Raw genomic sequence first — 115,343 nt, 5'->3', positions numbered from 1 at the left:
TCGCTCTCGACCGCGGCGTCGGCGAAGGCCTCGCCGAACATGTCCATCATGCCCAGGTTCTGGTTGGTCTGGGTCTGGGCCGCGGCGCGCAGGGCATCGTCGAGCGCGGCGGCCAGCACCGCCCGGTTGGGCCCCAGGTTGTCCAGCGCTCCCGAGCGGATCAGTGCCTCCAGGGTGCGCTTGTTCATGCGCTTGGGATCGACCCGCCGGCAGAAGTCGAACAGATCGGCGAACGGCCCGTCGGCCTCGCGCGCCTCGACGATGGCGCCGATCGGCCCCTCGCCCACGCCGCGGATGGCCCCCAGGCCGTAGACCACGCGCCCTTCGGTATCCACGCTGAACTTGTAGGCGCCGATGTTGACGTCCGGCGGGGTCACGGTCAGGCCGATGCGCCGCGACTCCTCGATCAGCGGTACCACCTTGTCGAGGTTGTCCATCTCGGTGGACATCACCGCAGCCATGAACGGCCCCGGGTAGTGCGACTTGAGCCAGGCGGTCTGGTAGGAGACCAGGCCGTAGGCCGCCGAGTGCGACTTGTTGAAACCGTAACCGGCGAATTTCTCCACCAGGTCGAAGATGTTGCCGGCCAGCTCCTTGTCGATGCCGTTGGCCGCGCAGCCCTCCATGAAGCCGGCGCGCTGCTTGGCCATCTCCTCGGGCTTCTTCTTGCCCATGGCGCGGCGCAGCATGTCGGCTTGACCCAGGCTATAGCCCGCCAGCACCTGGGCAATCTGCATCACCTGCTCCTGGTAGAGGATGATGCCGTAGGTGGGCTCGAGCACCGGCTTGAGCCATTCGTGCTGGTAGTCCGGGTGCGGGTAGGAGATTTCGGCGCGACCGTGCTTGCGGTTGATGAAGTCGTCGACCATGCCCGACTGCAGCGGGCCCGGGCGGAACAGTGCCACGAGGGCGATCATGTCCTCCAGCGAGTCGGGCAGCAGGCGCTTGATCAGCTCCTTCATGCCGCGTGATTCGAGCTGGAACACTGCCGTGGTCTCGGCGCGCTTGAGCATCTCGAAGGTGGCGCCGTCGTCGAGCGGGATGCTGTCGATGTTGAGCGGCCCCTCGCCCTTGACGGCACGCACCTTGTCGACCATCTCCAGCGCCCAGTCGATGATGGTCAGGGTGCGCAGCCCGAGGAAGTCGAACTTGACCAGCCCGGCCTCCTCGATGTCGTTCTTGTCGAACTGCACGACCAGGCCGTTGCCCTCCTCGTCGCACAGCAGCGGCGAGAAGTCGGTGAGCTTGGTCGGCGCGATCACCACGCCGCCGGCGTGCTTGCCGGTGCCGCGGGTGATGCCCTCGAGCTTGACCGCCATCTCCCAGATCTCGGCGGCCTCCTCGTCGTTCTCGACGAACTCCTTGAGCGCCGGCTCCGCCTCGATGGCCTTGGCCAGCGTCATGCCCACCTCGAAGGGGATCAGCTTGGAGAGCTTGTCGCCCAGGGAGTAAGGCCGGCCCTGGGCACGAGCCACGTCGCGCACCACCGCCTTGGCCGCCATGGTGCCGAAGGTGACGATCTGGGATACCGCGTTGCGGCCGTAGCGGTCGGCGACGTACTCGATTACCCGGTCGCGCTTCTCCATGCAGAAGTCGACGTCGAAGTCGGGCATCGAGACACGCTCGGGGTTGAGGAAGCGCTCGAACAGCAGGTCGTATTCCAGTGGGTCGAGATCGGTGATCTTCTGTGCGTAAGCCACCAGCGAGCCGGCGCCGGAGCCGCGCCCCGGCCCCACCGGGACGTCGTTGTCCTTGGCCCACTGGATGAAGTCCATCACGATCAGGAAGTAGCCGGGGAAGCCCATCTGGATGATGATGTCGAGCTCGAAGTCCAGCCGCTCGCGGTAGCGCTTGTCGATCTCGGCGAACTCGGCGCCGTCACGCGGGTACTTCCCGGCCGGGTAGAGGAAATCGAGGCGCTCGGTGAGGCCGTCGTGGGAGACCTTGCGAAAGAACTCGTCCTGGGTCAGCCCTTCGGGAATCTCGAACTCCGGCAGGAAGATCTCGCCCAGGCGCACGTCGACGTTACAGCGTGCGGCGATCATCACGCTGTTCTCGAGCGCTTCGGGAATGTCGGCGAATAGCTCGGCCATCTCCGAGGGGCTCTTGAGATACTGCTCTTCGGTATATTTTCGTTCACGGCGCGGGTCGTCCAGCGCCTTGCCCTCGCCGATGGAGACACGCGTCTCATGGGCCCAGTAGTCGTCGCGCTCGAGGAAGCGTACATCGTTGGTCGCCACCACCGGGGTGCCGCTGTCGATGGCGAGCTCCACCGAGAGGTGCACGCACTCCTCCTCCTGCGGCCGCCCGGTGCGGGTCAGCTCCAGGTAGAAGCGATCAGGGAAAGCCGACTGCCACTCCTCGAGCAGCAGGCGCGCCTCGTCACGATGATCGGCCAGCAGATGGCGACCGATCTCGCCCTCGCGGCCACCGGAGAGCGCGATCAGTCCTTCGCTCTGCGCGAGCACCCATGACTTCTCGAGCACGGCGCGTCCCTGGCGCTGCCCCTGCATCCAGCCTCGCGAGATCAGCTCGGTGAGGTTGCGATAACCGACGTCGTTCATCGCCAGCAGCGTCAGCCGGTAAGGGTGCGTCTCGTCGTAGGAGTTGGCCAGCCACAGGTCGGCACCAATCACCGGCTTCAGCCCGGCGCCCTGGGCGCCACGATAGAACTTGACCAGGCCGAATAGGTTGGACTCGTCGGTCACGGCCAGTGCCGGCATGCCCTGCTCGCCGGTGGCCTTGAGCAGCGGCTTGAGTCGCACCAGGCCATCGACCAGGGAGTACTCGGTATGGACGCGCAGGTGTACGAAAGGCGTGGTCATGATGGGCTCGGTACTTGGCGGTAAATGGTCGACACGTAAAACAGGCTACTGATCCTGCGGTATGGCTCAGAGCCCTGCTCCGCTCGGGCTGATCCTGCGCCCTCGCTACTGGAAGCGGCTAATGGTCTAGAGCAGCTCCAGTTGCCCTTTCAGCGGGGCAAAGGAGCGGCGATGCTCGGGCAGCGGCCCGAGACGTTCCAGAGCATCCAGATGCTCGGGCGTGGCGTAGCCCTTGTGACGAGCGAAACCGTACTCGGGAAAAAGACCGTCGAGCGCCACCATCTGCGCATCGCGGGCCACCTTGGCCAGTATCGAGGCGGCGGCGATGGCCGGGTGGCGGGCGTCGCCCTTGACGATCGCCTGACCGGGAACATGATGCCCGGGCAGGCGATTACCGTCCACCAGCAGATACTCCGGCACCAGCGGCAAGGCATCGATCGCCCGACGCATGGCCAAGTGCGTGGCGTGGTAGATATTGAGCTCATCGACCTCGGCGTGGCTTGCCTCGGCCACGGCGAAGGCCAGCGCCTTGCCGCGGATCTCAGCATCGAGTTCGGCGCGGCGCTGCGGCGTGAGCTTCTTGGAGTCGGCCAGGCCGGCGATCGGTCGCATGGGGTCGAGAATTGCCGCGGCGGCCACTACCGCCCCGATCAACGGCCCGCGACCGACCTCATCGACACCGGCCAGCAGATGGCCTTGGTAATCGACCACCAAGGGGGGGAACGGACAGTCGCTCATGTCTCTTCTCTCCCTGCCTGCATTCGCTCGTCTGGACCCAGTTCTACCGCCGCAACACTCTCCTCGCTGGACAGCGAGGCGGGCAGTGGCCGCCCTTCCACCAAGGCCTCTATGGCCTCGGCCGCCCGAGCGCTGGCATTGCGCTGCAGCCCGGCATGCATCACGGCGAAGCGCTCCTCGAGAGCCTCCCTCACATGAACATCGTCGAGCATCGGTCCGATGGCCGAGACGATCGCCTCGGGCGTAGCGGCATCCTGTATCAGTTCCGGCACCAGGCCCTCACGGGCAATCAGGTTGGGCAGCGAGATCCATTCGGTCTTGACCAGACGCTGCGCCAACCAATGGGTCATCGGCGCCATCCGATAGGCGACCAGCATCGCACGGTGGCACAACATCGCCTCGAGCGCCGCCGTCCCCGAAGCGAGCAGTACGGCGTCGCTGGCGACCATTGCCTGGCGTGCCCGGCCGTCAAGCAGCGTGACCCGCCCGTCGAGCATCGGCCGGCTTGCCAGAAGGCGCTCGAGCTCCTCGCGGCGCAGCGGGGTTGCCGCAGGGACCACCACTTGCAGCGCGGGCCGCTCGCGACACAGCCGCTCCGCGGCATCGAGGAAGGTCGCGCCGAGAAAGCGAATCTCGTTGGCCCGCGAGCCCGGCAGCACGGCCAGCACCGGATCAGCCTCCGCCAGCCCGAGTTCGGCACGCGCACCGGCGCGGTCGCTGACCAGCGGCAGCTCGTCCGCCAGCGGATGCCCGACGAAGGCCACCGGCAGACGATGCTGCTCATAGAAGGCTGCCTCGAAAGGCAGGAGTGCGAGCATGGCATCGACCGAACGAGCGATGCCCTTCACCCGGCCCTGGCGCCACGCCCATACCGTGGGGCTGACGTAATGAACGGTGGTGAGGCCCGCCTCGCGTAGCTGGCGCTCGAGACCGAGATTGAAGTCGGGGGCATCGATGCCGATCATCACGTCAGGCCGCCAGGCCAAGGCGTCGGCACGCAGGGCACGGCGCACCCGAATCAGCTCGGGGAGGTGCTTGAGCACCTCGACCAGGCCCATGACCGAGAGCGTCTCCAGCGGGAAGCGGCTGTCGATACCCTCGGCGATCATTCCGGGACCGCCAATGCCGCGGAACTGCACCTGCGGATGGCGCGCCTTCAGGGCACGCATCAGGCTCGCCCCGAGCAGGTCGCCGGACATCTCGCCGGCGACGATATAGACACGCGCAAGCTTGCTCATATCAGACCCGTTGCGAGGCTGCGTCAGCGTATGATGCCGCGAGTCGAGACTTCGATGGACGCGGCGAAGGCTTCGGTTTCGACCAACGAGTAACGGCGGCGAATCTCCTCCAGCGCCTGGGGTACGGTCAGGCCCTGACGATAGATCAGCTTGTAGCACTCGTTGAGAGCCTTGATTGCCTCGGTCGAGAACCCACGCCGCTTGAGACCGACCTGGTTGAGCCCGTGAACCCTGGCCGGATTGCCATTGATCATGACGAAGGCCGGGGTGTCCTTGGTGATGATCGAACCACCGCCGGCCATGGCGTGATCGCCGAAGTGACAGAACTGATGGATGGCCGACAGCCCGCCAAGGATGCCAAAGTTGCCCAGGGTCACGTGCCCGGCCAGGGTCGCCTGGTTGGCCAGTACACAGTCGTCGCCAATGACACAGTCGTGACCGACGTGCACATAGGCCATGAACAGGTTGCGCGAACCGATGGTGGTTTCGCCGCGATCCTGGGCGGTACCGCGATGCAGCGTCACGCACTCGCGAATGACGTTATCGTCGCCCATTACCAGACGCGTCGGCTCGCCGGCGTACTTCTTGTCCTGGCAATCCTCTCCCACCGAGGCGAACTGGAATATGCGGGTACGTGCGCCTAGTACGGTCGGCCCTTTAATGACCACATGCGGGCCGATACGACTGCCGGGGCCGATCTCGACATCGGGCCCGATCACGCTGAAGGGTCCGACTTCAACATCCTCGGCCAGACGTGCCCCAGGGTCGACGATGGCAGTGGTATGTATCAAGAAACCTTCCTCTCCGCACAGATGACCTCGGCCTCGCAGGCCAGCTCGCCATCTACCGTAGCACGACAAGCGAATTTCCAGATGCCGCGCTTTTCACGCACGACTTTCGCCTCCAGTCTCAAGCGATCCCCCGGCATTACCGGCCGCTTGAAACGCACGTTGTCGCTACCCACGAGATAGTAGACATAGCCATCGGCCGGCAACTTGTTGACGGTCTTGAAGCCGAGGATTCCGCAGGCCTGAGCCAACGCCTCGAGCACCAGGACTCCGGGCATGATGGGATGGTGTGGAAAATGACCGTTGAAGAACGGCTCGTTGATACTGACGTTCTTGTAGCCAACGATGGATTCGCCAAGGCTCAGCTCCAATACCCGATCGATCAGCAGAAAAGGGTATCGGTGCGGCAGATACTCTCGAATCTCGTTGATGTCCATTACCATCGTAGCGACCTCTAAAATGAAGTAGGGAAGCCGTTGCGAGCGTTGGCGCGCATCGCCCGGCTTCCCGAAAAAACGCCTGCGTCAGGCAGGCGGAATTATAGCGCCGCCCGACGCTGTCTCAACCCCGCTGGTCGCGCTTCTCCAGCCGCGCCAGTCGCCGCGCAAAGTCGTCGAGTTGTTTGAAGCGCACCGCGTTCTTGCGCCACTGGGCATTGGACATGGCGCCGGTACCCGAGGAGTAGACGCCCGGCTCGTGAATCGAGTTGGTCACCAGGCTCATGCCGGTGACCTGCACACCGTCGCAGATGGTCAGATGCCCGGCGAGTCCCACACCGCCTCCCAGCATGCAATTGCGGCCCACCCGGGTGGAGCCGGCAATACCGACGCAGCCGGCCAGCGCCGTGTGATCGCCGATGCGTACGTTGTGCGCGATCTGCACCTGGCTGTCGATCTTCACGTCGTTACCGATCACGGTGTCGTCGAGGGCACCGCGATCGATACTGGAGCAACTGCCCACTTCGACGTCGTCCCCCAGGATCACGCCGCCAAGCTGGGCAATCTTGTGCCAGCGGCTGCCATCATGGGCGAAGCCAAAGCCATCGCCGCCGATCACACAGCCACTGTGCAGGATGACTCGCTCGCCGACGACCACGCCGTGGCAGACAGTTGCATTGGGATGCAGACGCGAGCCCGCCCCGATGCGCACTCCTGCGCCGATGAAACAGCCAGCGCCGATCACCACCTCGTCACCCAGCTCGACGCCGGCTTCGATGATGGCATTGGGGCCGACCTCGACCCGCTCACCAAGCGCCACGTCCTCTGCCACCACGGCCGCAGGATGAATGCCACCCTGCGGGGTAGCCAGGATAGGATCGAACAGCTGCGACAGCTGGGCATAGCCGAGATACGGGTTCTGCAGTTCCAGACGCGTAACCGGACAATCAGCGGAATGCTCGGGCTGAAGCAGCACGGCCCCGGCCCGCGTATCGGAGAGGTCCTTGAGATAGGAGCGGTTGGCCACGAAAGCCACCTGATCGGGACCGGCCGCCTTGAGTGTGGCCAGGCCGCGGATTCGCTGGCTACCATTACCTACCAGGTTGGCGCCGAGCCGCTCGGCCAGTTCGGCCAACGTGAATTCGTGAATAGCAGGGTGCGTCATGGAAACCCGTATCGACTGCGTGCGACAGGTGCTGCCGCAATGGCTCAGTTGAGAGTATTGAGGATTTCGATCACTTCATTCGTCAGGTCGGGTAGCTCTTGATCGGTATGCAGCACACCCTGTGGCTCCACCAGTACCTGGACGCCGTGACGCGAAATGACCTGCTCCACGGCCTGGTCGAGCTTAGGCTCGGCCTGCTGCAGGAACTCCTGCTCGGCGCTCATCTGCTCTTGCATGATCTGCTGACGCAGTTGCTCGAAGCGACTTCCCTTCTGCTGGAACTCCTGAAACAACGACTGGCGCTCGGCATCGGGAAGGCTGTCGCCCTCCTGCTGTAGCCTCTGCTGCAGCTGGGCCAGCTCCTGTCCCAGCGATTGCGCCTCCTGCTGCTGGCCGGCCAAGCGACTCTCGAGATCCTGCATGGAGCGCTGGGCGGCATCGGACGTGAGCAGCGCCTGGCGCCAATCCAGCATCGCGACTTCGGCCGAGTAGGCCGGTGTCGTCAGGACGGCAAACAGGCCCAGGCAGAGAATGGCGATTAACTTGCGCATGCTAAGTACCTCTTGGCAGGCCGGCTCAGAACGTCTGGCCCAGCGAGAATTGGAAGAACTGGGTGTCGTCGCTACTCTCGTCATTGAGCGGCTCGGCGATGCTGAAGGTCAGCGGCCCGACCGGAGTCAACCAGGAGAGACCCACGCCGATGCTGTAGCGTAGCTCGCCCAGGTCGACGCCCGACGAACAGTCCGAGGGGCCATCGCCTTCCACCACCGGGTAGCAGCTGGTCAGGAAGGTGTTGCCGGCATCGACGAAGAAACCCGTCTGCAGCGAGCGCTGATCCTCGACGAACGGCAGCGGGAAGAGCAGCTCGGCACTGCCTTCGACCAGTATGTTGCCACCCAGGGTACGGTCGCGCCCGGACTCGCGCGGCGTCGTAGGTTGCCCAAGCGTATTGGCCGTAAAGCCCCGCACCGAGCCAAGACCGCCGGCGAAGAAGTTCTCGTAGAACGGATAGGGGTCGCTGCCGATGCTGTCGGCGTAACCCAGGGTGGTGCCGAACTTCAGTGCCCAGGTCTCCTCCTCATTGAGGGCGAAGAGCTGCTGGGCACGTGCGCGCAACTTGTAATAATCGGCATCGCTGCCGGGAGCGGCGGTCTCCAGCGACAGGCGCTGGTAGTCGCCGGAGGTGGGCATGATGCCGCGGTTTAGGTTGTTGCGGGTCCAGCTCGCGGTGAGCTTGAGACTCTGCGCGCTTTCGCCCTGCTCGTCGACGTAGCGCACGATCTCCGAGGCGGTATCGCGGTAGGTCTTGATCGAGAGGTCTTCGAGGCTGGTGCCGAAATTGAGACGCGACAGCTCGCTGACCGGATAGCCGAAATTGATCCCCGCGCCGTAGGCGTCGGTGGAGTAGGTCGAGATATCCGAATCTTCGTAGTCGGTCTCGCGATAGAAGAGATTATAGCCGCGCGAGATACCGTCCAGCGTCCAGTAGGGGTCGGTGAAACCGAAGTTCACACTGGTGAAGGTATCGCTGCGCTGGGCGCCGATATTGACGCGGTTGCCGGTGCCCAGGAAGTTGTTCTGGGCCAGGGCCGCGCCGTAGATCACCCCGGCGCTTTGGGAGAAACCGATGCTCGCCGAGACCGAGCCGGAGGGCTGCTCTTCGACGGTATAGGTGACGTCGAGCTTGTCGGGTTCGCCGGCCACCGGCTGGGTCTCCACCTCGACCTGGCGGAAGAAGCCCAGGCGCTCCAGACGACGGCGCGACTGGCTGATCGATTCGGTGGAGGCCGGCGCCCCCTCCATCTGGATCATCTCGCGGCGCAGCACTTCATCCTGGGTGGTGGTGTTGCCGATGAAGTTGATGCGGCGCACGTAGGCACGGCGCCCCGGGTCGACGCTGAAGGTCAGATCGACGGTCTCGCCATCGGCACGCGGCTGCGGCACACCCTCGACCCGGGCGAAGGCGAAGCCCTCGGCACCCAGCCGTGAGCGCAGCGCCTCGGTGGATGCCGTAACGTCGCTGCGCGAGAAGATATCGCCACTCTCGACCTGCAGCAAGTTGCGCGCCTCGCGCTCGCTGACCTGCTGCAGGTCGCCGACGAAACCGATGTCACCCAGGCGGTACTGACCGCCTTCATCGATGTTGACGGTAACGAAGATCTGCGATTTGTCCGGGCTGATCGATACCTGGGTGGAGGTGATGTTGAAGTTGACGTAGCCGCGATCGAGATAGAAAGAGCGCAGCCGCTCCAGGTCACCGGCCAGCGCTTCGCGCGAGTACTCATCCTTGGAGAACCAGCCGAAGAAGCGCCCGGGCTGGTCATTAAGCTCGAACACCTCCCGCAACTCTTCATCGTCGAACTGGCGATTGCCGACGATGTTGATCTGGCGGATCTTGGCCACCGCGCCTTCGTTGATGTCGATGTCGACCTGAACCCGTCCCTCGTCGATCTCTTGCACACTGGTCTCGATCCGGGCGCTGTAGCGCCCCTGGGCCTGATAGACGCCTTCGAGCTCACGCTGGATGTCCTCGAGCGTCGAGATCTGCAGCACCTGGCCCTCCGCCAGCCCACCTTCGCGCAGCCCGCTGCGCAAGTCCTCTTCGGAGAGTTGCTTGTTGCCACTGATGTTGAGGCGCGAGATGGTCGGCCGTTCGACGACCTGAATCACCAACACGTCGCCATCGCGGGCGAGCTGAATGTCTTCGAACAGGCCGGTGGCGAACAGACTGCGGGCCGCCTCGGCAAGCTCGCGGTCATCCACCTGATCTTGCGCGCTGATGGGAAAGGCGTTGAAAACGGAGGCGGCGGAAATCCGCTGCAGCCCTTCCACGCGAATGTCTGAAACTTCAAAAGATTCGGCCAGCACCGTACTGGAACCGGCCAGCAGCAGTGCCGCCAGTCCGAGGGTCTTGATATTCATGCAGTCGCTTCGCTCGCGTTGATCCGCCTGCCTGTCCAGACAGGCACCATATACATATGTGCGGGTGACTGACAAGGCAGAGCGAAGCTCTGCCTCCCTGTGCCCCCGAAAGGGCGCTTGCTACCAGAGACGCATCAGATCGAAATACAGGGCCATCAGCATCAGCATGCCGACCAACGCCAGACCGATCCGCAGTCCGAATGCCTGGGCCCGCTCCGACACCGGCCGGCCGCGAACCACCTCGACGAAATAATAAAGCAGGTGGCCGCCATCAAGTACCGGAATAGGCAGTAGATTGAGCACCGCCAGGCTGACCGAGAGGTAGGCCAGGAAACTGACGAAGCTCTCTAGCCCCGTGCGCGCCGTATCGCCCGCCATCTGTGCAATAGTGATGGGACCCGACAGATTGGTCGGCGAAATCAGCCCCACCAGCATTTTGCGAATGGCATCCAGGGTCAGCAGCGTCATCTCACCGGTGCGGCTCACTGCCTGCCCCACCGCCGCCACGGGACCGTAGCGGATCTCTCGGCGAAGCTCCTCGGGCCACTCTACCGGCTCGACGCCGGCACCGACATAGCCGATGGCAGTTCCCGTCTCGAATTCTCGCGAGCCCGGCGTGAGGCTCAGCGCAAGGCGCTCATCGCCACGGGACACCTCAAGTTCCAGAGCTTCGCCGGGACTTGACCGCACGACAGTGACGAAATCCATCCACTCTTCGATCGGATTGCCGTTCACGGTCAGTAGCTCATCGCCGGCGCGCAGCCCTGCCTCGGCGGCGGGTTCACCGTCAATCACCTGGCCCAGCACGGCAGGAATGCGCGGCTGCCAGGGCGTGATGCCCAGCGTGGCCAGCGGCCGGGGAGGCTCCTGGCGCACCAGGTAGTCCTGCACCGGCAGGCGATACTCCCTGGGGTCGGCCGAGGCAGCGTTGCGCGCCTGGACAGCCAGCTCGCCGCTGAAGCCGATATCGGCGATCAGACGCAGGTTGATCTCATCCCAGGAACGCACATCGCTGCCCTGCACCGCAACGATCTCCTGGCCGCTCTGCAGACCGCTCCGGGCTGCCGGCGAATCAGGGGCCACCTCGCCCACCATCGGTGCCACCGTCGTGGTACCGGCCACGAACAGCGCCCAGTAGGCGACGATGGCGAGCAGGAAATTGGCCAGCGGCCCCGCCGCGACGATGGCAATGCGCTGCCATACCGACTTGCGGTTGAACGCCTCGTGGAGCTGGTCATGGGGTACCGGCGCCTCACGCTCGTCGAGCATCTTGACATAGCCACCGAGAGGAATCGCCGCCACGGCAAACTCGGTCCCGTGACGATCGACGCGGGACCAGAGCGGTTTGCCGAAGCCTACCGAGAAGCGCAGCACCCTGACGCCACAGCGCCGCGCCACCCAGTAATGGCCGTACTCGTGGAAAGTGACCAGCAGGCCCAGCACCACGATGACGGCTAGCACGTTCTGGATCAGGCCCAATACAGCCTCCTTCAGCTACTCGTTTCTAGGCGGGATACGGTTCAGCGCTTTTCCAGCCTTTCACACGCCACTTGGCGCGCTCGGGCATCGGCCCCCAGGATGGCTTCCAGGTCGTCGCCGGCCTCGACCGGCAGCGCCTCGAGGACCTCGCCGACCAGCTCGCCGATCCCCGTAAAACTCACTCGCTCATTCAGGAAGGCATCGACCGCCACCTCATTGGCACCGTTGAGAATCGCCGGCGCCGTGCCTCCCGCCTGCATCGCCTCGCGCGCCAGCCGCAGACAGGGAAACGCCGCCTCATCGGGCGCCTCGAAATCGAGCCGAGCGATCTGGAACAGATCCAGTGCCTCGACGCCGGCCTCGATGCGCTCCGGCCAGGCCAGTCCGTAGGCGATCGGCGTGCGCATGTCCGGGTTGCCCAGCTGCGCAAGCACCGAGCCGTCGCTGTAGGCGGCCATGGAGTGAATCACGCTCTGCGGGTGCACCACCACCTGCACCTGTTCGGGCCGGGCATCGAACAGCCAGCACGCCTCGATCAGCTCCAGCCCCTTGTTCATCAGAGTGGCACTATCCACCGAGATCTTGCGTCCCATCGACCAGTTGGGGTGGGCGCAGGCCTGCGCCGGCGTCACCGTGGCCAGGCGCTCGCGGGGCCAACCGCGAAAAGGGCCGCCGGAAGCGGTCAACAGCAGCTGGGTCACACCATGACGGGACAGACCGCCGCGGTGCTCGGGAGGTAGACACTGGTAGATGGCATTATGTTCGGAATCGATCGGCAACAGCGTGGCACCATGGCGGACGACGGCATCCATGAACAACGCACCGGACATCACCAGCGCCTCCTTGTTGGCCAGCAGCACACGCTTGCCGGCACGTACCGCGGCCAGTGTCGGCAGCAGCCCCGCAGCCCCGACGATGGCAGCCATGACCACGTCCACCCCGGTGTCGCTGGCCACCTCGATGAGCGACTCTTCGCCGGCACGCACCTCGATTGCCAGACCCGCCTGAGACAGCTGCTCTCGCAGCCAGACGGCATCGCGCTCGTCGCCGAGCACCACCACGGCGGGATGATGCTGCCGGCACTGAGCCAGAAGCGCCTCGCGAGAGCGGTGAGCGGTCAACGCATGCACCCGATAGCGCTCGGGGTGGCGGGCGATCACATCGAGCGTACTGGTGCCAATCGAACCGGTAGCACCCAGCACCGTGACGCTCTGCTGCCGAGGCGGCTCGCTCATGTCATAGCATCCCGAACGAGAGCAGCGCGAACAGCGGCACTGCCGCCGTCAAGCTGTCGATGCGATCGAGCACGCCACCGTGGCCGGGCAGCAGGTTGCTGGAGTCCTTGATGCCGCGAAAACGCTTGAGCATGCTCTCCAGCAGGTCGCCGAGCACCGAGACCAGAGTCACCACCGCAGTGACGACCACCAACCCCAGTCCTCCCGCCACGCCCAGCTCCTGCCAGACGGAGAACATCAGCGCCAGCAGCAACGTCACGGCGGCGCCGCCGGCCACGCCTTCCCATGACTTGCCAGGGCTGACAGCCGGCGCCAGCTTGCGCCGGCCCCAGGTACGCCCGCAGAAATAGGCGCCGATATCGGCCCCCCACACCAGCAGCAGCACGTAAAGCAGCCAGATACCGCCAGTGTCACGCAACACGTTGAAACCGACCCAGGCCGGCAGCAGCACCCATAGCCCCATGGCCAGGCGCGCTGCCGTCGAGCCCCACTGATCGCTCTTGGCCGGATACTGAACGACCCAGTAGAGATTGATCGCCCAGCCGGCCACGGCGACCCATAGCGGCCAGGTGGCCAGTACTGCACCGAGCCACCAAAGCAGCGCCATCAACAGGGCCAGACCGGCCACCAGCGACAGGCGACGGCCCGCCACGGTTACGCCGGCCAGGTTGGTCCACTCCCAGGCGGCCAGAAGCACGACGACGCCGGTGAAGGCGGCGAAGGCACCCCCGGCAAGGCCGAACAGGCCGGCCAGCATCAGCGGCGCCAGCCACGCCGCCGTAAGGATCCGCTGTCTAAGCACCGGTTGCCTCTATCTGCTCGTCGGTCATGCCGAAGCGACGCTGGCGTCGACAGAAATCATCGATTGCCATGTCGAAGGCCTGACCGTCGAAGTCGGGCCACAACAGCGGCGTGAAATAGAGTTCGGCATAGGCCATCTGCCACAGCAGGAAGTTGGAAATGCGCTGTTCGCCACTGGTGCGGATGCACAGGTCGATCGGTGCCTCGTCGCCCAGGCAGAGTTCGTGCTGGAAGGCGTGTTCGTCGATGGCATCGGGCTCGAGTTCGTTGCGCTCGACGCGCTCGGCCAAGTGCCTCGCGGCGTTGACGATGTCCCAGCGGCCGCCGTAATTGGCGGCGACGACGAGATGCAGCCCGGTATTGTCGCGGGTGAGCTCTTCGGCCCGCACGACATACTTCTGAATCGAGGAGGAAAAGGCGCTGCGATCGCCGATCACCGAGAGTCGGATACCGTTGTCATGCAGTTTCTTCACCTCGCGCCGGAGCGCGATGAGAAACAGCTCCATCAAGGCGCGAACTTCGGCCTCGGGGCGACGCCAGTTCTCGCTGGAGAAGGCAAACAGGGTGAGGGTCTGAATGCCGCGCTCGGCGGCACGGCGAATGACCGCACGCACGGCCTCGACGCCCGCCCGGTGACCGCGGATGCCGGAGAGACCGCGCGCGCGCGCCCAGCGATTGTTGCCATCCATGATGATCGCCACGTGGCGTGGCAGGTCTTCACCGGGCGGCTTGGGAGGCATCTGGGATGCGGAAGTCTGCGCTGACGTCATGGTGTCTCGCATTGGGGTAGGAAAACCGGGCGACGACGCGGCAGGTCGTCGCCCAGCGCTGCTCAGACCTGCATCAGGTCGTGTTCCTTCACTTCGAGCTGCTTGTCGATCTCGGCGATGAACTTATCGGTCAGCTTCTGGATCGCCTCCTCGCCGCGGTGCTGCTCGTCTTCGGAGATTTCCTTCTCCTTGAGCAGTCCCTTGAGGTCGTTGTTGGCATCGCGGCGCACGTTGCGCACCGCCACGCGGGCATTCTCGGCCTCGGCGCGGGCCTGCTTGATGTAACCCTTGCGGGTCTCCTCTGTGAGCATCGGCATCGGCACGCGGATGACGTTGCCTGCGCTTGCCGGGTTGAGGCCCAGGTCCGAGGTCATGATCGCCTTCTCGATCTTGGGCACCAGGTTCTGTTCCCAGGGCACCACGGAGAGGGTGCGGGCGTCTTCCACGTTGACAGAAGCGACCTGGTTGAGCGGTACCTGGCTGCCGTAGTAATCCACGGTAACCGAGTCGAGGATGCTGGAATGGGCACGCCCGGTACGGATCTTGTTGAAGTTGGCATGAAGGGCGTCGACGCTCTTCTTCATGCGACTTTCAGCGTCTTTCTGGATGTCATTGATCACGATATCAACCTCTGTCTATCAGCGTGCCTTCCTTGCCGCCCATCACCAGGTTCAGCAGGGCGCCCGGCTTGTTCATATTGAAGACGCGAACCGGCATGTCATGGTCCCGCACCAGGCAGATAGCGGTCAAATCCATGATGCCGAGCTTTTGATCGAGCGCATTATCGTAGCTCAGATGATCGTACTTGACCGCATCGGCGTGCTTCACCGGATCCTTGTCATAGACGCCATCCACCTTGGTGGCCTTGACCACCACGTCGGCGTCAATCTCGATGCCGCGCAGGCAAGCCGCCGAATCGGTGGTGAAGAAGGGGTTGCCGGTACCGGCGGAGAACAATACCACGTCTCCCGACGTCAAGTAGCGAATCGCGGTGCGACGGTCATAGTGCTCCACCACGCCACTCATGGGAATCGCCGACATGACGCGTGAGCGGATGTTCGAGCGCTCCAGGGCGTCGCGCATGGCCAGGGCATTCATCACCGTGGCCAGCATGCCCATGTGATCGCCGGTGACCCGATCCATGCCCGCTGCGTTGAGCGCGGCGCCACGGAACAGGTTGCCGCCGCCGACCACGATCCCCACCTGCACGCCGATGCCGACCAGCTGACCGATCTCCAGCGCCATGCGATCGAGCACCTTGGGATCGATACCGAAGTCGTGCTCGCCCATCAGCGCCTCGCCGGAGAGCTTGAGCAGGATGCGCTTGTACTTCGACTTGTCGGTACGGGTCTTGGCGGGATTATCGACGTGATCGGGCGTGGACATGGCAACTCTCCTGGGCGCAAGGGGGATGAAGCAACTCTACTGCAGGCCGGCGCGGCGGCCGGATACGAGAAGGCGTGCGCTCGCGCGCACGCCTTCTCGTGCTGGAACCTCTGACCTTAGCGACGGCCAGCCTGTTCCATGACTTCCTTGGCGAAGTCGACCTCTTCCTTCTCGATGCCCTCGCCCACTTCGAAGCGGGTGAAACCGATCACCTCACCACCCGCGGCCTTGACGAACTCGGCGACGGACTGATTCGGATCCTTGACGAAGGGCTGCTCGGTCAGGCTGTTCTCGGCCAGGTACTTCTTCAGACGGCCTTCGACCATCTTCTCGGCGATCTGCTCCGGCTTGCCGGCCATATCGGGCTGGGCCAGGATGATCGCCTTTTCCTTGTCGAGCTGCTCCTGAGGCATATCCTCGGGAAGCGCCACGGCCGGGTTGATCGCGGCCACGTGCATGGCGACGTCCCGCGCCACCTCGGCGTTACCGCCCTTGAGCACGGTGAGCACGCCGATACGGCCGCCGTGGACGTATTCGCCCACCAGCGCACCTGCCGGTGCCTCTACCACGGCACAGCGACGCACGCCGATGTTCTCGCCGATCTTCTGCACCAGTTGCTCGCGTACGCTCTCGAGGGCGCCTTCCATCACGGCGGCGACGTCTTCGCTCTTGGCGGCGAAGAAGGCGTCGGCGACCTGGTCGGCAAAGGCCTTGAAGTTGTCGTCGCGGGCGACGAAGTCGGTCTCGGAGTTGATTTCGACCACTACGCCGTAGCTGCCGTCTTCGGCGACGCGGGTCGCCACGGCGCCTTCGGCGGCGGTACGGCCGGCCTTCTTGGCGGCCTTCAGACCGGAACTCTTGCGCAGGTTCTCGATGGCGACCTCGATATCACCATCGGCTTCGGTGAGCGCCTTCTTGCACTCCATCATGCCGAGCCCGGTACGCTCGCGCAGTTCCTTGACCTGGGAAGCGCTGATCGCTGCCATGGTATTCACCTCTTGATAAGTGGAACCCGGGTAGGTTCGACCTGGGAATAAGGGCGCCGGGCCCATGGGCCCGGTGAAATCCCGCCCCACCGTAGCGGAGCGGTAGCGGGCGGCCGCCTTGGTTGGCCGCCCACCCGGGCCGGCAGTGCCGGCCCGAGCGACTCGCCGTTACTCGGCAGCGGCAGCCGCGTCGCCGCTTTCACCCTCGGTGACCTCGACGAATTCGTCGGGACGGCCTTCCTTCGCCCGCGCACAGGCGTCGGCGATCGCCTTGACGTAGATCTGGATGGCACGAATGGAGTCATCGTTGCCGGGGATCACGTAGTCGACGCCGTCCGGATCGGAGTTGGTATCCACCACACCGATGACCGGGATGCCGAGCTTGTTCGCCTCGTTGATGGCGATACGCTCATGATCGACGTCGATGACGAACAGCGCATCGGGCAGGCCGCCCATGTCCTTGATACCGCCGATGGAACGCTCGAGCTTGTCCTGCTCGCGGGTCGCCATCAGGACTTCTTTCTTGGTCAGCTTCTCGAAGGTGCCGTCCTCGCGCATGGTCTCGAGGTCGCGCAGACGCTTGATCGACTGACGAATGGTCTTGTAGTTGGTCAGCATGCCGCCGAGCCAGCGGTGGTTGACGAACGGCTGACCGACCCGGTTGGCTTCTTCCTTGATGATCTTGCTCGCGCTGCGCTTGGTGCCGACGAACAGGATCTTGTTGTTGGAAGCGGCCATCTTCTCGACCACGTCGATCACCTCGTTGAGGGCCGGCAGGGTGTGCTCGAGGTTGATGATGTGGATCTTGTTACGCGCGCCGAAGATGAACTTGCTCATCTTCGGGTTCCAGTAACGGGTCTGGTGACCGAAGTGTGCGCCTGCCTTGAGCAGGTCGCGCATGTTGACGTGTGCCATGGATGACTCCTGAAAATCGGGTTAGGCCTCCACGCACCCCATGGATCCGACCGCCGGGATTTACCGCGGCAGCACCCGGGACCATGTGCCGGTACGTGTGTGTTTTCAAGGCTGTTGAAGTAACGGCCAAGCCGTGAAGCGTAACAGCTCGCCGCCGACGCCCTCGCCATCGTCGACCGACCGGGCCAGAGCCATGGCGGGCGACGATTGCAGGAAAGCGCGCGGCTTTATACCATAGTTCATCAACGAGATGAAGTCGCCTGCCGTACCTGGCCCACGTTGCCGGCGCTGCAACCCCCTCAAAACCGAGATTCCATGAACATACCCATCAAGACGCCCGACGAGATCGAGAAGATGCGCGAGGCCGGCCGCCAGGCCGCCAGCGTGCTGGAAATGATAGCACCGCATGTCACGGCCGGCGTGACCACCGGTGAGTTGGACCGGCTGTGCCATGAGTACATCGTGAACGAGCTGGGCTCCACGCCGGCGCCGCTCAACTATCACGGCTTCCCAAAGTCGATCTGCACCTCGATCAATCATGTGGTCTGCCATGGCATCCCCGACCCCGACAAGAAGCTGAAGAAGGGTGACATCATGAACATCGATATCACCGTCAAGACAGGCGACGGCTACCACGGCGACTCCAGCGCCATGTTCATCGTCGGCGAAAGCATCCAGGGCGAGCGACTGTGCCGCGTCACCCAGGAGTGCCTGTACCGGAGCATCGCCCTGGTACGCCCCGGCGTTCGCCTGTCGGAGCTGGCCCGGGCCATCCAGAGCCACGCCGAGGCCAACGGCTACTCGGTGGTACGCGATTTCTGCGGCCACGGCATCGGCGCCACCTTCCACGAGGACCCGCAGGTGCTGCATTATGACGGCTACGCCCCCGAGGCCGACGCCACCCTGGCCGCAGGCATGTGTCTGACCATCGAGCCAATGATCAACGTCGGCGGCCACCAGACCAAGGTGCTGCGCGACGGCTGGACCGCGGTGACCCGGGACAAGAGCCTGTCCGCGCAGTGGGAGCACACGCTGCTGGTCACCGAGACCGGCGTCGAGGTACTCACGGCACGCCGCGAGGAAGATTTCTCCTTCCTCGACCACTGAGTCGAGCCATCATGCTCCTGCACCACTATCGCTTCGCGCCCGACGAGACGCTGTTCGACGCCGAGACCTTCCGGCGCGAGCTCGCCGGCACCCGCTCGCCCATCGCCCCGTTCAAGGCGGCGCTGCGCGCCATCCAGAGCCGACTCGACGAGCGCTTCCACGCCGGCGCCGACGTCCGCGACCTGGTACACGGTCGCGCCTGGTGCCTCGACCAGCTACTGGGCGTGGCATGGTCGCTGCACGACTGGCCCGACGACGGCGTGACCCTGCTCGCGGTGGGCGGCTACGGCCGCGGCGAGCTGCATCCGCACTCCGACGTCGACCTGATGATGCTGCTGGAGAGTGATGACGACACGCCTTACCGCGAGGGGCTGACCGCCTTCATCACCCTGCTGTGGGACATCGGCCTGGAGATCGGCCACAGCGTGCGTTCGCTCTCCGACTGCGAGCGCGAGGCCGAAGGCGACATCACCATCATCACCAACCTGATGGAGTCGCGCACCCTGGCCGGCCCCGAGTCGCTGCGAGAGGCAATGAAGGCACGCCTCGCCCCCGGGCGCATGTGGCCGTCGGATCGTTTTTTCGAGGCCAAGTGGCAAGAGCAAATCACCCGTCATCACCGCTTCAACAATTCCGAGTATCACCTCGAGCCCAATATCAAGAGCTCGCCGGGCGGGCTGCGCGACATTCAGATGATCGGCTGGGTGGCCAAGCGCCACTTCGGTAGCCAGCGCTACGAGGACCTGGTGGCGAACGGCTTCATGAACGACGCCGAACTGCGCATCCTGAGCCAGGGCCAGGCCTTCCTGTGGCAGGTGCGCTACGCCCTGCACATGCTCACCGGCCGCGCCGAGGATCGCCTGCTGTTCGACCACCAGCGCACCATCGCCGAGCTGTTCGGCTTCCGCGATACTCCCGAGCGCCTGGCCGTCGAGCAGTTCATGAAGCGCTACTACCGACACGTCACGGCGCTGGCCGGCCTCAACGACATGCTGCTGCAGCACTTCGACGAAGCGATCCTGCGCGGCGGCGAACGGCTGGTAACCACCTCGCTCAACGAGCGCTTCGAGATCGAGGGCGGCTACATCAAGGCACGCAACCGAGCGGTCTTCCGCGACCACCCTTACGCCCTGCTCGAGCTGTTCCTGCTGATGGCGGAGCATCCCGAGATCGAGGGCGTGCGTGCCGACACCATCCGCCTGATTCGCGACCATCGCCACCTGATCGACGACCTCTACCGCGACGATGCCCAGCATCAGCATCTGTTCATGTCGCTGCTGCGCTCCAGCGGCAACGTAGCGCGCCAGCTTCGGCGCATGAACCGCTACGGCGTGCTGGGCAAGTACCTGCCGGAGTTCGGCCAGGCGGTGGGCCTGATGCAGCACGACCTGTTCCATATCTACACCGTGGACGCCCACACCCTGCGCCTGCTCAAGTTCATCCACCAGTTCCGCAAGCCCGAGGCGCGCAGCGAGTTTCCGGTGGCGGCGGCGCTGGTTCACCAGTTGCCCAAGCTGGAACTGCTGTGGATCGCCGGGCTCTACCACGACATCGGCAAGGGCCGCGGCGGCGACCACTCGCTCCTCGGTGCCCGCGACGTGGAGCGCTTCGCCGAGCGCCACGGCCTGTCGAACCGTGACACTCGCCTGGTCAGTTGGCTGGTGGAGAATCACCTGATGATGTCGATGGTGGCCCAGAAGCGCGACATCACCGACCCCGACGTGATTGGCGAGTTCGCCGTCCTGGTCGGCGACGAGACCCGCCTGGACCATCTCTACGTGCTGACCGTGGCCGACATCAACGCCACCAATCCGACGCTGTGGAACGGCTGGCGCGCCTCGCTGCTGCGCCAGCTGCACGCCGAAACCAAGCGTGCCCTGCGCCGCGGCCTGGACAATCCGCTCGACCGCGAGGAGTGGGTGCGCGAGACCCGCGGCGAAGCACGCTCGCTGCTCGTCACGGTGGGCGCCGACATCGGCCGGGTCGACCGCCTGTGGGAATCGCTCGGCGAGGAGTATTTCCTGCAGTATGCGCCCAGCGAGATCGCCTGGCAGACCATGGGTATCCTCGCCCACGGCGAGTCGCCACTGCCGCTGATCCTGATCAGCGCCCCCACCGACGACATGTCCGACGGCGGTACCAAGGTATTCATTCACACCCGTTCGGTGGACGACCTGTTTGCCGCCACCGCGGCCGCCATGGAGCAGCTCGGCCTCTCGATCCACGATGCCCGCATCGCCACCTCGAGCAACGACTGGACGCTCAATACCTTCATCGTGCTCGACGACCAGGGGCGCGCCATTCGCGACCCAGGCCGCATCGAGGAAATCCGCGGACACCTGGTGGAGGAGCTCGACGATCCCGACGACTACCCCCAGATCGTCACTCGTCATACGCCGCGCCAACTGCGCCACTTCAAGGTACCGACCGAGGTGCTCATCGAACAGGACCCGGCCAACGAGCGGACCCTGCTGGAGCTGACCGCTCCCGACCGCCCCGGCCTGCTGGCCCGGGTCGGGCGCATTTTCATGGAGCAGGACATATCGCTCTCGGCGGCCAAGATCGCCACCTTGGGCGAACGCGTCGAGGACGTCTTCTTCATCACCGACAAGGCGGGCGCGCCCCTGACCGATCCCGAGCGTCAGCAGCGCCTGCGCGAGCGACTGATCGAAATGCTCGACGTGGCGGGCTGACGCCCGCCACGTATTGGTTTGAGGCGAGCCGGGGCCTTCCCTATAATCGACGGTCTGCCCGCAGCCATGACAATGACGCCTCCCCGCGACGCCTGGACACCGATGAACCCCGACCTCGACGCCTTGAAGCCCTATCCCTTCGAGAAGCTCGCCGCCCTCAAGGCCGGCGTGACGCCCCCCGAGGGGCTCGCGCACATCCCGCTGACCATCGGCGAGCCGCAGCATCCACCCTTTGCCGCCGCGCTGGAGACGCTGCAGGCCCACCAGCAGGCGTTCGCTCGCTACCCGGCCACCGCCGGCATACCCGAGCTGCGCCAGGCCATCGCCGCCTGGGCCACGCAACGTTTCGGCCTCGAAGGCCTCGACGTTGAGCGTCAGGTGCTGCCGGTCAACGGCACCCGCGAGGCAATCTTCGCCTTCATCCAGGCGGCGCTGGATCGCACCCGCCCGGCACGGGTGGCGGTGCCCAACCCGTTCTACCAGATCTACGAGGGCGCCACCCTGCTCGCCGGGGGCCAGCCGCTCTACCTGGACTGCCACGCCAAGACCGGCTTTCGCCCCGATATCGACGCCGTGCCGGCGGATACCTGGCGCGAGGTGCAGATCCTTTTCCTCTGCTCGCCGGGCAACCCCACCGGGGCGGTAACGCCACAGGCCGAGTTCGAGAAACTCATCGCGCTTGCCGACGAACACGATTTCATTATCGCCTCCGACGAGTGCTACTCCGAACTCTACCTCGACGAGGCCGCTCCCCCACCGGGGCTGCTCGAGGCCTGTGCCGCCCTTGGTCGCCACGACTACCGCCGCTGCCTGGTGTTTCACTCGCTCTCCAAGCGCTCCAACCTACCGGGGCTGCGCTCGGGATTCGTCGCTGGCGACGCCGCGCTGATCGCACCGTTCAAGCGTTATCGCACCTATCATGGCTGCGCCATGTCGCTGCCGCTGCAACACGCCTCGATCACGGCCTGGAACGACGAGACCCACGTACGTGCCAACCGCGATGCCTATCGCGAGAAATTCGCCGCCGTGACCGAGATTCTCGCGCCAGTGCTTGAATTTCCTGCGCCCGAGGCCAGCTTCTATCTATGGCCGGCCGTACCGGGCGGTGACGATGAGGCCTTCACTAGGGCCTTGTTCGCCGCGGAGCATGTCAGCGTGCTGCCTGGCTCCTACATGGGGCGTGAAGCCGTAGACGGCATCAATCCCGGGCGCGGCCGGGTACGTCTGGCGCTGGTGGCCGAACTCGAGCCGACGGTCGAAGCTGCCCATCGAATACGCCGTTTCGTCGAAAGGAGCACATGATGGCAACTCTGTTCGTGATCAAGAATTGCGATACCTGCCGCAAAGCGCGCAAGACGCTGGACGAGAAGGGCCTGCCCTACCAGCTTCACGACCTGCGCGAGGATGGCCTCTCCGCTGCGTTGCTCGAACATATTCTCGAGCACATCCCGGCACTGGAAGCCATCAACCGGCGCAGCACCACTTGGCGCAACCTCCCCGAGGAGGACAAGCAGGACATCGACTCCAACAAGGTCCGCGCGCTGATCATGGCCAACCCCACCCTGCTCAAGCGACCGCTGCTCGATATTGGCGACGAGATACGCGTCGGCTATCGCGACGGCGACTACGACGATCTCAAGGGCTGAGGCCCACTCCCTACAAGACACGAGGACACCGCATGTTGAGTTTTGCCTTCGGAATCGGCACACAGAACACCCAGGGCGACTGGCTGGAGATCTATTATCCGGCACCGCTGCTCAAGCCCGATGCCAGCCTGGTGGAAGCCGTCGGCAAGGTGCTCGACGTGCCCGCCGGCAATGCCGCGGTCAGCTTCCTGCCGGAGCACTGCGCCGAACTCGCCGAGGCCCTCAAGGCGGCGGGACATGTCGCCCACGCCGAGCTGGCCGAAGCGCTGGCCGCCAGCCAGCGGCCGCTGGTCGCCATGTTCCTGGAGAGCGACCTGCCGCCGCAGAGCGCACCCGAGGTCTATCTCAAGCTGCACCTGCTATCGCATCGCCTGGTCAAGCCGCACGGCATCGACCTGACCGGCATGTTCGGCCTGCTGCGCAATGTGGCCTGGACCAGCGAGGGACCGATAGACGTCGAGGAGCTGCCCGCCCGCCGCCTCAAGGCACGCCTGGAGGGCCGCGCCCTGTCGGTGGATTGCGTCGACAAGTTCCCCAAGATGACCGACTACGTGGTCCCCGGCGGCGTGCGCATCGCCGATACCGCCCGGGTGCGCCTGGGCGCCCATCTCGGTGAAGGCACCACCGTGATGCACGAAGGCTTCGTCAACTTCAACGCCGGCACCGCAGGGCCCGGCATGGTCGAAGGACGCATTTCCGCCGGCGTGATGGTAGGCAGAGGCTCAGACCTGGGCGGTGGTTGCTCTACCATGGGCACGCTCTCCGGCGGCGGCAACATCATCATCAAGGTCGGCGAGGGCTGCCTGATCGGCGCCAATGCCGGCATCGGCATCCCCCTGGGCGATCGCTGCACCGTGGAAGCGGGGCTCTACATCACCGCCGGAGCCAAGGTCACCCTGCTCGACGACCAGGGCCAGGAAGTCAAGACCGTGGCGGCCCGAGAGCTGGCCGGGCAGAGCGACTTGCTGATGCGCCGCAACTCGCAGAACGGGCGCATCGAATGCCTGACCAACAAGAGCGCCATTGCGTTGAACGAAGCGCTGCACGCCCACAACTGAGGCGCGTAGGCGGCGTCACATGGCGCCGTCCGCCCCTTTCGGAACCTGCATGTCCTCAACGACTACCGAGCTCTCCCCCACCCTGGCCTTGGCCATGGAGCTGATCCGCCGTCCCTCGGTCACTCCCGATGACCTGGGCTGCCAGGCGCTGATGATCGAGCGCCTGGAGCGGCTCGGCTTTCACATCGAGCGCCTGCCCTTCGGCGACGTGGAGAATTTCTGGGCGACGCACGGCCATCACGGCCCGGTGCTGGCCTTCGCCGGCCATACCGACGTGGTGCCGAGCGGCCCTCACACACACTGGGACACGCCACCCTTCGAGCCCGGCATCGATGGCGACGGCATGCTGCGCGGTCGCGGTGCGGCCGACATGAAGGGCAGCCTGGCGGCGATGGTCACCGCGGTGGAGCGCTTCGTTACCGCCCACCCCGATCATCACGGCCGCATCGCCTTCCTGTTCACCTCCGACGAAGAAGGCCCCGCAGTGGATGGCACCCGGGCCGTGGTCGAGCATCTGCGCGAGCGCAACGAAAGGCTCGATTACTGCATCGTCGGCGAGCCCTCCTCCACCGACGTGCTCGGCGACGTGATCAAGAACGGTCGGCGCGGCTCACTGGGCGGCGTACTGCACATCAAGGGCATTCAGGGGCATGTGGCCTACCCGCACCTGGCGCGCAACCCCATCCATCAGGCAATGCCGGCACTGGATGCGCTGGTGCGCGAACACTGGGACGGTGGCAATGACTTCTTCCCTGCGACCAGCTTCCAGATTTCCAATATTCGCGCCGGTACCGGCGCCACCAACGTGATCCCCGGCGACGTGGAGGTGGTGTGCAACTTCCGCTTCTCCACCGAGGTGACCCACGAGCAACTGCGCGCGCGCACCGAGGCGATCCTTGATGCACACGGGCTGGAGTATCAGCTCGACTGGACGCTCAACGGCGAACCGTTTCTCACCGCCGAGGGCGAGCTGGTGGATGCCGCCCTGCACGGCGTGGAAGCGGTGCTCGGCCGTCGTCCGCGGCTTTCGACCAGCGGCGGCACCTCGGATGGGCGCTTCATCGCCACGCTGGGTAGCCAGGTCGTGGAGCTGGGACCGCGCAACGCCACCATTCACCAGACCAACGAGCACGTTCGCGCCGCCGACCTGGACGACCTGAGCCGGATCTATGAAGCGATCCTGGCCAAGCTTTTCGTCAACGGCACCGCCCAGCCCTGACCGCGCCGAGAGAGTTCACCATGCCACATCAGCACGACAGCAACATGCGCTATCCGGATATCGAAATCTACCTGCGCCAGGCGTCGCTTCCCGCAATCGACGCCTGGCTCGGCGAGATGCTGGATGCCGCCCCGCTGCGCGGCGCTGGTCGCGGCAAGTGGCACACCCGCGGCCATCACGCGGGGCACGAGGTCCCGGTGCTGCTGGTGGAAAAAGCGGCCGACGGCTTCGCCAGCCTGTGGCTCGACAGTCCTCTTACCCCCTGGTTGAGAGACTGCGACTGCGCCCGCGACGCCGCCACCCGGCTCGGCTGCGAGGTACGCTGCTCACTGGGCGGCTGGCAGCCCGGCGACGAGCCCGACCGCTTCTGGCAGGTGTTGCCCGACGGCAGCGAAGGCGCCATCGACTGGCCCGATTCTGGCCAGTGACCCGAAACGACATCGCCCCACCGAAGCGGGGCGATGTTCTTGAAGCCTGACCAGCTTGCGAAAGCTGGCGAGCGATGGCCAGGCGCTTCGTTCAAGTAATGACGGTGACGTCGTCGGCTTGTAGTCCCCGCTCGTTCTCGATCACGTGATAACGCACCTTCTGCCCCTCGGCCAGGGTACGATGCCCGCGGCCGCGAATGGCACGAAAGTGCACGAACACGTCCTCGCCGCTCTCGCGCTTGATGAAGCCGTACCCCTTGTTGACGTTGAACCATTTGACCTCGCCGATTTCGCGATCGTCGTTCTCTACCGCGGCCAGCACCGCCATTTGCGGGCTCAACGCATGGGTGGCCAGTGTGGCAACGAGAAGTAGCCCGAAGACGGCGAGGGCGGCGGCAATATAGCCCGCCACGAAGCCGCCAGGTTCCAGCAGTGTCAACAGCTGCTGGGGCAGACCGACGTCGGCCAGGGCCAGTGACAGGGCGATCAGCAGCGGTGCCGGCAGCGCCAGCACCAGACTGATCAACGTACAGCGAAAGATAACCTTGCGATTCATGGATCCGTATTGCTCACTTGTTATGTGGAATTGACGAAACAGGATGTCCGATGACGACGCGACACGATGCCCCGTCGACCAATGAAGGTGCCACGATGAACAGTGACACGCAGCGCGACGATTCTAACATGAGCCTTTCCCAGGCGCTCGCTAGCCGGCTGGAAGCCCTGGAGAGCCGAATCGCCTACCAGGAGCACTGGCTGGATACGCTGGACGAGGCCGTGGCCAGCCAGGAACGACGCCTGGCCCAGCTCGAGCGGATCAATTCTTTGATGCAGGAAAAGCTACGTGATCAGCAGCGGGCGCTGCAGGATTCGGAGATGGCGGCACCCAGCCCGCAGGACGAGGTGCCGCCGCACTACTGACAAGGAACCTCAAAGGTCGTCAAGGTAACGCTCCGCATCCAGCGCCGCCATGCAGCCGGTGCCGGCGGAGGTCACCGCCTGGCGGTAGACGTGGTCCATCACGTCGCCGGCGGCGAACACGCCCGGCACGCTGGTGGCGGTGGCATTGCCCTCGAGGCCGGACTTCACCTTGATGTAGCCGTCGTGCATCTCCAGTTGGCCCTCGAAGATACCCGTGTTGGGGCTGTGGCCGATGGCGATGAACACGCCGGGCGCCTCGAGCTCCTTGACGCCATCGTCGACGGTGGAGCGGATGCGCACGCCGGTCACGCCGCTGGCATCGCCCAGCACCTCGTCGAGCGTGTGGTTCCACTCGAGCACCACATTGCCGCTCTCGGCCTTTTCGCGCAGCTTGTCCTGCAGGATCTTCTCGGCCCGCAGGCTGTCGCGGCGATGCACCAGGGTCACCTTGGAGACGATGTTGGAGAGATAGAGCGCCTCTTCCACGGCGGTGTTGCCGCCGCCCACCACCACGACTTCCTTGTTGCGGTAGAAGAAGCCGTCGCAGGTGGCGCAGGCCGACACGCCCTGGCCCATGAACTGCTGCTCGGATGGCAGCCCCAGGTAGCGCGCACTGGCGCCGGTGGCAATGATCAGTGCATCGCAGGTATAGCTGCCGCTATCGCCCTTGAGGGTGAAGGGACGATTGCGCAGGTCCACCTCATGGATATGGTCGAACAGCACTTCCGTGTCGAAGCGCTCCGCATGACGCTTCATGCGCTCCATGAGCTCCGGTCCCTGCACTCCGGCATCGTCGCCGGGCCAGTTGTCGACATCGGTAGTGGTGGTCAGTTGGCCACCGGCCTGGATGCCGGTGATCAATACCGGCTTGAGATTGGCCCGTGCCGCGTAGACGGCGGCGGTGTAGCCGGCCGGGCCGGAACCCAGAATGATCAGGCGTTCGTGACGCGCTTCGCTCATGAAGAGATCCTCGCAACTCTAAAACGGGGTGAGGCGTGACTGTCTCGCTCCAGCCGGGTCGTGGCCTGCGGCCGAGCAATGGCTAACGCCATTGTACCAGCCTCGGAGGCCCGCGGCGTGCCTCGCGCCTTTTGCCGACGCCCTAGAGCACCTCGTCGTCGCGTCCCAGCACGAGAGCGTCAAGCTCGCCGGTCATCGGCGAAACTTCTATTCGCAATTGAATGGGCGCACAGCAATAGGGGCAATCTTCCCAGGTCTGGTGGCTGCCTTGGGAAATGTCCACCAACAGGTCGTAGGGCATGCTGCAGTAAGGGCAGTAAACCGAATGGCTGTCGAGCCGTTCTTCATGCATCAGGGCCTCCCGAGCGCTTGCTCCTCCCCCCAGCGGAACATCGGCGCCACGCGACGAACTTTCGTTCAGCATAGAAACCCTGGGCAGCGCTTGAAAGGGGGACCTATCATGACCATGTGTTAAGCATGAGATCGAAGAACAGGACCGTTCACTACCGTGACAGGAGGCCTCATGAGCCGTGACGACATGCCGGACACCCAGCAGACACTGGACGCCGGTGGCAGCACCTATCACTACTACAGTCTGCCGCGGGCAGCCGATGCCTTGGGCAACATCGACCGGCTGCCGAAGACGCTCAAGATTCTGCTGGAGAACCAACTGCGCTTCGCCGATGACCCCAGCGTGGCGCGCGAGGACATGCAGGCGCTGGTCGACTGGCAGCAAAGCGGGCGCTCCAGTCGCGAAATCGGCTATCGTCCGGCGCGGGTGCTGATGCAGGATTTCACCGGCGTTCCCGGCGTGGTGGACCTGGCCTCGATGCGCGCCGCAGTCGAGAAACTCGGCGAGGATCCGTCGCGCATCAATCCCCTCTCACCGGTGGATCTGGTCATCGACCACTCGGTGATGGTCGACAAGTTCGGCAACCCCACCGCCTTCAAGGACAACGTCGCCATCGAGATGGAGCGCAACCGCGAGCGCTACGAGTTCCTGCGCTGGGGCCAGGACGCCTTCGACAACTTCCGCGTGGTACCGCCAGGTACCGGTATCTGTCACCAGGTCAACCTCGAGTACCTGGGCCGGACGGTGTGGTCCAAGGAGGAGGACGGCAAGACCTATGCCTACCCCGACACCCTGGTGGGCACCGACTCGCATACCACCATGATCAATGGCCTCGGCGTGCTCGGCTGGGGCGTCGGCGGTATCGAGGCCGAGGCCGCCATGCTCGGCCAGCCGGTGTCGATGCTGATTCCCGAGGTGGTGGGCTTCAAGCTCACCGGCAAGCTCAGGGAAGGCATCACCGCCACCGACCTGGTGCTGACAGTGACCCAGATGCTGCGCAGCCACGGCGTCGTCGGCAAGTTCGTCGAATTCTATGGTGACGGCCTGGCCGACCTGCCGCTGGCCGATCGTGCCACCATCGCCAACATGGCGCCGGAGTACGGTGCCACATGCGGCTTCTTCCCGGTCGACGACGAGACACTCGCCTACCTGCGCCTGACCGGCCGCGAGGACAACCAGATCGCCCTGGTGGAGGCGTACAGCAAGGCCCAGGGGCTTTGGCGCGAGCCCGGCGACGAGCCGATCTTCAGCGACACCCTTCACCTCGACCTCGGCGACGTCGAAGCCAGCCTGGCCGGGCCCAAGCGACCCCAGGATCGCGTCGCCCTGAAGGACATGAAGGCCACCTTCGAGAAGCTGATGGAGGGCGAAAAAAACGGCAAGGCCGCGCCCAGCGAAGAGCGTGGGCGGCTCAACTCGGAGGGCGGCCAGACCGCCGTCGGAGTGCATGAAAGCTACGAGCACCATGATAGCCAGAACGTCGAGCTGGACGGCGAGCAATTCAAGCTCAACCCCGGTGCCGTGGTGATCGCCGCCATCACATCATGCACCAATACCTCCAACCCCAGCGTGATGATGGCCGCCGGCCTGCTGGCGCGCAACGCCCTGGCCAAGGGCCTCAAGACCAAGCCCTGGGTAAAGACCTCGCTGGCGCCGGGCTCCAAGGTGGTGACCGAGTATCTCGATGCCGGTGGCGTCAGCGACGACCTCGACGCCCTGGGCTTCAACCTGGTGGGTTATGGCTGCACCACCTGCATCGGCAACTCCGGCCCGCTGCCGCCGCCCATCGAGAAGGCTGTCGAGAATGGCGACTTGACGGTGGCCTCGGTGCTCTCGGGCAACCGCAACTTCGAGGGTCGCATTCATCCACTGGTCAAGACCAACTGGCTCGCCTCGCCGCCGCTGGTGGTGGCCTACGCCCTGGCCGGCAACATGCGCCTGGACCTCAGCAAGGATCCGCTGGGTGAGGACAAGGACGGAAGCCCGGTCTACCTGCAGGACATCTGGCCCTCGCAGGCGGATATCGCCAGTGCCGTGGAGAAGGTCAAGACCGAGATGTTCCGCAAGGAGTATGCCGAAGTGTTCGAGGGCGACGAGACGTGGAAGGCGCTGCAGGTGCCGCAGAGCCAGGTCTACGAGTGGTCGCCCTCCTCTACGTACATCCAGCATCCGCCCTTCTTCGAGGGCATGGGCCGCGACCCGGAGCCGATCGACGACGTCGAGGATGCTCATATCCTCGCCCTGCTCGGAGACTCGGTGACTACCGACCACATCTCACCGGCCGGTTCGATCAAACCGGACAGCCCCGCCGGACGCTACCTGCAAGAGCGCGGCATCAAGCCGGTAGATTTCAACTCCTACGGTTCGCGCCGCGGCAACCACGAAGTGATGATGCGCGGCACTTTCGCCAACGTGCGCATCAGAAACGAGATGCTCGACGGCGTGGTCGGCGGCGAGACCCGCCACGTGCCCTCGGGCGAGCAAATGGCGATCTACGACGCCGCCATGCGGTACCAGGAGAAGGGCACGCCGCTGGTCGTGGTCGCAGGCAAGGAGTATGGCACCGGCTCGTCGCGCGACTGGGCCGCCAAGGGCACGCGCCTGCTCGGGGTGCGCGCGGTGCTCGCCGAGTCCTACGAGCGCATCCACCGCTCCAATCTGATCGGTATGGGCGTGGTGCCGCTGCAGTTCCCCGAGGGCGAGGATCGCAAGAGCCTGGGGCTGACCGGCGACGAGGCCGTTTCGATCGAGGGCCTGGCCGATCTCACTCCGGGCGGCAAGGTCACGGTCACGGTGAAGAGCGACAAGGGCGAGAAGAAACTCGAGGCCCTGTGCCGCATCGATACCGCCAACGAGCTGGAGTACTACCGCCACGGCGGTATCCTCCACTACGTGCTGCGGCGGATGATCGGCGCGGCGTAAGCGCTTCCCTACATACCGTGCTCAAGCGAAAGGCTCTGTCGGTAACCGGCAGAGCCTTTGTCTTTGTGTGGCATAGTGCTTCTGATTCATGTCACGAGCGAAGATAGGCTGGCCGCCGCCGGAGCGGAACAACCGGAGTTGGCTGGCTGCTCAATGAGGATTGTGACGGTCCGACGCTTCGGCACCGCCGACGGCAGAATGGCTAGGTTCGTTCCCGACGAACCAACGCACTTCCCACATCCTTGTGGGTCGTCGAGCACAGTAATGAATCAGTCACTATCAGAACGCGCGGCGGCGGTAGCGCCTGTACTCCGGTGTCCAGCTGCTACGCTCGATCGCCTGGCGCAGCTTGATGCCGTCGGTGCGCAGCGCCACCCCCTCCTGCTGCGCCTGGGCGGCGACCTCGAAGGCGATGGCCCTGGAGAGCTCACGAATGTGCGACAGCGGCGGCAGCAGCGCTCCCTTGCCCTCCTTGACCAGCGGGGCCTCACGAGCCAGGGCACGGGAAGCGGTCATCAACATGGTGTCGGTGATTCGCCTAGCGCCGCTGGCCACCACCCCGAGCCCGATTCCGGGGAAGATGTAAGCGTTGTTGCACTGGGCGATGGGATAGGTCTGGCCCCCATGCACCACCGGCGCGAAGGGACTGCCGGTGGCTACCAATGCCTGGCCGTCGGTCCACTCGATCACATCCGCAGGTGTGGCCTCGGCGCGTGAGGTGGGGTTGGAGAGCGGCATGATCACCGGGCGCTCGCAGCCGGCATGCATGGCACGGACCACCTCCTCGCTAAACAGTCCCTTCTGCCCCGAGACACCGATCAGCACTGTGGGCCTGATGTGGCGGGCCACTTCCAGCAGGGATTGGTCCTGCCACTCTTCGACGAGCTCGGGGTCGTGCGCCAGGCGGCGCTGAAAGTCGCGCAACCACTCCTGGTCGGAGGTCACCAGACCTTCGCGGTCGACCATGAACACACGGCGCCGCGCCTCTTTCTCGGAGAGCCCCTCCGCCTGCATTGCCACCACCACCTGCTCGGCAATGCCGCAGCCGGCGGAACCGGCACCGACGAACACCACGCGCTGGTCGGCAATGGTCTCGTCGCGGGCCTGACAGGCCGCCATCAGGGTACCTACGCAGACCGCCGCGGTGCCCTGTACGTCGTCGTTGAAGCAGCACAGCTGGTCGCGGTAGCGCTCCAGTAGGGGCACGGCGTTGGCCTGGGCAAAATCCTCGAACTGCAGCAGCACGTTCGGCCAGCGGCGCTTGACCGCAGCGATGAATTCATCGACGAAGGCGTTGTACTCCTCCGGGGAAATGCGCGGATGCCGCCAGCCCATGTACATGGGGTCATCGAGCAGGGCTTGGTTGTTGGTGCCAACATCAAGCATGATCGGCAGCGTGTAAGCGGGGCTGATGCCACCGCAGGCGGTATACAGCGCCAGCTTGCCGATAGGTATGCCCATGCCGCCAAGCCCCTGGTCGCCAAGGCCCAGGATTCGTTCGCCGTCGGTCACCACGATCACCTTGACCCTGTCCTTGGTGGCGCTGCGCAGGATATCGTCGATGCGCTCGCGATCCGGATAGCTGACGAACAGGCCGCGATGGCTGCGGTAGATGTTGGAGAATTCCTCGCAGGCCTGGCCTACCGTGGGGGTATAGATGATCGGCAGCATCTCCTCGAGATGCTCCATTACCATGTGGTAGTAGAGCGTCTCGTTGTCGTCCTGGATCGCCCGCAGGTGGATGTGTCGTTCCAGATCGCTGTGGCACTGCTGGTACTGGCGGTAGGCCCGCTCCGCCTGCTCCTCGATGGATTCCACGTTCTGCGGCAGCAGACCGATCAGATTGAACTCGAGCCGCTCATCGCGGGTAAAGGCGCTGCCCTTGTTGAGGAGCGGCATCTCCAGCAGCGAAGGACCAGCATAGGGAATATAGAGTGGACGTTTGCTTTCAGGCATTAGTGATCTCGATACGGTGACTGGAACCGGGCCGTAGGCACTCTGACGGCGCCTTGAGGAATACTTTAGCACGCTCGAAAACAGTACGCCCCGGCCACAGGCCGGGGCGCATCATCATGCTGGGTCCTACACGGGGAACACTGTTTCAAGTCAGCAACCCTTGGCCGCCGACCTACGTCCTGCCTCGCCCTCGAAAAAGAAGGGCCGCAGCCTCACACCGAGCATATTGCCGACAAAAGCCGCTACCAGCCATACCCAACCGTGGAGGCTGCCCGAGGCGATGCCACCGAAATAGGCGCCGATATTGCATCCAAAAGCAAGGCGGGCCCCGTAACCCAGCATGATCCCGCCGATCACCGCGGCCAGCACCGACTTTGGTGGAATGCGGAAGTTGGGTGCAAAGCGGCCTGCCAATGACGCTGCTACCAGGGCTCCGATCATGATGCCCACGTTCATGACCGTCGTGATGTCACTCCATACGCTGGCCTGCAAAGCTGCTGCATTACCAGGCGCCTGCCAGTAGCCCCAGGCGGTGGCGTCGCCGCCAAGAAACTCGAAGCCCTTGGCACCCCACAGGGCAAATGCAGAGGTCACGCCCCAAGGGCGGCCGGCCAAGGCCAGAGTGGCGTAGTTAAGCAGAGCCAGGGCCACGGCGCCGAACAGCAGCGGCCAGGGACCCGTGAGCCAGCGCTGATTGCCGGCGTTGACCTTCGGCACCTGCTCCAGTTGGCCGTGGCGACGCTTTTCCATCATCAATGTCAGCCCTGCGATGGCGGCGAACAGCGCCAGGCTCACGGCGATACCTCCGCCCACGCCAGTGGTATTCACCAACGACACCGGCTGGAAGGCCGGCAGACTCATCCACCAGGAGAAATGGGCGGTCCCGACCACCGAACCCACAATGAAAAACAGCAGCGTAATCAGCATACGCGCATTGCCACCCCCGGCAGTGAACAGTGTGCCAGAGGCACAGCCACCGCCGAGTTGCATGCCGATGCCGAAGAGGAAGGCACCGAACACTACCGAAACCCCAATGGGAGCGACGTAGCCACTTACCTCGTTGCCAAACAGAGTGCCGGCGCCCAGGGCCGGGAAGAACAGCAGTACGGCGATGGCCAGCATGACCATCTGGGCGCGCAGGCCACGACCACGGCGTTCAGTGATGAAGATCCGCCAGGCGGCAGTGAAGCCAAAGGCGGCATGGTATAGCACCATGCCCAGCAGGCCGCCGATTACCATAAGCACGCCAATGCGTGCACCGAAGGCCGCCCCCAATGCCAGGGCGCCCAACAACAGGAGGCCTGTGGCGATCGCAGGCAGGGATAGTCGCGAGCGTTGGGAAAGGACGAGTTCACTCATGGTGTGCTCTCTCATAATCGTCAGGGGCATACGGCCCGATTGGGAGCATGCTAACTATCCCAACAAAGAGCATAAAGGAATTTAAACGAAGATATTAATAGCCATTGGAAATATTGAATCAAGCTGGATCAAGCATTGCTGATGGCAGTCGAGATCCGAAACAGGCAAGGGGCCCGAAGGCCCCTTGCGAGACGGTATCGCCACCGCTTAGACGAAACGCCCGAGCCCCACGGCCCCCCGCAATCGATCCATGAACGGCGCTGCCTCGGCACGTGCCCGCTCGGCACCCTTGAGCAGTACGCTCTCGATATGTCCGGGATCTTCCATCAGCGCGATATAGCGTTCGCGAGGTTCGCGCAGCTGCTCGTTGAGAAGTTCGAACAGACGGTTCTTGACCTCGCCCCAGCCGATGCCATTGGCATACTCGCCACGCATCGCCTCACGCTCCTCGCGATTGGAGAATGCGGAATAGATCTGGAACAGGGTGCAGCCCTCGGGATCCTTGGGCTCACCGGGCTCCAGCGAGTTGGTCTTGATCTTGCGCACCAGCTTGAGCAGCTTCTTATCGGAGACGAACAGCGGGATGGTGTTGTTGTAGCTCTTGGACATCTTGCGCCCGTCGAGCCCGCCCAGCACCGCCACGTCGTCGTCCACTACCGCCTCCGGCAGGGTGAAAAACTCACCCCGGTAGAGATGGTTGAAGCGCCCGCCCATGTCGCGGGCCATCTCGATGTGCTGGATCTGGTCGCGCCCCACCGGCACCTTGTTGGCGTTGAACATCAGGATGTCGGCGGCCATCAGCACCGGATAGCCGAACAAGCCCATGGTAATGCCCTTGTCCGGGTCCTGGTTGTCGGCGGCCTCGTTCTCGGCCACCGCCGCCTTGTAGGCGTGGGCCCGGTTCATCAGGCCCTTGGCGCAGACGCACGAGAGCATCCAGGTCAGCTCGGGAATCTCGGGGATGTCCGACTGGCGATAGAAGATGGCGTTGTCGGTATCCAGCCCCAGTGCCAGCCAGGTGGCGGCGATCTCCAGGCGCGAATCCTGCACCCGCCGAGGATCCTGGCACTTGATCAGCGCATGCAGGTCGGCGAGGAAGTAGTAGGACTGCACGCTGGGGTCCTGGCTCGCGGCGATGGCGGGCTTGATGGCACCGACGTAGTTGCCCAAGTGTGGGGTACCGGTGGTGGTGATGCCGGTGAGAACGCGGGTCTTCTGTGAAGCTGCACTCATGGAAGGCGGACTCTGCTAGCGGAAATGCCCGCTATGGTAACGCGAGGGGGCGGGCAAGGCGACCGCCCCCGGCGCCGCTCACCTTACAAGGCTGGCGGGATCGACGCTATCGAGTCCGAAGGCCTCGCCCACGGCACGGTAGGTGACCTGGCCGTCGTGTACGTTGAGCCCCGGCATGAAGTGGGCATCGTCGGCCAGCGCCCGCTTCCAGCCCTTGTCGGCCAGGGCAATGACGAACGGCAGGGTGGCGTTGGTCAGCGCCTGGGTCGAGGTGCGCGCCACTGCGCCCGGCATGTTGGCCACGCAGTAGTGGACGATACCGTCGACCATGTAGGTCGGCTCGGCGTGGGTGGTCGCGCGGCTGGTCTCGAAGCAGCCGCCCTGATCGATGGCCACATCCACCAAGACGCTGCCGGGCTTCATGTCGGCCAGCATCGCACGCGTGATCAGCTTGGGTGCGGCGGCTCCGGGAATCAACACGGCGCCAACGATCAGGTCGCTCTCGCGCACCGCTTCGTCGATGGCATCGGCGGTGGAGAAGACGGTCTTCATGCGGCCCTGATAGCGGTCATCGAGCACTTCGAGGCGCGGAATCGACTTGTCCAGTACGGTCACCTCGGCGCCCAGGCCCAGCGCCATGCGCGCGGCGTTCTCGCCCACTACGCCGCCGCCGATCACGGCCACCTTGCCGGGCGCCACGCCGGGCACGCCGGGCAGCAGCACGCCGGAGCCACCCTGGGCCTTCTCCAGGCTGTGCGCGCCGGCCTGGACCGCCATGCGACCGGCCACGGTGCTCATCGGTGCCAGTAGCGGCAAACCGCCCTGGCGGTCGGTAACGGTCTCGTAGGCGATACAGGTGGCGCCGCTCTTCATCAGCCCCCGGGTGAGCTTCTCCTCGGCCGCAAGGTGCAGGTAGGTGAACAGGGTCTGGCCACGGGAAAGGCGCGCCACTTCTTCCGATTGCGGCTCCTTGACCTTGAGGATCAGCTCTGCGCCGGCCCAGAGGGTGTCGACGTTCGCCTCCAAGCTGGCTCCGGCCGCTTCATAGTCGGCATCGGAGAAGCCCGCGCCCTCACCAGCATTGGCCTGTACGGTCACGGAATGACCACGCGCCACCAGCTCGCGCGCCCCGGTGGGGGTCAGGGCGACACGGTATTCGTGGTTCTTGATTTCCTTCGGCACGGCGATCTTCATGGGACACCTCCTGAGCGTTCAACGCCTGTTGTTAGGGTAAGACAGGCGCATTACAGCACAGGCAGTCCAAACATAAAGTACCGTGAGCAAAGAACGGCAAAAATCAACAAAATTGGAGTTATCGAGAGTAAATCAGCTCTTGAGAAGGTTTTTTAGCGGAAAAATCGCAGCCTCACTCGGCAATGAGCGCACCACCATAGACGACTACGTACTCCTCGGGCAGGCGCCGCGGACGCCCGCTGGAAAGCTCGATACAGGCGAAGCGGGTACGTGCCCGCAACAGCGTGCGACCTTCAGCGGGACGAATGAGCTGGAAACGCCGTGTCAGAGTAAGGCGACCATCGCAGCCGACGATCCAGGTCGCCAGTTGCAGGCGCTCCCCCTGGAAGGCCGGCGCGAGGTAATCGAGTTCATGGCGATGTACGGCCATGGCGCGGTCCAGTTCACGGTAGCGGGCCAGGTTCAGCCCAAGATGCTCCGAGTGAGCCCAGCTCACCTGCTCGACCCAGCGCAGGTACTCGGCATTGTTGGCGTGGCCGTACTCGTCGATGGCCGAGGCGGCCACCTCGAGCTCGATGACGAAGGGATCGGGAAGGTCCCACTCCTGTGGCATCATGCTCTCCTTGGCTGGGTTGAACCGGGGTGAGTCAGACTCTCGGCGTGCCGCAGCGCCAACAGGTCTCGAACGCCCCCTCCAGCACCTCGCCGCAGTGGGAACAGCGCCAGTCCGGCGCTTCGCTGCTGCCTGTCATGGCGGCCTGGATCAACGCCTCGGCGCGTTCGCGGTTGTGCGCTGCCACCCATACTTCGGGCTCGCATTCGCCCAGCGGCAGCTCGCCGGCACCGCCGCCCAGCACCATGTTGCGCAACTCCACGGGAACGCCCGCCGCGGCCAGCACGTTGCGCACGTGGCTGACCAGCAGCGAATTGGAGTGGGCGAAGACGCGAACGTAGCCGTTCATGTCAGTCGCGGAATACCCGGACACCCAACGCCTTGAGATAGGCCGTCTCGGGAATCGCCGGGTGAACCGGATGGTCCGCCGCCTGGTGACCTTGGTAGATCACTTGGCCGTGGCGGTCCTGGTGGCGCACTGCGCCGCGCACCACCTCGACCAGCCGCTCCTGGGCCAGATGCATGGAGCAAGAGGCCGAAAGCAACAGTCCGTCGCGCCCCAGCAGGCGCATCGCCTCGCGGTTGAGCTTGGCGTAGGCGCGCTCACCGTTGGGAATGTCCTTGCGCTTCTTGATGAAAGCCGGCGGGTCGAGGATCACCACGTCGAACTGCTCGCCGTCGGCCTTGAGTGCGGCCAGCGCTTCGAACGCATCGGCCTCGCCCACCGCCACCTGTTCGTGCAGGCCATTCAGGGCCGCGTTCTCGGCCACATGCTCCAAGGCCTGGGCGCTGGCATCGATGCACAGCACCTCGCTGGCACCGTGAGCCGCCGCCTGTACGCCCCAGCCGCCGATGTAGCTGAACATGTCCAGCACCCGCTTGCCGGCCACCAGCCCATTGAGCCAGGCGCGGTTGGCGCGGTGATCGAAGAACCAACCGGTCTTCTGCCCATCGAGCACCGGCACGTGGAAGCGTACGCCGTTCTCCTCCATCGGCACCGGGCCGTCGAGCTCGCCCTTGGCCACGGTGACCTGGCGCTCGAGTTGCTCCTGGCGACGCCCGGAGGAGTCGTTCTTGAACACGATGACCCGCGGCGAAAGCACCTTGTCCAGCGCCGCGACGACCTCCTCGGCCAGGCGTTCCATGCCCAGGGTGTTGAGCTGTACCACCAGCACGTCATCGAAACGGTCGACGATCAAGCCCGGCAGCAGATCGCCCTCGCCGTGCACCAGCCGGTAGAACGGCTTGGCATAGAACCGCTGGCGCAGGGCCAGTGCCTGGTTGAAGCGGTGCACCAGCAGCGAGCGGTCGAGGCGCATGGTCGGGTCGCGTGACACCACCCGGGCGCAGATCAGCGAGTTGGGATTGACGTAGGCCACCCCCATCGCCTTGCCATTGGCGGCTTCGACGATCACCTGACCGCCCGGCTCGAGGCCCTTGAGCGGCGTGACCTCAATGTCGACCTCGTTGGAGTAGAGCCACAGGTGGCCGGCCTTGAGGCGGCGATCGGCATTCTTCTTGAGGCGCAGGGTCTGGGTCATGGTTCGTCTCTTGGATGGGAAAATCAGCGCTGACAGGCAGGACAGAAGACACTGGCCCGCTGGCCCAGCGTCACCAGGCGCAGTTCGCCATTGCAGCGCCGGCAGCCCTGGCCATGACGGCCATAGACGTTGAGACGCTGCTTGAAGTAGCCCGGCTCGCCGGTGCCGCTGACGAAGTCGCGCAGCGTGGTACCGCCCTGGGTGATGGCTGCCGCCAGTACATCGCGGATCGCCGCCGCCAGACGCTCGTAGCGCTCGCGGGAGATGCGACCCGCCGCCCGGCGGGGGTCGATGCCGGCCAGGAACAGCGCCTCGCTGGCGTAGATGTTGCCTACGCCGACGACCACCGCATTGTCCATCAGGAACGGCTTGACCGCCATGCGTCGACCGCGTGCGAGCCGGTGGAGCCGTTCGCCGTCGAAGGCCTCCGACAGCGGTTCGGGCCCCAGGCTCGCCAGCCGCGGGTCGGATTCTGACGTGCCGGCCAGCCAGTCGACGAAGCCGAAGCGGCGCGGGTCGTGGTAGCGCAGGATGATACCGTCGTCGAATACCAGGTCGACGTGGTCGTGTTTCTTGGGCAATTCGCCCAGCCGTGCGATACGCAGGCTGCCCGACATGCCCAAGTGCCAGATCAGGCTTCCGGCACGCTCGCCCTCGACAGGCAGCAGCAGGTACTTGGCACGGCGTGACAGGGTGCCGAGGCGCGAGCCCACCAGGCGGTCAATGAAGTCCCCGGGCACCGGTACGCGCAGGCGCGGCTGGCGCACCATTACCTCGACGATTTCGCGCCCCTCCACATGAGGGGCAATGCCGCGCCGGGTGGTCTCGACTTCGGGAAGCTCGGGCATGGCGAGGAAAGTCCGGGAAATAGATACGCCTGAACCCGACCGCAGGGCCGGGTTCAGGAGGACAGGTCTTGCTACCTGCGGCTGGAAGCCATCAAGTCGTACCGATGATGTCCGTCGTCAGCGAGCGGACATCGAACCGGTTTACTTGATCTTGGCTTCCTTGTACATCACATGCTTGCGGACGACCGGATCGAATTTCTTGAATTCGAGCTTATCCGGGGTGTTCCGCTTGTTCTTGTCGGTGGTGTAGAAGTGACCGGTACCGGCACTGGACACCAGCTTGATCTTGTCACGCATGACTGCTTACTCCCTGAATGGTCGCTTAGACGGCTTCGCCGCGCTTGCGGATGTCGCTGAGCACCGCGTCGATGCCCTTCTTGTCGATGATGCGCATACCCTTGGAAGAGATGCGCAGCTTGACGAAGCGATTCTCCGACTCCACCCAGAAGCGATGGGTGTGCAGGTTCGGCAAGAAGCGACGACGAGTCTTGCGCTGGGAGTGTGAAACGTTGTTACCAGTCACCGGGCGCTTGCCGGTGACCTGACATACTTTGGACATGGGAGCCTCCAACCGCTTGGCCAGGTGGTCAAACCTGAGTGTTCAAAACCTGTCGGGCAAACCGGGAACGACCCCGTTGTCATTTGACCCAAGGGAATTCAAAGGCTGCACTTTATAGCAGAGTGCGCCCCTACAGGCAACAAGTAGGCGCGTATTCTACACTCCCTGCCCCCTAAAGCCACCCTCTCTCCGCAAACGACACCACTTCTCCATCACCCACGACGAAGTGATCCAGCACGCGGATCTCGAACAGACCCAGCGCCTCGCGCAGCCGCTCAGTGATCCGCCGGTCGGCATCGGAGGGCTCGGCCACGCCCGAAGGGTGGTTGTGAGCGAGGATGATCGCCCCGGCCCCCAGCTCCAGCGCCCGGCGTGCCACCTCGCGCGGATAGACCGACGCACTGTCCAGCGTGCCGCGGAACAGCGATTCGAAGCGGATCACGCGATGCTGGGTGTCGAGGAACAGCGCGGCGAACTCCTCGTGCCCCAGATGACGCAACTGGGTAGCCAGGTAGGCCCGCACCAGGGATGGCGAGGTCAACGCATTGCCGCGGGCAAGCTGAGCGGCCAGGTGGCGCTTCGACAGCTCGAGGGTCGCTTGCAGCTGCACGAACTTGGCCGTGCCCAGGCCGCGCTCGGCACAGAAACGCGCCTGGTCAGCCTCCAGCAGTTGGCGCAGCCCGCCGAATGCCGCGAGCAAGTCGCGGGCGAGATCCACCGCTGAGCGCCCTGTCACCCCCACGCGCAGGAAAATCGCCAGCAGTTCGGCGTCGGACAGCGCCTCGGCGCCCAGTGCCAGCAGTTTTTCCCGTGGGCGCTCGCCCTCGGGCCAGTCGCGAATCGACATCCCCTGTCTCCTTGCTAGGCTTTTCCATGGGTTAGTAGAAGTGATGCATTTTGACGTCCTCACCACCCTAAAGGGAGGTGATTCCCACTGCTGGAGGGCAACGTCCTGCCCCGAGACTGAGGATGTTTCGAGCCGCGTTCACGTCCCGGTCGTGGAGCACACCACACTCCGCGCACTCCCAGTCTCTTACTCGCAGCCCGTTGACGCCTTGAGGCCCGCTGAGCGAGCCGCACAACGAACAGGTGCGGGTGGTGTATGCCTCGCGGACCTCTCGGAATACGATGCCTGCGTGATCGCATTTGTATTCCAGCATCGTCTTCAGTTGGCCCCAGCCGGCATCCAGTACCGACTTGGCCATTCGGGTCTTCGCGAGCCGGGTGGACGAGACATCGCCCACCACGATTTCGCCGTGCTGATCGACCAGCCGGCGGGAGAACTTGTGCAAGGCATCCTTGCGGCGATTCTTGATCTTGGCGTGGAGGGCCTTCACTCGGCGCTTGTTGCGAGCCCTCTGGGCGGTGGCCAGCTTGTCTGCGAGATCGCGGTAGAAACGGCCGTTCTCCAGCTTCACGCCGTCGCTACAGGTCGCCACGTCCTTCAGGCCCAGGTCGATGCCGACCTGTCCCTGGCCGGTGGATGGCTGAACCTCCACTTCGACCACCACGTTGAAGCACCAGCGGCCTCGGGCGTCCTCGTTGAAGCTGCCGGAGCGAAACTTGTACTGGCTCAGGCCAAAGCTATCCCAGACCTTGAAGTGCTGGCCGTTGAAAAAGATCTGGCCGTTCTTCCACTTGGCCGCGCCCGATTTGAAGGGCACCCAGCCGAGGGATCGACGTACACCACGCGACTTGCGCCATGCCAGGCGGGTCTTGCGGAACTGCTTGCGTCGGGTGGCATATTCCCGCGACACCTCTTGGAGCGTCTGCGAGTGCAACCCCAGGTCTTTCCCGGCCCCTTTGGTATAGCGATCCATGTCGTAGGCAGACAAAAACAGACCCTTCTCCCGGGTGGCGCGAGCAGACAGTTCGTTGAGGTAGTTCCAGACGAAATTGACGCTGCGAGCCATACGACCCAGGTGGGCAGCGTGCTTGTCCTTTACACGAACCTTGAGGGTCTTGGTCTGTTTCATGTCCTCGAGTATATTTGGCCTATGCATACTCAACAATCCTGCAGAACCGGCAGGCACTGCGTTTTTATGCTTCACGCACACTTGGTCTTTGTGACCAAGTACCGAGGAGGCATCTTCGGCACCGAGCATCTTGAATCCTTGGAGGGGATATTCCGCAGCGTCTGCGCCGACTTTGAGGCCGAACTAGTGGAGTTCAATGGCGAAGGCGATCATGTTCACTTGCTGTTGAATTACCCACCCAAGGTGGCGCTGTCCCGGCTGGTGAACAGCCTGAAAGGGGTGTCCAGCCGAAGGCTCAAGTTGATGCACCCCGAGCTAGTGAAGCCGGCGTACCAGAAGAATGCCTTATGGAGCCCTAGCTATTTTGCCGGGAGTGTTGGCGGCGCTCCGATCTCGCTGGTTCGGCAATACATCGAGCAGCAGGCCCGCCCACATTGAGGGCTGCTTCGTGGCCCGCGACATCCATCCCGCACTAAAAGTACGGGGCATTCCGAGCATTTTGATAACCGACGCGCACGAAAGGCCGCGGCTGCGCAACTTCAACGGCAGTGGTAAGGTAGGCGGTCGGGTTCAAGTTCAGGAAAATCGCCATGACAACGGAGTCCGTCAATCGGCTCGCCGGCCGGCGCATTCTGCTCGGCATCAGTGCCGGCATCGCCGCCTACAAGAGCGCCCAGCTCGCCCGTTTGCTCAAGCAGGCGGGATGCGAGGTACGCGTGGTCATGACCGAGGGCGCCCAGGCCTTCATCACCCCATTGACGCTGCAGGCACTCACCGGCGAGGCGGTGCGCACCTCGCTGCTCGACCCGGAAGCCGAGGCCGGCATGGGGCACATCGAGCTGGCGCGCTGGGCCGAGACGATCCTGATCGCCCCGGGCACCGCCGACCTGATGGCGCGCCTGGCCCAAGGTATGGCCGATGACCTGCTCACCACCCTGTGCCTGGCCAGCGAAGCCGACAAGCTGATGGCGCCGGCCATGAACCAGGCCATGTGGCGCCATCCCGCCACCCAGCGCAACGCCTCCCGCCTCGAGCAGGACGGCTGGCGGCTGCTGGGCCCGGCCAGCGGCGACCAGGCATGCGGCGATGTGGGGCCGGGTCGCATGCTCGAGCCCGAGGCGATCGTAGCCGAGCTCATCCAGCCGGCCAGCGAAACAGCGCACTATGGGGTCGCACCATCCGGGGAAACGCCGGCACAAGGCCTGCATATCGTGATCACCGCCGGACCGACCCGCGAACCCCTCGATCCCGTGCGCTACCTCTCCAATCACAGCTCGGGCAAGATGGGCTTCGCCCTGGCCGGAGCCGCCGTCGCACTAGGCGCGCAGGTGAGCTTGATCAGCGGCCCGGTGAGCCTGCCCACACCCGAGGGCGTGGCACGCATCGATGTGGAAACGGCAGTGCAGATGCACGAGGCAAGCCGCCGCCTGGCGAGCGAGTGCGACATCTTCATTGGCTGCGCTGCGGTGGCCGACTACCGCGCCGAGGCGGCATCGGAGCACAAGATTAAGAAGCGCGAAGGCGAGGATGGCTTGATCCTGAGGCTGGTCAAGAATCCCGATATTATTGCCGATATCGCCAATGAGCGGGACGCGGCGGGAGGACGTCCCTTCGTGGTGGGCTTCGCCGCGGAGACTCGCGACCTGGAGGTTTACGCCCGTGACAAGCTCAAGCGCAAGCGGCTGGACATGATCGTTGCCAACGACGTCTCCACCGAGGGGCTCGGCTTCGGCGCCGACGACAATGCCGCCTTGTTGCTATGGCGCGACGGCGAGGGTGAAGGTGGAGCGAGCCTGCCGCCGCAGCCCAAGACTCAGCTTGCCAGAGCGGTGATCGAGCGGGCTCTCGGCTGCCTGTCGTCCCCCCCGGTTCACTGACCCGCATCCTGAACGAAGCAGCGAAACACTACGGAGTCCCGATGTCCGACACGACACCAAGCCCACGCCTCGACCAGCCCCGCCTGGAGGTAAAACTGCTCGACGAGCGGCTGCGCGATTACCTGCCCCGCTACGCTACCCTGGGCTCGGCGGGAATGGACCTGCGCGCCCTGCTCGACGAACCGCTGACCCTGGAGCCCGGCCAGTGCGAACTGGTCCGCACGGGGCTTGCCATCCATACCGGCGACCCGGGACTTGCCGGGCTGATCCTGCCGCGTTCGGGTCTTGGCCACAAGCATGGCATCGTGCTCGGCAACCTGGTGGGGCTGATCGACTCCGACTATCAGGGCGAGTTGATGATCTCGACATGGAACCGCGGCAACAGCACCTTCGTACTGGAGCCGTTCGAACGCCTGGCCCAGTATGTGCTGGTACCGGTGATACAAGCCGAGCTCGAGGTCGTCGACGACTTCGAGGCCAGCCTGCGGGGTGAAGGCGGCTTCGGCAGCTCGGGGCGCCACTGATACCCACTGCCGGCCGTCCCAGGGAAGGGACTGCCGGCAGCGTATTCGCAACCTGGCACACATGAATCCATCTCTGTCTGACAAGGAACCGCTATGAGTCAAGTCACGACCAGCAGCGTACCGGCCTCCATCTTTCGCGCCTACGACATTCGCGGCATCGTCGACGATACCCTGACCGAGGCGACCGTCGAGAAGATCGGCCGGGCGATCGGCTCGGAAGCCGCTGCGCGCAACGAGTCCACCGTGGTGGTGGCCCGCGACGGCCGTCTCTCCGGCCCGCGCCTCAGCGAGGCGCTGATTCGCGGCCTGACTGCCGCCGGCCGCGACGTGGTCGACATCGGCATGGTGCCCACCCCGGTGCTCTACTTCGCCACCCATGTGCTGGAAGGCACCGCCTCCGGCGTGATGGTCACCGGCAGTCACAACCCGCCGGACTACAACGGCTTCAAGATCGTGCTGGGCGGCGAGACGCTCTCCGGCGAGGCGATCACCGCGCTTTATCGGCGAATCGAGGCCGGCGACCTGGCCGAAGGCCAGGGCAGCGTGCGCCAGGACGACCTGCGCGACGCCTACCTCGAGCGCATCGTCGGCGACGTCAAGCTGGAGCGCTCGATCAAGGCAGTGGTCGACTGCGGCAACGGCGTGGCCGGCGAACTGGGACCCAAGCTGATCGAACGGCTCGGCGCCGAGACCATACCGCTATTCGCCGAGATCGACGGCAACTTTCCCAACCACCATCCCGATCCGGGCAAGCTAGAGAACCTGCAGGACCTGATCCGCACGGTGAGAGAGACCGGCGCCGACATCGGCCTGGCCTTCGACGGCGACGGCGACCGCCTCGGCGTGGTCACGCCGAGCGGCAAGCTGATCTATCCCGATCACCTGATGATGGCCTTCGCCGAGGACATGCTGTCGCGCAACCCCGGCGCCCGGGTGATCTTCGACGTCAAGTGCACCGGCAATCTGGCGGGCGTCGTCGAGCGAGCCGGCGGCACGCCGGAGATGTGGCGCACCGGCCACTCGCTGATCAAGGCGCGCATGAAGGAGACCGGCGCGGCACTCGCCGGCGAGATGAGCGGCCATATCTTCTTCCAGGAGCGTTGGTACGGCTTCGACGATGGCCTCTACGGCGCCGCCCGGCTGCTGGAGATCCTGTCCAAGCAGGAGGAGGACGCCGACGCCTTCTTCGCCCGCTATCCGCAGGATATCGGCACCCCCGAGATCAACGTACACGTGACCGACGAGAACAAGTTCGACCTGGTCGACAAGCTGGCCCGTGAGGGCGACTTCGGTAACGATGGCGTCAAGACCACCCTCGACGGCATCCGCGTCGACTACCCCGACGGCTGGGGCCTGTGCCGCGCCTCGAATACCACCCCGGTGCTGGTGCTGCGCTTCGAGGGCAAGAGCGACGCGGCCCTCGAACGCATTCGCAACCGTTTCGCCGACGCCCTGAAGCAGGTCGACCCGGCGCTGACGCTGCCGAGCTGAAGGCGGCGTTTTCGACTCCTTTAAGGAAGGACCATGACCGAAACGACTCGTGACCCGCGGCTGGTAGTGGAAGTGCTCTCCGAGGCACTTCCCTATATTCAGCGCTTCTCCGGCAAGACCGTTGTCGTCAAGTACGGCGGCAACGCCATGACCGAGGACACCCTGATCGACTCCTTCGCCCGCAACATGGTGCTGATGAAGGAAGTGGGGATCAATCCGGTGGTGGTGCACGGCGGCGGGCCGCAGATCGGCGACCTGCTGAGCAAGCTGAAGATCGAGTCGCGCTTCGTCAACGGCATGCGGGTCACCGACTCGCAGACCATGGACGTGGTGGAGATGGTGCTCGGCGGGCTGGTCAACAAGGGCATCGTCAACCTGATCAATCAGTGCGGCGGCAAGGCGATCGGCCTCACCGGCAAGGACGGCGCGCAGATCCGCGCGAGAAAGCTCAAGGTAGAGCACAAGACGCCGGAAATGACCGCCCCCGAGATCATCGACATCGGCCACGTGGGCGAGGTCGAGCACATCTCCACCGACCTGATCGAGATGCTCGCCGAGCGCGACTTCATTCCGGTGATCGCCCCCATCGGGGTCGATGCCCAGGGTCACAGCTACAATATCAACGCCGACCTCGTAGCCGGCAAGGTGGCCGAGGCGCTGGGGGCGGAGAAGCTGATGCTGCTGACCAACGTCGCCGGCTTGATGAACGCCGAGGGCGAAGTGCTCACCGGGCTGACCACCGCTCAGGTCGACGGCTTGATCGCCGACGGCACCATCCACGGTGGTATGCTGCCCAAGATCCGCTGCGCGCTGGACGCCGTGAAGGGCGGTGTGAGAAGCGCCCACATCATCGACGGCCGCGTGCCTCACGCCACGCTGCTGGAGATCTTCACCAATGCGGGTGTCGGCACCCTGATCACCGATGCCGAGCAACAAGGGAACGACAGCGCCTGAGGCCAACCGCCCTGAGCCACTCCAATAACCAGAAGACAAACATCGACATGACGCAGGCAATACAACCAACCAGCCGGCGCGAGCAGATCCTGCAGTCGCTCGCCCTGATGCTGGAGGAGGATAGCGGCAAACGCATTACCATAGCGGCACTGGCGCGCCAGGTGGGCGTCTCAGAAGCCGCGCTATACCGCCATTTTCCCAGCAAGGCTCGCATGTTCGAGGGCCTAATCGAGTTCATCGAGGAGACGCTGTTCGAGCGTATCAGCCGAATTCTCGAGGACTTCCCTGAAGCCGTGCCGCGCTGCGGTCAGATCCTCACACTGCTGCTGGCCTTTGCCGAGAAGAATCCGGGCCTTTCGCGCCTGCTCGAAGGCGACGTGCTGACCGGCGAGACCGCTCGACTCAGGGTACGCATCCACCAGCTCTTCGAGCGCCTGGAAACCCAGCTCAAGCAGGTCCTGCGCGAAGCGGAGCTGCGCGAGCGCCGGCGCACCGTACTAACGGTGTCGGCCACCGCCAACATGCTCATTGCAGTGGTCGAAGGGCGCATATCGCAGTACGTGCGCAGCGACTTCCAGCGCCGCCCCACCGAGCACTGGGACGACCAGTGGGCACTGCTCTCGGCTCAGCTGATGCGTGCGCCTGTCACACAGAGCGCGTGAGAACGCGCCGATATGCAAAAGCCCCGGTTCATTGAACCGGGGCTTCCTCGTTTGGCTCGAGGCGCCGCTCAGGCTGCCAGGGTGTCACCGAGTTGGTGGCGAATCTTCTTCATGGCATTCTTCTCGAGCTGACGAATACGCTCGGCGGAAACGCCGTACACGTCGGCCAATTCGTGCAGCGTGGCCTTGTCGTCGGCCAGCCAGCGACGCTGCAGGATGTCGCGGGAGCGCTCGTCCAGCGCCTCGAGGGCCATCTTCAGGCGACGGTTCGCGTCGTCCTCCCAGTCACTGTCCTCGAGCTGCACGGCAGGGTCGGAGCCGTCATCGTCCAGGTAGTGGACAGGCGCCTGGTAAGCGGAGTCCTCGTCTTCGCTCGGAGAAGCGTCGAAGCCGGCGTCGTGGGCCGTCAGGCGCCCCTCCATCTCACGCACCACCTCGGGCTTGACGTCGAGATCGCGGGCGATGGCATCGACTTCGTCGTTGTTGAGCCAAGCCAGGCGCTTCTTGGCACTGCGCAGGTTGAAGAACAGCTTGCGCTGGGCCTTGGTGGTAGCAATCTTGACGATGCGCCAGTTGCGCAGCACGAATTCGTGGATCTCGGCCTTGATCCAGTGGACGGCGAAGGAGACCAGGCGCACCCCCTGATTGGGGTCGAAGCGCTTGACGGCCTTCATCAGACCCACGTTGCCTTCCTGAATCAGGTCGGCCTGGGGCAGGCCATAGCCGGAATAACTGCGCGCAATGTGCACGACGAAGCGTAGATGCGACAGCACCAAACGACGCGCCGCCTCCAGGTCGCCCTCGTCATGCAGGCGGAAGGCGAGTTCGCGCTCTTCCTCGGCGGTAAGCATGGGAATGCCATTGACCGCCTGAATGTACCCGTTGAGGTCATGCCCCGGTGAGAGCTGACCCACCGGCAGAAGACTGGTGCTCATTGCGGGTTGTCTCCTTGAGAAACCTGATATGCCTTTTTCAACCGCCTGATTAGACGGGCGATAGTCGTAAATGTTCCCTTCTTTCCTCAGCGTGGCAGATGCCGGTCGCGGTCGCTAGCGCAGCGATATGGCAGGATGTCGCAGCTCGGCGCCCTTTGTCGTGGCCGAACCTCCGCTCCTTAACGCGGCCGAGCCTCCGCTCCTTAACGCGGCCGAACCTCCGCTCCTTAACGCGGCCGAACCTCCGCTCCTTAACGCGGCCGAACCTCCGCAAGGTGGCGGCTCACGGCGATCCAGGCACCCAACCAGCCCAGTAGTGTACTGCACAACAGCAGCGTTGCCGAGCCCTCCGGCCCCAGGCGAGGCAGGGTGAAGGAAGCGCCGTAGCTGGCTGCAAGCGCGCTCACCGGCACCGACAACCACTGATTGCCGAGCCCCAGCAACCCCCAGGCGAGCAAGCCGCCGCCGAGCCCGTACCAGGCACCGCTGTAGAGGAAGGGGCGACGTACGAAGGCGTGGGTGGCACCGATCAGCATTACCACCTCGATCTCCTGGCGGCGACTCTCCACCGCCAGGCGAATGGTATTCCCCACGATAAGCAGCACACCCAGGCCGAACAACACCGCCAGCGCCAGCACCAGACGACTACCGAGTTCGGCCAAGTGGCGCAGCCGCTCTAGCCAGGCCAGATCGAGGCGAGCCTCATCGATACCGGACAGGCTCTCCAGCGAATCGGCAAGGCGCCGCACCGCCTCGGGGGCCGGATCGAAGGGCATCACCACGATGCTGGCCGGCAGCGGATTGTCCTCGAGCCTGCCGAGGGCATCGGCCAGCCCCAGCGCCTGTTGGAACTCGGCCATGCCCTCGGCGGCGCTGATCAGCCGGGTGCGCGCCACCCCCTCATGTGCCGCCACCGCCTCGTCGATGCGCCCGGCCTGAGCCTCGTCGAGGCCGTGGGACAGATAGACGGTAAGCGTGGCGCTCTCCTCGAGTTCGGCATCGAGCACTCGCGCACTATCCAGCGACAGCCACAGTGCCGCCGGCAGCACCAGGGCGATGGCGATGGCGAGCATGGTGAGCAGACTGCCTATGGGCGCGCGCAGCAATCGACGGGCACTGGCGAGGCACATGGCGCGATGGTGGCGTAGCCAGCCGCGAAAGCGGCTCGACGAGCGCGTGCGCTGGCTGCGGGCACCGCGGGGCGGCGCGGGCGACTGCCGGCTCATGCAGCCTCCTCGTCGGCGATCAGGCGCCCATCGCGCAGACGCAGTACGCGATGACGCAGACGAGCGATCAACGCCAGGTCGTGACTGGCGATCATCACCGTGGTGCCGATGCGGTTGAAGTCCTCGAACAGGGCCATGATATCGGCCGAAAGCTGCGGATCGAGGTTGCCGGTGGGCTCGTCGGCCAACAGCAGCGAGGGCTTGTTGACCACCGCCCGGGCGATACCGACGCGCTGCTGTTCGCCCCCGGACAGCTCGATTGGCAGGGCCTTTTCGCGATGCAGCAGCCCCACCTTGTCCAGCGCTGCCCGCACCCGCCGAGCCGCCTCGCGCGGGTCGACGCCGCGGATCTCCAGCGGCAGCGCCACGTTATCGAAGATGGAGCGATCGAGCAGCAGCTGGTGGTCCTGGAAGACCACGCCGATCTGGCGCCGGTAGAACGGCACCTGACTGGGATGCAGGCGACCGATATCGTGGCCGGCCACCAGTACTCGCCCGCGGGTCGGGCGTTCCAGCAGCATGATCAGACGCAACAATGAACTCTTGCCGGCCCCCGAATGGCCGGTCAGAAAGACCATTTCGCCACGCTGCACGCGGAAATCGATGTTGGCCAACGCCTCGAAGCGTCCACCATAGCGCTTTCCCACATGCTCGAAGAGGATCATGGCGCGGCGGCGGCTCCGTCATCGCCCTGGTCGAAGAGCGCATCGACGAAGTCACGGGCCTCGAAGGGACGCAGGTCATCGAGCCCTTCACCCACGCCGATGAAGCGAATCGGCGTACCCAGCTGCTTGGCCAGGGCGAAGATGATGCCACCCTTGGCGGTACCGTCGAGCTTGGTCAGGGTGATGCCGGTGACCGGCACCGCCTCGTTGAAGGTGTTGGCCTGGGACAACGCGTTCTGTCCGGTACCGGCATCGAGTACCAGCATCACTTCGTGGGGCGCGCTGGCGTCGAGCTTGCCCATCACCCGGTGCACCTTCTTGAGCTCTTCCATCAGGTGCCCCTTGTTGTGCAGGCGTCCCGCCGTGTCGGCGATAAGCACGTCGATGTGACGCGCCTTGGCCGCGGCCACCGCGTCGTAGATCACCGAGGCGCTGTCGGCACCGGTATGCTGGGCGATGACCGGCACCTTGTTACGCTCGCCCCATACCTTGAGCTGCTCCACCGCGGCGGCGCGGAAGGTGTCGCCGGCGGCCAGCATCACGCTATGACCCTCGCGCTGGAAGCGCTGGGTCAGCTTGCCGATGGTGGTGGTCTTGCCTACGCCGTTCACCCCCACCACCAGGATCACGAAGGGGCCCTCCCCCTTGCCCGGCAGCGCCAGCGGCTTGGCCACTCCGTCGAGCATCGCGGCGAGTTCGTCCTGCAGCGCGCCATAAAGCGCCTGGGGATCCTTGAGCTCCTTGCGTGAGACGCGCTCGGTCAAGCGGTCGATGATCTCGGTAGTCGCCTCGATGCCCACATCGGCCATCAACAGCTGGGTCTCGAGATCCTCGATCAACTCGTCGTCGATCTGTTTCTTGCCCAGGAACAGCCCGGCGATGCCTTCGGTGAGATTGGCGCGGGTCTTGCCCAGTCCCGAACGAATACGGGCGAACCAGCCCTTCTTCTCGGCACCGGGCTTCTCCTGCAGCGGCATGCGGGCGGGTTCCGGCTCAGCTTCCGGCGGCTCTGGCTCGGAGACTGGCGGTTCGGGCTCCGGCTGGGCTTGCGGCTCGCGCGCCAGCGCCTCCTCGCGCAGTACCGCGTTCTCCTCCTCCTGATCGACCTCGTTGAACGCTTCGGTCCGCTCGCTTGCCTCGTCCGCCGACGGCCCGGCCATGGCGCTCTCTTCGCGGCGCGGGGTGTCGACGACATCGGGCTCGGCGGGCGCCGCTTCGTGGCCGACCGGCTCGGCCGCGGCCTCGCTCGCAGTGGAGCCCTCTTCAGCTCGCTCCTCGCTTACGCCCTCCTCTTCGGGCTGGGTCGGCTGTAGCCCTTTCTCTTCCAGCTCGCCCTGCTGCTCTTCCTGCTTCTTGCGCTTGAAAAAACCGAACATGGGGGAATTCAGCCTCACGGGTGAATGATCGCTACATCCTAACACCGCGCATCATGACTGTGGACAAGCCGACGGGTACAATTCGGACGCATGACACGTCGCCGCCCCCCCTCTCGTTCGCGCTCCGGCGCTCGCTCGCCCCAAGGCAGCGGCCGCCTGCGCATCATCGGCGGCGAATTCCGCCGCCGGCTGCTGCCGGTGCTCGACAGTCCCGGCCTGCGCCCCACGCCGGACCGGGTGCGCGAGACCCTGTTCAACTGGCTGGCCGCGGCCACACCGGGCGCGCGGGTGCTCGATCTGTTCGCCGGCACCGGCGCGCTGGGCCTCGAGGCGCTTTCGCGCGGCGCCGCCACGGCGCTGTTCATCGAACGCGACGGCCAGGTCGCACGGGCGCTTGTGGCCAACCTCCAGACCTTGGGCACCACCGAGCGGGGCCAGGTGCTGAATGTCGACGCTCTCGCCCTGCTTGCTGCCGGCCCAGCGGGGTTTGCCCCTTTTACGCTGGTCTTTCTCGACCCACCCTTTCGCCAAGGCCTGGCCGAGCCTTGCTGCGAGCGGCTGGAGCAAGGCTGGCTGGCCCCGGATGCCTGGGTCTACCTGGAAGTCGAGACGTCGCTGGAAATACAAGTCCCCGCCAACTGGTCGCTGCATCGCGAAGTATGTGCCGGCGACAGCACCGGACGACTCTACCGGCGCCTGGCAGCATCAGGCAGCTGACACGGACCGTCGCCGTTCGGCTACGCTTGCCCAGCCGCAGCCCTCGGCGTTACGCTGCGCAACGGATTTCAGCGCGGGCAGGGGCCCGCCCCGGCAGGATGTCATTTCAGGAGAAAACGATGAGCACCGAACTCTTCAACCGGCTGGAACAGAAAGTGGCCAGTGCCGTCGAGGCCCTGGAGCTACTGAAGATGGAGGCCGAGGAACTGCGCGAGGAAAACAGCCGGCTGAAGCAGGAGCGCGAGGAGTGGGAGCGCCGCCTGACCGCGCTGCTGGGCAAGTTCGATGAGGTGGAAGCCGAAAGAAGCTGAGCCCTCCCGCCTGCCTCACGGCCGACGCGACATCAGCAAGGCATCTTCCCTGCTCGCGTCGGCAACCTCATCCAAGGGTGGGTAATAGCCGCGCCGCCGTCCGTCTTCGCCGAAACCCGCGCGGCGATAGAGTTGGATAGCGGCCTCGTTGCCCGCCCTCACTTCGAGCAGCACTCGCTCGCTGCACCACTGCCGCCCCTGCTCCAGTACCGCATCGAGCAGCGCAGCGGCAAGGCCGCGCCGACGCATGACAGGCGCCACTAGCATGGCCTGCAGCTCGGCCTCGAAGGGCAACCTGGCCACCACGGCATGGCCTAAAAGCTCGCCCGCCACCTCGGCCCCCAGCACGCAGCAATCGGCGGCATCCAAGACGACCTCGAGCTGGCTGCGCGACCAAGGCCGCGCCTGGCAGCGTTCCAGCGCCGCCAGGCTCTCCAGGTCGCGGGCCTCCAGGCGGCGGATATCCGCCTCAGTCATCGGCCTCGCTGTCCTGCTTCGACCATGCCCGACGCCACTCCAGCAGGGTGGGCCACAATTCGCGCTTGGCCGCGGCGCTCTGCGCCAGTTCGGCCAACGCGGGCCCTTGCCAGCCGGGCAGCCCGAGCAGCTCGACTCGCCCCTCGCGTATGTCGAGCAGCCGCTCGAGCGTGTCGTCCCGGCCGAACACCAGCACCCGCTCCGGCGACCAGCCGCGCCGTCGCGTGCCCTCGACGAAGGCCTGTAAACCTTCGCGTGCCTCTTCCAGCGGCGCCTCGACCGGTAGATTCTCCATCGGTGGCCAGCGATACGCCTCGAACGCCGGCGGCTGTTCAATGACGATTACGGCTGCCTTGAGCAGATTGGTCAGCAATTGAACTTGGTTGGCGTCCAGTGGCGCCACCTGCGGCACGATCACCAGCCAGCGCCCGCTCAGGCATGCCACCTGCAGGACGAAGCGCAGCGGCTGCTGGGGCGGCTTCGCTTCCGCGGGCGATACGGTCTCGTCTGCCGTCGGCGGGGCCTCTTCGCTGGAGGGCGAGATACCCAGCATTTGCCGGGCGCGCCGAGGGGGCGTCGACCGCGGCGGCTCTGCCGGTGGCGGCCCGGACGGCGCCTGGCGGGCCGCGCTGTCGGCTTCGTCCAGCAGAGCATGCAGGCGCTCCGCTGGCGGCGAAGCAGCAGGCCGCTCGGGCAGCTCCCATTCGCAGGCCTCGGTCGGCCGGGCATGCGGCAGCTGATAGCGCGCCACCCAGGCGGTCAATCCCATCGCCTCCAGGTACTGAAGGCGCTGCGGCTCGGTGGTCACGCGCCGGCGCCGCGACAGTTGGGGGAGTCGGGCCGGGCTTCGCCGCGGGCGGCCCACTCCTGAGGCGTATAGAGATGCAGGGCCAGGGCATGCACCGGCCCGGCCAGCTCGTCGGCGAGCAACGCATAGAGGCGCTGATGACGTTTCACCGGCATCAACCCCTGGAAGTGCCCCGACACCACCGTGACCTTGAAATGGGTTTCGGAGTTGGCGGGCACGGCATGACGATGGCTCTCGTTCTCCACAGCGACAAAGGTGGGCTCGAGGGCCTGCAGCTTCTCTTCGATGATGGCCTGGATGCTCATTCGGGCTCCTCGATCATGGGTGTGAGGTTCATTGTACTCGCTTGCTCGACGACTGCACCTGGTGGGCCTCCCCGGCGTCGCTCGCCCGGGCAGCCTCGGCCAACCGTACCCGTGCCAGGCTGGCGGCCAACGCCAGCAAACAGGCCAGGCAGCCGACCCACAGTGTGGCCTGTACCGGGGCGCTGGCCGCCATGAAGGCGCCGACCAGCGCCACGCCGAGCGACTGCCCCACGGTACGCGTCGTGCTGAGCACGCCCGAGGCGCTGGTGCTCAGTTCAAGCGGTGCGCTGGTCATCATCTCGCGGTTGTTGGGCGGCTGGAACAGCCCGAAGCCAATGCCGCACAGGGCCGTACGCCAGAGGCTATCCAGCACACCGGCATCGTGCGGCAGCATGGCCAGCGAGGCGAGCCCCAGCATCAACAACACCAGCCCCAGACTCGCCATGACGCTGGGATTCACGCGATCCGCCAGGCGACCGGCAAGCGGGCCGACCAGCATGATGGCTAGCGGCCAGGGCGTGAACAACCAGGCGGTGTGCAGCGGAGAGAAGCCCATCTCCTGTTGGTAGAGAAACGATAGCGCGACGAAAGCGAGCCCTTGGCCGACGAAGGCCAGCCCCGAAGCCGAGACGGCCAGGCGAAAGCGCGGCACTTGAAACAGCCGCGGCGGCAATAGCGGATGGCTTGCACGGCGCTGGCGGCGCAGGAACAGCCAGCCCGTTACCACGCTCAGCGCCAGCCAGGCCAACGCCTGCCACAGCGGCGCGCCGTGACCTAGGGTATCCATGGCCAGGAAGAAACTGCCCAGCATGACCACCGAGCCCAGCGCACCTCGGCCGTCGAACCCCCCGCGCCGGCCCTTCTCGCGGGGTAGCGCGCGCCATGCCAGCCACAGTGAGACGAGACCCAGCGGCAGGTGCAGTGCAAACAGCCAGGGCCAGCTCACTACCGACAGCACCAGCCCACCCAAGGCCGGGCCGGCGGCATAGCCTCCCGCCACCACCAGGGCGGAGAGCCCCAGCGCACTGCCCAGCAGACGTGTGGGAAAGATCGAGCGGTAGAGCGAAGGACCGATGGAGAGCGTCGCCGCCGCTCCCAGCCCCTGCAGCGCACGGAACACCAGCAGCCATTCCAGGCTACGTGACAGTGCGGCGCCCAGCGAGGCCAGCACGAACAGCCCGAGCCCGGTCACGTAGAGTCGCCGACGGCTGATCATTTCACTGAAGGAGGCGCACACCAGAAGAAAGGCGGCGCAGACGATCTGGAAGAGGTTAGTGACCCAGACCGTTCTGGCGGCGGAAACCTCGAGATCGCGCGCGATGGAGGGCAGCGCGATGTTGATCATGGTGACGTCCACCACAGCCATCAGGGTGCCGAGGATTAGTGCCAGCACCGCCAGGCGTCGTTCGGGCCCCGGCAGGCCGTCGTCGCCGGGCCGGGTGGAGAAGAGTCGGCTCATCCTGTTTCCATCACCGCAGGGTACGTAACGAGAAAACCGGCCGCAGCCGGTTCTCGCATCTTTAAAGAACGGAAAGGGCCCGATTTGCGTTGCGAGCGAAGAGAGCCCGCTTTCCGTCGGAGCGCAGCAACCGGAGTTTACAGCCTGCTAAATGAGGATTGCGAGCCCCGCCGGGAAGCGGGATATCAAGCGCAGCAGCAAATCGGGACTTTCCTCAGTCCTGGTCGGTTTCCAGCAATAGCGAGTCGTCGACCTCCGAGATTTCCAGCGCCGTCTCGTCGTCGAGGTCGATCGCCAGGTAGCTGTGCTCGACCTGCAGGAAACGCTGGAACAGCGCCCAGTCTATGGCCTCGGGCCACTGGCGCTCGTCCTCTTCCCAGGCGCGCAGCTCGGTCTCGAGAATCTCGAGATAGCGCTCGCGCACGAAGGCTTCCAGCGCCTCCGGGGTGTCCATCTCGGGGATGAGGTAGACGGTGCTTTCACGTTCGACGTCTGCCAGGGTGAGGTCGTCCTCCCCCATAGTGGGTTCCAGCGCGTTGATCCAGTCCACGAAATGCCGGGTCGGCCTGACGCTCAGGGCGGAGCGGTTGAGCAGTTTCATCGCGGTCTCCTCGACGTCGAAACGGTGATCATTATGGGCGCTAGCGCCGCCGCTTACCAATACTTCCGCCCTTCACTCCACCTCGGGCCGCATGGCCGGGAACAGCAGTACGTCGCGGATCGAGGCACTATCGGTGAACAGCATGACCAGGCGGTCGATACCGATGCCCTCACCGGCGGTGGGCGGCAGGCCGTACTCCAGCGCGCGCACGTAGTCGGCATCGTAGTACATCGCTTCCAGATCGCCGGCTTCCTTTTCCGCCGCCTGGGCGCGGAAGCGCTCGGCCTGGTCCTCGGCATCGTTGAGCTCCGAGAAGCCGTTGGCGATTTCGCGGCCGCCGACGAAGAACTCGAAGCGTTCGGTAACGAACGGGTCGCGGTCGTTACGCCGCGCCAGCGGGCTCACCTCGGTAGGGTAGTCGGTGATGAAGGTCGGATCCTTGAGGCGATGCTCGACGGTCTTCTCGAAGATCTCGATCTGCACCTTGCCCAGTCCCCAGCCATCCCGGACTTCGATATCCAGGCGCTCGGCGATCTGCCGTGCGGCGGCCTCGTCGGCCAGCGCCTCTGCGTGAATGTCCGGATTGAACTCGAGGATCGAGTCGAACACGCTGATGCGCTTGAGCGGGCGCCCGAAGTCGTATTCGAAGGTCTCCAGCACGTCACCTTCGGCGTTGCGCACGGTGTTGACCACCGTGGTGGTACCCAGCACCTTGAGCGCGATGGCGCGGAGCATCTCCTCGGTGAGGTCCATCAGGTCGTGATGGTTGGCGTGGGCCTGGTAGAACTCGACCATGGTGAATTCGGGGTTGTGGCGCGTCGAGAGGCCTTCGTTCCTGAAGTTGCGGTTGATCTCGAAGACCTTCTCGAAGCCGCCCACGACCAGGCGCTTGAGGTAGAGCTCCGGCGCGATGCGCAGATACATGTCGATGTCGAGCGCGTTGTGGTGGGTGATGAAGGGCCGCGCGGTGGCACCACCGGGAATCGGCTGCAACATGGGGGTTTCCACCTCCATGAAGCCGCGCTCCTCGAAAAAACGACGCATGGCGCTGATCACGCCCGCGCGGGTCTCAAACACCTTGCGCGAGTCGGGGTTCATGATTAGGTCGACATAGCGCTGACGATAGCGCGCCTCCATGTCGGTCAGGCCATGGAATTTGTCCGGAAGCGGGCGCAGGCTCTTGGTCAGCAGCTTGGCCTCTTCCATCATCACGTAGAGGTCGCCCTTGCCCGACTTGTGCACCGGGCCGCGCCCGGCCACGATGTCGCCGATGTCCCAGCCCTTGATGTCCTCGAGCGTCTCTTCCGGCAGCCCCTTCTTGTCGACGTAGAGCTGAATGACGCCGCTGGGGTCCTGGATCACCAGGAACGGACCGCGCTTGCGCATGATGCGCCCGGCTACTGCCGCGGGGCGGTTCAACGCTTCGAGCTCCGCCTTGTCCTTCTCGCCCAGCTCGGCCGTCAGTTCGGCCGCCAGGCTGTCGCGACGGAAGTCGTTGGGGAAGGCGCTGCCGCCGGTCTCGGCGGCACGCTCGCGGCGTGCCGCCAGCTTGGCCCGACGCTCGGCGATCAAGCGGTTGTCGTCGGTCTGGGGGCTGTCCGGGGAAGAGCTCTGGTTGGCCATCTCGCTACCTGTTGGCAATCACAATATGCGTGGAGTAAACGCGACGGAAGCCGCGCGAGCGAAGCTGAGACAAGGCGCCCCTCGAGGGGCGCAGCAGGCTATAGCCCTTGTTTCAAGCTGGCTTCGATGAAGGCGTCCAGGTCGCCGTCCAGCACCCGGTCACAGTTACTCGTCTGTACCCCGGTACGCAGATCCTTGATGCGCTGGTCGTCGAGCACGTAGGAGCGGATCTGGCTGCCCCAGCCGATATCGGCCTTGGCATCCTCCGCCTCCTGCTTGGCGGCGTTGCGCTTCTGCATCTCGTGCTCCCACAGCTTCGCCTTGAGCTGCTTCATGGCGAAGTCGCGGTTGGCGTGCTGGCTGCGCTGGCTCTGGCAGGCTACCACGATGCCGGTGGGCTCGTGGGTGATACGCACCGCCGAATCGGTGGTGTTGACGTGCTGGCCACCGGCGCCGCTGGAGCGATAGGTATCGGTACGCAGGTCCGCCGGATTGATCTCGACCTCGAAATTGTCGTCCACCTCCGGCGACAGGAACACCGAGGCGAAGGAGGTATGACGACGGCCGCCGGAGTCGAATGGACTCTTGCGTACCAGGCGGTGCACGCCGGTCTCGGTGCGCAGCCAGCCAAAGGCGTGATCGCCCTGCACGTGCAGGGTCGCCGACTTGATGCCCGCCACGTCGCCGGCGGAAACCTCGACGATCTCGGCCTTGAAGCCGTGATGCTCGCACCAGCGCAGGTACATGCGCAGCAGCATGTTGGCCCAATCCTGGGCCTCGGTGCCGCCGGAACCAGCCTGGATGTCGAGGTAGGCGTTATTGGCGTCCATCTCGCCGGAAAACATGCGCCGGAACTCGAGCTTTTCGAGACTGGCCTGAAGCCCGTCGAGCTCCTTCTGGACCTCGGTGACAGTATCCTCGTCCTCTTCCATCTCGGCCAGCTCGAGCAGGTCGCGGCTATCCGCCAGGCCCTGATCGAGCTCGTCGATGGTCTCGACGATGATCTCCAGCGAAGCACGCTCCTTGCCGAGCTTCTGGGCGTAGTCGGGGTCGTTCCAGACGTTCGGGTCTTCCAGTTCGCGGGAGACTTCCTCTAGCCGATCCTTGCGTTCGGCATAGTCAAAGATACCCCCTCAGGACATCTGTCCGCTCGGACAGGTCCTTGATGAGGTTGTGAATGGGGTTAGTTTCCAGCATGGGCTCGCTCGCCTGAGTCGCTATGGAAAAACGGCCACCACGGCACGGGCCGGGGCCCGTGGCAAAGGCAGCACGGAAAAGGCGGTTATTGTAGCGAACTCGCCGCTACGGCGCATCCGTTGACCACGGCCCCGATGCAAGCAACCCGGCCGAGGCCGGGTTGCAAGGTCATGCAATGATGGGCTGGACCATTAGAAGCGATAGGTCAGCTGAGCGCCGAAGCCATGGGCTTCGTTCTTGTAGTCGGAAGCGTAAGTGGAAGTCACCGCCGGCGTGCCAGAGAAGCCGTCAGTGCGCTCCTGCTCGACTTGTGTGCCTCGCTCGGTCAGGTAGGAGTATGCGAAGTCCACGGTCAGGTTCTCGGTAGGTGTCCAGCCGGCGCCAATGGAAAAGATCCGACGGTCATCGGAGGGAATACGCACGCTGCGATATAGGTCACTGGTGGGAGTGAAGTCGAGCGTCACCCCGGCGCGCAGCGCCAATTGGGGATTGAGCTGATACTCGCCACCTACGCCATAGGCCCAAGCATTGGAGTAATTCTGCACCTCGCGGGTGATTTCCGGAATGCTCTCGCCTTCGATCAGAATCTGCTCGAACCGGCTCCAACGCGTCCAGGAGGCACCGAACATCAGCTTGAGCCTGTCGCTCATCTGCTGGGTCACGGAGAAATTGACGGTTTCGGGAGTCGTCAGATCGAGCGAGGCGTTGTCAGTGACTTCCACACCGACATCCTGCGCAACGGCGCGGAAGTCGCCCGTCAGTGTGTAATCGACCTTGGAGCGATACGTCAGGCCTAATGTTGTCTCAGGAGCTGGCTGGAAAATGACCCCGAGATTGTAGCCCCAGCTGTCATCGTCGCCTTCTACACGCGAATCCGCTTCGGTATAGACAGGGGCGCCAGGAGCGCCTCCCACCAGCACCGGGACCTGACGATGCAATTCACCTTCGACACGGTTGTAGGTGATACCCACCCCGACGGACCATTGCTCATTGAAGCGGTAGGACACGGTAGGCTGAGCGCTCATCACCTTCAGCTCGGTGTAGTTGCCCAAGTTGCGCCCCAGAAACCTGTCTTCATAATCGGTCTTGGAACCAAAAGGTGCATACACACCAAAACCGAAGGCTAGCTTATCGTTGACCGGATGCGCATAAAAGGCGAAGGGGATAAGCGTGCCGGGCACCATGTCTCCGTCGGTCGTGCCCGAAACAGGTACACCCACTCCTCCTGTCAAGACGCTGCTGCGAGTCGCTTCAGCATTGCTGATCTCGCTATTGACGTTCAGGTAGGTCCCGCCCGCGGTCAGCTGCGCCCGGTCGAGGAAGGACATGCCCGCCGGGTTGCCGAAGACGATGGTAGCGTCGTTGATGTTGGAGCTCCGACCCGCGTGGCCATAGCCCTGGCCGCTGACACTCTGCTCGTTGATCTGATAACCGCCGGCATTGGCCTGGCTGGCGAAGGCGGCAGCTGCGATGGCTACGGCCCAGGTGATCTTGTTGAACTTGTTCTGCATGTCTCGACGTCCTCTTCCAGATGCGAGCTGGAGCTGGTTATTTGTTCCGCTCTCCCGGAGCGGTGCCCTACCCGGTCAGTTTTCGCCAAACATCCGTTCGGTTCAAGGCCAAACGTTCGTTTTAATGCGAGATTAACTAATACTTTAGTTTCAATTTGGCGTAAGCCATTGAACTTTTATATGGTGCAACGCAGCATCCGTCATTCAAGAACCGTGCTAGACGCACTGACCCGCAAGGCAGGTAAACAGGAAGCACCTGCTAAGCTGAAGAACATATGGCAGAGGGAGAGAAAGCCATGCCCAAGCTCAACGGCGTACTGGAGACCGCGCTCTACGTCGACGACATGGATCGGGCGCGAGTCTTCTTCGAAGGAGTGATGGGGCTCGAGCCCTTCAATGCCGACCATCGCTTCACTGCCTACGATGTCGGTGCCGGCTCGGTGCTGCTTTTGTTCCTGCAGGGCGAGACGCTGGAAACCGTGGTGTTACCCAATGAGATGGGCACCATACCGCCCCATGATGGCAAGGGACGGGTACACGTTGCCTTTGCCATCGCCAAGCCAGAGCTCGCTGCCTGGGAACGTCAACTAGACGACCATGGCATCGCCATCGAAGGCCGCACCCATTGGCCCCGTGGCGGCGAGAGCCTCTACTTCCGCGACCCCGACGGACACTTGATCGAGCTGGCGACGCCCGGCGTCTGGCCTACGTATTGAGGCTCTCTATGCCGGCCGCGACCCCGAGCGAACACTCGATCGAGCTGGCGACCCAAGCGTCTGGCCCAACTACTGACAAGCTTCATGCTCGCCAAAAAATCGACGAGCGCAGCCACTTTTCAGCTCACGCCCATATAGCGCCCAGGCTTGTGATTGAGGGCAATGATCAGGTTGAGCGCCACGGCGCCCAGCACCGATAGCCCGACCCGCTCGGGCGGCAGCACGAAGAGGGAAATCAGCATGATCAGCCCGTCGATGCCGAGCTGCACGTAGCCGGCGCGAAGACCGTAGCGCCCCTGCAAATATAGCGCCAGGATGTTGATGCCGCCGAGGCTGGTGCGGTGGCGAAACAGCACCAGCATGCCGATGCCGATCAGGCTGCCGCCCATCAGCGAGGCGTAGAGCGGATTGAGGCTGTCGAAGGCAACCCACTGGCCGGTCAGCTCGGAGAACAGCGACACCAGGGCGATGGCGCCGAAGGTGCGCAGGGTGAACGACCAGCCCATGCGCTTCACCGCCAGGTAGTAGAACGGTAGGTTGATCAGGAAGAACCATACGCCGAAGCGCCAGCCGGTTGCGTACTGCAGCAGGAAAGCCATGCCGGCGGTACTGCCGGTCAGCAGCAGCGCCTGGGTATAGAAGCTCACCCCGAGCGCGACGAACAGCGTGCCCACCAGCATGGCCATCACGTCCTCGTAAGGGCGATGGGGAGAGGTGGGCAGCTCTTGGAGATCCATGCACGATTCCTTGGGGCGGGTGGGAGTACCGAACGAGGCCGGATTCTAGCGGGTAAGACCCGCGAAATCATTGACCTCGCTCAGCGGCACACGAATCCTCCTCAGCCGCCCAGAGGTTCGGCATATTCCACCATCAGCTGCAGCGACTCCTGCCCTCGCCAGCGATTGCGATTCAGCCGGTAGGCACAGCGCAGCATGTCTCCCAGGCCGAAGGCAGGCAGCTCACCGGGCGTTAGGGCGCGAAACCAGATCGCCTTGAGACTCGTCGCCCCGGTGGAAAGATGCATGGAGAGGTGAGTACCGTCCGCGCCAACGGAGCGCATCGATTCGACCAGGAACTCACCATCGAATAGCGGCGCATCGAATTCGCGTCCGTAGGGGCCCAGCGCCTCGAGCTCGCCCAGCGTGGCCAGTTGGAACTGCGCGGGCGAAAGCGCCCCGTCGGTCAGCACGTGGGGATACAGCTCGACCCCATTCAACTGCTCCCCCACCACCTGCAGGAAAGCGGCTCGGAAGGTTTCCAACTGATCGACCGGCACGCCAACCCCGGCCGCGCCACGGTGTCCGCCGAAGCGTGGTAGTGCCTCCGGAACGAGTTCAAAGGTGCGCTGAAGCGCCTCACGCAGATGCAGCGCCTCGATGGAGCGCCCCGAACCGGTGAGCATACCGGGGGCCGCCGCCGGGGTCAGCACCAGCGCGGGACGGCCATAGGCCTGGACCAGACGCGAAGCGACGATGCCCTGCACGCCCGGGTGGCCGCTGTCGAGGAACACGACGAGCGCCGGCTGATCGGCTTCGAGCTGCGGCAAGGCCAGGGCACGGGCATCCTCCACCATCTCCGCCTCGATCGCCTTGCGTGACTGGTTGTCGTCATCCAGTGTCTGCAAGTGGCGTATCGCCGTGGCATCATCGGCTGCAAGCATGAAATGCAGCGCCGCGTAGGGGTCGTCGAGGCGTGAGCGAGCATTGATGCGCGGCCCCATCTGGAAGGCCAGGGTCTCGGCGGAGAACGGCACGCTGTCCTCCCCCAGGCGGGCCGCCATGGAGCGCCAACAGGCGGCCTCCATGCGATTGATGAGCGCCAGGCCGTGGCTGACCACGGCGCGGTTGGCCGGGCTCGCTCCCAGCGACACGCAATCGGCCACGGTGCCCAGTGCCACGTAGGAGAGCCAGGCGGAAAGCTTGGGCGTGGCCTCGGGCAACGCGCCCCACTCGACCAGCACGCTGCGCGCCAGCGACATCGTAAGCCACGCCACCATGCAACCGGCAATGGTGCGGTCGGGGTAGCCGCAGTCGTCTCGCGTCGGGTTGACGGTGGCATAGGCCGAGGCCGGCGGCCCTTCTATCGGCAGGGCATGGTGGTCGCTCACCACCACGTCGATGCCCGCAGCCTTGAGCCGGGCGATACGCGGCTCATCGGAGCTGCCGCAGTCAGCGGTGATCACCAGGCTCGGCCGCGGCGCCAGCTTCAGCGTACGCTCGACCAGCGGCAGGCTGATACCGTAGCCATCATGGATACGGTGACCAATCAGACTGTGCAGGCGTGATTCCGGCACGCCAAACAGTTCCACCAGGGTACGCCGGATGACCACGTGGGAAGTGATTCCGTCTACATCGTAGTCGGTGAGGATGCCGATATGCTCACCATCCACCACAGCCTGCGCGATACGCTCAGCGGCGCGACGTCCATCGGCCAGGCGCTCCGGATGCTCGAGATAGCGCAGGCTGGGCTGGGTCAGCGGTGCAAGCTCACCTTCGTAGTTGGCTAAACGACCGGCCAGCACGCGGGCCTGCAGCTCACTCAGCCCCTCGGCGCGAGCGCGGGCATACAGTGCCTCGTTGCGTGGGCGCAGCAGCAGCCGCGGCTTGAGTCGGGCGTGCAGATCGGGCGGCGCGGTCACGTCCAAGCGTGGCTCCTGTTGCAGCGAGAGGGGTTTAGGCATCTGCCACGCTCCGATTACGAGGCGCAGCGTTGTTGCTTGCAGCAAGACGGCGAAGGGCGCCGGGACAGCTTTCACAAAGCTCTGGCGTCATCGTCCACCGCTCGGGCTAGCCGGCGACAGGTCTACGAGGAGGCGCTGTGAACCCATCCCTGCGCGCTACTTTTGCCATCCATGGCAACAGACCTCCTCTTTGACCTGTCCCCTATGCCCTCGCTACCTTGGCGAGGTACCTTGCTGAACCCTACCGCCGATTTTCCGCCACGAACGCCTGCACCTTCGCCAGCTCCGCCGGCAGCACCGTGTAGCGCTCTTCGCGCTCCAGCAGGTCGTCCATGTGCGGCGGCAGCGGCACACCGGGGAAGCCCGCCTTGACCACCGCCTCGGCGAACTTGGCCGGGTGGGCCGTCGCCAGGGTGATCATCGGCGTCTCGGTGTCGGCCCGCACACGCTCGGCAGCACGGTAGCCGGTGGCGGTGTGCGGGTCGAGCAGCTCCTTGGTGCGGTGGTGCGCCTCGCGAATCACTTCGAGAATGGTGGCATCGTCGACGCTGTGGCTGGCGAACAGCGCCCGCAACTGCGTGAGCGGCGCCTCGGCCAGCGCCGTGGGCTCCTGCTGGAAGCGTTCGAGCAGCGCTGCCACGGCATGACCGTCGCGCTCGTAGGCCTCGAACAGCAGGCGCTCGAAGTTGGACGACACCACGATGTCCATCGAAGGCGCCAGGGTCGCCTTGAGTTCCTGCTTGGAAAAATCGTTGGCGGCGATGGTACGGTGCAGGATGTCGTTGGCGTTGGTGGCAATGATGAACTGTTTGACCGGCAACCCCATGCGATAGGCCATGTAGCCGGCAAAGACGTTGCCGAAATTGGCCGAGGGCACGCAGAAGCTGACCTGGCGGTGCGGTGCACCCAGCGCCACACCAGCGGCCACGTAGTAGACGATCTGGGCCATGATGCGTGCCCAGTTGATCGAATTCACTGCCACCAGGCGCGTGCCGTTCAGAAAGCCCTGGTCGGCGAAGCTCGCCTTGACCATGGCTTGGGCGTCGTCGAAGTTGCCCTCTATGGCTATGTTGAAGACGTTGTCGGCCAGCACTGAAGTCATCTGCCGACGCTGTACCTCGGAGACCCGGTTGTGCGGATGCAGGATGAAGATGTCGAGGTTGTCGCAGTGGCGGCATCCCTCGATCGCCGCCGAGCCGGTGTCGCCCGAGGTGGCACCCATGATGACCGCACGCTCGCCGCGCTTGGCCAGGAAGTGGTCGAGGATGCGACCGAGCAGTTGCAGTGCCACGTCCTTGAACGCCAGGGTGGGGCCGTGGAACAGCTCGAGCAGGAAGTGGTTGGCGTCGAGCTGGTTGAGCGGCACCACGGCATCGTGGCTGAAGGTGGCGTAGGCATCGCGCACGATGCCGCGGAACGTCTCGTCGTCGATCTCGCCGTTGACGAACGGCTTCATCACACGAAAGGCGATCTCGGCATAGGAGCACCCGGCCATGGACTCGAGCTCTTCGCGCGAGAGCTGGGGGATCTGTTCCGGCACGTAGAGCCCGCCGTCGCTGGCCATGCCGGTCAGCACGACCTCTTCGAAAGAGAGCGCAGGCGCCTGCCCGCGGGTACTGATGTAGCGCATGACTTACTCCTGCTCGTCCAGGGACTCCACGCGAATGCGTGTGACCGGCCCCGCGATATCGGCCATCGACTCGATATGGCGGATCGCCTCGTTCATCTGCTTCTCACGGCAGCGATGGGTCAGCAGGATGATCGGTACCAGTTCGCCTTCGGTGGCCTCTTTTTGCACCAGTGCCTCGATGGAGATGCCCTGCTCGGAGAGAATCGTCGCCACTCGTGCCAGCACCCCGGGACGATCTACCGCCAGCAACCTCAGGTAGCAAGCGGTGATGATGTCCTCCATGGGCAGGATCGGCAGGTTGCCTTCGTTCTCGTCGATGCCGCTGAAGGCCAGGTAAGGCACGCGGTAGTGGTGATCGGTAGTGATGTCACGGGCCACGTCGAGCAGGTCGGCGACCACCGCCGAGGCGGTAGGTTCGGAACCTGCGCCGGCACCGTAGTAGAGCGTCGGCCCCACGGCGTCGCCCATGATGGCGATGGCGTTCTTGACCCCGTGGACATTGGCCAGCAGGCGCTCCTTGGGAATCAGGGTCGGGTGTACGCGCAGCTCGAAGCCAGCATCGGTGCGCTTGGAAATCCCAAGGTGCTTGATCACGTAGCCCAGGTTGTCGGCCTGCTCGACGTCCTCGGCAGTCACCCGGGAAATGCCTTCGGTATAGGCCTTCTCGAACTGCAGCGGTACACCGTAGGCAATCGAGGCCAGGATGGTCAGCTTGTGGGCGGCGTCGATGCCCTCGACGTCGAAGGTAGGATCGGCTTCGGCGTAGCCCAGCGCCTGGGCTTCGGCGAGCACGTCCTCGAAGGCGCGACCCTCGCTGCGCATATGAGTGAGGATGTAGTTGCCGGTGCCGTTGATGATGCCGGCCAACCACTCGATACGGTTGGCGCCGAGCCCTTCACGCAGCGACTTGATCACCGGGATGCCGCCGGCCACGGCAGCCTCGAAAGCGACGATGACACCCTGCTCGTGAGCCGCCTTGAAGATCTCGTTGCCGTGCACCGCGATCAGGGCCTTGTTGGCGGTGACCACGTGCTTGCCGTTGGCGATGGCGGTGAGTACCAGCTCGCGAGCCACGTCATAGCCGCCGACCAGTTCGACCAGCACGTCGACATCGGGGTTACGGGCCACCTCGAAGATATCGTTGGTGGTCTTGATACCGGTGAGGTCGCACTCCGGGTTGGTGCTGCGCAGCGCCACCTGCTCGATGACGATCGGGCGGCCTGCACGCCGCGCAATCTCGTCGGCGTTGCGCGTCAGCACGTTGAAGGTACCGCCGCCGACGGTGCCCAGACCACAGATTCCCACTCTCACCGGTTTCAATGTCCTGCTCCCCAGATTGTGTCAATGTCCAGCGTTCAGATGCATTCGGCAGCTCATCGTCTGCCGTCGCTTATCACTCTGCCAGGCCGAGCATGTCGACAAGGCGCTCGGCGGGCACGTAGCCCGGCACCAGTTGCCCATCGGGCAGTATGATCGCAGGCGTACCCTGGACGCCCACGGCCATGCCCAGATGATACTGTTCCTCGACCGGATTGTCGCAGTCGGCGCTACCCGAAATCGTTTCCTGCCGCTTACCCGTGTTCATCGCCTCGCTGCGGTTTTCGGCACACCAGACCTGCTCGAGGATGCGAGCCCCCTGCGAGTCCATGCCGGCGCGCGGGAAGGCCAGGTAGTGCACCTCGATGCCCATCTCGTTGAGCGCCGGCACCTCTTCATGGAACTGGCGGCAATAGGGGCAGGTGGTATCGGTAAACACGACGAGCTGGGCGCGGCTGGCGCCGGTGCCGCGAAACACGACCCGCTCGCTCTCGGGTATCTGGGCAAGCTTCTCGGCGCGCTCCACGTTGCGCGACTGCTCGGTCAGGTTTGTCAATCCTGCTTCGCCATTCTCGTAGAGATCGCCGACCAGAAAATAGTTACCTTCGGCATCGCTGTAGAACGCCTCGCCGGTTTCCAGACGAACCTGATAGAAACCTTCCAGGGGCGTTTCGTGCACGCTGGCCACGGGCATTGGCTGGCCGTTGACCTTCAGTCGCTCGGCCAAGCGCTCGGCGCCATCGGCCAAAACGGCGGCGGGCAACAGGAGGGCGGCGAGAGGCACGGCCAGGGCGAACAGGGAGCCGGCAAGACGATGGGATAGCGCAATCATGATTCAGCCTCGAGGATGATGGTCGGCGTGCAGGGCTTCGAGTCGAGCCTGCGCAACGTGGGTATAGATCTGCGTGGTCGACAGGTCGCTGTGTCCGAGCAGCAGCTGTACGACACGCAAATTGGCCCCATGATTCAATAGATGCGTGGCGAATGCATGCCGCAGGGTATGCGGCGACAGCGGCCGTGTGATACCAGCCGTGCGTGCGTGCGTCTTGATCCGATGCCAGAAGGTCTGGCGCGTCATGCAATTGTCGCCACGCCCGGGAAACAGCGCCGGCCGCGTCACATCGCTTATCAGCCCACCACGCGCGCTGCGCATATAGCGCGTCAGCCAGTGTACGGCCTCTTCCCCCAGCGGGACCAGTCGATCCTTGTCACCCTTGCCGCGCACCCGCACCACGCCCTGGCGCAGATTGACGGCATCCACGCTGAGCCCCACCAGTTCCGATACACGCAGGCCGCAGCCGTAAAGCACTTCGAGCATGGCGCGGTCGCGCAACCCGATATCGGTGGCGAGGTCAGGCGCGGCCAGCAGGCGCTCCACCTCGTCCTCCTCGAGAGTATCCGGCAGATTGGGCCGCACCCGCGGCAGGCGCACCTCGGCCAGCGGATCGTGTGCGATGCGCCCTTCGGCCAGCGCCCAGCGATAGAAGCCGCGCAAGCTGGAGAGCAGCCGAGCATTGCTGCGCAGCTGATAGCCGGCGGCGCGACGCTCCTCGAGCCAGACCGGCAATAGCCCGCCGTCCGGCGCGATCAGGGCGCCGCCCGTCTCTGCCAGGTGTGCGGCCCAGGCCTCCAGGTCACGGCGGTAGGCCGCCAGGGTATGCTCGCTCGCCCCACGCTCGAGCCACAGGGTATCCAGGAAGGTCTCGATCAGGGCAAGGGATTGGGTGTCGCGCGTCATGTCATCGCCCAATATGACGAAGCCCCGCCCCGCATGAGCGGTGACGGGGCTTCCAGTCTGCGCAACGAATCGGACAACATCGCGATTCGCCCGGCAGGGTGTCTTACGACAGCTTTTCCTTGATACGTGCGGACTTGCCGCTGCGTTCACGGAGGTAGTACAGCTTGGCCTGGCGCACGTCACCGCGACGCTTGACTTCGATGGAGTCGACCAGCGGGCTGTAGGTCTGGAAGGTACGCTCGACGCCGACACCGTGGGAGATCTTGCGCACGGTGAAGGCGGAGTTCAGGCCGCGGTTACGCTTGCCGATCACCACGCCTTCGAAGGCCTGGAGACGCTCACGGTTGCCTTCCTTGACCTTGACCTGGACGACCACGGTGTCGCCCGGAGCGAAATCCGGCACCTGCTTGCTCATCTGCTCGGTTTCGAGCGCCTGGATCACCTTGTTTTTACTGCTCATGACACAACTCCTCGATATTCGGCACCGCCGCTTCCCAAGTACAGGGGCGGTGCGTGATCCCGGCGCCCGAGCCTGGCTCGAGAGCGCGGGAAGATGATGGGTGACGCAAGTCCGCGAGCTCAGAGCGAGCCAGCGTCCTGCACCTCCGCCTTGCCGGCGTATTCTTCGATGAACTCCTCGAGCAACTTGCGCTGCTCGGTGCTCAACGTCCTGCCTTCGAGCAGGTCGGGGCGCCTGAGCCAGGTCCGCCCCAGCGACTGCTTGAGCCGCCAGCGCCGAATCTCGCCGTGATGGCCGCTGAGCAGCACATCCGGCACCCGCCGCCCGTCGATCTCCTCGGGGCGCGTATAATGCGGGCAATCCAGCAGCCCCTCATTGAAGGAGTCCTCGACCGCGGAATCCTGATGCCCCAGCACGCCGGGAACCAGTCTTGCCGCGGCGTCGATCAGCACCATGGCCGGCAGCTCGCCGCCGCTGAGCACATAATCGCCGATCGACCACTCCTCATCGATGTCGCTCTCCACAATGCGCTCATCGATGCCTTCGTAGCGTCCGGCCACCACCACCAACGGGGGGCCGGAAGCCAGTTCACGTACGCCCTGCTGATCGAGCCTGCGCCCTTGGGGCGAGAGGTAGACCACGCGCGGACGCTGTCCTGTCACCTCGCTCGCCCTGTCGCGTGCAGCGTGGATGGCCGCTCGCAGGGTGTCGACCTTCATCAGCATGCCGGGACCGCCGCCGTAGGGTCGATCATCCACGGTGCGATGCCGATCGCTGGCATAGTCGCGCGGGCTCCAGAACTCCAGCGCCACCCGCCCCTGGCTGACAGCCCGCCCCGTGACGCCGTGCCGGCTGATGGCCTCGAACATCTCGGGAAAAAGCGACACGACCCCGACCCACATGCCCGGCGACCTGCTCGGCCCGGCATCCGCCTCGATAGTCAAAAGTCAGGATCCCAGTCGACGGCCATACGGCCACCCTCCAGATCCACCGCGACGATCACCTCGTCGGGCAGGAAGGGCAACAGGCGCTCCCGATCGTCGATGGTCGGTGGCGTCCCTTCGGGGTCGCCCTTGACCACCAGTACGTCGTTGGCGCCAGTCTCGAACAGGTAAGCGACGCGCCCCAGCACCACACCTTCACGGGTCACGACCGTGAGTCCTTCCAGTTGGTGCCAGTAATATTCGTTGCCGCCAAGCTCGGGAAGGTCGGCCTTGGGCAGCAGGATCTCGGCACCGGCCATCTGCTCGGCCGTTTCACGCGAGTCGACGCCCTCAAGCAGGACCACCAGACCCTTGCCTTGTCGCCGCCCCTGCTGCAGCCGATGACGCTTCAGGACATCGCCCTGCCTCAATACCCACTGCGGGTACTCAAGGATGCCATCCATCGGACTGGTGTGGGAGTAGACCTTGAGCCATCCCTTGACGCCGTAGGGGCTGGTCAGCTTGCCCAGCACCACATGCTCGTCGCGTTCGCTGCGTTCGGCCTGCTCGCTCATGATCTCACCGGGCATCACAGGCTCAGGCCTGCTTGCGGGCTTCCTTGACCAGCTCGGCCACACGGTCGGACAACTGTGCACCCTGGCCCTGCCAGTGAGCGATGCGGTCCAGGTCGACGCGCAGGCGCTCTTCCTGCCCACGGGCGATCGGATTGAAGAAGCCCAGACGCTCGATGAAACGGCCGTCGCGGGAGTTGCGTGAATCGGTCACGGTCAGGTGGTAGAAGGGACGCTTCTTGGCGCCACCACGTGCCAGACGAATGGTAACCATGGCGTTAACTGTCCTTCGGTTGAGGTTACGTTTACTACCGATATGCGCCGAGCCGGCTATTGGCCGGCTTTCTCGGCATTGCCAGGAAAGCGGGTCCGTGGACCCGCCTTCGCGTCATTCGGTCACTTTCTTTACAAGCGCTTCTTTACAAGCGTGCAGCCGGGCAGAGCCACGGTCCTGCCATGAAGACGCAGCATTCTACGGAAATCAGCCCGGCTTTGGAACCCTTTTATCGAGCTCGGCCGTCAGCGCCACGGGAAGCCACCGGGGCCGCCCATCCCGCCAGGGCCGCCAGGGCCACCGCCGCCCATCATGCCGGACATGCCGCGCATCATCTTTTGCATGCCGCCCTTCTTGCCCGCCTTCTTCATCATCTTCTGCATCTGCTTGTGCTGCTTGAGCAGTCGATTGAGATCGGGTACCTGCAGGCCGGCACCAGTGGCAATGCGACGCTTGCGCGAGCCATTGATGATCTCGGGCTTGCGTCGCTCTTGAGGCGTCATCGAGTTGATCAGCGCCTCGAGCTTGCCCAGCTCCTTCTCGGGCCCGGGGCCCTGGGCCATTTCGGCCATCTGCCCCATCCCCGGCAGCTTGCCGAGCAGGCCGCCCATGCCACCCATCTTCTTGAGCTGCTGGAGCTGGTCGCGGAAGTCCTCGAGATCGAAACCCTCGCCCTTCTTGACCTTCTTGGCCAACTGCTCGGCTTTCTTCTTGTCGACCGTGCGCTCGGCCTCCTCGATCAGCGACAGTACGTCGCCCATACCGAGGATGCGTGAGGCTACCCGATCCGGGTGGAAGGGCTCGAGCGCATCGACCTTCTCGCCCACGCCCATGAACTTGATCGGCTTGCCGGTGATGTGACGCACCGAGAGCGCCGCACCGCCACGGGCATCGCCGTCGGCCTTGGTCAGGATCACACCGGTCAGCGGCAGCGCCTCATGGAACGCCTTGGCCGTGTTGGCGGCGTCCTGCCCGGTCATGGCATCGACCACGAACAGGGTTTCCTGCGGCTGGCAGGCCCGATGCAGCTCGGCGATCTCGGCCATCATGGCCTCGTCGATCGCCAAGCGCCCGGCGGTATCGACGATCACGACATCGTGAAACTGTATCTTGGCGTGCTTGAGCGCCGCCTCGGCGATGGCAACCGGCTTCTGGTCGGAGCGCGACGGAAAAAAGTCGACGCCGACTTCGCTGGCCAGCGTCTCGAGCTGGTCGATGGCCGCCGGTCGATAGACGTCGGCGGACACCACCAGCACCTTCTTCTTTTCACGCTCCCTGAGGTAGCGCGCCAGCTTGGCCACCGAGGTGGTCTTGCCCGCCCCCTGCAGACCGGCCATCAGCACCACCGAAGGCGAGCCCTTGAGCGAAAGCCCTTCGTTGGCCTCGCCCATGGTCGCTTCCAGCTCCTGCTGGACGATCTTGACGAACTGTTGACCCGGCGAGAGGCTCTTTGACACCTCCTGCCCCACGGCACGCTCGCGCACCCGCTCGATGAAGTCCTTGACCACCGGCAGCGCGACATCGGCCTCGAGCAGTGCGCGACGCACCTCGCGCAGGGTGTCCTTGATGTTGTCCTCGGTCAGGCGCGCCTGGCCCTTGATGGACTTGAGCGTCTGGGAAAGCCGCTCGCTGAGGTTCTGGAACATAAGCCACTCCGGCTGTCAGGCTGTCGGCTCGGCGTCTCGAGAGGCACCTGCGGCGAAGCGTCACGCTTGCCGCAAATCGCGCTTCGCCCGGCGATGGAACAGCCCAGATAATGCGGTTGAAGAATCTGGGCGACATTATACGCCTTGCAGCGGCCAGTCTCCATGCATCCGGCCGCGTGTCACGGCTGTGCGCCGCAGCGAGGATTGGGTATAGTGGCCTCGGCAGATTCCATCCACCCTGAGATGTACAGACGCCGCCAGCGGCGTACGGGCGACAATCGATGCAGGCGCTTCCTCTGGCCATCATGGCTCTCATCCTTTACCTGGGCGCAGCTTCCTGGCAAGGGCTTGCGCTGCTTCGGCGCGTGCCGCAGCGCCCCGCCCTGGTTCGCGTCCTGGGCCTGCTGGGCCTGCTGTTCCATCTTCCCGTGACCTTCAAGCTGATCGATCAGAGCCCTGGCCTGATGCCCGGCCTTTCGACCAGTGCGGCGGTGCTGACCGCGATCATGGTCATCCTGCTACTCAGCGTCAGCCTGGCCAAGCCGGTCCTCAGCGTGGCCGTGGCCCTGTTTCCGGTATCCGGCCTGGCATTGCTGCTGGCGGTAGGCCTACCGAGCCCGGAGCGCACCGGTGGCATGACGCCGGGCATCGCCCTGCATGCCATGAGTTCAGCACTGGCCTTCGGCACACTATTCATCGCCGCTTGCCAGGCGGTTTTGCTGGGGCTTCAAAACCAGGCTCTGCGCCATCACCACACCCGCGGCGTGGTACAGGTGCTGCCCCCGCTGACCACCATGGAGCGGGTACTGTTCGAACTGATCTGGGCCGGCATGGCGCTGCTCACCCTGTCGATCTTCAGCGGCTTTCTGTTCGTCGAAAGCATGTTCGCCCAGCACTTGGCCCACAAGACGATCCTCTCCCTGGCAGCTTGGGTGATCTTTGCCACCCTGCTGATCAGTCATCATGTGCTTGGCTGGCGAGGCATGCGTGCCGTCCGCTGGACCCTGGGTGGCAGCGCGGTGCTGCTGCTGGCTTATTTCGGCAGTAAAATCGTGCTGGAAGTCATCCTCAACCGTACCTGAATCGGAAGTCGCCTTGACACTGACGAACCTAATCCCTACAAACGGGGGCTGACACGCCAGTGAGGATCCTTCGACCTTGAGCGACGACTTCCCTTTGGGACTGCTGTTCGGCCTGCTTTTCCTGCTCGTCTGTCTTTCCGCTTTTTTTTCGAGCTCCGAGACCGGCATGATGTCGATCAACCGTTATAGGCTGAATCACGAGGCCAATAGCGGTGACAGTCGGGCTCGCCGGGTCCTGCGGCTGTTGGCACGCCCGGACCGGCTTATCGGCGTGATCCTGATCGGCAATAACCTGGTCAACAATCTGGCGGCCGCCATCGCCACCGTGCTCGCCATCCATTTCTTCGGCGATGTCACCGGCCCCGCGGTCGCTCCATTGATCCTGACGATCGTGATCCTCATCTTCGCCGAGGTCAGCCCCAAGACCTATGCCGCGATCAAGCCCGAACGCGTCGCCTACCCCTCTTCGCTGATACTCGAACCGCTGCTCAAGCTGCTCTACCCTCTCGTATGGCTGGTTAACGCCGTCTCCAACGGCCTGCTGCGCCTGCTCGGGGTCAAGAGCATCGAAGGCGGCGCCGACAGCCTGACCCGCGATGAGCTGCGCACCGTCGTGCACGAAGCGGGCACCCTGATTCCACGTCGCCACCAGGCGATGCTGCTGTCAATCCTCGACCTCGAGAACGTCACGGTCAACGACATCATGGTGCCGCGTCACGAGGTGGTGGGGATCGACCTCGACGATGAACTGGAAGCCATCCTGGCCCAGATTCGCACCAGCCAACATACCCGACTGCCGGTGTTCAAGGGTGATATCAACAACATCATCGGCATGCTGCATCTGCGCAATGCGGCGCGCTTCCTGTCACGAGATGAGGTGACCAAGGCCTCGATCGTGCAGGAGGCGCGCGAGCCCTACTTCATCCCCGAGTCGACGCCGCTGCACACCCAACTGCTCAACTTCCAGAAGCAGAAGCGCCGCATCGGCATCGTGGTGGACGAGTACGGTGATGTAGAGGGACTGGTCACGCTCGAGGACATCCTCGAGGAGATCGTCGGCGAGTTCACCACCGACGTGGCCGGCCAGGACCAGGAGATTCATCGCCAAGAAGACGGTAGCCACGTGATCGACGGCACCGCCAACATTCGCGATATCAACCGGGCCCTGGGATGGAAACTGACTACCGACGGCCCCAAGACATTGAACGGCCTGATTCTGGAACATCTGGAAGCCTTCCCCGACGGACCCGCCTGCCTGCAGATAGGCAATGTTCGCATGGAAATTCTCGAGGTCCGCGACAATCTGATCACTTCGGCACGCTGCTGGCAGGTTGTGCGCAGCGGCCGCCAGCGCCAGCCGTGATCAGCGCTGCCGTGGCGAGGAGGGCGCCTCGAGCGGACAGGCCCAACCATCGGCCTCGGCCTTGAGCGCCCGCACCCGCGCCTCCAGCAGATCACGACGCGCCAGCCTTGAAGGAATCGGTTTACCGAAGTAGAGCGCCACCCTGGCACGAAAGCGCCGCGGCCACTTGGACAGCGCCGGGCCCTCGCGATGCGAGGTCCACGAGCCCCACAAACCGGAAAGCCCGGCCGGGATGACCGGCACCGGATCGCGTGCCAGTATCATCTCGAGCCCACGGCGAAATGCCTGCACCTCGCCATCCGGTGTCAAGCGTCCCTCGGGAAAGAGCATTACCACTTCGCCGCTACGCAGCGCCCGGCTGACCTCTTCCAGTGCGCGGCGCACGCTGCCAGGGTCGCGCCGGTCGGACTCCACCGGAATCGCCCCGACCAGGCGGAACAGCCAGTTGAGCCAGGGCGACTCGTAGATCGGCCGATCCATCAGAAAGCGCAGCGGACGTGGGCTAGCCCCTCCCATGATCAGCGCATCCATGAAGCTGACATGGTTGCACACCACTACCGCCGCCCCGGTGACCGGAATGAAGCCACGTCCACGCAGGCGCAGCCGATAACAACAATGGATCAGCAGGAAGATGAGAAAGCGGATGAGCGGTCGCGGCGCACGAGCCGCACGCCAGCTCCCCAGCAACAACAGGGAGCCGAGCACCCCGTACACCACGAGCGTCACGCGATATCGGACCTGTGTCTCAGGCCGGCGAGGATGGTGAAGAGCAGTTGATCGAGCAGCTCCGGCACTTCAAGCTGCTGCCCTTGCCAGTAGCCCAGGCGTTCGTTGAGCCCCAGTTGCACCAGGCCATGCACGCTGCCCCACAGGGTGCGCCCGAGGCGCCTGGCCTCCAGGTCGCCGAGCGCTGGCTGATACTCCTTGAGGCTCATCTCGATGCGCAGGAACAGCGCTTCGATCATGTCCGACTGGCGCTGGTCGAGCTCACCCTCCTGGGCCAGTGGGTAATCGAACAGCAGCTGCCAGCGAAACGGCTCGCGCTGGGCGAACTGCCAGTAGGCCAGCGCCAGGGCACGCATCTGCCTCTCGGGTTCCGTACCCTCGGTCAGCGGTTCGATGACCATGCGCAACCGAGCCAGGGTCTCGATGTTCACATGCTGAAGAAGGTTGCCGAAGCTGCCGTAGAGCTTGAGCAACGTACTCGGCGCACAGCCCACCTCACGCGCCAGTGCGCGCAGCGAGAGCGCATGCACGGGGTTGCCCTGCAGCCAGTCATCGCATGCGGCCATGACCTGGGCATGGAGCGCTTCGGGAGCATGCTGTCGGGGACGAGCCATCGGGTTCCTCGCGGAGGTTGCACATCACGGGCGACAGTGCTTCGCCCGGTAGCTTAGGATAGCGCACATCGAACACTGTTTTCGACCACTGCGCACCAACCCTTTTCTGTTTTCCCCGGCTTGGCTAACCTGACGCCATCCCGTCACCCGGAGACTCCATGGCCGGCCGCCTCTACATTCCACCACTCGACATGGCTCGCTTGCTGCCCGAACTGTATCGGGAGACACCCCTGCTGACCGCCACCAACCTGGCGCCGAGGCGCCCGATTTCGCATATTCGACTGGAAGCCGGTCGCGCCAGCCTGAGCCAGGTCTTCTGGGGGCTGACACCCTCCTGGCTGACCGTACTCGATCACGCACCCCATTGTGCCCGGGCCGAATCGCTCGATGACCGCCCCATGTTCCGCGATGCCTTCATCGCCCGCCGCAGCCTGATACCGGCGGGGGGCGTCTATGTCTGGAGAGCCCAGCCACGCTTCAAGCAACCTTTTTTGGTGACCCGTGTCGATCGTGGCCCCATGCTGTTGGCCAGCATCTGGTGTCGCTACCATACCGATTTGACCGAGCACGCCGACTCGATGGCGTTGATCACCGTCCCGACCAACGACTTCCTGGCACCACTCAGCGACAGGCTGCCCGCCCTGATCGATGCCAACGACGCCATGCGCTGGCTCGATCCGCGAACGACGCCGGAAGCCGCCCGCGCGCTACTTCGGCCTGCCCCTCGGGAACTGTTGGGCGCCTTTCCGGTATCAAGAAGGGTGAACGACCCTGCCAACCAGGATCCTGCCTGCGCCCATCCGACGGGCCCCATGCTGCGCTGGAACCAATAGGAGAGAAGATGTTCAAGTCCCGCCCGCCCCTGCATTGGTCAGGCCGCCGATACTTGCCAGCCTGGCTTGCAAGCCTCCTGCTGATTGGATTTTTGCTGCCTGGTTTCGCCCAGGCACAGCAGCCAGACGATACCAGCGCCTCTCCCAAGGAGGCGGTGGATGAGGTCGTGCTGCCTCACGTCAGCCCTCATGATAACCGCGACTATCGCGTGCTTTTGCTCGAAAACGGACTCACCACGCTGCTGGTCAGCGACCCCGAGGCCGACCAGGCAGCCGTCTCGATGAATGTGGGCGTGGGTAGCGCACAAGACCCGGAAGATCTGCAGGGGCTAGCCCACTTCCTCGAGCATATGCTGTTCCTCGGCACCGAGCCCTTTCCCGAGGCCGACGCCTACCAGGGCTACCTGCAGCGTCACGGCGGCAGCCACAACGCGTTCACCGCACCGCAGGACACCAATTACTTCTTCGACATCGAGCCCGAGGCACTACCCGGTGCGCTGGACCGCTTTAGCCAATTCTTCCTCTCTCCGCTGTTCAACCCCGAGAAGCTGGAAAGCGAACGCAACATCGTTCATTCCGAGTACATGTCACGCATCCGCGACGACGGTCGGCGCGAGAACGATGTGCTCAACCAGGTACTCAACAGCGACAACCCTCTCACCGGCTTCTCGGTAGGCAGCCGCGAAACGTTGGCCGATCGACCCGAGAACGAACCCTCCCTGCGCCAGCGGGTAATCGATTTCTACCAGAGCCACTACGATGCCAACGTCATGCACCTGGCGGTGGTCGCACCTCAACCGCTGGACGAACTGGAAGCCATGGTGACCGAGCGCTTCGCCGGCATCGCCGACCGCGGCCTCGAGCGCCCCATGATCGAGGAACCGCTGATCGAAGAGGAGAACTTGCCGCGCTATGTGGCGCTCCAGTCGATACGCGACAGCCGCCACGTGAGCTTCATGTTCCCGATTCCGGACCCGCTGCAGCACTATCGCCACAAGCCCGCCGAGTTTCTCTCCCACCTGCTGGGTCACGAAGGCGAAGGCAGCCTGTTCGCCTTACTTCGCGAGGCCGGGCTGGCAGATGGACTTTCTGCCGGCGTGGGCCGCGGTGACGAGCGTCATGCACTCTTCACCGTCAGGGTCAGCCTGACGCCTGCCGGCGCCGAGCGCATCGACGATATCCAGGCGACGCTATTCGCCGCGATCGAACAGATCCGGGAAAGCGGCCTGGAGGAGTGGCGCTATGCCGAGCAGGCTCAGCTTGCCGAACAGCAGTTCCGCTTCCAGCAGCAAGGCTCGTCGTTGCAGAACGCCATGCGCCTGGCCATGAACCTGGCCCGCTTTCCGGTGGAGGACGTGCAGTATGCCGCCTACCGGATGGATGGCTTCGATCGCGAACTGGTCGACGAGTATCTCGATGCCCTGCGTCCCGAGTCGCTGCTGCGTGTCTACAGCGGGCCCGACGTCGAGGGTGAGCGGACTTCGCCCTGGTTCGACACGCCCTGGCGCTTAGTCGAGCCGGAGTTGGACGAAGCACAGCCACTGGCGGGCCTCACCCTGCCCGCCCCCAACCCCTTCATTGCCGAGGATCTGGCACTGCTCGACGCGCAGGACGAGCGGCCCACTCAACTGCTTGATGAAAAGGGTTTCGGCCTATGGCACATGGCGGACACCAGCTTCAACTCACCCAAGGTGGAGTGGCGCTTCAGCCTGCAGAATCCGCAGGCCAGCAGCGACCCACGCCACGCCGTGCTGGCCGACCTGCTGGCTGGCTGGCTGGATGATAGCCTCAACGAGGAGTTCTATGCGGCGCGCCTGGCCGGACACGATGTCGATGCCTACGCTCATGCCCGCGGCATCACGCTGGCCTTTTCCGGCTGGCGCGATCGCCAGGACCGGGTCATGCGTCGCACCCTCGAGCAGCTGCTCGAGGGAGACATCGACGCGGCGAGCTTCGAGCGGGTGCGCTACCGCTTGCAGCGCGAATGGCGCAACGCTCCCCAGTCGGCCTTGTTCCGTCAGGGACACCGCACCCTGGCCGAAGCACTAATGCGGCCGCATTGGCCATCTCACAGCCTGCTGCAAGCCAGCCGCGACCTGACGGTGGACGACCTTCGCGATTTTCGCGAGCAGTTCCTTGGCGATCTGCGCCTACAGGCGCTTGCCATCGGCAATCTCGACGCCGAGCTGGCCCGGCGCGAAGGACGCCTCGTGGCCGAAATGCTCGCTCCCACACTACCCCAGGAGGCAATACCCGAGTTGACGCCGCTGCGCGTCGAAGCCGACCTGCCCACGCTGCACCCCCGCACGACCCGCGAGGAGTCGCTGGTTTTGCGCTACCTGCAGGGAGAAGACCGCTCGCTCGATGCCCAGGCACGCCTCTCGGTGCTGGGGCAGGTGATCGACACGCCCTTCTACCAGCGTCTGCGCACCGAAAAGCAGTTGGGCTACGTGGTGAGCGCCGGCTATTCGCCACTGCTCGACGCCCCGGGGCTGAGTCTGCTGGTACAGTCTCCCGATACTCCGAGCGGCGCGATCCAGACCCATATCGACGCCTTCCTCGAGGAATTCAGCCAGCGTCTGGCTGCGATGCAGGACGCAGACCTGGCACCCTACCGTCAGGCGGTGCATGACAGTCTGCTACAGCGCGATACCAGCCTGTCGGAGCGAACCAGCCGTCTATGGCGTGCCCTGTCGTTCGGCGATACTCAGTTCGATCGCCGCGAGCGCCTGGCCCAGCGGGTGCTGGCAGTCTCTGCCGACGACCTGCGCGAAACCTGGCCCAGGCTGCTCGAGTCGCCCGGCGCCATCGTTGCCTATGACCCGGGTGACGAGCCCAGCGACGTCGCAGCCCTGAGCCGGCACCTGGAGCCACTACCCGAGGCAAAAGACTGATTCTGGTAAAGCTTCACACCACTGCGCCCGGCCAAATGGCCAGGCGCAGTTTTTTAAGCAGGCAAGCGTCGAGATCAGCCGAAGGCCTGGGCCGGCATCATCCCCTCGACATGCATGACCAGTTCCTCGAGAATCTGGCGGTCACGGTCGCTCAACGTTACCTGGTTGAACCGTTCGATCTCGCGGGCGAAATCCTTGAGCGTGAATCCGGCTACGGCGCCGTCGTTCATGCGCTCCCAGCGGTAGGCCTCCCAGCGCGCCTGCTCCTCGCTGCTGAGAGTGTCGGGATAGTTGCGCGCGCGGTAGCGAAACAGCATCTCCTCCAGGCGGGGGTCTTGAAAGGCGAACCTGGCATCCACCAGATCCCAGGGAGCCATTGCGCGCACCCGCTCCATCTGCTGGCGATCGGCAGGCGAGAAGAAGCCGCCGCTGTAAAGCATCAGATCCGGGTCATGGGGGCCATCGGGGGGCGGCTGGGCGAAGACCTCACTCACCTTCTGCGCCGCCTCGAGGCTCGTCGCGAGACGTTTCCAGTTGGCGCGACAAGAGGCCAGGTCGAACCCCAGCCGCTCGACGATCTCGCCGTACTCGCCCTGGCGCGGCCCCTCCACGTCCTTGAGCGCAGCGGCAGGCAGGATCACCGGGCTGCGATTGATATGAATGACCTTGAGCGGAATACGCTCTTCTCCTTCCGCCAGATCGTCACTGCTGACGAAGACCCGCTGGCGGATCTCCTCGGCACTCAGCTCGAGCAGGGCCTGAGGGTCGACTGACAGGTCGTAGACGATCACTCCGTTGGGATTGGTGGGATGCTCGGCCAGGGGCATCACCAGGGCACTACAGCCACGGCTGGCCGGGTAGCGACGCGACACGTGCAGCACCGGCTTGCGTGCGGAAATATCGAGGCGCTTGGCCACCTCTCGCTTGCTGCGAAGCGCCAGCAGGTGGTCGAAGAGGCGCGGGTTACGCTGCCGCAATAGCCGCGCCAGGGCGATGGTGGCACGCACGTCGGCCACGGCGTCATGAGCACCTTCGTGGGCAATGCCATTGGCCGCGGTCAGGTGCTCGAGCCGGAAGCTGGGCGAGCCGTCCTCGCGGCGCGGCCACTCGATACCCGCCGGGCGCAGGGCATGGAAGGCCCTCACCGCATCGATCAGGTCCCAGCGTGAATTGCCGTTCTGCCACTCACGGGAGTAGGGATCGAGCAGGTTGCGGTAGAACAGGCAGCGACTCACTTCATCATCGAAGCGCAGGCTGTTGTAGCCCAGCGCACAGGTGCCGGGCTCGCTCATCAGCGCATGGATGCGCCCGGCGAACTCGGCTTCGGGCACCCCGCGCCGACGCGCCTGCTGCGGCGTGATGCCGGTGATCAGGCATGCCTGGGGATGCGGCAGGTAATCATCGCTCGGCTTGCAGAAGAGCTCGATCGGCTCACCGATCTCATTGAAGTCGCTGTCGGTACGTATCGCGGCAAACTGCGAAGGCCGATCACGACGAGGATCGGCGCCGAAGGTTTCGTAGTCGTGCCACAGGAAGGTCATCGGGGCGGCATTGGGCTTCGCCATGGGCGCGGTGTCTCCTGACTGCGTCCTGAGCGGCACAGCCTACCATAACCTCACCAGCGACTCAGCTGCGCGGCAGGGTGACGTTGAGCTCCAGTACCGAACAGTTGTCCTCGCTGTCCAGGCTGATGTTGATGGCGTCGTCATCGACCTGCACGTAGCGCCGAATCACCTCCAGCAGCTCCTTCTCCAGCATCGGCATGTAGTCGGGTTGGCCGCGCTGGCTGCGCTGATGCGCGACGATGATCTGCAGCCGTTCCTTGGCCACCGAGGCGGTTTTCTTGCGTTCGCGCTTCAGAAATTCCAGTAACTTCACCGGCGACCTCCTCCGAACATGCGGCTCAGCAGGCTCTTCTTCTGGAGCTCATGGAATCGCAGCGGGATTTCTTCTCCGAGCAGGCGCGAAACGGTATCCATGTAGGCCTGACCCGCATCGCTGTTGTCGTCGTGGGTCACCGGCACACCCTGGTTGGAGGCACGCAGTACCGCCTCGGACTCGGGAATGAGGCCGATCAGATCGATGGCGAGAATCTCGCGGATGTCCTCGAGGTTGAGCATGTCGCCATGGTCGACCCGGGTCGCATTGTAGCGGGTGATCAGCAGGTGCTCCTTGACGGGATCCTCGCCGCGCTCGGCACGCCGCGTCTTGGAGGCGAGCAGCCCGAGGATGCGATCGGAATCACGCACCGACGACACTTCGGGGTTGGTGACCACGATCGCCTCGTCAGCGTAGTACATGGCCAACTGAGCGCCGCGCTCGATGCCGGCAGGGGAATCGCAGAGGATATAATCGAAGTCCTTACCCAGGGTATCGAGCACCTTCTCGACGCCTTCGGACGTCAGCGCATCTTTGTCGCGAGTTTGGGAGGCCGGCAGAATATGCAGGTTGTCGACTCGCTTGTCGCGGATCAGCGCCTGGTTGAGCCCGGCCTCTCCCTGGATCACGTTGACCAGGTCATACACCACGCGGCGCTCGCAACCCATGATCAGGTCGAGGTTGCGCAGCCCTACGTCGAAATCGATGACGACGGTCTTGTTGCCTCGCAGCGCCAGCCCGGTGGCGATGGCCGCTGCACTGGTAGTCTTGCCGACCCCACCCTTGCCTGAGGTCACTACGATAATCTTGGCCAAGTTGCACGTTCCTTTGGATAGACGAAGTAAGACGAAGAGAGCGTAAACCGCCTAGGCCAGCGAGGTAATCCCCAACTGAGCATCGCGCAGGGCGACTTGAACCGAGGAGCCCAGCAGATGCGGGTCGATGTCCTCGAGACGCTTGTAGTTACCCGCCACCGAAAGCAGCTCGGCGCGCAGCTCGCGGCAGAAAATGCCGGCTTCGACATCACCGTGGATACCGGCCAGTGCACGGCCGCGCAGGGCGCCATAGACATGTATGCTGCCGGCTGCCAGCACTTCCGCCCCGGCATTGACGGCGCCGATGACCACCAGGTCGCCATCGGGCGCACTCACCTGTTGCCCAGAACGTACCGTACCGCGGTAGATTCGACCGCCGCTGGCCGCCGAGGCCGTTGCCTCGGGTTCGCTTGGTGCCTCCGCCTCAACGGGCGGCACCTCCTCGAGCGAGCGAGCACGCGCGCCATCAGAGGGCGGGAACCAGCCCAAGCCCAGCGCCCACGCCGACTGCTTGACGGGGTCGGCACCGCCACGTACCGCCACTGGCAGCAGCTTGTGGGTACGGCATACGGCACAGATCCGCTCCAGAGCCAGGTGAGGCTCGTCGAGCTTCTCGACGCTGAGGACCACAGGGGTATGCTGAAAGAAGGCAGGGGATTGACTAAGCTTTCCCGAAAGCTGCTCGCGGATCTGCTCCGGATCCGCGCTAGCCAATTCCATGACCGTCATGGGCAGCATGCCCCCCTTGAAGGTGAATGCCATGTCTGCCCTGTCCACTTTGAGGCTCATTGCCGGACTCCACTCGGGTGTTGTCGGGTCGTGGGACTAAAGCTAAGCGACTCCCATCCCCCCTGCAACTGATGATACGGCCAGCCAAGGCTCGGCGGCCATTGTCGCCATTTGTCTACACGCTCCTGTTCCGGCAGGCTTTTCCATAACCGCGGCGCGTGCTTAGATAACATACCTTAGACGAAAGACGCCGACTCGACAGCAACAATACGGCTTGCACAGCAATCGGCTGCGCCTCTCACTTGCAGGATGCCTCATGCCCGGATTCCTTCGCCGCTTATTCGCCCCGCGCTGGCAGCACCCCGACGCCGAGGTGCGATATCAGGCCATCAGCCGGCTCGACCCCGCACGCCCGGAACAGCGCCAGGCCCTGGAAGCATTATGCCTCGATGCGGAAGCCTCCGTCCGCCAGGCGGCACTGGAAAGAGTCGATTCACTCGAGACGCTCCTCGAACTCCTGGGCCGCCAGCCGGAGCTGCCCGAGATACGCCGCCGCCTGGTCGTACTGCTCAGCGGCCAGAGCGGCGGCCTCGATCTACCCCAGCGCCTGAACATCGTCGAACGGCTCGACGACAGGGAGTTGCTGTCGCGCCTGGCGCTGGAAGGCGATAATCAGCAACTGCGCCTGGCCGCTGTCGCTCGCCTGACAGCGGAAGAGGACCTCATCGAGCAGGCCTGCGACAATGGCATCGCCGCCGTGCGTCACGCCGCCGCAACGCGAGTCACCAGCGAAGTCGGCCTGCAGCGTCTGGTTCAGCAAGCGCGCCGTGACCGACAGGTGGTGCGCCAGGCGCGCGAACGCCTGAACCGGCTGCGCACGGATGCCGCCTCGCTGGCCGCAGCAAGGGCTCAGCGCGAAACGCTGCTGGCAAAGCTGGAGGCGCATGCCAGGGCGCCTTGGGAGCCCCTCTATGCGGGCCGGTTCCGGCATTTGGTGCGCGAGTGGGAAGCGCTCGACGACCTGCCCGGTATCGACCAGGAACGTCGCTTTCAGGAGGCCAGCCTTAGCTGTCGCAAGGTCATCTCGGATCACGAAGCCCAGCAACACGCCAGCGCCGAGACGGACCGTCGACGGGAACAGGCGGCAGAAGCCCGGGAAGCGTTGCTCGAGGCACTTGAGGAGAGCCTCGCCGGCCTGCCCCGCGGCGATCGTGTGACCGGCCAGGACATCGCCAGTCTGCGTGCCCAGAAAGTGCTACTGGCCAGCCGCTGGCAAGCACTTTCCGACCTCCACGTGACCGACGAGGCGCTGCGCCAACGCTACGACACCGTGCTGCACGATTACGATGAAGTTCTCGTTGCGTGGGAGCGCCTCGAGAGTCATGTCGCTGAAATCGAGCAAGCCCTGCGCGAGAAGGACGCCGAGCGGCTGCGAATCAGTCTCGAAGCCTGCCACTGGCCCGACTCGCTACCGCCAACGCCGCTACTCGCCCGCGCGCAGCAATTGCTGGCAGGCAGAGAGGAATCGGAGGAAGAGGCCCTCGAGGCACGCCTCGAGCGCTTCGCTCAGGACCTTGCCCAATTGGAAAAGCTACTCGACCATGGCGCCTTCAAGGGCGCCAGTCGCCTCCATCAGAGTCTCAGGCATAGAGCCGATTCGTTGCCCGCGGCGAGCCTGCGACCACATCAAGCCACGCTCAAGCGGCTTGGCGCCCGTCTCGCGGAGCTACGCGACTGGCGCGGTTTCGTTGCGGGACCCAAGCGCGAACAGCTGTGTCAGGCCATCGATCAGCTCGCTGGCGACACCGTCATCACGGAAGCCGAGCTAGACCGGCGCCACCGCCAGCTAGTGCGCGACTGGAAGGGACTCGGCGATGCTGCTGCCAGCCGCGAGCTCTCCGAACATTTTCGCAGCACCTCCGACCGCATCCACGAACGCCTGGCCCCGTGGCGTGAGCGCCAGGCCGACGAGCGAATGCGCAATCTGGAGGCACGCACCGCTCTGTGCGAGCAGCTCGAGGCCCTGCTGGACGTGCCCGCCGCCGACGCCGATCCGGATGCTCTGCGGCGCATCCGTGACCAGGCACGCGAAGAGTGGCGCCGTCACTCCCCCGTGCCGCGCGAACAGGCCCAAGCGATCGGGCGACGCTTCGGTCGCATCCGCTTTGCGCTGCAAAGCCTGATCGACCAGCGCGCCAAGGAGGTGGCCGACGCCAAGCGGCAGCTTGTCGACGAGGCCCAGGCACTGATCGAGCGCCCGCTAGCCCCCGATGCCCGAGCAGAACGCGCCAAGGACCTGCAGCAGAGCTGGCGGGAACTAGGCCGCGCCCCGCGTGGGGAGGAACAGACGCTATGGCGCGAGTTCCGCACAGCCTGTGATCAGATATTCGCCATGCGCGAGGCCCAGCGTGACGACCGCGTGCAGCGAGCGCGTCAGCGTCTCGACGAGATGCAGACGCTCATCGATCGACTCGATGCCTGGCAGCCTACCCGCTATGCCGACAGTAACGTGCTGGAGCAGGCACTCGGCCAGGCGGCGGCCCTAGAGCCGCTGCCCTCGGGACGACGTACGGAGGGCATGCGGCGTCGCTGGAGCGGCATCGTACGCGCCCGCCGTGAGCGTCTGGCACGCCTGGCCGTAGTGGAAGAGATCCAGCGCTGGCAGGCCTGCCGCTCCCTGCTCGACGCTCACCTGGCGGCAGATGCCGCATGCCTCGAGGGAAACGCCTGTGAAGACATCTCCCTCGACCCCGAACTCGACCTCCCCGAAGACATGCACAGCGCACACGAGCAGCGCAACGCCTCGCGGCGAAATCCACCGCCCACTCAGGAAGTCAGCGAACGGTTGGCGCGCCTGCGCGTTCATCTATCACTGCTCTCGATGGGCCGTGTCAGCCAGCATGACGAACCCCTGCGTCTGGCCATCCAGGTCGAGCGACTCAACGAAGGCCTAGGCCGCGAGCTGAGTCGCGCCGAGGAGGTTCGTATCGTATTGCGCAACCTGTTGGCGACGGGGCCGGTCTCTCCCGAGCAGTGGCAACTCGAAGTGAGTGAGCTCGACTCGCTACTCACGCGTCTTACTCGCCTGCCACCTCCCTGACGTCTGCTGTAAGACGAAAACAGGAGGCCCAGGGGCCTCCCGTGCAGGCTCAGCAGCTTTCAACCCATGAACTGACCACCATTGATATCGATGTTGGCGCCAGTGATGAAGCCTGACTCCTTATCAGCCAGGAACACCACCAGCCGAGCGATCTCCTCCGGCGTGCCATAGCGCTTTACAGGGATGGTTTCGCGAATGGCTTCACGTACGTTCTCGGGAATATTCATGATCATGTCGGTAGCGATATAGCCGGGCGACACGGTATTGACGGTGATGCCCTTGGTGGCCGTCTCCTGAGCCAGTGCCATGGTCAGGCCATGCATGCCGGCTTTGGCTGCCGAGTAGTTGACCTGGCCGAACTGGCCCTTGCGGCCATTGATCGAAGAGATGTTGATGATGCGCCCATGCTTGTGCTCGAGCATGCTCTCGATGACGCTGCGGCAGGTGTTGAATACGGTGTTGAGATTGGTGTCGATAACTTCGTGCCACTGCTCGGGGGTCATCTTCTTCATCGTGCCGTCGCGAGTGATCCCGGCACAGTTGACTAATACGCTAATCGGCCCATGTGCCGCTTCGATTTCCTTTGTGCCTTTTTCACACGCCTGGTAGTCGGTCAGATCGACACCCGACAGAGAGATATTGTCGAATCCGTCGGCTTTCTGTGTCTCGAGCCAGGTCTTGGCCTTTTCCGGATTATGGTAGCCCGCCACCACGTGGTAGCCCGCAGCTGCCAGACCGCGGCAGATTGCCGAACCGATACCCCCGGTTCCGCCGGTAACCCACGCTACGGGTGCTGTTTGAGTCATATTCCACCTCCCTGATCATGACGCTTTTTAGTCTCATTGCTAGACCTACCGGGGCAAGCCAGCCATAACAGGATGCTGCCAGAAGGGCTTGCCTTCAAGCTTCCCCCTCACTGATTATGGACACAAGCGCCACGCTTGCACTAACAACGTCGCTCACCTTGACACAGCGCAGAAAAAGCGTAGAATACGCCTCACGTTGATGCGGGGTGGAGCAGTCTGGTAGCTCGTCGGGCTCATAACCCGAAGGTCGTCGGTTCAAATCCGGCCCCCGCTACCAAATATTAAAGAGGCGGATCAGGCAATTGCTGATCCGCCTCTTTTTCGTTTCTAACTCTAAAGTCCAGCTGTGACACCATTGTGACGGTCTTGTGTCCAGCCAATAGTTGTTGTACCCAAAAGCAGCCCACACCCGGCGACCTTCCGTCTACAGTGTCACAACCTATCTTCGACCCACCCTGCCCTGCCGGTTTACGAATTTTCCGGCACGTACTCCAGTAGCTCCCCCACTTCACAGTCGAAAAGCTGACACAGCTTCTCCAGTGCTTCGAGATCTATCCTCTGCGCTGTTTCCCTATAAAGGAGGGTCACGGTATTGCGGTTCAGCCCGGTCTCCCTCGCCACGTCCACGATCTTCATCTTGCGTTCGCCCATCAGGCGTGCCAAATGGCATCGGATCATGCCCACCTCATCCAAGAGTTAATTTTTGCATCCAGGATGACAAAAAACCCTTGCAAGTGTGATTATGCAGGCTAAAATGTCATTCAGGATGGCATTTGGCTACTGCGAATGCCTTTTGTAGATTCAGGCTATCACCATACGAGGGCGTTTTCGATGGATACCTCCTTCACCTACCTGACCACGGAAGAACTCGCGGCACGCATCAAGTATGACTGTCGCACCATCCGTCAGTGCCTCAAGGACACCGTCCTACTTGAAGGCAAGCACTACATCAAGCCGTTTGGCCGCCGGAAGATCCTGTTCCTCTGGGAAGCGGTCGAGCAGGAAATGATGGCCAGCTCGGCTGCCGATGACTTGAGCATCCCCATGGCGGGTGGAGCCGTATGTCATGGGTAAGGTCAGGGCACGCAAGGAAACGGGGAAACTCTACCTGGATTTCTTCTTTCACGGCGTGCGCTGCCGAGAGCAGACTGCCCTGCATGACACACCGGCCAATCGAAAGAAGGTCGAGTGTCTGCTCCAGCGGATTGAAGCCAAAATTCTTCTCGATGAGTTTGATTATGCCGAGTTCTTCCCTGGCAGCGGAAACCTGAAAAAGGTTCAGCAAGCTCGGGCAACCGTAGATGAAACTTCTGAAGTCGAAAGCCTTTCCACCTCTGTCACGTTGGCTGAATTTTCTTCCCAGTGGTTCAGCGAGATGCAGGTTGAGTGGCGCAAATCTCATACCAGGAATGTTCAGTCAATTATCGACAACTCACTGAAGCCACTCTTGGGAGCGAAGCGAATAAAGGTGATCAGCAAAGCTGACCTTCTGCAGTTTCGGTCCAGCCTCGCCAACCGCAAAGGCAGGGGAGCAAACATCAAGCTCTCTCCCAAGACGATCAACAGCCACATGGCGATATTAAAAATGGTCATGGATGAAGCTGCGGATCGGTATGGCTTCGAGAGCCCCTACAGGAACATCAAACCGCTCAAGCTAAAGAAGAGTCACATCGAGCCTTTTTCTCTCAAGGAAGTGGATAGAATAATCAGCCAAGTCCGCGAAGACTACCGAAACTACTACATTGTCAGGTTTTATACTGGACTTCGAACGGGCGAAATAGATGGCCTGAAGTGGCAGTGCGTAGATTTTGAAAGGCAAGAGATACTAGTACGGGAAACGCTTATACAAGGCGAGACTGAATACACCAAGACCGATGGATCCCAGCGTGAAGTCCCTATGCTGGGTCCCGTATGTGAAGCTCTCAAAGAACAGTACATGGCAACAAAAGGAAGAAGCAGCTATGTTTTTTGCAATCGCCAGGGCGAACCTCTTGACCACAATAATGTGACCAAGCGCGTCTGGTATCCCTTGCTTCGACGGCTTGGCTTAAACAAGCGCCGGCCTTACCAAACTCGTCATACGGCTGCCACTCTCTTTCTGGCTTCCGGGGAAAATCCTGAGTGGGTGGCTCGCGTCCTGGGGCACTCCTCAACCGACATGCTTTTCAAAGTCTATTCACGCTATATCCCCAACGCCACTCGCATGGATGGCTCAGCTTTTGAAAAACTCGTTAATACCGCCATTTCTCAGGCCAAGGAGCCGGTACATGAAAAAGAGTAATCCCCCTACTTGCACTGAAAATTTTACTGGCATTTTCCGCTTGACGGGACGCATCGTCGATTTCGACAGCCACGGTACCCCCTATCTCAGGCTTCGGCTCAGCCACTTCGAGGGTGACCATATCGCCGGCTTGGACGTTGATCATGTTCATGTTCCGGAAGATATCGGATATCTTGATCTAATCAAGGTAGCTGGCATTCGCTGCCCCAAGAACCCGCTCAATCTTGATGTGCGCCTCATTGATATTCACAAGGCCTGCCCTGCCGAGGCCAACGCTCAGCCAGTACTTAATAGCATGCCACGCGTCTACTGCCCGGTGCCGTCCTCTCTTGATATGCTGGTAGGGTCGGTGCGCTCTTTGAGTTCGCCTCATCTCAAACATTTCATCAGGCGGGTAATCGAGCGCAAAGATCGCCTTGAATCCTTTCTCAACGCGCCTGCTAGTCGATCTCATCACCATGCGTATCCCGGCGGTCTCTTGGAGCACTCTGTCGATGTCGCCAGAAACGTCGTGGCGATGATCCAACTCAACGAGCCCAACATGCCTCGACTGCTTCAGGAGCTTGGTTTTGTCGCCGGGTTGCTACACGATATCGGAAAGACGTACACCTACGACTCGAAAGGCAAGCCCAATTTGGCATGGCGTCTCTGCGATCACCATGCCCTGACGCTGGAAGCGTGTGCCTTTGGCCTGGCTTATCTTGATCGTCACGAACCAGAACTGGCCATCACTCTCAGGCATATCTGGACCAGCGCCTCCCCTGGAGCACGCTATGGCACCCAGCCAGCCAACACGTTGGCGCGTTACGTGCGGGATGCCGATGGACAAAGTGCCATGGCCCATCGGCAAAAATCAGTTTTCCAGGGTATTCGCCATGGACTGGTCAAGAAGGGAAAAGAACTCTTCTGGTCGCCAGCCGTTTGAGACTACGCCACCAGCCAAACTTTCTCATCCTCCCACCTACATAGGCATATCCTCACTACGGGCGGCGGAAGGCGGCACCAACGGCCTTTCCACGCCGCCCTTCGTTCAATAAGGGCCACAATCCTGCGCTATCTCACCCTTTATTCTTTTTGACTTCTGATAGACTCCGGCCCTTCAGAAAAATTAGGGCACTTCCGGGAATACCACCGAGCATCAACGACAGCCGGACAGCGCCTGGTGACTGCCTCGCGCAGCAGGGAACACACTCTTGGGCAATCTGATTGCAATCCGTACGCAAGCGATCACCGCCAACCGTCGGGTGGCTGGACTCTCGATCCTGCCTGCTTGTCTACCCGAGTACTGTGGCTTCAAGTCACTGCCAGTGCTGCGGCCCTCTCGCTATGGGGCCGTCATCGGCTGGGGTATGAAGTCGACCTCCTCGCGTGCACGCAAGATAGCCAAGCGCCATGGTCTTGCCTACGTGGCGATTGAGGATGGTTTCCTGCGCTCCAGGGGTCTGGGGGTGATGGGTCATGCTCCTCATAGCTTGGTCGTGGATCAAACCGGAATCTATTACGACGCCACACGCCCCTCGGACCTGGAGCGTTTGATACACGCCGCGCCCGATGATCCAGAAAGGCTCCAGCGCGCAAGGGATGGAATGGCACGTCTGCGGCAGCTACGGCTGTCGAAATATAACCACGCACCTGATCATCCTCTCCCTTCCGGCACAGGCCCTCGCGTGCTGGTAGTAGACCAGACTGTCGGTGATGCCTCGATTACTCTCGGCCTGGCAAATGCCCACCGTTTCCAGACGATGCTCGAGGTTGCACTCGCCGAGCATCCCGACGCCGAGATCCTGGTCAAGATCCACCCCGACGTGGCCGCCGGCAAAAAACAAGGTCACCTGATGCAGGCTGGACTGCCGGCTCGCTGCCGACTGATCACCGCAGACATCAATCCGTGGGCCCTCCTCGACGCGGTAGAGACTGTGCATGTGGTGACCAGCCAGCTCGGCTTCGAGGCCCTCATGGCCGGCAAGCGTGTCGTCTGCCATGGCATGCCGTTCTATGCCGGCTGGGGACTGACCGAAGATCGCCAGACCTGTGCGAGACGGGGCCAACCCAGAACCCTGGAGCAGCTCTTCGATGCCGCTTACTTGCGTTATGCCCGTTATGCCAATCCCTATACAGGCCAGAGCTGCCGCTTCGAAGACACGCTTGAGTTGATCGCCGAGCAGAAGCGGCGCAACGAAACACTCGCCGGCAACTGGCTCGGCGTCGGCTTCTCGGTCTGGAAGCAGAGGTTTATAAGTCACTTCCTGGGGGATAGCGCCCGTCTGCGCCACGTCGCCACAGTAGAGCATGCCGCCCCCGGTCCCGACGAACGCCAGCTGGTCTGGTCCAGCCAGCACGATACCCGGACGAAGCCAGCCTCTGATGCGCCGGCATCGGTATGGCGGATCGAGGATGGGTTCATCCGCTCCGTTGGCCTGGGCGTCGATTTGATCAGACCCCTCTCGCTGGTGCTCGACAGCCGAGGCATCTACTACGACCCGTCGAGCCCCAGCGACCTCGAGCACCTTCTGCTGGAAACGGATTTCAACGACAGGTTGCTGACACGCGCACGCCGGCTGCGTCAACGCCTGGTCGAGCTGGGGCTGACGAAATACAACGTTGGGCGAAACAGCGATCCGCTGCCCGAGCTACCGGCTGGTCAACGGTGCCTGTTGGTGATCGGACAGGTCGAGAGCGATGCATCGCTCCGCCAAGGCTCGCCAAAGGTCACCACCAACAGTGAGCTGCTGCATCGGGTGCGCGGTGACAATCCGGATGCCTACATCCTCTACAAGCCCCATCCAGACGTGGTTACCGGGGCACGGCTGGGCCAGCTCGACAGCCATGCCACCCAGCAGTTCAACCGGCAGGTAACAAACGGGTGCATTACCAATCTCCTGCGGCATGTTGATGAACTGCATACCATGAGCTCCCTGTCCGGCTTTGAGGCCCTAATGAGGGACTGTCACGTGGTGACGTACGGCATGCCGTTCTATGCCGGATGGGGTCTCACCGATGACCGCGGAATGACGTGCCCGCGCCGTCACCGTCGGCTTAGTCTGGACGAGCTGGTCGCCGGTTGCCTGATTCTCTACCCCACCTACGTGGAGCCGCACTCGGGGCACATCGTCAATGTGGAGACCGTCGTGGACTGGCTGGAACAGCAGCGCCCCACTCATCTCTCCCTGCCGATTTCGCGCCGCCTCTACCGCGGCTATCGCAACCTGTTTATCGGAAGGCACTGACATGTACCGTTCGGGACGCTCCTTTCTGCTGCTCCAAGGTCCCTGCACGGCTTTCTTTCGCCGACTGGCCATTAAGCTCAACGCGCAGGGACACCGCGTCACGGCCCTCAATTTCAACGCCGGCGACGCCCTCTTTCGCAGCGGCCTGCAGCAGATTGCATTCCGAGCGCCCCTGGATGAACTCCCGGGGTTCTTGAAGGAAATCTGGCAGCGCCATGAAATCACCGATCAGGTGATGTTCGGGGATCGGCGCGCCGTCCATCGGCCGTCCATTCTTGAGGCTCGTTCCCATGGCATTCGCAACCATATCTTCGAGGAAGGCTACCTGCGCCCCTTCTGGATCACTCACGAGCGGGAGGGAGTCAATGGCCACTCTCTGCTGCCGCGTGATCCGGATTGGTACCGTCATGTAGCAGGACGTCTTGGCCCACTGCCAACTGCAGTGCGCTTTCGCTCCTCGTTTCGAGTCCGCGCCGTTCAGGACGTGGCTTACCACGTCGCGGGGCTCTACAACCCGCTGGGTTACCGACATTATCGTAACCATGCGCCAGTCACTGCGCCGGTTGAGTACCTCGGCTATATCAAGCGCTTCACCAGGCTGCGTTGGCAGCGCCGCCATAGGGGCGATGCCGCCTGCATCGAGCGGCTACGACGCCAGTCAGCCCCCTATTACGTGCTGCCGCTGCAACTCAATGGCGATGCCCAGGTGCGCGATCACTCCGACTTCGAGCACATGGGACAGGTCATTGAGAATGTCATGACCTCCTTCGCTCGGCATGCTCCCCAGGAAGCCCGGCTGGTGATCAAGAACCATCCGCTCGACATGGGCCTGTTGGATTATGAGTCCCAGATCGAGATGCTGGCCAAACGCCTGGAACTCAACGATCGAATCGAGTATCTGGAAGCCGGCAATCTCGACCGCCTGCTTGCCAAGGCCACCGGCCTGGTCACCGTCAACAGCACCAGCGGCCTGGTGTCGTTGGAACATGGCTGTCCCACGCTGACCTTGAGCGATCCGATATACGCAATGCCCGGTTTGACACACCAAGGCGATCTGGACAGCTTCTGGCAGCATCCGCAGCGACCACAGCGCGACTTGTACCAGGCCTTTCGCACCACGCTGCTGCACACCGTGCAAGTAAATGGCGGGTTTTATTGCACCACGGGCATCGACCTGGCCGTCGCCAATACACTCAGCCGCCTGACCGCGGAACGTTCACCGCTGGAGACTCTGCTGGAATGTCAGCTGCAAACCGCCTGATCCTGATCACGGGAGCCAGTGGTGCCATCGGCGGTGCGCTGGCTCGCGCCTACGCCGCACGCGATACCCAACTTCTCCTGCAGGGCCGTGATCGACAGGCTCTGATGGCCACCGTAAGCGACTGTGAGGCACAGGGCGCCAAGGTCACGCCGGTGTATGCCGAACTCACCGATAGCTGCGCCCTGGATGCCTGGCTGGACGAACTGGTTGGTGACCGTCTTCCCGACCTGGCCATCCTGGCGGCCGGTATGAACACAGACATCGGCACTCGCGGTGAGGGGGAATCCCAGGAGAAGAGCACACGACTACTGGCTCTGAACCTGCAGGCTCCCATGCAGATGGCAACTGTCCTGGCGCCTCGCATGCTGGCCCGTGGCAGCGGTCAGCTGGTCTTCCTCAGCTCGCTGGCCGCCTGGTTCGGCCTGCCCGTGACGCCCAGCTACTGCGCCAGCAAGGCCGGCATCAAGGCGTACGGCGAGGCCCTACGAGGCTGGCTCTCACCTCATGGCATCGGTGTCACCGTGGTCATGCCCGGCTATGTCAGCTCGGCCATGGCCGCCGCCATGCCCGGCCCCAAGCCCTTCGAGTGGCCACCCCAGCGGGCGGCGAGAGCGATTCGGCGCGGTATCGAGCGCAATCGGGCCCGCGTCAGCTTTCCCTTTCCGCTCAGTCTCGGGAGCTGGAGCCTCTCTCTGCTGCCCGCCGGCCTCTCCCAGCGCCTGGTGCGCTGGCTCGGCTACGGGGCTCCTCGATGAGCATGGCCTTGATCGCTCTGCTGGCAGGCTGGCTTGCCAGCCTGCTGCTCGAGCGGCTTGTGCGGCCAGTCATTGTGCCTGTCTGGCACCGCCCGCCTGCCACTTTGCTCGTTCACCTCGGTGCCTGGAGCCTTGCCTTCACCGCTCTGCTCGTCGTGCTGCAACGCCCCTGGTTCGCCGCCAGCTTCGCGACCTGCCTGCACCTGGTGCTCATCCAGAGCAACCATGTGAAGTGGAAGACGCTCAAGGAGCCTTTCCTTGTCCAGGATTTCGACTACTTCATCGACATGCTGAAGTACCCTCGGCTCTATTTGCCCTTCTTCGGTATTGGCCTCGCGGTGACCGCCAGCCTGGCCGGGGGCATGGCGATCCTCCTGTTTTTCTGGCTGGAGCCATGGTGGTTGGGCTACACCCCACCCCTCCAGGCACTGAGCAGCGTAGTCGGCCTGACTCTCCTCGCCCTGAGCTTGCTGACACTGGGTCTGCGGCGTCTGCCCTCCGTCGACCTTGATCCGGCCAGTGACCTGGCCCGACTGGGCATGTTCGCCTTCTTCTTCGCCTATGCCCGCCTGGCTCGTCGTCCTCTCGAACCGCAGGCATCTCCGTCCCTGTTGAAAGCAACGCCGAGGCTACCGGAGGATGCCCGCCTGCCAAACGTGGTAGTCGTGCAGAGTGAGTCCTTCTTCGATCCGCGCCGCTGGAGCGAGGCCGTCGCGCCGGACCTGTTGCCCGCCTGGGACAGGACCCGAGTCGGCAGCCTCTGCCACGGCCGACTCGGCGTGCCGGCCTGGGGGGCCAACACGGTCAGGACCGAGGCCGCCTTTCTCACCGGGCTCGATGAGACGGACTTCGGCATTCACCGCTTCTCGCCCTATCGCGCGCTCGCCAAGCAGCCGCTGCCCAGCCTGCTGAATGTCATGAAGAAGCTAGGCTACCGCACCGTGGCCGTGCACCCCTATCCCGCCGGTTTCTACCTGCGCGACAGGGTCTTGCCCCGGCTCGGGGTCGATCATTTCATCGATATCGAGGCGTTCGACGTCAGCGAACGCGACGGACAGTACATCGGTGACGCCGCGCTGTCTCAGCGCGTCGCCAATCTGCTCAAGCTCGCGGATGACGAGCCGATATTCATCTTCGTGATCACCATGGAAAATCACGGTCCGCTTCATCTCGAGCGGGCCGATGCCGGTGCCGCAGAACGGCTCTCACCCAGCCACCGTCTTCTCGCCACGCAGCCCGCCTGCCATGACCTGCTGGTCTACCTGCGCCACTTGCAGAATGCCGATGCCATGGTGGATACGCTGTGCCAGCGGCTTGTGGAGGCCGAGCGCCCCGGCCTGCTGTGCTGGTACGGCGACCATGTGCCCATCATGGATGCGACCTATCGCCATCTCGGCGAACCCGACGGCAGCACCGATTACCTGATCTGGTCGACCCAGCCCAATGCCCCGGCAACCCAGCAAGACCTTCGCATCGAGGCCCTGGCCGAGCGCCTGCTCCAGGAAGTTCACCGGCTTGCCACCGATCAGCAGAACGAGAGCCGGGCCGATACAGCCCATAGCCCGGGACGGCCTCAATATTTTTGTACGCAGGAGCAGTGATGACTAACCGTGTTGCCCTTATCGGCGCCGCTTATCGCCTCCCCGGCACCACGTCGGAAACGCTGTGGGACGACCTCAAGGCCGGCCGGGATCTGGTGACCCAGGTCGCCGCGGATCGGTGGAGCCACGACGCCTTCCAGCATCCGGACAAGCGTCACCCCGGCACCAGCGTCACCTTCGCTGCCGGCAGCCTGGGCGACGTCAGCGGTTTCGATGCCGAGTTTTTCGCCATCTCGCCGCGGGAAGCCACACACATGGATCCCCAGCAGCGCATGTTGCTTGAGCTGGCCTGGGAGACCTTCGAAAGTGCGGGTATTCCTCCTTCGCACCTGCGGGGCAGCTCGTGCGGAGTCTTCCTCGGCATCGCCAGCCTCGACTACTCCTACCGCCTGGCCGACAACCTGGCGGCCCTGGATGCGCCTTCGGCCACCGGCAACACCTCCAGCATCGCCTCGAATCGGATTTCCTACGTCTTCGACCTGCACGGCCCCAGCATGTCGATGGATACGGCCTGCTCCTCATCGCTGGTGGCGTTCCATCAGGCCTGCCAGGCGATTCGCCACGGCGAGACCGACATGGCCCTCACCGGGGGCATCAGCCTGCACCTGCATCCCTACGGCTTCATCGTCTTCACCAAGGCCAGCATGCTCTCGCCCACGGGTCGCTGCCAGGTCTTCGATGAAAGCGGCAACGGCTATGTGCGCTCGGAAGGGGCAGGCATGTTCCTGCTCAAAGACTACGACAAGGCCGTGGCTGACGGCGATCGCATCCTTGCCGTGGTGGCCGGCTCGGCGGTGAATACCGATGGCCACAAGACCGGACTGACCGTGCCCAACGCCGATGCCCAGGCAGCCCTGATGCGCCAAGCCTATGCCCAGGCCGGCATCGCGCCCGACGAGATCGACTACCTCGAGGCCCATGGCACCGGCACGGCGGTCGGCGATCCCATCGAGACCCGCGCCATCGGCGAGGCGCTAGGCAAGCATCGCCGCATGCCGCTGCCCATCGGCTCGGTAAAAAGCAACCTGGGTCATCTCGAAACCGCCTCGGGAGTCGCCGGCCTGGCCAAGGCACTGCACAGCCTCGAACATCGCGAGGTGCCCGCCACGATCGGCGTACGCCGTCTCAACCCCCGTATCAAGGCCGATGAGTGGAACCTGCGGATCGTCACCCAGCCCTGGCAGTTGAAGCCGGAGGGGCGCCTGACCGTCGGCATCAACTCCTTCGGCTTCGGCGGGGCCAATGCCCACGTCATCCTGCAGAGCCCGCCCGACACCGCCTCACCCCGTCATCCCGCTGAGCATGGGCCTCTGCCGCTGCGGCTCTCCGCACGCAGTGAACCCGCACTCAAGGCCATGGCCGGTCGGCTGGCGCAGTGGCTCGGCGAGACCGACGACGCTCTCTACGACATCGCTCATACCTTGTATTGCCGCCGCGATCACCATTCGCATGGGGCACTGCTGTTCGCTACCCACAGGGAAGGAGCATCACGCGTGCTGGCAGCGTTCGCCAGCGACAGCGAGGCGCCCCCTGCCGAGCTTTCCCTGGGTCAGCGTCTGGCGAACCCCAGCGCCCCCGCCTTCGTCTACGCCGGAAACGGCTGCCAGTGGGAGCGCATGGGTGCCGTGCTGCTCGAGCGTTCGCCGGTGTTTGCCGAGGCCATCGATACTGTCGATGCCCTCTTCGAGCCTTATGCCAGTTTTTCGCTACGCGCCGAGCTCGAAGGGTGCAATGCGGCCCTGGCCGATGGCACCTCCCGCATGGCGTTAACCGAGATCGCCCAGCCGACGCTGTTCGCCATCCAGGTCGGCCTGACCGAGATGCTGCGCCAAGAGGGTATCGAACCCGCTGCCGTGGTCGGACACAGCGTGGGCGAGGTCGCCGCGGCCTGGGCCAGCGGTGCACTCAGCCTGGCCGACGCCGTCAAGGTGATTTACTACCGCAGCTTCTACCAGGGCCAGACGCGGGGTCAGGGTGAGATGACCGCCGTCGCCATGGGTGCCGAGGCACTCGATGAAGTACTGGCCAGCGGCAATTATCCCGGTGTCCATCTCGCCGGCATCAACAGTACGCACGGCATTACCCTGGCGGGCGAGCCGACCGCGCTGGACCGACTGGAACGTCAGCTTGCCGACCAGGGCATCGTGGCCAAGCGCCTGCCGCTCGACTACGCCTTCCACAGCCCCGCCATGGACCCCATTGAGGCCGGCGTGCTCGACTCGCTGGCATCGATCACTCCACGTGTCGAACGACTGCCCTATATCTCCACTGTGACGGGCACGCCACTACCCGGTACCGAGCTGGGCGCCGAGTACTGGTGGCACAACATACGCCAGCCGGTGCGCTTCGCCACAGCCATCGATTCGCTGATCGTCGATGGGTGTCACCTCTTCATCGAGATCGGTGCCCATCCGATCTTGCGGCGCTACCTCAGCGACGCGCTTCGCGATGCCGAGCGCGACGGTCTAGTGTTGGGCACCCTCGAGCGCGGGCGTCCCGCCGAAGCATGCATGGCACGCACGCTCGGCCAGGCGCTCCTCAGCGGCATGCCGCTGGACACCCAGCGATGGTTCCCCATCGAGGGTCGGCGGGTCGAGCTGCCGCGCTATCCCTGGCAACGCGAGCGCTATTGGATTGCAGGTACCGGCGACGGCCAAGGGCTGCTCGAGCGCCACTACGAGCACCCCCTGCTGGGCTATCGCCTAGCCCAGCAAGCCGACACCTGGGAGAGCCAGCTCGATACCGGTCGCCTGCCCTGGCTGGCCGACCACGTGGTCGGCGAGGGCGCCGTGTTCCCGGGCGCCGGGTTCGTCGAGCTGATGCTTGCCGCCGCCCACCATAGCCGCGAAGCCTCGCTGATCGATCTCGAAGAGTTCGAGATCCGTGCCCCGCTGTTGCTCGATACGCCCAACGGGCGTCGCATGCGCCTCAAGCTTCATCCTGAGAATGGCACCCTCGAGGTACGCTCTCGCGAGCCGCTGGCCAAGAGCGAGTGGCAGCTCAATGCCGTGGCCCGTGTCATGGAGCAGAGCCGTGGCTTCCTGCTGCGTCGCCATGCGCCGTCGCTGCCCTCCAGGGAGCCGGACATCACCCTGGCGGAGCATCTCGATGAAGCCGAGCGGCTGGGGCTGCACTACGGCCCTGCCTTCCAGGCGATCTCCCGGGCCTGGGTCGAAGGCGACAACATCCTCGGCGCCATCGAGCCGCCCGCGGATATCTGCGGCACCCGGGACCCCCTGCACCTGCATCCCGGCATTCTCGATAGCGCCTTCCAGCTCTTCATTCCCCTCCTGGCCCGTCAGGCTAAAGACGCTGGCCACGACAGCGACGGCATGGCCTTCGTGCCGGTGCGCGCCGGTCGCATCCAGTATCGCTGTAACGCTGGCGTCCCCGTGCTGGCCCAGGCCCGCCTGATCAAACGTGCGCCGCACTCGTTCACGGCCGACTTCGAGCTCTACGATGCCCAGGGCCGTGCCGTGGCCGTACTCAGCGAAACCCGCTTCAAGGCGATTCGCCTGAAGCGACAGCAGCAGCAACGAATCAGCTTTCTGGACGTCTCGTTGACGCCGGCCCCGCGCCGTATCGCAACCGACTCGCTCGATTCGGGCACGCTGCATGCCGCCCTGCCGAACCTTATCGATCGCTATGCCCGGCACACTGGCGGACGCTACGCCACGGAAGTCGATCCCCTGCTCGATAGCCTGGCCGATGCCTTTGCCATCGAAGCCCTGGCTACGCTGCTGGATGGCGATAGCCTGAGCCATACGAGGTATCGGGAACTCACCCGCACCAGCCTCAATGGTCAGCGACTGCTCGACCATCTGCTCCGTCAGCTGGAAGCCACCGGCCGCCTTCAGCGTGACGAGCAAGGCTGGCGGCTGGCAAGAATAGAAGAGGAGGTCGACGCCAAGACGATCTGGCAGCTCCTGGTGCGCGACTATCCCGATCACTTCGCGCCGGTGCAACGCCTCGGCCGCTTCGGCCTGAACCTGCCGGCGCTGCTCAAAGGAGATACCGATGCCGGCGCCCTGGGGCTCGATTCCCAAGCGCTGGCCCTGCTCCCCGGTCAACTTATCGGCATCGCCGGCTGGCAAGCCATTGCCGGCGCATTGCGTGAAGCCCTCGGCTCTCTGCTGACCGAGCTGCCAGCCGGCCAGCGGGTACGCCTGCTCGAGGCTGGCCCGACATACCCGGCGCTCAGCGAACGGCTCTGCGACTTGCTCGATGCTGATCGCTGCGATCTCACTCTCCTGACGGTGGGTGAACAGGCCTGGCACCAAGCCGAACAGCTGCGTGAGCGTAACCCACTGATCGACGTCGAGCGACTCGAACAGGCGGCCGAGAATCACCCCGAGGCCCAATTGGCCTTGGTGAGCATCGAGTCGGGGCACCGCGAGCGCAGCCGTCAACTGCTGCAGGCCGTCATCGAGCGGCTGGCCCCTGGCAGCCAGCTACTAGTGCTGGGCGTTCACCCCAGTGCGTGGCTCGATGCCCTGCTGGCGACCCCCGGCCTGGAAGACGAAGGCAGCCTGCTCTCCGCCATCGACCAGGACGAGGTCGTCGCGCAACTGAACGCCTTGGGCCTCGCAGAAGTGCATCGCCTGCCACTGGAAGAGGAGGCAACGCGTGGCGCCTACCTGCTGTATGCGCAATTGCCCCAGAGCGAGACGCACGCGGTAACCACCCAGGCGAGCGATTATCAGCTGATTGCCGACGAGGCCACCTTGGTTCAAGCCCGTCAGATTGCCGATGGGCTCGAGCGGCTCGGCCATCATGCCAGCATTGTTGAGCGCTGCGATGCCGCGGCTACCAGCGCCAGGTTGGTCGACCTGCGCGGGGGAGAGACACGCTGCGAACAGGCCATCGCCTGGGCCGGAGCACTCGAATCCCGCCAGGACCGAGCCAACCTGTGGCTGGTAACGCGAGGAGTTGGCGCCATGTGGGCGCGTGGTGAGGCGCTTGAAAAGAGAAGAGAGTCGTTGGGAGGGAATGGTGAATCGCTAACGGTGAGGGCTGAGTCGCAGAACGAGGGGCTTCCCGGCACCGATGCCGCACTGTGGGGCTTTGGCCGCTCGCTGGCCAACGAAGCCACCGGCCATAAGGTGCGCCTGCTCGATCTTCCGTCCGGCATGACACGCCTCGATGACACCGTGCTGGAAGCGCTGCTCACCGAGCTCATCACACCCGACGCCGAAACGGAGGTGGTGCTCGATGACTGTGGTCGGCGCTTTGCCACGCGCGTTCGCCTTCAGCCTGCTCCGGGCAGCACGGCACGCGCCGAGCGGGATTCCCGCCAGGCCATAAGTCTGGGCTTTGCATTGCCCGGTCAGCTACGCAACCTGGCCTGGCAACCCCGCTCCTTGCCTCAACCCGGCCCCGGCGAGGTGGAAATCAAGGTCCACGCCACCGGTCTCAATTTCCGCGACGTCATGTACACCTTGGGGCTGCTCTCGGATGAGGCCATCGAAAACGGCTTTGCCGGCCCCACCCTAGGGCTGGAATTCTCCGGCGAAGTGGTCGCCATCGGCACCGACGTGAAGGATCTGGCAATCGGTGACGCCGTGGTGGGGTTCGGCCCGGCCAGCTTCAGCGATCGCCTGATCGCCAGCCGACAGGCCATCGCCCCGATACCGGAGGGGGTCAGCTTCGCCGCGGCCGCCACCATCCCCACTACCTTCTTCACCGTGTACTACGCGCTCAAGCACTTGGCACGTCTGGCCCCCGGCGAAAGCGTACTGATCCATGGCGCCGCCGGCGGGGTGGGCATCGCCGCCATACAGATCGCGCAATGGCTGGGAGCCGAGATCCATGCCACCGTGGGCAGCGAGGAGAAACGCGACTTCCTGCGCTTGATGGGCATCGAGCAGCTCTACGACTCCCGCTCGCTGACCTACGCCGAGGAAATCCTCGAAGCGACCGCAGGGCGCGGCGTCGACGTGGTGCTCAACTCGCTCGCCGGCGAGGCGATCAACCAGAACTTGCGCGCTCTGCGCCCATTCGGCCGTTTCCTTGAACTCGGCAAGCGCGACTTCTACGAGAACACCCGCATCGGCCTGCGTCCGTTCCGCAATAATCTCAGCTACTTCGGCATTGATTCCGATCAGCTGATGAAGGAGCTGCCCGAACTCACCGGCCAGCTCTTCGCCGAGATGATGGCGCTGTTCCATGACGGCACTCTGACCCCGCTTCCCTATACCGCCTTCAGCGACCGGCAAGTGGTCGAAGCCTTCCGCTACATGCAGCAGGCTCGACAGATCGGCAAGGTGGTAGTCACCCATGAGCAGGCCCCTACGTTCAGCCTGCCGCAGCCGGCGTCTCTCGAACGGCTTACGCTGCCCGATGATGCCAGCTATCTGGTCACCGGCGGCCTGGGCGGCTTCGGCCTGAAGAGCGCCCTGTGGCTGGCCAGCCGTGGCGCTCGCCACCTGATCCTGGTGGGGCGCAGCGGTGCCGCCAGCGAAGAGGCCCAGCGCGGCGTGGCCGAACTCGAGGCGCAAGGCGTCGAAGTCGTGGCCGCGGCCTGCGACATCACTACCCAAGCGGCGTTGGCCACGCTGCTTGCCGGCTGCCGCGACCACCTGCCTCCACTGCGCGGGGTTATCCACGCCGCCACCGTGATCGACGACGGCCTTATCCGCAACTTGGATAGCGAGAGGATGCATCGCGTGCTGGCGCCAAAGATCGACGGCGCGCGACATCTCGATGCACTGACCGCCAACGACGCATTGGACTTCTTCGTGCTCTACTCTTCTGCCACCACCCTGTTCGGCAACCCGGGGCAGGCCAACTACGTAGCGGCCAACCACTGGCTCGAGGCATTGGCGGCCAGCCGCCGAGCACGCGGCAAGCCCGCCACCTGTCTGCGCTGGGGGGCAATCGAGGACGTCGGCTTCCTGGCGCGCAATACGCGGACACGCGAAGCACTACAGGAGCGGCTGGGCGGCTCGGCGCTGCACTCCGACGATGCCCTGCAAGTGCTGGAAACACACCTGGTCGGAGGTGAATCGCTCGGCGCCACGGTTGGCGTACTCGAACTGGACTGGCACGCCCTGTCGCGGTTCCTGCCCGGCGCCGAAGCGCCGCGCTTCGGCGAAGTCGCCCGACAGGCCGGTGACGGCAAGCACAGCGAAGACGACGGCGAGAACCTTGCCGCCCTGTTCGCCGATCTCTCCCCCGAGGAACTGCACAGGGCCGTCACCGATCTGCTGCGTGCTGAGCTTGCCGCCATCCTGCTGATCAACGAAGCGAAGATCGACGTGAACCGCTCAGTCTACGACATGGGCTTCGATTCGCTGATGGGCGTCGAGCTGATGACTGCCATCGAGGCACGCCTGGGCGTTCAAGTGCCGGTGATGGTACTCAGCGAGGCTTCCACGCTGAGCAAGCTGGCCGGTGTGCTGATCCAGAAGCTACACCACGGCGAAACCGACGAGGAGCCGGCCGACGAGGCATCGATCGCCTCTCTGGCCAGCCGGCACGGCGTCACACACCTCACCGAAAGCGAGGAAACCGCGTTATGAGCCAGCGTCGCGCCGACCTCAAGCAGCAACTGCTGGCCCAGGCCCGACAGCGCCGGCGTCAGCGGCCGCCGGAAACCGCCGTCGCTCATCACGGCGATGCCTCCCGTCCATCCACCGCGGTGCACAGCACGGTGCCAGAGCGGTTCACCCGCTTTGACGCCCTTCCTGGCTATCAGCAGATCGCCCTGATGCGAGAAGGGGCCCGTCGGCTCGGCCTGACGGACCCCTTCTTCAAGGTACATGACGGCAATGCCGGGGCCACTAGCCTGATCGATGGCCGCGAGTACCTCAACTTCGCCAGTTACAACTACCTCGGCTTTTCCGGCGACCCACGCATCAACCGGGCCGCCTGCGAGGCCGTGGAGCACTACGGCACCTCTGTTTCCGCCAGTCGCGTGGTGTCGGGAGAGCGCCCCATCCACCGCCAGCTGGAGCAGGCGCTGGCCGAGGCCTACGAGGTGGAGGATGCAGTGGCTTTCGTCAGTGGCCACGCCACCAACGTGTCGACGCTCGGCTACCTGTTGGGCCCCCGCGATCTCATCCTGCATGATGAATACATCCACAACAGTTCGCTGGTGGGGGCCCAGCTCTCTGGCGCCAAGCGCATCTCGTTCCCGCACAATGATGCTGATGCACTCGACGCCCTGCTGGCTCGGCATCGCGGCCAGTTCGAGCGGGTTCTGATCGTGATCGAAGGGCTCTACAGCATGGATGGCGACGTGCCCGAGCTGCCTCGCTTCGTCTCGCTCAAGCGCCGGCACCAGGCGTGGCTGATGGTCGACGAGGCCCACTCTTTCGGCGTGCTCGGCAAGAACGGCCTGGGCCTGCGGCAGCACTTCGGCACGGCAGCCGAGGATGTCGATATCTGGATGGGCACCCTGAGCAAGAGCCTGGCCGGCTGCGGCGGTTACATTGCCGGCTGCCGCGCCATGGTGGAAACCCTGCGCTATCTGGCCCCGGGCTTCCTCTACAGCGTGGGCATGCCCGCCCAGGTCGCCGCCCCCTCGCTCGAGGCGCTGAGGCTACTCCAGCGCGAGCCCGAGCGGGTCCAGCGGCTGCACGCGATCTCGCGCTATTTTCTCGAGCGCGCCCGGGCTGCGGGGCTGGATACCGGTCACAGCATCGGCGCGGCCGTGGTGCCGGTCATCGTCGGCAGCTCACCACTGGCGGCCCGGCTCTCCCACGCCCTGTTCGAGCGCGGCATCAATGTCCAGCCGATCCTGCACCCCGCCGTACCGGAGAAGAGCGCGCGGCTGCGCTTTTTCCTCTCCTGCGAGCATACTCGCGCACAGGTTGACCAGACACTTTCCGCTCTGAAAGAAGTGTTCCAGGATAGCCGCTGAATTTACTTCTATTCAGCCCTTAAGAAACCGCTGAGCAATCCGTCGCTGAGCACCTTGAGTGTTCAGAGCGGCACATTCATCTGTCATCGGTCACTTACCCAGCCACCGCAGGTGGTTGGTTGCCCCTGGCAGCCGGGGCAACCGGCTGCCAGGCCAGATTCAAAGTGCACTGGTCCCCTCAACTCAGTTCTTGCATCGGGTCGCCAGTACCAAGCTGGCCAGTCCGAACAGACTGGAGGGCACCGGCGCTGGCCCTCCTGCTTCTACCATGCGGACCAAAGTGCTGCGGTTAACCATCCAGGTTCTCCTCCTGAATTATTTTCTTGCCAGCCTTGATGCAGCCCTAAAACTATGCTGTATTAACTACGTAGTTTTTGGGCCTGCCGCAGCAATCCAAGCCCACTGCGCGCCACAAACCATATAAAAAATCATACCCTTGTGAGGAAATATAATGACAAAATTATTCCGAAAAGCGTCTATCTTCCTGGCAATTGCAGGAATTACTGGAATTTCAACGGCACACGCAGAGCGTATAACCATTTCGTCCTGGGGTAGCCCGAACCACTACCAAGTCAGTCAATTCGTTCCAAAATTCGAAGAGCTTCTTAAGGAGAAGAGCGACGGCGAGATCCGAACACGTTCTTTTGCTGGTGGCGAAATGGTCAAGCAGCAATTCGTCGCGACCGCGATCCCACAAGGTACGATCGATATTTCACTTACTACGATGGACAACTGGTCCGGCCATATTCCTGAGGTCTCGATCCTGACGTCTCCGTTGTGGACCAAATCCATTCAGTGGACACGGGACAACCTGAAGCCTGGCAATCCGGTTTTCGATTACTTCGATGAAGAGCTTCAGGCTCAGGGTGCAGTCTTGTTGGCAATGTTCGATATCGGTCCGCCTGTAATTTCTGCAACCTTTCCCATAAATGGTCCGAGCGACTTTCAGGGCAAATCGGTCCGCGTCTATTCGAAAGGAGCGGGTGAAGTGATCCAGGCCCTTGGTGCGGCACCGACCATCATGGGTGTTGGCGACGTTTATTCTGGGCTCCAAAGAGGAACGGTTGATGCGGCGATGGGAGGACTCGGCGGTGCGGTGGGCCTCAAGCATTATGAGGTGACTGACTTTTTGCTCGATCACAACGGTGTATTAGGCACGCTGATTCACGCCTACGTCATGAATAAAGAAAAATTCGAATCCCTTTCTCCTGAACTGCAACAGACCGTGGTGGAGTCAGCCCAGGAGGCCCGCGACTCGATGCAGCAGTTCGCCATCGATGAAGAAAGCCGTCTTATCGATGTGATCAAAGAACACGGAAATGAGGTCGTTGCAGTAGAGCAGGGCAGTGAGGCGTGGCAAACTTGGGAGAATGCGCTGGAAACCTTCACCCAGAAGTCCCGGGAACAATACCCCGCTGAGCTTGTGCAGATGATTGAGAGTGAGTGATTAGGTGACGGAGGTCTAAGCCGCTATCTGGCTTGGCTTAAACCTAACGGGCCATGAGCGAGGGGCGGAACGCTAACCGTCCTGCTCAGCCTCTCACATGGAGTCAGGGCATGATACAAATCTCAGAATTCGTTGGGCGGGTTTTTACCTACATCTCCATTGCATTGATGCTTTTTTTATCGATTCCCATCGCATATGAAGCCGTGATGCGTTCGTTCGGGCATCCAACTATCTGGGTGTTTGAAACGACTCTATATTCCTTTATCTTTCTCGGCTTCATGGGCAATGTTCTCGCGGTTAAATCGGGCACGCACTTTCGTGTGACCCTGCTTGCGGACCTGTTTCCCAGGTACCGCCGCATTTTCGATCTTCTTGCGCACTTTTCGGTGCTGCTATTTGCAGTACTCATCATTGCCTCCGGCAGTTACTTTGCCTGGTATTCGTGGACCCACGATACAGTTTCAGCCTCACTACTCGAAATTCCCATGTGGATACCACAGATCGCCATTCCCTTGGGTGGCGTTGGCTTGTTCCTACAGACACTGGTTGCCATCAGCCGGGGTGGAAGAGAAGACCTCCCGCATATCCAAGTAGACTAACAGAGGTTACCCAACATGGAATTCTTCTACGATTGGGGGGGGTATATCTCGATTTTCCTCCTGTTCCTACTCATGTTGCTGACGGTACCGGTCTTTGTAGCGATGGGGATCTCTGCCTTTGTGGCTTCACTGCTACTTGAAGACCCTTCGCTGGTGTTCCGCACGTTTATTCAGACAAGTTGGCAAGGTGCATCGATCTTTGAACTGGTTGCGCTACCCCTATTTATTTTGACCGGCACCATAATGCAACGAACAGACGCGGGTGCCGATCTCTTCGAAGTGACCAAAGCCTGGATAGGCTCTGTCCCTAATTCGCTGGGGGTTGCGACCATAACGGCCTGCGGTATCTTTGCGGCGATTTCCGGCTCAAGCATTGCGACCGCCGCTACGGTTGGACTGGTGGCCATTCCGTTACTCGTGAAAGAGGGGTACGGCGAGCGCCGGGCAGGTGGGTTCGTTGCAGGAGGGGGCACGCTTGGAATCATTATACCCCCCTCGATTCCGCTGATTCTCTACGGAGTAATCACTGAAACGTCAATAGGCCAGCTTTTTATCGCCGGCGTCGTTCCCGGCATTATTATGATGAGTTTTTTTGTTCTATATGTACTCCTGTCGAGGCCCCGAATAAAGTCGGGACTGAGCGTGAGTGCAACCGTGCCCTCCCCTACTTCAGCCATGGCACTTCAGTCCGAGCCAAGCTTAAGTTATACAACCCGGGATAAGCTCGCCGTGACGCGCCGGACCATTGGTGTCGTACTTTTGCCTGTCGTTATTATTACAGCAATTTACACCGGCATTTTTACTCCGACTGAAGTTGGTGCACTCTCTGTTCTATATGTTGTCGCGCTTGGCGCGGGGCAAAAGAGGTTGACACTCGCCAAGCTTAAGGATGCCGCCGTCATGGCGACGGCGACAACGTCAATGCTGGTCATGCTCATCGTTTTCGGTCAGTACTTTGCCCATTTCCTGACATTCGAGCAGGTACCCCAGGCGATCGCCCAAGCCATCATTGAGGCAGCGAGTGGAGTGGGGGCTGTGACCCTAATGATCCTCGCCTACATCGTGCTGGGTATGTTTCTTGAAAGCGCCGCCATGCTTCTTATATCTATTCCTATATTCCTGCCGGTTGCAATACAGGTGGGGATGGAGCCCATCGTCTTCGGCATATTTGCCTGTATAGCCATGGAGATTGCTCAAATCTCACCACCGATTGGAGTCAATCTTTTCACCATTCACGGTATATCTAAGATCAAGCTTGGTACGCTAGCACGCGGGGCCGCGCCGTTTTTGCTGATTCAAATCGGAATGCTCTATTTGGTTTATTTTTTCCCGGAGATCGTCCTCTGGCTGCCAAATTCCATGAGGTAGGAATGAGGTTGGTTGGGCGCTTAGATCAAGCTATGGACTCGAAGTGCATTTCCGCTGGCCGCTGAAGGGAACCAGTCTTCGGGTTGGGGCCCTCCCAGGCCCGGAATTGAACATGCACCCTAATTAACTGCTGCACTGTCTGTATTAACTGGAGAACTCTAACAATGAAACTCACTAAAGAAGAAAAGGCCATGCTGGCCGGGGAGATGGGCGAACCCAAGCGTTGGGCTATCGAGCATATGCTGCGTGTCGGCCAGGTTTTCGACGCACCGGATCTGGTTCCGGTTTCTCAAGCCCACATGATGGGCGACACGGAATCCTTGGGGGTTGCCGGGGTGGAGTTTCTGGAATCGCTGGCCAGTCATCCAGAAGAGCAGCGGCACGTAAGCGTACCGATGATTACCGACCCTCGTGGTGTCGACCTGAGCTACTATAAGGAACTCGGGCAGACGGAAACCATGGCCGAGCTTGAGCGCCGTACGATTGCCGCTTGCGAGAAGCTGGGCATTCTGATGACGGATACCTGCATTAACTACCAGACGGTCATGCCCCCCGTGCTCGGGGATAATGTGGCGTTCGGGGACACGGGTGTGGTGATCTATAGCAACAGTGTGCTCGGCGCCCGCTCAAATTTTGAAGGCGGTCCCTCCGCACTGGCCGCAGGTTTGTCGGGTCGAACGCCCCGTTACGGGCTCCATCTGGATCAAAACCGTAAGGCAACCAAACGCTTTATTGTCCGCCATCAGCCGGTCGGCTTGACCGATTGGGGGATTCTAGGCGGACTCATAGGCCGTTTATCAGGCTCCTACTGGGAAGTCCCCGTTGTGGAGGGACTGCAAATGATCCCTACATCGGATCAGTTGAAGCATTTCGGGGCGGCGATGGCCAGCTTTGGCTCTACACCTCTCTTCCATTTGGTCGGCATCACCCCTGAGGCTCAGGCGCTTGACGATGTTTGCGGCGACATCATACCCGACGCCCAGGACATCACCGCTAAGGACATGGAGTCCTTTCAGGGTAACTTTGGGACCAAGGGGGACAAAGTTGACGTGGTCGTGTTCGCTGCGCCTCAGCTATCGCTCGTCGAAATGAGCCAGGTCGCCGATCTCATCAGTGGCAAGCGGATTCACAAGAATACCTCACTGATCGTATGCACCTCACCTAGTGTTGCGGCGGACTGCGACCGGATGGGCCTCACCGATCGAATTGAAGATTCAGGTGCAAAAGTGCTGAGAGGAACCTGTTTTTACAACCAATACGCACGCGAGCTCGGCGAAGCGAATAACTGGAAGAGCCTGCTCAGCAATTCGGCAAAAATCGTTAACATCATCAGCGGATACGGGTATCAGCCCGCACTGGCCAGTATGGAAGTGTGTATCGACTCAGCAATTGCAGGAGAGATCGTATGAAGAGCGAATTGAAATGCCACAAAGGGACCGGAAGCAAAGTCCAGGGTGAAGCACTGGTCGCCAATGATAACTTCTCGGCTCGATACGATCTCGATCGGATTAAAGGAATATTTTCCCGGCCCGCTCATAAACTGGCGGGGCAATCCTATGTCGATAAGATTCTTGTACTCAACACCGCAAAAGGCGGGGTCGCATCCGCCTGGATGTTGCATGAAATGAAAGCACGTGGCATCGCGCCGAAGGCCATCCTGTTCAACAGCGCGAACACTATCCTTGTCCAGGGCGCAGCCTTAGCCGATATGACTCTGTGTGACCGGTTTGAAGATGGCGATATCACCACTCTCATAAAGACTGGCGACCAAGTTGTCGTAGATCCTGAGCGAGGGCTAGTATCCATTCTCCCTGAAGTGTAATACCGCGTAGGGTAGGCGCCGCGGCGTAACCCGGCGCCTCTGAATCGCTTCTTAGATGAGTGCATTCGCTACGCAGTAGTGCGAAAGACGGAGGACGAAGCGAGGGGAAAGCTGAAGTGGCCGTGCCCGATAGCGCCTTTTGGCGCAGATATTAAAGCCGGTATGGAACAATGGCTATTTTTCGCGTCCCTGGAGGCACAATTGAAAGGATCAGGCAGTCGTTTCACACAAAGGCAGTACATTTTTTTCACGCGCTGTCTCCCGTTTCTTGTTTGGGGGCGGAGTCTGACCCGACACTCGTTGGTTGCAGACTTCTTGGCTGGCTTGACGGGGGCTGTGATTGTGCTACCCCAAGGTGTAGCTTATGCCCTTATTGCTGGCTTGCCACCGGAGTATGGTCTGTATACGGCAATTGTTACCCCTGTAATTGCCGGCTTATTTGGTTCCTCCCTGCATCTTGTCTCCGGTCCTACTGCGGCGATATCCATCGTTGTTCTGAGTGTCGTTAGCAATGTATTCCCACCGAACTCATCAGAGTTCATTCCAGCCGTTCTGACGCTAACGTTTCTGACCGGGATTGTTCAGCTCTTGCTCGGCTTTGCAAAGCTGGGCACCTTAGTAAACTTCATCTCCCATACGGTTGTTATTGGCTTCACCGCCGGCGCTGCCGTGTTGATTGCCAGCAGCCAGATGAAATATGTCCTAGGCCTGCCAGTGCCTACCAACTCATCATTCACCCAGACGTGGACGGCACTAGCGCAGCAGTTTGGGGAGATCAACTTCTACGCTCTAATGATTGCCCTCGCGACGATGTTGTCGACCCTATTGCTCAAGCGTATTAATCCCAGGCTTCCGACGATGTTGTTCGGCATGATCGTGGGCAGCCTGCTGTGTTGGCTAATTGATGGGGGTAGCCAGGGTGTTCCGCTGGTAGGCAGTTTACCGGATGGCCTGCCTGGCTTTGCGGTACCCGACTTTTCCTTCGATACAATCCATGCCTTGCTCCCCGGGGCGGTGGCAGTCGCCATTCTGGGACTTGTCGAGGCGGTGACTATAGCCCGCGCCATTGCGATGCGCTCCGGCCAGCGTATCGATGGAAATCAGGAGTTTATTGGACAGGGCTTATCCAATGCTGTTGCCAGCTTCTTTTCATGCTATGCGGGCTCGGGCTCGTTCACCCGCTCGGGCGTGAATTATGAATCGGGTGCGCAAACTCCCGTAGCCGCGATAATTGCGGCGTTGACCCTCGTCTTAATTCTAATACTGATACCGGAGGTCACATCGCTACTACCGCTTCCAGCAATGGCGGGGGCCATATTGCTGATTGCCTGGGGCCTGATAGACAGGCTCCATATTAGGCACATCCTCCGTCACAACAGGCAAGAATCAGTTATTCTTCTGGTCACTTTCACTTCTACACTGATTATCGAACTGGAGTTTGCGATCTATCTGGGAGTGATTCTATCCCTCGTTCTTTACCTGCGGCGTACTTCACGTCCTCGCCTGATAGAGGTGGCGCCCAAGAGCTCAACCCCCGGGCTAGATCTGCGAAGTGTAAGTCGGTACAATCTTGCCACTTGCCCAAGGATGAAAATCGTACGCATTGATGGATCAATATTCTTCGGGGCGACGGATTATATACAGCAGTCCCTTCTGGATTTTACCGCCCCGCTAGACCGTGGCGATCATCTTCTCATTGTATGTTCCGGTATCAATTTCATAGATATGACGGGTGCCGAAATGCTTCTTCAAGAGATAGCCCGCTTGAAAGCAGAGGGAATAATGGTAAAATTCTGCGCTCTGAAAAATACCGTCAAAGATGAAATGTTAACTATCGGTTACTGGGAAGCACTGGGACCTGTTAATTTTTTCAATACGCCTGAGGAGGCCCTTTCAACTATAACCCATAACCTCAACAAACATCATTGCAAAGTATGCAGAAGCTGCATTTTTAGTACATCTTGAAGGGAGCCGGATAACGCATGGTTATCTTTTTTATCCTGTCGAGGTTACCTGGTGATCGCATTTTTAATGCTGCGTTTAGACCTAGGTAACACCTTGCCTGGTTTTATAGGTGTTGCGCCTGATTCCGCTGCCCAAGGAAAAATTAGATGTATGAAAAGTGCCTGGGATCGAATGAATAAGGGAGCAGGTTTATTTTTTCTGAACAGGTCACCGTTGCCTCGGGGCAATGTCTTCCGTCATAAATTGTTTGCAAGCTTTACCTTAAAAAGCGTTAGTATGAACGCGCGGGACAAGGTAGCAGCAACAACTTTTTAAGCTAAAGAGGCGTTATTTAATCCATGCAAAACACTGACCAAAATGATTGCGAAGAGTTTGTCCGCCGTTTCTGGCCGGAAAGTGGCGACTTACCTAAGCACGAAAAGCTTCGTAAAGCAATTACAGAAGCGATTATTCAGGGCTATTGGCGCCCTGGGACGCGCCTCGCCACTGAGTCTGAATGGGTAAAGGCGACACCGTGCGGTCTCGCTACGGTGCAGAGGGCATTTCGCGCCCTAGTAGCTGACGGCCTGGTTCACCGGCGCAGGGGCAGCGGGACAGTGGTAGCCCGTTTTAGTCGGCCGCTGGCACAGGGTCCATGGCATATGCGTTTTTTGCGACAAAATGCGGAAGAATCAGAGTACTTGCCTGTGAGCACAAGGGTTCTTAACCGGAATATCACACAAGAATCTGGACCATGGACAGGAATTCTCAGCGGCGACGAGAACGCGCTGGTCAAAATAGAAAGAATTATGGAGATTGAAGAAGCTTTCTCTGTTTATAATATTTTTTACGCTCAGGCTGATCGGTTTCCCGAATTAGTGGATCAGCCAGTGTCTAAGCTCCATGGAACGAACATAAAGAAATTTATTTCCCAACGCTACCATACGTCGGTACATAAGGTCCAGCATAAGATGACGTTTGAGCTTGTTCCGAAATGGGTTACGGATAATTGTGAATGGCCGGATAGTGCTTATGCTGTGAAACTCAACGTAGTAGCTTATTCTTTTGAAGGCGAAGCAATGTATTACCAAGATTTTTACATTCCACCGAATAACCTTACCTTAGACCTTGGCACCAATAGATGGGTTTAGTTCTACACGCGCTTTCTCTATGCTCGGCAGGTACCGCTGAGTGAGTATACCAAGGAACAGAGACTGGACCTGGCGGCGCTGAGGGTTGCAACGCGGCTGCCCATCGGGCCAGCAAGCGGTGCTGACGCCAGCCAAGCCGGTCGGGTGCCCGTGAGCCTGCTGGGTGACTATGCCGGTCGTCTGTTCACCGACGGCTACCAGGGCTATGCCGAGGTCGTGCGCCGTAACGCTATCACCCACCCCGGTTGCTGGGCGCATGCACGCCGCAAGTTCATCGAGGCCCAGAAGGGCCGTGGCGGTTGAAAGACCAGCTACCTGCCTGAGTCAGGCCGGCATAGGGTCCATGGATCGCTTACAAATCGGTCAGCCGGAATACACATCATACCTTTTCAGCATTTGTGCTCACGATTTTTATCGATGCGGCTACCGACACGGCCACCCCCGCTTATTAAATCTTCCCTACTTCCGGCTGAAACACACCTAAAAACCCCGCTTTGTTAATTTTTGTATATTTTTTTTGCTAGCTTCAGAGGACGATGCTTGCCGGCGTTTTCGTCCCTAGAAACTAGCGGGGTGCCTTCATGATGCCTTTCGTGACGCTCAGGTCCGTTCTGCTCATTCTCTCCCTTGTCGTGGCCGCTCCAGCATCGGCTCTCGAGCCACAATTCTACTTCTTCGGATCCTTTGGGGCAGGAGAGCCCGACCTGGGGAAGCTGGAAAACAAGATCAAAGCTGTCGCAGAAGCAGCCAATGGCAATGGCGGCGTCGGCTCTCACCAAGCCGATGAACGGGACGAAATCTTCAGCCTGGGGATTGGCCTTCAGCTGCATCGCTACTTTGCCATTGAGCTGAGCTACCTGGATCTGGGCAGCTATGAGCTTGAAGCAAATGGCAGCCACTCAAACGGGCAGGGGGAAGTTATTGCTTATAGCGATGCTGAGGTCGAGGTTCGAGGTTATGGGCTGCATGGGGTCGTGATTGTCCCCGTCACGGAGCGTTTCTCGGGGGATCTGGCTCTTGGTATCGCGAAACTTAAAACAGAAGTGGAAGGCCGCTATACTCGCGATTACATTACCCCGCTAGGCCATTTAAGCGAGCAAGAACACTATGATCTGACACTACGCGACACGGTTGCCAGCGTTGGCGTAGGTACACACTATGCCTTCACTGATATGCTGGGATTGCGTCTGAACTATCGCTACTACGGCGGCCTCGGAAATATCTACGAAGCCGACGAAA

102 protein-coding genes, 1 tRNA gene and 1 pseudogene (2 of these 104 cut by a window edge) are annotated in these 115,343 nt (G+C 63.2%); 42 read left to right on the top strand and 62 right to left on the bottom strand.

Annotation, left to right across the window (positions count from 1 at the left end):
- The 16 genes from dnaE to rpsB form a co-directional block, all read right to left on the bottom strand.
- A protein-coding gene (gene dnaE, locus HNO52_RS02655) for a DNA polymerase III subunit alpha (protein WP_197567531.1) crosses the window boundary here: on the bottom strand, positions 1-2,825 show its 5' portion. Its footprint begins 679 nt before the window's first position; only the first 2,825 of its 3,504 coding nucleotides appear in the window; it begins with the start codon at positions 2,823-2,825; its stop codon lies off the left edge, out of view.
- Positions 2,826-2,951: 126 nt separating this feature from the next.
- On the bottom strand, positions 2,952-3,563 hold the full coding sequence (gene rnhB, locus HNO52_RS02650; RefSeq protein ID WP_197567530.1) for a ribonuclease HII: 612 nt from the start codon (positions 3,561-3,563) through the stop codon (positions 2,952-2,954).
- Positions 3,560-4,801, bottom strand: coding sequence for a lipid-A-disaccharide synthase (gene lpxB, locus HNO52_RS02645; RefSeq protein ID WP_197567529.1), 1,242 nt, complete (start codon positions 4,799-4,801; stop codon positions 3,560-3,562). Before lpxB ends, rnhB begins: the two co-directional genes overlap by 4 nt.
- A 23-nt stretch (positions 4,802-4,824) precedes the next feature.
- Entirely contained in the window at positions 4,825-5,592 is a 768-nt protein-coding gene (lpxA, locus tag HNO52_RS02640) for an acyl-ACP--UDP-N-acetylglucosamine O-acyltransferase (RefSeq protein WP_197567528.1), read from the bottom strand.
- Entirely contained in the window at positions 5,589-6,032 is a 444-nt protein-coding gene (fabZ, locus tag HNO52_RS02635; RefSeq protein WP_197567527.1) for a 3-hydroxyacyl-ACP dehydratase FabZ, read from the bottom strand. The genes lpxA and fabZ overlap by 4 nt, the downstream gene beginning before the upstream one ends.
- A 118-nt stretch (positions 6,033-6,150) precedes the next feature.
- Positions 6,151-7,191 carry a UDP-3-O-(3-hydroxymyristoyl)glucosamine N-acyltransferase gene (lpxD, locus tag HNO52_RS02630; RefSeq protein ID WP_197567526.1) on the bottom strand — a complete coding sequence of 347 codons (1,041 nt, stop codon included), beginning with the start codon at positions 7,189-7,191 and terminating at the stop codon, positions 6,151-6,153.
- Between the two features lie 44 nt (positions 7,192-7,235).
- The gene (locus tag HNO52_RS02625) at positions 7,236-7,742 is read right to left on the bottom strand and encodes an OmpH/Skp family outer membrane protein (protein ID WP_197567525.1); all 507 of its coding nucleotides are present in this window, start codon (positions 7,740-7,742) and stop codon (positions 7,236-7,238) included.
- Between the two features lie 25 nt (positions 7,743-7,767).
- Positions 7,768-10,113 carry an outer membrane protein assembly factor BamA gene (gene bamA / locus HNO52_RS02620; RefSeq protein WP_232090493.1) on the bottom strand — a complete coding sequence of 782 codons (2,346 nt, stop codon included), beginning with the start codon at positions 10,111-10,113 and terminating at the stop codon, positions 7,768-7,770.
- Between the two features lie 120 nt (positions 10,114-10,233).
- A complete protein-coding gene (gene rseP, locus HNO52_RS02615) occupies positions 10,234-11,592 on the bottom strand; it encodes a sigma E protease regulator RseP (RefSeq protein WP_197567524.1) in 1,359 nt (452 codons plus the stop codon).
- Positions 11,593-11,633: 41 nt separating this feature from the next.
- Entirely contained in the window at positions 11,634-12,827 is a 1,194-nt protein-coding gene (gene ispC / locus HNO52_RS02610) for a 1-deoxy-D-xylulose-5-phosphate reductoisomerase (protein WP_197567523.1), read from the bottom strand.
- A gap of 1 nt (position 12,828) precedes the next feature.
- Positions 12,829-13,629, bottom strand: coding sequence for a phosphatidate cytidylyltransferase (locus HNO52_RS02605; protein ID WP_197567522.1), 801 nt, complete (start codon positions 13,627-13,629; stop codon positions 12,829-12,831).
- A complete protein-coding gene (gene uppS, locus HNO52_RS02600) occupies positions 13,622-14,398 on the bottom strand; it encodes a polyprenyl diphosphate synthase (protein ID WP_442907098.1) in 777 nt (258 codons plus the stop codon). The genes HNO52_RS02605 and uppS overlap by 8 nt, the downstream gene beginning before the upstream one ends.
- A gap of 62 nt (positions 14,399-14,460) precedes the next feature.
- Positions 14,461-15,018, bottom strand: coding sequence for a ribosome recycling factor (gene frr / locus HNO52_RS02595; RefSeq protein ID WP_197567521.1), 558 nt, complete (start codon positions 15,016-15,018; stop codon positions 14,461-14,463).
- 4 nt (positions 15,019-15,022) lie between these two features.
- Positions 15,023-15,784 carry a UMP kinase gene (gene pyrH / locus HNO52_RS02590; protein WP_197567520.1) on the bottom strand — a complete coding sequence of 254 codons (762 nt, stop codon included), beginning with the start codon at positions 15,782-15,784 and terminating at the stop codon, positions 15,023-15,025.
- 116 nt (positions 15,785-15,900) lie between these two features.
- Positions 15,901-16,770 carry a translation elongation factor Ts gene (tsf, locus tag HNO52_RS02585; protein WP_197567519.1) on the bottom strand — a complete coding sequence of 290 codons (870 nt, stop codon included), beginning with the start codon at positions 16,768-16,770 and terminating at the stop codon, positions 15,901-15,903.
- A gap of 168 nt (positions 16,771-16,938) precedes the next feature.
- Positions 16,939-17,685, bottom strand: a complete 747-nt coding sequence (gene rpsB, locus HNO52_RS02580) for a 30S ribosomal protein S2 (RefSeq protein WP_167114005.1) — start codon at positions 17,683-17,685, stop codon at positions 16,939-16,941.
- A gap of 315 nt (positions 17,686-18,000) precedes the next feature.
- Between rpsB and map the strand changes: the two genes are divergently transcribed.
- From map to HNO52_RS02545, 7 genes are all read left to right on the top strand, one after another.
- Entirely contained in the window at positions 18,001-18,792 is a 792-nt protein-coding gene (map, locus tag HNO52_RS02575) for a type I methionyl aminopeptidase (protein ID WP_197567518.1), read from the top strand.
- 11 nt (positions 18,793-18,803) lie between these two features.
- Positions 18,804-21,485: a [protein-PII] uridylyltransferase gene (locus HNO52_RS02570; RefSeq protein WP_197567517.1), complete on the top strand. Its 2,682-nt coding sequence runs from the start codon at positions 18,804-18,806 to the stop codon at positions 21,483-21,485.
- Between the two features lie 102 nt (positions 21,486-21,587).
- Complete coding sequence (dapC, locus tag HNO52_RS02565; protein WP_197569066.1) at positions 21,588-22,787, top strand: succinyldiaminopimelate transaminase; 1,200 nt, start codon at positions 21,588-21,590, stop codon at positions 22,785-22,787.
- Positions 22,787-23,131: a Spx/MgsR family RNA polymerase-binding regulatory protein gene (locus tag HNO52_RS02560; RefSeq protein ID WP_197569067.1), complete on the top strand. Its 345-nt coding sequence runs from the start codon at positions 22,787-22,789 to the stop codon at positions 23,129-23,131. Before dapC ends, HNO52_RS02560 begins: the two co-directional genes overlap by 1 nt.
- A 32-nt stretch (positions 23,132-23,163) precedes the next feature.
- Positions 23,164-24,189, top strand: coding sequence for a 2,3,4,5-tetrahydropyridine-2,6-dicarboxylate N-succinyltransferase (gene dapD / locus HNO52_RS02555; RefSeq protein ID WP_197567516.1), 1,026 nt, complete (start codon positions 23,164-23,166; stop codon positions 24,187-24,189).
- Positions 24,190-24,238: 49 nt separating this feature from the next.
- Complete coding sequence (gene dapE, locus HNO52_RS02550; protein ID WP_197567515.1) at positions 24,239-25,408, top strand: succinyl-diaminopimelate desuccinylase; 1,170 nt, start codon at positions 24,239-24,241, stop codon at positions 25,406-25,408.
- 20 nt (positions 25,409-25,428) lie between these two features.
- Complete coding sequence (locus HNO52_RS02545; RefSeq protein ID WP_197567514.1) at positions 25,429-25,836, top strand: hypothetical protein; 408 nt, start codon at positions 25,429-25,431, stop codon at positions 25,834-25,836.
- 91 nt (positions 25,837-25,927) lie between these two features.
- On the opposite strand, the gene HNO52_RS21205 is transcribed toward HNO52_RS02545, so the two are convergent.
- Positions 25,928-26,392, bottom strand: coding sequence for a cold-shock protein (locus HNO52_RS21205; protein ID WP_197567513.1), 465 nt, complete (start codon positions 26,390-26,392; stop codon positions 25,928-25,930).
- Between the two features lie 50 nt (positions 26,393-26,442).
- Here HNO52_RS21205 and HNO52_RS02535 point away from each other — a divergent pair, with 50 nt between their 5' ends.
- Positions 26,443-26,757, top strand: a complete 315-nt coding sequence (locus HNO52_RS02535) for a SlyX family protein (RefSeq protein ID WP_197567512.1) — start codon at positions 26,443-26,445, stop codon at positions 26,755-26,757.
- A 9-nt stretch (positions 26,758-26,766) separates the two neighbouring features.
- On the opposite strand, the gene trxB is transcribed toward HNO52_RS02535, so the two are convergent.
- Both trxB and HNO52_RS02525 read right to left on the bottom strand, forming a co-directional pair.
- A complete protein-coding gene (gene trxB, locus HNO52_RS02530; RefSeq protein WP_197567511.1) occupies positions 26,767-27,717 on the bottom strand; it encodes a thioredoxin-disulfide reductase in 951 nt (316 codons plus the stop codon).
- Between the two features lie 142 nt (positions 27,718-27,859).
- Positions 27,860-28,069, bottom strand: coding sequence for a zinc ribbon domain-containing protein (locus HNO52_RS02525; RefSeq protein ID WP_197567510.1), 210 nt, complete (start codon positions 28,067-28,069; stop codon positions 27,860-27,862).
- A gap of 171 nt (positions 28,070-28,240) precedes the next feature.
- Here HNO52_RS02525 and acnA point away from each other — a divergent pair, with 171 nt between their 5' ends.
- The gene (acnA, locus tag HNO52_RS02520) at positions 28,241-30,991 is read left to right on the top strand and encodes an aconitate hydratase AcnA (protein ID WP_197567509.1); all 2,751 of its coding nucleotides are present in this window, start codon (positions 28,241-28,243) and stop codon (positions 30,989-30,991) included.
- Between the two features lie 279 nt (positions 30,992-31,270).
- Here acnA and HNO52_RS02515 read toward each other — a convergent pair whose 3' ends face one another.
- The 12 genes from HNO52_RS02515 to HNO52_RS02460 form a co-directional block, all read right to left on the bottom strand.
- Positions 31,271-32,947, bottom strand: coding sequence for an NAD-dependent malic enzyme (locus HNO52_RS02515; protein ID WP_197567508.1), 1,677 nt, complete (start codon positions 32,945-32,947; stop codon positions 31,271-31,273).
- 150 nt (positions 32,948-33,097) lie between these two features.
- Positions 33,098-34,306: a YeeE/YedE family protein gene (locus HNO52_RS02510; RefSeq protein ID WP_197567507.1), complete on the bottom strand. Its 1,209-nt coding sequence runs from the start codon at positions 34,304-34,306 to the stop codon at positions 33,098-33,100.
- 207 nt (positions 34,307-34,513) lie between these two features.
- Positions 34,514-35,539 carry a tryptophan--tRNA ligase gene (gene trpS, locus HNO52_RS02505; RefSeq protein WP_197567506.1) on the bottom strand — a complete coding sequence of 342 codons (1,026 nt, stop codon included), beginning with the start codon at positions 35,537-35,539 and terminating at the stop codon, positions 34,514-34,516.
- A 78-nt stretch (positions 35,540-35,617) separates the two neighbouring features.
- On the bottom strand, positions 35,618-36,733 hold the full coding sequence (ald, locus tag HNO52_RS02500; protein WP_197567505.1) for an alanine dehydrogenase: 1,116 nt from the start codon (positions 36,731-36,733) through the stop codon (positions 35,618-35,620).
- A gap of 172 nt (positions 36,734-36,905) precedes the next feature.
- The gene (locus tag HNO52_RS02495; protein ID WP_197567504.1) at positions 36,906-37,346 is read right to left on the bottom strand and encodes an acyl-CoA thioesterase; all 441 of its coding nucleotides are present in this window, start codon (positions 37,344-37,346) and stop codon (positions 36,906-36,908) included.
- A 34-nt stretch (positions 37,347-37,380) separates the two neighbouring features.
- Positions 37,381-37,695 (bottom strand): putative signal transducing protein, encoded by a 315-nt coding sequence (locus tag HNO52_RS02490; protein ID WP_197567503.1) that lies wholly within the window; start codon positions 37,693-37,695, stop codon positions 37,381-37,383.
- Position 37,696: 1 nt separating this feature from the next.
- Complete coding sequence (locus HNO52_RS02485) at positions 37,697-38,887, bottom strand: class I SAM-dependent rRNA methyltransferase (protein WP_197567502.1); 1,191 nt, start codon at positions 38,885-38,887, stop codon at positions 37,697-37,699.
- Positions 38,888-38,910: 23 nt separating this feature from the next.
- Complete coding sequence (mutM, locus tag HNO52_RS02480; RefSeq protein ID WP_197567501.1) at positions 38,911-39,735, bottom strand: bifunctional DNA-formamidopyrimidine glycosylase/DNA-(apurinic or apyrimidinic site) lyase; 825 nt, start codon at positions 39,733-39,735, stop codon at positions 38,911-38,913.
- A gap of 141 nt (positions 39,736-39,876) precedes the next feature.
- Positions 39,877-40,032 carry a 50S ribosomal protein L33 gene (gene rpmG / locus HNO52_RS02475; protein WP_086509014.1) on the bottom strand — a complete coding sequence of 52 codons (156 nt, stop codon included), beginning with the start codon at positions 40,030-40,032 and terminating at the stop codon, positions 39,877-39,879.
- A gap of 25 nt (positions 40,033-40,057) precedes the next feature.
- A complete protein-coding gene (gene rpmB / locus HNO52_RS02470; RefSeq protein ID WP_149328717.1) occupies positions 40,058-40,294 on the bottom strand; it encodes a 50S ribosomal protein L28 in 237 nt (78 codons plus the stop codon).
- A 172-nt stretch (positions 40,295-40,466) separates the two neighbouring features.
- A complete protein-coding gene (gene radC / locus HNO52_RS02465) occupies positions 40,467-41,141 on the bottom strand; it encodes a RadC family protein (protein ID WP_197567500.1) in 675 nt (224 codons plus the stop codon).
- A gap of 67 nt (positions 41,142-41,208) precedes the next feature.
- The gene (locus HNO52_RS02460; RefSeq protein ID WP_232090491.1) at positions 41,209-42,399 is read right to left on the bottom strand and encodes an RNA-guided endonuclease InsQ/TnpB family protein; all 1,191 of its coding nucleotides are present in this window, start codon (positions 42,397-42,399) and stop codon (positions 41,209-41,211) included.
- Here HNO52_RS02460 and tnpA point away from each other — a divergent pair.
- The 6 genes from tnpA (at position 42,292) to slmA (ending at position 47,778) form a co-directional block, all read left to right on the top strand.
- On the top strand, positions 42,292-42,708 hold the full coding sequence (gene tnpA, locus HNO52_RS02455; protein ID WP_197567498.1) for an IS200/IS605 family transposase: 417 nt from the start codon (positions 42,292-42,294) through the stop codon (positions 42,706-42,708). The genes HNO52_RS02460 and tnpA overlap by 108 nt on opposite strands.
- 152 nt (positions 42,709-42,860) lie before the next feature.
- Complete coding sequence (gene coaBC, locus HNO52_RS02450) at positions 42,861-44,147, top strand: bifunctional phosphopantothenoylcysteine decarboxylase/phosphopantothenate--cysteine ligase CoaBC (protein WP_197567497.1); 1,287 nt, start codon at positions 42,861-42,863, stop codon at positions 44,145-44,147.
- A 41-nt stretch (positions 44,148-44,188) separates the two neighbouring features.
- The gene (gene dut, locus HNO52_RS02445; RefSeq protein ID WP_197567496.1) at positions 44,189-44,671 is read left to right on the top strand and encodes a dUTP diphosphatase; all 483 of its coding nucleotides are present in this window, start codon (positions 44,189-44,191) and stop codon (positions 44,669-44,671) included.
- A 93-nt stretch (positions 44,672-44,764) separates the two neighbouring features.
- Positions 44,765-46,162, top strand: a complete 1,398-nt coding sequence (locus HNO52_RS02440; RefSeq protein ID WP_197567495.1) for a phosphomannomutase/phosphoglucomutase — start codon at positions 44,765-44,767, stop codon at positions 46,160-46,162.
- Between the two features lie 33 nt (positions 46,163-46,195).
- Entirely contained in the window at positions 46,196-47,116 is a 921-nt protein-coding gene (gene argB / locus HNO52_RS02435) for an acetylglutamate kinase (protein ID WP_197567494.1), read from the top strand.
- A gap of 47 nt (positions 47,117-47,163) precedes the next feature.
- Positions 47,164-47,778 carry a nucleoid occlusion factor SlmA gene (slmA, locus tag HNO52_RS02430; protein ID WP_197567493.1) on the top strand — a complete coding sequence of 205 codons (615 nt, stop codon included), beginning with the start codon at positions 47,164-47,166 and terminating at the stop codon, positions 47,776-47,778.
- A gap of 68 nt (positions 47,779-47,846) precedes the next feature.
- Here slmA and rpoH read toward each other — a convergent pair whose 3' ends face one another.
- The 4 genes from rpoH to ftsY form a co-directional block, all read right to left on the bottom strand.
- Positions 47,847-48,713: an RNA polymerase sigma factor RpoH gene (gene rpoH, locus HNO52_RS02425; RefSeq protein ID WP_197567492.1), complete on the bottom strand. Its 867-nt coding sequence runs from the start codon at positions 48,711-48,713 to the stop codon at positions 47,847-47,849.
- A gap of 251 nt (positions 48,714-48,964) precedes the next feature.
- Complete coding sequence (ftsX, locus tag HNO52_RS02420) at positions 48,965-49,939, bottom strand: permease-like cell division protein FtsX (protein ID WP_197567491.1); 975 nt, start codon at positions 49,937-49,939, stop codon at positions 48,965-48,967.
- On the bottom strand, positions 49,936-50,604 hold the full coding sequence (ftsE, locus tag HNO52_RS02415; RefSeq protein ID WP_197567490.1) for a cell division ATP-binding protein FtsE: 669 nt from the start codon (positions 50,602-50,604) through the stop codon (positions 49,936-49,938). Before ftsE ends, ftsX begins: the two co-directional genes overlap by 4 nt.
- Positions 50,601-51,980, bottom strand: coding sequence for a signal recognition particle-docking protein FtsY (ftsY, locus tag HNO52_RS02410; protein ID WP_197567489.1), 1,380 nt, complete (start codon positions 51,978-51,980; stop codon positions 50,601-50,603). Before ftsY ends, ftsE begins: the two co-directional genes overlap by 4 nt.
- Before the next feature lie 90 nt (positions 51,981-52,070).
- Between ftsY and rsmD the strand changes: the two genes are divergently transcribed.
- Together rsmD and HNO52_RS02400 are read left to right on the top strand one after the other, a co-directional pair.
- On the top strand, positions 52,071-52,697 hold the full coding sequence (rsmD, locus tag HNO52_RS02405) for a 16S rRNA (guanine(966)-N(2))-methyltransferase RsmD (RefSeq protein WP_197567488.1): 627 nt from the start codon (positions 52,071-52,073) through the stop codon (positions 52,695-52,697).
- Positions 52,698-52,816: 119 nt separating this feature from the next.
- Complete coding sequence (locus tag HNO52_RS02400) at positions 52,817-53,008, top strand: cell division protein ZapB (RefSeq protein WP_197567487.1); 192 nt, start codon at positions 52,817-52,819, stop codon at positions 53,006-53,008.
- A gap of 15 nt (positions 53,009-53,023) precedes the next feature.
- On the opposite strand, the gene HNO52_RS02395 is transcribed toward HNO52_RS02400, so the two are convergent.
- The 8 genes from HNO52_RS02395 to HNO52_RS02360 form a co-directional block, all read right to left on the bottom strand.
- A complete protein-coding gene (locus HNO52_RS02395; RefSeq protein ID WP_197567486.1) occupies positions 53,024-53,485 on the bottom strand; it encodes a GNAT family N-acetyltransferase in 462 nt (153 codons plus the stop codon).
- Positions 53,478-54,293: a hypothetical protein gene (locus tag HNO52_RS02390; RefSeq protein ID WP_197567485.1), complete on the bottom strand. Its 816-nt coding sequence runs from the start codon at positions 54,291-54,293 to the stop codon at positions 53,478-53,480. The genes HNO52_RS02395 and HNO52_RS02390 overlap by 8 nt, the downstream gene beginning before the upstream one ends.
- On the bottom strand, positions 54,290-54,598 hold the full coding sequence (locus HNO52_RS02385; RefSeq protein WP_197567484.1) for a BolA family protein: 309 nt from the start codon (positions 54,596-54,598) through the stop codon (positions 54,290-54,292). Before HNO52_RS02385 ends, HNO52_RS02390 begins: the two co-directional genes overlap by 4 nt.
- 28 nt (positions 54,599-54,626) lie before the next feature.
- Positions 54,627-56,057 carry an MFS transporter gene (locus tag HNO52_RS02380; RefSeq protein WP_197567483.1) on the bottom strand — a complete coding sequence of 477 codons (1,431 nt, stop codon included), beginning with the start codon at positions 56,055-56,057 and terminating at the stop codon, positions 54,627-54,629.
- A 214-nt stretch (positions 56,058-56,271) separates the two neighbouring features.
- Entirely contained in the window at positions 56,272-56,658 is a 387-nt protein-coding gene (locus HNO52_RS02375; protein ID WP_167114111.1) for a hypothetical protein, read from the bottom strand.
- A 72-nt stretch (positions 56,659-56,730) separates the two neighbouring features.
- On the bottom strand, positions 56,731-58,281 hold the full coding sequence (gene lysS / locus HNO52_RS02370) for a lysine--tRNA ligase (RefSeq protein WP_197567482.1): 1,551 nt from the start codon (positions 58,279-58,281) through the stop codon (positions 56,731-56,733).
- A 98-nt stretch (positions 58,282-58,379) separates the two neighbouring features.
- Positions 58,380-59,478, bottom strand: a protein-coding gene (prfB, locus tag HNO52_RS02365; protein WP_197567481.1) for a peptide chain release factor 2 whose coding sequence is annotated in 2 segments (ribosomal slippage) — positions 58,380-59,402 and positions 59,404-59,478 — 1,098 coding nt in all. Because the reading frame shifts where the segments join, the coding sequence is not laid out codon by codon here.
- Between the two features lie 191 nt (positions 59,479-59,669).
- On the bottom strand, positions 59,670-60,989 hold the full coding sequence (locus tag HNO52_RS02360; protein ID WP_197567480.1) for an OmpP1/FadL family transporter: 1,320 nt from the start codon (positions 60,987-60,989) through the stop codon (positions 59,670-59,672).
- A 296-nt stretch (positions 60,990-61,285) separates the two neighbouring features.
- On the opposite strand from HNO52_RS02360, the gene HNO52_RS02355 reads away from it, so the two are divergent.
- Positions 61,286-61,705 (top strand): VOC family protein, encoded by a 420-nt coding sequence (locus HNO52_RS02355; protein WP_197567479.1) that lies wholly within the window; start codon positions 61,286-61,288, stop codon positions 61,703-61,705.
- Positions 61,706-61,824: 119 nt separating this feature from the next.
- Here HNO52_RS02355 and HNO52_RS02350 read toward each other — a convergent pair whose 3' ends face one another.
- The 11 genes from HNO52_RS02350 to ffh form a co-directional block, all read right to left on the bottom strand.
- Positions 61,825-62,442 carry a YitT family protein gene (locus tag HNO52_RS02350; protein ID WP_197567478.1) on the bottom strand — a complete coding sequence of 206 codons (618 nt, stop codon included), beginning with the start codon at positions 62,440-62,442 and terminating at the stop codon, positions 61,825-61,827.
- 101 nt (positions 62,443-62,543) lie between these two features.
- Positions 62,544-64,385: a single-stranded-DNA-specific exonuclease RecJ gene (locus HNO52_RS02345; RefSeq protein WP_197567477.1), complete on the bottom strand. Its 1,842-nt coding sequence runs from the start codon at positions 64,383-64,385 to the stop codon at positions 62,544-62,546.
- Positions 64,386-64,626: 241 nt separating this feature from the next.
- Positions 64,627-66,015 carry a threonine synthase gene (thrC, locus tag HNO52_RS02340; RefSeq protein ID WP_197567476.1) on the bottom strand — a complete coding sequence of 463 codons (1,389 nt, stop codon included), beginning with the start codon at positions 66,013-66,015 and terminating at the stop codon, positions 64,627-64,629.
- A gap of 3 nt (positions 66,016-66,018) precedes the next feature.
- Entirely contained in the window at positions 66,019-67,335 is a 1,317-nt protein-coding gene (locus HNO52_RS02335; RefSeq protein WP_167120201.1) for a homoserine dehydrogenase, read from the bottom strand.
- 73 nt (positions 67,336-67,408) lie between these two features.
- Positions 67,409-68,164, bottom strand: coding sequence for a DsbC family protein (locus tag HNO52_RS02330; RefSeq protein WP_197567475.1), 756 nt, complete (start codon positions 68,162-68,164; stop codon positions 67,409-67,411).
- 3 nt (positions 68,165-68,167) lie between these two features.
- Positions 68,168-69,070, bottom strand: a complete 903-nt coding sequence (gene xerD / locus HNO52_RS02325) for a site-specific tyrosine recombinase XerD (protein ID WP_197567474.1) — start codon at positions 69,068-69,070, stop codon at positions 68,168-68,170.
- Between the two features lie 103 nt (positions 69,071-69,173).
- Positions 69,174-69,530, bottom strand: a complete 357-nt coding sequence (gene rplS, locus HNO52_RS02320; RefSeq protein WP_167120196.1) for a 50S ribosomal protein L19 — start codon at positions 69,528-69,530, stop codon at positions 69,174-69,176.
- A 119-nt stretch (positions 69,531-69,649) separates the two neighbouring features.
- A complete protein-coding gene (trmD, locus tag HNO52_RS02315; RefSeq protein ID WP_197567473.1) occupies positions 69,650-70,432 on the bottom strand; it encodes a tRNA (guanosine(37)-N1)-methyltransferase TrmD in 783 nt (260 codons plus the stop codon).
- Between the two features lie 38 nt (positions 70,433-70,470).
- A complete protein-coding gene (rimM, locus tag HNO52_RS02310; protein ID WP_197567472.1) occupies positions 70,471-71,028 on the bottom strand; it encodes a ribosome maturation factor RimM in 558 nt (185 codons plus the stop codon).
- Positions 71,029-71,050: 22 nt separating this feature from the next.
- Positions 71,051-71,299, bottom strand: coding sequence for a 30S ribosomal protein S16 (gene rpsP / locus HNO52_RS02305; protein ID WP_197567471.1), 249 nt, complete (start codon positions 71,297-71,299; stop codon positions 71,051-71,053).
- A gap of 245 nt (positions 71,300-71,544) precedes the next feature.
- On the bottom strand, positions 71,545-72,945 hold the full coding sequence (gene ffh / locus HNO52_RS02300; RefSeq protein ID WP_197567470.1) for a signal recognition particle protein: 1,401 nt from the start codon (positions 72,943-72,945) through the stop codon (positions 71,545-71,547).
- 281 nt (positions 72,946-73,226) lie between these two features.
- Between ffh and HNO52_RS02295 the strand changes: the two genes are divergently transcribed.
- Positions 73,227-74,027 carry a cytochrome C assembly family protein gene (locus tag HNO52_RS02295; protein WP_197567469.1) on the top strand — a complete coding sequence of 267 codons (801 nt, stop codon included), beginning with the start codon at positions 73,227-73,229 and terminating at the stop codon, positions 74,025-74,027.
- Positions 74,028-74,103: 76 nt separating this feature from the next.
- Positions 74,104-75,390, top strand: coding sequence for an HlyC/CorC family transporter (locus HNO52_RS02290; protein ID WP_197567468.1), 1,287 nt, complete (start codon positions 74,104-74,106; stop codon positions 75,388-75,390).
- Here HNO52_RS02290 and HNO52_RS02285 read toward each other — a convergent pair whose 3' ends face one another.
- Positions 75,391-76,116, bottom strand: coding sequence for a 1-acyl-sn-glycerol-3-phosphate acyltransferase (locus HNO52_RS02285; protein ID WP_197567467.1), 726 nt, complete (start codon positions 76,114-76,116; stop codon positions 75,391-75,393).
- Complete coding sequence (locus HNO52_RS02280; RefSeq protein ID WP_197567466.1) at positions 76,113-76,730, bottom strand: TetR/AcrR family transcriptional regulator; 618 nt, start codon at positions 76,728-76,730, stop codon at positions 76,113-76,115. The genes HNO52_RS02285 and HNO52_RS02280 overlap by 4 nt, the downstream gene beginning before the upstream one ends.
- A gap of 158 nt (positions 76,731-76,888) precedes the next feature.
- Here HNO52_RS02280 and HNO52_RS02275 point away from each other — a divergent pair, with 158 nt between their 5' ends.
- Positions 76,889-77,563, top strand: a complete 675-nt coding sequence (locus tag HNO52_RS02275; protein ID WP_197567465.1) for an SOS response-associated peptidase — start codon at positions 76,889-76,891, stop codon at positions 77,561-77,563.
- 8 nt (positions 77,564-77,571) lie between these two features.
- Positions 77,572-80,457 carry an insulinase family protein gene (locus HNO52_RS02270; protein ID WP_197567464.1) on the top strand — a complete coding sequence of 962 codons (2,886 nt, stop codon included), beginning with the start codon at positions 77,572-77,574 and terminating at the stop codon, positions 80,455-80,457.
- A 74-nt stretch (positions 80,458-80,531) separates the two neighbouring features.
- Here the strand turns inward: HNO52_RS02270 and sbcB are convergent, their stop codons facing one another.
- From sbcB to minC, 4 genes are all read right to left on the bottom strand, one after another.
- Positions 80,532-82,022, bottom strand: coding sequence for an exodeoxyribonuclease I (gene sbcB, locus HNO52_RS02265; RefSeq protein ID WP_197567463.1), 1,491 nt, complete (start codon positions 82,020-82,022; stop codon positions 80,532-80,534).
- A 61-nt stretch (positions 82,023-82,083) separates the two neighbouring features.
- A complete protein-coding gene (minE, locus tag HNO52_RS02260; RefSeq protein WP_010630224.1) occupies positions 82,084-82,335 on the bottom strand; it encodes a cell division topological specificity factor MinE in 252 nt (83 codons plus the stop codon).
- Positions 82,332-83,150, bottom strand: coding sequence for a septum site-determining protein MinD (gene minD / locus HNO52_RS02255; RefSeq protein WP_167120165.1), 819 nt, complete (start codon positions 83,148-83,150; stop codon positions 82,332-82,334). Before minD ends, minE begins: the two co-directional genes overlap by 4 nt.
- Positions 83,151-83,201: 51 nt before the next feature.
- Positions 83,202-83,939 carry a septum site-determining protein MinC gene (gene minC, locus HNO52_RS02250; RefSeq protein WP_197567462.1) on the bottom strand — a complete coding sequence of 246 codons (738 nt, stop codon included), beginning with the start codon at positions 83,937-83,939 and terminating at the stop codon, positions 83,202-83,204.
- Between the two features lie 256 nt (positions 83,940-84,195).
- On the opposite strand from minC, the gene HNO52_RS02245 reads away from it, so the two are divergent.
- Positions 84,196-86,979 carry a DUF349 domain-containing protein gene (locus HNO52_RS02245; protein WP_197567461.1) on the top strand — a complete coding sequence of 928 codons (2,784 nt, stop codon included), beginning with the start codon at positions 84,196-84,198 and terminating at the stop codon, positions 86,977-86,979.
- Between the two features lie 59 nt (positions 86,980-87,038).
- Here HNO52_RS02245 and phbB read toward each other — a convergent pair whose 3' ends face one another.
- Entirely contained in the window at positions 87,039-87,785 is a 747-nt protein-coding gene (gene phbB / locus HNO52_RS02240) for an acetoacetyl-CoA reductase (protein ID WP_197567460.1), read from the bottom strand.
- Positions 87,786-87,985: 200 nt separating this feature from the next.
- Here phbB and HNO52_RS02235 point away from each other — a divergent pair.
- Positions 87,986-88,062, top strand: a tRNA-Met gene (locus HNO52_RS02235).
- A 191-nt stretch (positions 88,063-88,253) separates the two neighbouring features.
- Here the strand turns inward: HNO52_RS02235 and HNO52_RS02230 are convergent.
- Positions 88,254-88,463: a helix-turn-helix domain-containing protein gene (locus HNO52_RS02230; RefSeq protein ID WP_197567459.1), complete on the bottom strand. Its 210-nt coding sequence runs from the start codon at positions 88,461-88,463 to the stop codon at positions 88,254-88,256.
- A 153-nt stretch (positions 88,464-88,616) separates the two neighbouring features.
- Between HNO52_RS02230 and HNO52_RS02225 the strand changes: the two genes are divergently transcribed.
- The 18 genes and pseudogenes from HNO52_RS02225 to HNO52_RS02140 form a co-directional block, all read left to right on the top strand.
- Positions 88,617-88,859, top strand: coding sequence for a hypothetical protein (locus tag HNO52_RS02225; RefSeq protein WP_197567458.1), 243 nt, complete (start codon positions 88,617-88,619; stop codon positions 88,857-88,859).
- Complete coding sequence (locus tag HNO52_RS02220) at positions 88,852-90,066, top strand: tyrosine-type recombinase/integrase (protein ID WP_197567457.1); 1,215 nt, start codon at positions 88,852-88,854, stop codon at positions 90,064-90,066. The genes HNO52_RS02225 and HNO52_RS02220 overlap by 8 nt, the downstream gene beginning before the upstream one ends.
- Entirely contained in the window at positions 90,053-90,991 is a 939-nt protein-coding gene (locus tag HNO52_RS02215; protein ID WP_197567456.1) for a TraI domain-containing protein, read from the top strand. The genes HNO52_RS02220 and HNO52_RS02215 overlap by 14 nt, the downstream gene beginning before the upstream one ends.
- Positions 90,992-91,259: 268 nt before the next feature.
- On the top strand, positions 91,260-93,293 hold the full coding sequence (locus HNO52_RS02210; RefSeq protein ID WP_232090489.1) for a capsule polysaccharide biogenesis protein: 2,034 nt from the start codon (positions 91,260-91,262) through the stop codon (positions 93,291-93,293).
- Position 93,294: 1 nt separating this feature from the next.
- Positions 93,295-94,554, top strand: a complete 1,260-nt coding sequence (locus HNO52_RS02205; protein WP_197567455.1) for a capsule polysaccharide biogenesis protein — start codon at positions 93,295-93,297, stop codon at positions 94,552-94,554.
- Entirely contained in the window at positions 94,533-95,309 is a 777-nt protein-coding gene (locus HNO52_RS02200; protein ID WP_197567454.1) for an SDR family NAD(P)-dependent oxidoreductase, read from the top strand. Before HNO52_RS02205 ends, HNO52_RS02200 begins: the two co-directional genes overlap by 22 nt.
- The gene (locus HNO52_RS02195) at positions 95,306-96,910 is read left to right on the top strand and encodes an LTA synthase family protein (RefSeq protein WP_197567453.1); all 1,605 of its coding nucleotides are present in this window, start codon (positions 95,306-95,308) and stop codon (positions 96,908-96,910) included. Before HNO52_RS02200 ends, HNO52_RS02195 begins: the two co-directional genes overlap by 4 nt.
- Positions 96,910-104,430 carry a type I polyketide synthase gene (locus HNO52_RS02190; RefSeq protein ID WP_197567452.1) on the top strand — a complete coding sequence of 2,507 codons (7,521 nt, stop codon included), beginning with the start codon at positions 96,910-96,912 and terminating at the stop codon, positions 104,428-104,430. Before HNO52_RS02195 ends, HNO52_RS02190 begins: the two co-directional genes overlap by 1 nt.
- Entirely contained in the window at positions 104,427-105,773 is a 1,347-nt protein-coding gene (locus HNO52_RS02185; protein WP_197567451.1) for an aminotransferase class I/II-fold pyridoxal phosphate-dependent enzyme, read from the top strand. The genes HNO52_RS02190 and HNO52_RS02185 overlap by 4 nt, the downstream gene beginning before the upstream one ends.
- 451 nt (positions 105,774-106,224) lie before the next feature.
- Complete coding sequence (locus HNO52_RS02180) at positions 106,225-107,220, top strand: TRAP transporter substrate-binding protein (RefSeq protein ID WP_197567450.1); 996 nt, start codon at positions 106,225-106,227, stop codon at positions 107,218-107,220.
- A gap of 110 nt (positions 107,221-107,330) precedes the next feature.
- Entirely contained in the window at positions 107,331-107,819 is a 489-nt protein-coding gene (locus tag HNO52_RS02175) for a TRAP transporter small permease (RefSeq protein WP_197567449.1), read from the top strand.
- A gap of 15 nt (positions 107,820-107,834) precedes the next feature.
- A complete protein-coding gene (locus HNO52_RS02170) occupies positions 107,835-109,187 on the top strand; it encodes a TRAP transporter large permease (protein WP_197567448.1) in 1,353 nt (450 codons plus the stop codon).
- A gap of 164 nt (positions 109,188-109,351) precedes the next feature.
- Positions 109,352-110,596 carry an aconitase X gene (locus HNO52_RS02165; RefSeq protein WP_197567447.1) on the top strand — a complete coding sequence of 415 codons (1,245 nt, stop codon included), beginning with the start codon at positions 109,352-109,354 and terminating at the stop codon, positions 110,594-110,596.
- Positions 110,593-111,009, top strand: a complete 417-nt coding sequence (locus HNO52_RS02160) for an aconitase X swivel domain-containing protein (protein WP_197567446.1) — start codon at positions 110,593-110,595, stop codon at positions 111,007-111,009. The genes HNO52_RS02165 and HNO52_RS02160 overlap by 4 nt, the downstream gene beginning before the upstream one ends.
- A 162-nt stretch (positions 111,010-111,171) precedes the next feature.
- Entirely contained in the window at positions 111,172-112,974 is a 1,803-nt protein-coding gene (locus HNO52_RS02155; protein WP_197567445.1) for a SulP family inorganic anion transporter, read from the top strand.
- Between the two features lie 338 nt (positions 112,975-113,312).
- Positions 113,313-114,104, top strand: a complete 792-nt coding sequence (locus HNO52_RS02150) for a GntR family transcriptional regulator (protein ID WP_197567444.1) — start codon at positions 113,313-113,315, stop codon at positions 114,102-114,104.
- Positions 114,105-114,227: 123 nt separating this feature from the next.
- Positions 114,228-114,392 (top strand): annotated as a pseudogene (locus HNO52_RS02145) (IS66 family transposase); the annotation flags it as partial.
- A 293-nt stretch (positions 114,393-114,685) separates the two neighbouring features.
- Positions 114,686-115,343, top strand: the 5' portion of a protein-coding gene (locus HNO52_RS02140; protein ID WP_197567443.1) for an outer membrane beta-barrel protein. It continues 41 nt past the right edge of the window; only the first 658 of its 699 coding nucleotides appear in the window; its start codon is at positions 114,686-114,688; the stop codon falls past the right edge of the window.

Source organism: Halomonas sp. MCCC 1A13316 (genome assembly GCF_014931605.1).
Lineage (GTDB): Bacteria > Pseudomonadota > Gammaproteobacteria > Pseudomonadales > Halomonadaceae > Halomonas.
Note: the sequence above shows the minus strand (reverse complement) of the source record. Positions and strands in the feature narration are given on the sequence as shown.

Bases quoted from the DNA above. Each gene is read 5' to 3' on its own strand.
- slmA (WP_197567493.1), top strand. From the start codon at position 47,164: ATGACGCAGGCAATACAACCAACCAGCCGGCGCGAGCAGATCCTGCAG.
- HNO52_RS02490 (WP_197567503.1), bottom strand. From the start codon at position 37,695: ATGAACGGCTACGTTCGCGTCTTCGCCCACTCCAATTCGCTGCTGGTC.
- HNO52_RS02190 (WP_197567452.1), top strand. From the start codon at position 96,910: ATGACTAACCGTGTTGCCCTTATCGGCGCCGCTTATCGCCTCCCCGGC.
- HNO52_RS02270 (WP_197567464.1), top strand. From the start codon at position 77,572: ATGTTCAAGTCCCGCCCGCCCCTGCATTGGTCAGGCCGCCGATACTTG.
- acnA (WP_197567509.1), top strand. From the start codon at position 28,241: ATGAGCCGTGACGACATGCCGGACACCCAGCAGACACTGGACGCCGGT.
- xerD (WP_197567474.1), bottom strand. From the start codon at position 69,070: ATGACGCGCGACACCCAATCCCTTGCCCTGATCGAGACCTTCCTGGAT.
- HNO52_RS02200 (WP_197567454.1), top strand. From the start codon at position 94,533: ATGTCAGCTGCAAACCGCCTGATCCTGATCACGGGAGCCAGTGGTGCC.
- HNO52_RS02330 (WP_197567475.1), bottom strand. From the start codon at position 68,164: ATGATTGCGCTATCCCATCGTCTTGCCGGCTCCCTGTTCGCCCTGGCC.
- lpxD (WP_197567526.1), bottom strand. From the start codon at position 7,191: ATGACGCACCCTGCTATTCACGAATTCACGTTGGCCGAACTGGCCGAG.
- HNO52_RS02515 (WP_197567508.1), bottom strand. From the start codon at position 32,947: ATGCCTGAAAGCAAACGTCCACTCTATATTCCCTATGCTGGTCCTTCG.
- rpmB (WP_149328717.1), bottom strand. From the start codon at position 40,294: ATGTCCAAAGTATGTCAGGTCACCGGCAAGCGCCCGGTGACTGGTAAC.
- dut (WP_197567496.1), top strand. From the start codon at position 44,189: ATGTCCGACACGACACCAAGCCCACGCCTCGACCAGCCCCGCCTGGAG.
- HNO52_RS02160 (WP_197567446.1), top strand. From the start codon at position 110,593: ATGAAGAGCGAATTGAAATGCCACAAAGGGACCGGAAGCAAAGTCCAG.
- HNO52_RS02395 (WP_197567486.1), bottom strand. From the start codon at position 53,485: ATGACTGAGGCGGATATCCGCCGCCTGGAGGCCCGCGACCTGGAGAGC.
- ispC (WP_197567523.1), bottom strand. From the start codon at position 12,827: ATGAGCGAGCCGCCTCGGCAGCAGAGCGTCACGGTGCTGGGTGCTACC.
- coaBC (WP_197567497.1), top strand. From the start codon at position 42,861: ATGACAACGGAGTCCGTCAATCGGCTCGCCGGCCGGCGCATTCTGCTC.
- radC (WP_197567500.1), bottom strand. From the start codon at position 41,141: ATGTCGATTCGCGACTGGCCCGAGGGCGAGCGCCCACGGGAAAAACTG.
- HNO52_RS02460 (WP_232090491.1), bottom strand. From the start codon at position 42,399: ATGCTCGGTGCCGAAGATGCCTCCTCGGTACTTGGTCACAAAGACCAA.
- HNO52_RS02280 (WP_197567466.1), bottom strand. From the start codon at position 76,730: ATGGCTCGTCCCCGACAGCATGCTCCCGAAGCGCTCCATGCCCAGGTC.
- rpsP (WP_197567471.1), bottom strand. From the start codon at position 71,299: ATGGTTACCATTCGTCTGGCACGTGGTGGCGCCAAGAAGCGTCCCTTC.
- dapD (WP_197567516.1), top strand. From the start codon at position 23,164: ATGTTGAGTTTTGCCTTCGGAATCGGCACACAGAACACCCAGGGCGAC.
- dapE (WP_197567515.1), top strand. From the start codon at position 24,239: ATGTCCTCAACGACTACCGAGCTCTCCCCCACCCTGGCCTTGGCCATG.
- trmD (WP_197567473.1), bottom strand. From the start codon at position 70,432: ATGTGGGTCGGGGTCGTGTCGCTTTTTCCCGAGATGTTCGAGGCCATC.
- HNO52_RS02345 (WP_197567477.1), bottom strand. From the start codon at position 64,385: ATGCCTAAACCCCTCTCGCTGCAACAGGAGCCACGCTTGGACGTGACC.
- HNO52_RS02525 (WP_197567510.1), bottom strand. From the start codon at position 28,069: ATGCATGAAGAACGGCTCGACAGCCATTCGGTTTACTGCCCTTACTGC.
- HNO52_RS02295 (WP_197567469.1), top strand. From the start codon at position 73,227: ATGCAGGCGCTTCCTCTGGCCATCATGGCTCTCATCCTTTACCTGGGC.
- HNO52_RS02225 (WP_197567458.1), top strand. From the start codon at position 88,617: ATGGATACCTCCTTCACCTACCTGACCACGGAAGAACTCGCGGCACGC.
- rimM (WP_197567472.1), bottom strand. From the start codon at position 71,028: ATGAGCGAGCAGGCCGAACGCAGCGAACGCGACGAGCATGTGGTGCTG.
- HNO52_RS02150 (WP_197567444.1), top strand. From the start codon at position 113,313: ATGCAAAACACTGACCAAAATGATTGCGAAGAGTTTGTCCGCCGTTTC.
- HNO52_RS02275 (WP_197567465.1), top strand. From the start codon at position 76,889: ATGGCCGGCCGCCTCTACATTCCACCACTCGACATGGCTCGCTTGCTG.
- HNO52_RS02570 (WP_197567517.1), top strand. From the start codon at position 18,804: ATGCTCCTGCACCACTATCGCTTCGCGCCCGACGAGACGCTGTTCGAC.
- mutM (WP_197567501.1), bottom strand. From the start codon at position 39,735: ATGCCCGAGCTTCCCGAAGTCGAGACCACCCGGCGCGGCATTGCCCCT.
- HNO52_RS02215 (WP_197567456.1), top strand. From the start codon at position 90,053: ATGAAAAAGAGTAATCCCCCTACTTGCACTGAAAATTTTACTGGCATT.
- HNO52_RS02380 (WP_197567483.1), bottom strand. From the start codon at position 56,057: ATGAGCCGACTCTTCTCCACCCGGCCCGGCGACGACGGCCTGCCGGGG.
- HNO52_RS02230 (WP_197567459.1), bottom strand. From the start codon at position 88,463: ATGATCCGATGCCATTTGGCACGCCTGATGGGCGAACGCAAGATGAAG.
- rsmD (WP_197567488.1), top strand. From the start codon at position 52,071: ATGACACGTCGCCGCCCCCCCTCTCGTTCGCGCTCCGGCGCTCGCTCG.
- HNO52_RS02625 (WP_197567525.1), bottom strand. From the start codon at position 7,742: ATGCGCAAGTTAATCGCCATTCTCTGCCTGGGCCTGTTTGCCGTCCTG.
- HNO52_RS02220 (WP_197567457.1), top strand. From the start codon at position 88,852: ATGGGTAAGGTCAGGGCACGCAAGGAAACGGGGAAACTCTACCTGGAT.
- HNO52_RS02560 (WP_197569067.1), top strand. From the start codon at position 22,787: ATGGCAACTCTGTTCGTGATCAAGAATTGCGATACCTGCCGCAAAGCG.
- map (WP_197567518.1), top strand. From the start codon at position 18,001: ATGAACATACCCATCAAGACGCCCGACGAGATCGAGAAGATGCGCGAG.
- HNO52_RS02375 (WP_167114111.1), bottom strand. From the start codon at position 56,658: ATGAAACTGCTCAACCGCTCCGCCCTGAGCGTCAGGCCGACCCGGCAT.
- HNO52_RS02400 (WP_197567487.1), top strand. From the start codon at position 52,817: ATGAGCACCGAACTCTTCAACCGGCTGGAACAGAAAGTGGCCAGTGCC.
- HNO52_RS02510 (WP_197567507.1), bottom strand. From the start codon at position 34,306: ATGAGTGAACTCGTCCTTTCCCAACGCTCGCGACTATCCCTGCCTGCG.
- ftsY (WP_197567489.1), bottom strand. From the start codon at position 51,980: ATGTTCGGTTTTTTCAAGCGCAAGAAGCAGGAAGAGCAGCAGGGCGAG.
- fabZ (WP_197567527.1), bottom strand. From the start codon at position 6,032: ATGGTAATGGACATCAACGAGATTCGAGAGTATCTGCCGCACCGATAC.
- HNO52_RS02355 (WP_197567479.1), top strand. From the start codon at position 61,286: ATGCCCAAGCTCAACGGCGTACTGGAGACCGCGCTCTACGTCGACGAC.
- HNO52_RS02485 (WP_197567502.1), bottom strand. From the start codon at position 38,887: ATGACCCAGACCCTGCGCCTCAAGAAGAATGCCGATCGCCGCCTCAAG.
- rpmG (WP_086509014.1), bottom strand. From the start codon at position 40,032: ATGCGTGACAAGATCAAGCTGGTGTCCAGTGCCGGTACCGGTCACTTC.
- HNO52_RS02195 (WP_197567453.1), top strand. From the start codon at position 95,306: ATGAGCATGGCCTTGATCGCTCTGCTGGCAGGCTGGCTTGCCAGCCTG.
- HNO52_RS02155 (WP_197567445.1), top strand. From the start codon at position 111,172: ATGGAACAATGGCTATTTTTCGCGTCCCTGGAGGCACAATTGAAAGGA.
- HNO52_RS02360 (WP_197567480.1), bottom strand. From the start codon at position 60,989: ATGCAGAACAAGTTCAACAAGATCACCTGGGCCGTAGCCATCGCAGCT.
- rnhB (WP_197567530.1), bottom strand. From the start codon at position 3,563: ATGAGCGACTGTCCGTTCCCCCCCTTGGTGGTCGATTACCAAGGCCAT.
- rpsB (WP_167114005.1), bottom strand. From the start codon at position 17,685: ATGGCACACGTCAACATGCGCGACCTGCTCAAGGCAGGCGCACACTTC.
- uppS (WP_442907098.1), bottom strand. From the start codon at position 14,398: ATGACGTCAGCGCAGACTTCCGCATCCCAGATGCCTCCCAAGCCGCCC.
- sbcB (WP_197567463.1), bottom strand. From the start codon at position 82,022: ATGGCGAAGCCCAATGCCGCCCCGATGACCTTCCTGTGGCACGACTAC.
- HNO52_RS02165 (WP_197567447.1), top strand. From the start codon at position 109,352: ATGAAACTCACTAAAGAAGAAAAGGCCATGCTGGCCGGGGAGATGGGC.
- HNO52_RS02175 (WP_197567449.1), top strand. From the start codon at position 107,331: ATGATACAAATCTCAGAATTCGTTGGGCGGGTTTTTACCTACATCTCC.
- HNO52_RS02205 (WP_197567455.1), top strand. From the start codon at position 93,295: ATGTACCGTTCGGGACGCTCCTTTCTGCTGCTCCAAGGTCCCTGCACG.
- rpoH (WP_197567492.1), bottom strand. From the start codon at position 48,713: ATGAGCACCAGTCTTCTGCCGGTGGGTCAGCTCTCACCGGGGCATGAC.
- tsf (WP_197567519.1), bottom strand. From the start codon at position 16,770: ATGGCAGCGATCAGCGCTTCCCAGGTCAAGGAACTGCGCGAGCGTACC.
- trxB (WP_197567511.1), bottom strand. From the start codon at position 27,717: ATGAGCGAAGCGCGTCACGAACGCCTGATCATTCTGGGTTCCGGCCCG.
- argB (WP_197567494.1), top strand. From the start codon at position 46,196: ATGACCGAAACGACTCGTGACCCGCGGCTGGTAGTGGAAGTGCTCTCC.
- HNO52_RS02245 (WP_197567461.1), top strand. From the start codon at position 84,196: ATGCCCGGATTCCTTCGCCGCTTATTCGCCCCGCGCTGGCAGCACCCC.
- ftsE (WP_197567490.1), bottom strand. From the start codon at position 50,604: ATGATCCTCTTCGAGCATGTGGGAAAGCGCTATGGTGGACGCTTCGAG.
- dapC (WP_197569066.1), top strand. From the start codon at position 21,588: ATGAACCCCGACCTCGACGCCTTGAAGCCCTATCCCTTCGAGAAGCTC.
- HNO52_RS02440 (WP_197567495.1), top strand. From the start codon at position 44,765: ATGAGTCAAGTCACGACCAGCAGCGTACCGGCCTCCATCTTTCGCGCC.
- HNO52_RS02545 (WP_197567514.1), top strand. From the start codon at position 25,429: ATGCCACATCAGCACGACAGCAACATGCGCTATCCGGATATCGAAATC.
- ftsX (WP_197567491.1), bottom strand. From the start codon at position 49,939: ATGAGCCGGCAGTCGCCCGCGCCGCCCCGCGGTGCCCGCAGCCAGCGC.
- ald (WP_197567505.1), bottom strand. From the start codon at position 36,733: ATGAAGATCGCCGTGCCGAAGGAAATCAAGAACCACGAATACCGTGTC.
- HNO52_RS02495 (WP_197567504.1), bottom strand. From the start codon at position 37,346: ATGCCACAGGAGTGGGACCTTCCCGATCCCTTCGTCATCGAGCTCGAG.
- HNO52_RS21205 (WP_197567513.1), bottom strand. From the start codon at position 26,392: ATGAATCGCAAGGTTATCTTTCGCTGTACGTTGATCAGTCTGGTGCTG.
- rplS (WP_167120196.1), bottom strand. From the start codon at position 69,530: ATGAGCAGTAAAAACAAGGTGATCCAGGCGCTCGAAACCGAGCAGATG.
- HNO52_RS02385 (WP_197567484.1), bottom strand. From the start codon at position 54,598: ATGAGCATCCAGGCCATCATCGAAGAGAAGCTGCAGGCCCTCGAGCCC.
- lysS (WP_197567482.1), bottom strand. From the start codon at position 58,281: ATGGCCAACCAGAGCTCTTCCCCGGACAGCCCCCAGACCGACGACAAC.
- minC (WP_197567462.1), bottom strand. From the start codon at position 83,939: ATGAGCCTCAAAGTGGACAGGGCAGACATGGCATTCACCTTCAAGGGG.
- HNO52_RS02185 (WP_197567451.1), top strand. From the start codon at position 104,427: ATGAGCCAGCGTCGCGCCGACCTCAAGCAGCAACTGCTGGCCCAGGCC.
- thrC (WP_197567476.1), bottom strand. From the start codon at position 66,015: ATGCGCTACATCAGTACCCGCGGGCAGGCGCCTGCGCTCTCTTTCGAA.
- phbB (WP_197567460.1), bottom strand. From the start codon at position 87,785: ATGACTCAAACAGCACCCGTAGCGTGGGTTACCGGCGGAACCGGGGGT.
- lpxB (WP_197567529.1), bottom strand. From the start codon at position 4,801: ATGAGCAAGCTTGCGCGTGTCTATATCGTCGCCGGCGAGATGTCCGGC.
- HNO52_RS02180 (WP_197567450.1), top strand. From the start codon at position 106,225: ATGACAAAATTATTCCGAAAAGCGTCTATCTTCCTGGCAATTGCAGGA.
- trpS (WP_197567506.1), bottom strand. From the start codon at position 35,539: ATGAGTGCAGCTTCACAGAAGACCCGCGTTCTCACCGGCATCACCACC.
- pyrH (WP_197567520.1), bottom strand. From the start codon at position 15,784: ATGTCCACGCCCGATCACGTCGATAATCCCGCCAAGACCCGTACCGAC.
- HNO52_RS02350 (WP_197567478.1), bottom strand. From the start codon at position 62,442: ATGGATCTCCAAGAGCTGCCCACCTCTCCCCATCGCCCTTACGAGGAC.
- HNO52_RS02170 (WP_197567448.1), top strand. From the start codon at position 107,835: ATGGAATTCTTCTACGATTGGGGGGGGTATATCTCGATTTTCCTCCTG.
- tnpA (WP_197567498.1), top strand. From the start codon at position 42,292: ATGCATACTCAACAATCCTGCAGAACCGGCAGGCACTGCGTTTTTATG.
- HNO52_RS02535 (WP_197567512.1), top strand. From the start codon at position 26,443: ATGACGACGCGACACGATGCCCCGTCGACCAATGAAGGTGCCACGATG.
- bamA (WP_232090493.1), bottom strand. From the start codon at position 10,113: ATGAATATCAAGACCCTCGGACTGGCGGCACTGCTGCTGGCCGGTTCC.
- ffh (WP_197567470.1), bottom strand. From the start codon at position 72,945: ATGTTCCAGAACCTCAGCGAGCGGCTTTCCCAGACGCTCAAGTCCATC.